98 protein-coding genes (1 of these 98 running past the window's edge) are annotated in these 114,269 nt (G+C 71.6%); 38 read left to right on the plus strand and 60 right to left on the minus strand.

Annotated elements, in window-relative coordinates:
- Positions 1-572 precede the first annotated feature (572 nt).
- On the plus strand, positions 573-1,598 hold the full coding sequence (locus AB0J76_RS06295; RefSeq protein ID WP_352326083.1) for an AI-2E family transporter: 1,026 nt from the start codon (positions 573-575) through the stop codon (positions 1,596-1,598).
- On the opposite strand, the gene AB0J76_RS06300 is transcribed toward AB0J76_RS06295, so the two are convergent.
- The 4 genes from AB0J76_RS06300 to AB0J76_RS06315 form a co-directional block, all read right to left on the minus strand.
- Positions 1,575-2,294, minus strand: coding sequence for a DUF6597 domain-containing transcriptional factor (locus tag AB0J76_RS06300; RefSeq protein ID WP_352326085.1), 720 nt, complete (start codon positions 2,292-2,294; stop codon positions 1,575-1,577). The genes AB0J76_RS06295 and AB0J76_RS06300 overlap by 24 nt on opposite strands.
- A gap of 36 nt (positions 2,295-2,330) precedes the next feature.
- A complete protein-coding gene (locus AB0J76_RS06305; protein ID WP_352326086.1) occupies positions 2,331-3,185 on the minus strand; it encodes a hypothetical protein in 855 nt (284 codons plus the stop codon).
- Positions 3,186-3,271: 86 nt separating this feature from the next.
- Positions 3,272-5,047, minus strand: a complete 1,776-nt coding sequence (locus AB0J76_RS06310) for a hypothetical protein (RefSeq protein ID WP_352326088.1) — start codon at positions 5,045-5,047, stop codon at positions 3,272-3,274.
- Positions 5,044-6,105, minus strand: a complete 1,062-nt coding sequence (locus tag AB0J76_RS06315) for a MoxR family ATPase (RefSeq protein ID WP_352326089.1) — start codon at positions 6,103-6,105, stop codon at positions 5,044-5,046. The genes AB0J76_RS06310 and AB0J76_RS06315 overlap by 4 nt, the downstream gene beginning before the upstream one ends.
- 232 nt (positions 6,106-6,337) lie before the next feature.
- Here AB0J76_RS06315 and erm point away from each other — a divergent pair, with 232 nt between their 5' ends.
- A complete protein-coding gene (gene erm / locus AB0J76_RS06320; RefSeq protein WP_352326090.1) occupies positions 6,338-7,165 on the plus strand; it encodes an ErmE/ErmH/ErmO/ErmR family 23S rRNA (adenine(2058)-N(6))-methyltransferase in 828 nt (275 codons plus the stop codon).
- On the opposite strand, the gene AB0J76_RS06325 is transcribed toward erm, so the two are convergent.
- Entirely contained in the window at positions 7,151-8,494 is a 1,344-nt protein-coding gene (locus AB0J76_RS06325; protein WP_352326091.1) for a hypothetical protein, read from the minus strand. The two genes, erm and AB0J76_RS06325, sit on opposite strands and share 15 nt — an antisense overlap.
- Positions 8,495-8,611: 117 nt before the next feature.
- Between AB0J76_RS06325 and AB0J76_RS06330 the strand changes: the two genes are divergently transcribed.
- On the plus strand, positions 8,612-10,198 hold the full coding sequence (locus tag AB0J76_RS06330) for a molybdopterin-dependent oxidoreductase (protein WP_352326092.1): 1,587 nt from the start codon (positions 8,612-8,614) through the stop codon (positions 10,196-10,198).
- On the opposite strand, the gene AB0J76_RS06335 is transcribed toward AB0J76_RS06330, so the two are convergent.
- The 6 genes from AB0J76_RS06335 to AB0J76_RS06360 form a co-directional block, all read right to left on the minus strand.
- Positions 10,185-12,011, minus strand: a complete 1,827-nt coding sequence (locus AB0J76_RS06335; protein ID WP_352326093.1) for a glycoside hydrolase family 18 protein — start codon at positions 12,009-12,011, stop codon at positions 10,185-10,187. The genes AB0J76_RS06330 and AB0J76_RS06335 overlap by 14 nt on opposite strands.
- On the minus strand, positions 12,008-13,666 hold the full coding sequence (locus AB0J76_RS06340; RefSeq protein ID WP_352326094.1) for a carbohydrate binding domain-containing protein: 1,659 nt from the start codon (positions 13,664-13,666) through the stop codon (positions 12,008-12,010). Before AB0J76_RS06340 ends, AB0J76_RS06335 begins: the two co-directional genes overlap by 4 nt.
- A 75-nt stretch (positions 13,667-13,741) precedes the next feature.
- A complete protein-coding gene (locus AB0J76_RS06345; RefSeq protein ID WP_352326095.1) occupies positions 13,742-15,430 on the minus strand; it encodes a carbohydrate-binding protein in 1,689 nt (562 codons plus the stop codon).
- Entirely contained in the window at positions 15,427-17,247 is a 1,821-nt protein-coding gene (locus tag AB0J76_RS06350) for a glycosyl hydrolase family 18 protein (protein WP_352326097.1), read from the minus strand. Before AB0J76_RS06350 ends, AB0J76_RS06345 begins: the two co-directional genes overlap by 4 nt.
- A 508-nt stretch (positions 17,248-17,755) precedes the next feature.
- Positions 17,756-19,585 (minus strand): M14 family metallopeptidase, encoded by a 1,830-nt coding sequence (locus AB0J76_RS06355; RefSeq protein ID WP_364388978.1) that lies wholly within the window; start codon positions 19,583-19,585, stop codon positions 17,756-17,758.
- Between the two features lie 72 nt (positions 19,586-19,657).
- Complete coding sequence (locus tag AB0J76_RS06360; RefSeq protein WP_352327563.1) at positions 19,658-20,350, minus strand: nitroreductase family protein; 693 nt, start codon at positions 20,348-20,350, stop codon at positions 19,658-19,660.
- Between the two features lie 94 nt (positions 20,351-20,444).
- On the opposite strand from AB0J76_RS06360, the gene AB0J76_RS06365 reads away from it, so the two are divergent.
- The 3 genes from AB0J76_RS06365 to AB0J76_RS06375 are packed head-to-tail and all read left to right on the plus strand — an operon-like array spanning position 20,445 to position 22,631.
- Positions 20,445-20,957, plus strand: coding sequence for an Lrp/AsnC family transcriptional regulator (locus AB0J76_RS06365; protein WP_352327564.1), 513 nt, complete (start codon positions 20,445-20,447; stop codon positions 20,955-20,957).
- Between the two features lie 4 nt (positions 20,958-20,961).
- Positions 20,962-21,873 carry an ATP-binding cassette domain-containing protein gene (locus AB0J76_RS06370; RefSeq protein WP_352327565.1) on the plus strand — a complete coding sequence of 304 codons (912 nt, stop codon included), beginning with the start codon at positions 20,962-20,964 and terminating at the stop codon, positions 21,871-21,873.
- Positions 21,870-22,631, plus strand: coding sequence for an ABC transporter permease (locus AB0J76_RS06375; protein WP_352327566.1), 762 nt, complete (start codon positions 21,870-21,872; stop codon positions 22,629-22,631). Before AB0J76_RS06370 ends, AB0J76_RS06375 begins: the two co-directional genes overlap by 4 nt.
- Before the next feature lie 10 nt (positions 22,632-22,641).
- Here the strand turns inward: AB0J76_RS06375 and AB0J76_RS06380 are convergent, their stop codons facing one another.
- Positions 22,642-25,803 (minus strand): BTAD domain-containing putative transcriptional regulator, encoded by a 3,162-nt coding sequence (locus AB0J76_RS06380; RefSeq protein WP_352327567.1) that lies wholly within the window; start codon positions 25,801-25,803, stop codon positions 22,642-22,644.
- 149 nt (positions 25,804-25,952) lie between these two features.
- Between AB0J76_RS06380 and AB0J76_RS06385 the strand changes: the two genes are divergently transcribed.
- Positions 25,953-26,252, plus strand: a complete 300-nt coding sequence (locus AB0J76_RS06385) for a hypothetical protein (RefSeq protein ID WP_352327568.1) — start codon at positions 25,953-25,955, stop codon at positions 26,250-26,252.
- Positions 26,253-26,378: 126 nt separating this feature from the next.
- On the plus strand, positions 26,379-26,885 hold the full coding sequence (locus tag AB0J76_RS06390; RefSeq protein ID WP_352327569.1) for a hypothetical protein: 507 nt from the start codon (positions 26,379-26,381) through the stop codon (positions 26,883-26,885).
- Here the strand turns inward: AB0J76_RS06390 and AB0J76_RS06395 are convergent.
- Positions 26,802-27,410 (minus strand): hypothetical protein, encoded by a 609-nt coding sequence (locus AB0J76_RS06395; protein WP_352327570.1) that lies wholly within the window; start codon positions 27,408-27,410, stop codon positions 26,802-26,804. The genes AB0J76_RS06390 and AB0J76_RS06395 overlap by 84 nt on opposite strands.
- A 49-nt stretch (positions 27,411-27,459) precedes the next feature.
- Entirely contained in the window at positions 27,460-28,851 is a 1,392-nt protein-coding gene (locus tag AB0J76_RS06400; RefSeq protein WP_352327571.1) for a selenium-binding protein SBP56-related protein, read from the minus strand.
- 106 nt (positions 28,852-28,957) lie between these two features.
- Here AB0J76_RS06400 and leuE point away from each other — a divergent pair, with 106 nt between their 5' ends.
- Complete coding sequence (gene leuE / locus AB0J76_RS06405) at positions 28,958-29,611, plus strand: leucine efflux protein LeuE (protein WP_364388986.1); 654 nt, start codon at positions 28,958-28,960, stop codon at positions 29,609-29,611.
- 217 nt (positions 29,612-29,828) lie between these two features.
- Positions 29,829-30,470 carry a VC0807 family protein gene (locus AB0J76_RS06410; protein WP_352322688.1) on the plus strand — a complete coding sequence of 214 codons (642 nt, stop codon included), beginning with the start codon at positions 29,829-29,831 and terminating at the stop codon, positions 30,468-30,470.
- Here the strand turns inward: AB0J76_RS06410 and AB0J76_RS06415 are convergent.
- Both AB0J76_RS06415 and AB0J76_RS06420 read right to left on the minus strand, forming a co-directional pair.
- Positions 30,378-31,346: a hypothetical protein gene (locus tag AB0J76_RS06415; protein ID WP_352322689.1), complete on the minus strand. Its 969-nt coding sequence runs from the start codon at positions 31,344-31,346 to the stop codon at positions 30,378-30,380. The genes AB0J76_RS06410 and AB0J76_RS06415 overlap by 93 nt on opposite strands.
- A gap of 17 nt (positions 31,347-31,363) precedes the next feature.
- Positions 31,364-32,539, minus strand: coding sequence for a histidine kinase (locus AB0J76_RS06420; RefSeq protein ID WP_352322690.1), 1,176 nt, complete (start codon positions 32,537-32,539; stop codon positions 31,364-31,366).
- Between the two features lie 392 nt (positions 32,540-32,931).
- On the opposite strand from AB0J76_RS06420, the gene AB0J76_RS06425 reads away from it, so the two are divergent.
- The 8 genes from AB0J76_RS06425 (at position 32,932) to AB0J76_RS06460 (ending at position 42,486) form a co-directional block, all read left to right on the plus strand.
- The gene (locus AB0J76_RS06425) at positions 32,932-33,549 is read left to right on the plus strand and encodes a DedA family protein (protein WP_352322691.1); all 618 of its coding nucleotides are present in this window, start codon (positions 32,932-32,934) and stop codon (positions 33,547-33,549) included.
- A 36-nt stretch (positions 33,550-33,585) separates the two neighbouring features.
- Positions 33,586-34,398 carry a DMT family transporter gene (locus AB0J76_RS06430; RefSeq protein WP_352322692.1) on the plus strand — a complete coding sequence of 271 codons (813 nt, stop codon included), beginning with the start codon at positions 33,586-33,588 and terminating at the stop codon, positions 34,396-34,398.
- An 86-nt stretch (positions 34,399-34,484) separates the two neighbouring features.
- Positions 34,485-35,690 (plus strand): glycosyltransferase, encoded by a 1,206-nt coding sequence (locus AB0J76_RS06435; RefSeq protein ID WP_352322693.1) that lies wholly within the window; start codon positions 34,485-34,487, stop codon positions 35,688-35,690.
- Positions 35,687-36,361 carry a DUF998 domain-containing protein gene (locus tag AB0J76_RS06440; RefSeq protein WP_352322694.1) on the plus strand — a complete coding sequence of 225 codons (675 nt, stop codon included), beginning with the start codon at positions 35,687-35,689 and terminating at the stop codon, positions 36,359-36,361. Before AB0J76_RS06435 ends, AB0J76_RS06440 begins: the two co-directional genes overlap by 4 nt.
- A 78-nt stretch (positions 36,362-36,439) precedes the next feature.
- Positions 36,440-37,255 carry a hypothetical protein gene (locus tag AB0J76_RS06445; RefSeq protein ID WP_352322695.1) on the plus strand — a complete coding sequence of 272 codons (816 nt, stop codon included), beginning with the start codon at positions 36,440-36,442 and terminating at the stop codon, positions 37,253-37,255.
- Entirely contained in the window at positions 37,252-37,998 is a 747-nt protein-coding gene (locus tag AB0J76_RS06450; RefSeq protein ID WP_352322696.1) for an isocitrate lyase/phosphoenolpyruvate mutase family protein, read from the plus strand. The genes AB0J76_RS06445 and AB0J76_RS06450 overlap by 4 nt, the downstream gene beginning before the upstream one ends.
- A 7-nt stretch (positions 37,999-38,005) precedes the next feature.
- Positions 38,006-40,948, plus strand: a complete 2,943-nt coding sequence (locus tag AB0J76_RS06455; protein WP_352322697.1) for a BTAD domain-containing putative transcriptional regulator — start codon at positions 38,006-38,008, stop codon at positions 40,946-40,948.
- A 35-nt stretch (positions 40,949-40,983) separates the two neighbouring features.
- Complete coding sequence (locus AB0J76_RS06460) at positions 40,984-42,486, plus strand: MFS transporter (protein WP_352322698.1); 1,503 nt, start codon at positions 40,984-40,986, stop codon at positions 42,484-42,486.
- On the opposite strand, the gene AB0J76_RS06465 is transcribed toward AB0J76_RS06460, so the two are convergent.
- Entirely contained in the window at positions 42,455-43,693 is a 1,239-nt protein-coding gene (locus tag AB0J76_RS06465; RefSeq protein ID WP_352322699.1) for an MFS transporter, read from the minus strand. The genes AB0J76_RS06460 and AB0J76_RS06465 overlap by 32 nt on opposite strands.
- A gap of 228 nt (positions 43,694-43,921) precedes the next feature.
- Between AB0J76_RS06465 and AB0J76_RS06470 the strand changes: the two genes are divergently transcribed.
- The gene (locus AB0J76_RS06470) at positions 43,922-46,486 is read left to right on the plus strand and encodes a PEP/pyruvate-binding domain-containing protein (RefSeq protein WP_352322700.1); all 2,565 of its coding nucleotides are present in this window, start codon (positions 43,922-43,924) and stop codon (positions 46,484-46,486) included.
- 44 nt (positions 46,487-46,530) lie between these two features.
- Here AB0J76_RS06470 and AB0J76_RS06475 read toward each other — a convergent pair whose 3' ends face one another.
- The 9 genes from AB0J76_RS06475 to AB0J76_RS06515 all read right to left on the minus strand — a co-directional run bounded on the left by AB0J76_RS06475 (position 46,531) and on the right by AB0J76_RS06515 (position 56,456).
- Positions 46,531-47,349: a serine hydrolase gene (locus AB0J76_RS06475; RefSeq protein WP_352322701.1), complete on the minus strand. Its 819-nt coding sequence runs from the start codon at positions 47,347-47,349 to the stop codon at positions 46,531-46,533.
- A 176-nt stretch (positions 47,350-47,525) separates the two neighbouring features.
- Positions 47,526-48,470 (minus strand): zinc-binding dehydrogenase, encoded by a 945-nt coding sequence (locus AB0J76_RS06480; RefSeq protein WP_352322702.1) that lies wholly within the window; start codon positions 48,468-48,470, stop codon positions 47,526-47,528.
- A gap of 39 nt (positions 48,471-48,509) precedes the next feature.
- A complete protein-coding gene (locus AB0J76_RS06485) occupies positions 48,510-49,403 on the minus strand; it encodes an alpha/beta hydrolase (protein ID WP_352322703.1) in 894 nt (297 codons plus the stop codon).
- Between the two features lie 60 nt (positions 49,404-49,463).
- The gene (locus AB0J76_RS06490; protein ID WP_352322718.1) at positions 49,464-50,858 is read right to left on the minus strand and encodes an FAD-dependent oxidoreductase; all 1,395 of its coding nucleotides are present in this window, start codon (positions 50,856-50,858) and stop codon (positions 49,464-49,466) included.
- A gap of 176 nt (positions 50,859-51,034) precedes the next feature.
- Complete coding sequence (locus tag AB0J76_RS06495) at positions 51,035-51,829, minus strand: ABC transporter permease (RefSeq protein ID WP_352322704.1); 795 nt, start codon at positions 51,827-51,829, stop codon at positions 51,035-51,037.
- 14 nt (positions 51,830-51,843) lie between these two features.
- Entirely contained in the window at positions 51,844-52,695 is an 852-nt protein-coding gene (locus tag AB0J76_RS06500; protein WP_352322705.1) for an ABC transporter permease, read from the minus strand.
- A gap of 2 nt (positions 52,696-52,697) precedes the next feature.
- Positions 52,698-53,891, minus strand: a complete 1,194-nt coding sequence (locus AB0J76_RS06505) for a spermidine/putrescine ABC transporter substrate-binding protein (RefSeq protein ID WP_352322706.1) — start codon at positions 53,889-53,891, stop codon at positions 52,698-52,700.
- A 48-nt stretch (positions 53,892-53,939) separates the two neighbouring features.
- Complete coding sequence (locus AB0J76_RS06510) at positions 53,940-55,007, minus strand: ABC transporter ATP-binding protein (protein WP_352322707.1); 1,068 nt, start codon at positions 55,005-55,007, stop codon at positions 53,940-53,942.
- A 15-nt stretch (positions 55,008-55,022) separates the two neighbouring features.
- Positions 55,023-56,456, minus strand: coding sequence for a gamma-aminobutyraldehyde dehydrogenase (locus AB0J76_RS06515; protein ID WP_352322708.1), 1,434 nt, complete (start codon positions 56,454-56,456; stop codon positions 55,023-55,025).
- A 203-nt stretch (positions 56,457-56,659) separates the two neighbouring features.
- Between AB0J76_RS06515 and AB0J76_RS06520 the strand changes: the two genes are divergently transcribed.
- Positions 56,660-57,151 carry an Lrp/AsnC family transcriptional regulator gene (locus AB0J76_RS06520; RefSeq protein WP_352322709.1) on the plus strand — a complete coding sequence of 164 codons (492 nt, stop codon included), beginning with the start codon at positions 56,660-56,662 and terminating at the stop codon, positions 57,149-57,151.
- Here the strand turns inward: AB0J76_RS06520 and AB0J76_RS06525 are convergent.
- Genes AB0J76_RS06525 through speB form a run of 3 tightly spaced genes read right to left on the minus strand, consistent with a single transcriptional unit; the run spans position 57,148 to position 60,238 of the window.
- Positions 57,148-57,804 (minus strand): cyclase family protein, encoded by a 657-nt coding sequence (locus tag AB0J76_RS06525; RefSeq protein WP_352322719.1) that lies wholly within the window; start codon positions 57,802-57,804, stop codon positions 57,148-57,150. The two genes, AB0J76_RS06520 and AB0J76_RS06525, sit on opposite strands and share 4 nt — an antisense overlap.
- Positions 57,804-59,309: a cytosine permease gene (locus AB0J76_RS06530; protein WP_352322710.1), complete on the minus strand. Its 1,506-nt coding sequence runs from the start codon at positions 59,307-59,309 to the stop codon at positions 57,804-57,806. The genes AB0J76_RS06525 and AB0J76_RS06530 overlap by 1 nt, the downstream gene beginning before the upstream one ends.
- Positions 59,306-60,238: an agmatinase gene (speB, locus tag AB0J76_RS06535; protein ID WP_352322711.1), complete on the minus strand. Its 933-nt coding sequence runs from the start codon at positions 60,236-60,238 to the stop codon at positions 59,306-59,308. The genes AB0J76_RS06530 and speB overlap by 4 nt, the downstream gene beginning before the upstream one ends.
- 70 nt (positions 60,239-60,308) lie before the next feature.
- Here speB and AB0J76_RS06540 point away from each other — a divergent pair, with 70 nt between their 5' ends.
- The gene (locus tag AB0J76_RS06540; RefSeq protein WP_352322712.1) at positions 60,309-61,763 is read left to right on the plus strand and encodes a PucR family transcriptional regulator; all 1,455 of its coding nucleotides are present in this window, start codon (positions 60,309-60,311) and stop codon (positions 61,761-61,763) included.
- A gap of 10 nt (positions 61,764-61,773) precedes the next feature.
- Here the strand turns inward: AB0J76_RS06540 and AB0J76_RS06545 are convergent, their stop codons facing one another.
- From AB0J76_RS06545 to AB0J76_RS06560, 4 genes are read right to left on the minus strand one after another with little or no spacing between them, the layout of a single operon-like run.
- The gene (locus AB0J76_RS06545; RefSeq protein WP_352322713.1) at positions 61,774-64,500 is read right to left on the minus strand and encodes an alpha-mannosidase; all 2,727 of its coding nucleotides are present in this window, start codon (positions 64,498-64,500) and stop codon (positions 61,774-61,776) included.
- Positions 64,491-65,579 carry a Gfo/Idh/MocA family oxidoreductase gene (locus tag AB0J76_RS06550; RefSeq protein WP_352322714.1) on the minus strand — a complete coding sequence of 363 codons (1,089 nt, stop codon included), beginning with the start codon at positions 65,577-65,579 and terminating at the stop codon, positions 64,491-64,493. The genes AB0J76_RS06545 and AB0J76_RS06550 overlap by 10 nt, the downstream gene beginning before the upstream one ends.
- Positions 65,576-66,475: a TIM barrel protein gene (locus AB0J76_RS06555; protein ID WP_352322715.1), complete on the minus strand. Its 900-nt coding sequence runs from the start codon at positions 66,473-66,475 to the stop codon at positions 65,576-65,578. Before AB0J76_RS06555 ends, AB0J76_RS06550 begins: the two co-directional genes overlap by 4 nt.
- Positions 66,466-67,644, minus strand: a complete 1,179-nt coding sequence (locus AB0J76_RS06560) for a CehA/McbA family metallohydrolase (RefSeq protein WP_352322716.1) — start codon at positions 67,642-67,644, stop codon at positions 66,466-66,468. The genes AB0J76_RS06555 and AB0J76_RS06560 overlap by 10 nt, the downstream gene beginning before the upstream one ends.
- Before the next feature lie 225 nt (positions 67,645-67,869).
- Between AB0J76_RS06560 and iolC the strand changes: the two genes are divergently transcribed.
- The 5 genes from iolC (at position 67,870) to AB0J76_RS06585 (ending at position 73,444) form a co-directional block, all read left to right on the plus strand.
- A complete protein-coding gene (gene iolC / locus AB0J76_RS06565; protein ID WP_364389005.1) occupies positions 67,870-68,808 on the plus strand; it encodes a 5-dehydro-2-deoxygluconokinase in 939 nt (312 codons plus the stop codon).
- Between the two features lie 17 nt (positions 68,809-68,825).
- A complete protein-coding gene (locus AB0J76_RS06570; protein ID WP_352323816.1) occupies positions 68,826-69,710 on the plus strand; it encodes a deoxyribose-phosphate aldolase in 885 nt (294 codons plus the stop codon).
- On the plus strand, positions 69,707-70,546 hold the full coding sequence (gene iolB, locus AB0J76_RS06575; protein ID WP_352323812.1) for a 5-deoxy-glucuronate isomerase: 840 nt from the start codon (positions 69,707-69,709) through the stop codon (positions 70,544-70,546). Before AB0J76_RS06570 ends, iolB begins: the two co-directional genes overlap by 4 nt.
- Positions 70,543-72,378: a 3D-(3,5/4)-trihydroxycyclohexane-1,2-dione acylhydrolase (decyclizing) gene (gene iolD / locus AB0J76_RS06580; RefSeq protein ID WP_352323811.1), complete on the plus strand. Its 1,836-nt coding sequence runs from the start codon at positions 70,543-70,545 to the stop codon at positions 72,376-72,378. Before iolB ends, iolD begins: the two co-directional genes overlap by 4 nt.
- Before the next feature lie 61 nt (positions 72,379-72,439).
- Entirely contained in the window at positions 72,440-73,444 is a 1,005-nt protein-coding gene (locus AB0J76_RS06585; RefSeq protein WP_352323815.1) for an AI-2E family transporter, read from the plus strand.
- Here the strand turns inward: AB0J76_RS06585 and AB0J76_RS06590 are convergent.
- Positions 73,425-74,021, minus strand: coding sequence for a PadR family transcriptional regulator (locus tag AB0J76_RS06590; RefSeq protein ID WP_352323810.1), 597 nt, complete (start codon positions 74,019-74,021; stop codon positions 73,425-73,427). The two genes, AB0J76_RS06585 and AB0J76_RS06590, sit on opposite strands and share 20 nt — an antisense overlap.
- A 65-nt stretch (positions 74,022-74,086) precedes the next feature.
- Between AB0J76_RS06590 and AB0J76_RS06595 the strand changes: the two genes are divergently transcribed.
- Positions 74,087-75,658, plus strand: coding sequence for an FAD-dependent monooxygenase (locus AB0J76_RS06595; protein WP_352323809.1), 1,572 nt, complete (start codon positions 74,087-74,089; stop codon positions 75,656-75,658).
- A gap of 3 nt (positions 75,659-75,661) precedes the next feature.
- A complete protein-coding gene (locus tag AB0J76_RS06600) occupies positions 75,662-76,309 on the plus strand; it encodes an HAD-IA family hydrolase (RefSeq protein WP_352323808.1) in 648 nt (215 codons plus the stop codon).
- A gap of 30 nt (positions 76,310-76,339) precedes the next feature.
- Here the strand turns inward: AB0J76_RS06600 and AB0J76_RS06605 are convergent, their stop codons facing one another.
- Positions 76,340-76,840, minus strand: a complete 501-nt coding sequence (locus AB0J76_RS06605) for a DivIVA domain-containing protein (protein WP_352323807.1) — start codon at positions 76,838-76,840, stop codon at positions 76,340-76,342.
- A 173-nt stretch (positions 76,841-77,013) separates the two neighbouring features.
- Here AB0J76_RS06605 and AB0J76_RS06610 point away from each other — a divergent pair, with 173 nt between their 5' ends.
- Positions 77,014-78,462 carry an ATP-binding cassette domain-containing protein gene (locus AB0J76_RS06610; protein ID WP_352323806.1) on the plus strand — a complete coding sequence of 483 codons (1,449 nt, stop codon included), beginning with the start codon at positions 77,014-77,016 and terminating at the stop codon, positions 78,460-78,462.
- A gap of 30 nt (positions 78,463-78,492) precedes the next feature.
- On the plus strand, positions 78,493-79,200 hold the full coding sequence (locus AB0J76_RS06615) for an SGNH/GDSL hydrolase family protein (RefSeq protein ID WP_352323805.1): 708 nt from the start codon (positions 78,493-78,495) through the stop codon (positions 79,198-79,200).
- A 161-nt stretch (positions 79,201-79,361) separates the two neighbouring features.
- Here AB0J76_RS06615 and rlmN read toward each other — a convergent pair whose 3' ends face one another.
- A complete protein-coding gene (gene rlmN / locus AB0J76_RS06620; protein WP_352323804.1) occupies positions 79,362-80,462 on the minus strand; it encodes a 23S rRNA (adenine(2503)-C(2))-methyltransferase RlmN in 1,101 nt (366 codons plus the stop codon).
- Positions 80,463-80,616: 154 nt separating this feature from the next.
- Here rlmN and AB0J76_RS06625 point away from each other — a divergent pair, with 154 nt between their 5' ends.
- Positions 80,617-81,639 carry a suppressor of fused domain protein gene (locus tag AB0J76_RS06625; RefSeq protein ID WP_352323803.1) on the plus strand — a complete coding sequence of 341 codons (1,023 nt, stop codon included), beginning with the start codon at positions 80,617-80,619 and terminating at the stop codon, positions 81,637-81,639.
- Here the strand turns inward: AB0J76_RS06625 and AB0J76_RS06630 are convergent.
- The 6 genes from AB0J76_RS06630 to AB0J76_RS06655 form a co-directional block, all read right to left on the minus strand.
- The gene (locus AB0J76_RS06630; protein WP_352323802.1) at positions 81,619-82,458 is read right to left on the minus strand and encodes a phosphatidate cytidylyltransferase; all 840 of its coding nucleotides are present in this window, start codon (positions 82,456-82,458) and stop codon (positions 81,619-81,621) included. The two genes, AB0J76_RS06625 and AB0J76_RS06630, sit on opposite strands and share 21 nt — an antisense overlap.
- A gap of 57 nt (positions 82,459-82,515) precedes the next feature.
- Positions 82,516-83,073 carry a ribosome recycling factor gene (frr, locus tag AB0J76_RS06635; protein WP_352323801.1) on the minus strand — a complete coding sequence of 186 codons (558 nt, stop codon included), beginning with the start codon at positions 83,071-83,073 and terminating at the stop codon, positions 82,516-82,518.
- 43 nt (positions 83,074-83,116) lie between these two features.
- On the minus strand, positions 83,117-83,815 hold the full coding sequence (gene pyrH, locus AB0J76_RS06640; protein ID WP_352323800.1) for a UMP kinase: 699 nt from the start codon (positions 83,813-83,815) through the stop codon (positions 83,117-83,119).
- Positions 83,816-83,960: 145 nt separating this feature from the next.
- Complete coding sequence (tsf, locus tag AB0J76_RS06645) at positions 83,961-84,794, minus strand: translation elongation factor Ts (RefSeq protein WP_352323799.1); 834 nt, start codon at positions 84,792-84,794, stop codon at positions 83,961-83,963.
- 930 nt (positions 84,795-85,724) lie between these two features.
- Positions 85,725-86,645 carry a 30S ribosomal protein S2 gene (gene rpsB, locus AB0J76_RS06650; RefSeq protein ID WP_352323798.1) on the minus strand — a complete coding sequence of 307 codons (921 nt, stop codon included), beginning with the start codon at positions 86,643-86,645 and terminating at the stop codon, positions 85,725-85,727.
- 242 nt (positions 86,646-86,887) lie between these two features.
- Positions 86,888-87,502, minus strand: coding sequence for a helix-turn-helix domain-containing protein (locus tag AB0J76_RS06655; RefSeq protein WP_352323797.1), 615 nt, complete (start codon positions 87,500-87,502; stop codon positions 86,888-86,890).
- 340 nt (positions 87,503-87,842) lie between these two features.
- Between AB0J76_RS06655 and AB0J76_RS06660 the strand changes: the two genes are divergently transcribed.
- Both AB0J76_RS06660 and AB0J76_RS06665 read left to right on the plus strand, forming a co-directional pair.
- Positions 87,843-89,165 carry an MFS transporter gene (locus AB0J76_RS06660; RefSeq protein ID WP_352323796.1) on the plus strand — a complete coding sequence of 441 codons (1,323 nt, stop codon included), beginning with the start codon at positions 87,843-87,845 and terminating at the stop codon, positions 89,163-89,165.
- Between the two features lie 527 nt (positions 89,166-89,692).
- Positions 89,693-90,838, plus strand: a complete 1,146-nt coding sequence (locus AB0J76_RS06665; RefSeq protein ID WP_364389338.1) for a M23 family metallopeptidase — start codon at positions 89,693-89,695, stop codon at positions 90,836-90,838.
- Between the two features lie 1,292 nt (positions 90,839-92,130).
- Here AB0J76_RS06665 and AB0J76_RS06670 read toward each other — a convergent pair.
- From AB0J76_RS06670 to rpsP, 13 genes are all read right to left on the minus strand, one after another.
- Entirely contained in the window at positions 92,131-93,015 is an 885-nt protein-coding gene (locus tag AB0J76_RS06670; RefSeq protein ID WP_352323814.1) for a tyrosine recombinase XerC, read from the minus strand.
- Between the two features lie 452 nt (positions 93,016-93,467).
- Positions 93,468-94,718, minus strand: a complete 1,251-nt coding sequence (gene dprA / locus AB0J76_RS06675) for a DNA-processing protein DprA (RefSeq protein ID WP_352323794.1) — start codon at positions 94,716-94,718, stop codon at positions 93,468-93,470.
- Between the two features lie 91 nt (positions 94,719-94,809).
- Positions 94,810-96,351, minus strand: coding sequence for a YifB family Mg chelatase-like AAA ATPase (locus AB0J76_RS06680; RefSeq protein ID WP_352323793.1), 1,542 nt, complete (start codon positions 96,349-96,351; stop codon positions 94,810-94,812).
- Complete coding sequence (locus AB0J76_RS06685; protein ID WP_352323792.1) at positions 96,352-96,705, minus strand: YraN family protein; 354 nt, start codon at positions 96,703-96,705, stop codon at positions 96,352-96,354.
- 862 nt (positions 96,706-97,567) lie between these two features.
- Positions 97,568-97,891 (minus strand): DUF2469 domain-containing protein, encoded by a 324-nt coding sequence (locus AB0J76_RS06690; protein ID WP_026215037.1) that lies wholly within the window; start codon positions 97,889-97,891, stop codon positions 97,568-97,570.
- 39 nt (positions 97,892-97,930) lie between these two features.
- On the minus strand, positions 97,931-98,599 hold the full coding sequence (locus tag AB0J76_RS06695; protein WP_352330983.1) for a ribonuclease HII: 669 nt from the start codon (positions 98,597-98,599) through the stop codon (positions 97,931-97,933).
- 50 nt (positions 98,600-98,649) lie between these two features.
- Entirely contained in the window at positions 98,650-99,246 is a 597-nt protein-coding gene (gene lepB / locus AB0J76_RS06700) for a signal peptidase I (protein ID WP_352330985.1), read from the minus strand.
- Positions 99,246-100,103 carry a signal peptidase I gene (lepB, locus tag AB0J76_RS06705; protein WP_364389018.1) on the minus strand — a complete coding sequence of 286 codons (858 nt, stop codon included), beginning with the start codon at positions 100,101-100,103 and terminating at the stop codon, positions 99,246-99,248. The genes lepB (AB0J76_RS06700) and lepB (AB0J76_RS06705) overlap by 1 nt, the downstream gene beginning before the upstream one ends.
- 142 nt (positions 100,104-100,245) lie before the next feature.
- Positions 100,246-100,608 carry a 50S ribosomal protein L19 gene (rplS, locus tag AB0J76_RS06710; RefSeq protein ID WP_352329490.1) on the minus strand — a complete coding sequence of 121 codons (363 nt, stop codon included), beginning with the start codon at positions 100,606-100,608 and terminating at the stop codon, positions 100,246-100,248.
- 137 nt (positions 100,609-100,745) lie between these two features.
- Positions 100,746-101,525, minus strand: a complete 780-nt coding sequence (trmD, locus tag AB0J76_RS06715) for a tRNA (guanosine(37)-N1)-methyltransferase TrmD (RefSeq protein WP_364389021.1) — start codon at positions 101,523-101,525, stop codon at positions 100,746-100,748.
- On the minus strand, positions 101,525-102,025 hold the full coding sequence (gene rimM, locus AB0J76_RS06720; protein ID WP_352329494.1) for a ribosome maturation factor RimM: 501 nt from the start codon (positions 102,023-102,025) through the stop codon (positions 101,525-101,527). The genes trmD and rimM overlap by 1 nt, the downstream gene beginning before the upstream one ends.
- 74 nt (positions 102,026-102,099) lie before the next feature.
- Positions 102,100-102,345 carry an RNA-binding protein gene (locus tag AB0J76_RS06725; protein ID WP_020546537.1) on the minus strand — a complete coding sequence of 82 codons (246 nt, stop codon included), beginning with the start codon at positions 102,343-102,345 and terminating at the stop codon, positions 102,100-102,102.
- A gap of 1 nt (position 102,346) precedes the next feature.
- Positions 102,347-102,796: a 30S ribosomal protein S16 gene (gene rpsP / locus AB0J76_RS06730; RefSeq protein WP_352329496.1), complete on the minus strand. Its 450-nt coding sequence runs from the start codon at positions 102,794-102,796 to the stop codon at positions 102,347-102,349.
- 254 nt (positions 102,797-103,050) lie between these two features.
- Here rpsP and AB0J76_RS06735 point away from each other — a divergent pair, with 254 nt between their 5' ends.
- Positions 103,051-104,421 carry a hypothetical protein gene (locus AB0J76_RS06735; protein ID WP_352329497.1) on the plus strand — a complete coding sequence of 457 codons (1,371 nt, stop codon included), beginning with the start codon at positions 103,051-103,053 and terminating at the stop codon, positions 104,419-104,421.
- A 334-nt stretch (positions 104,422-104,755) separates the two neighbouring features.
- Here the strand turns inward: AB0J76_RS06735 and ffh are convergent, their stop codons facing one another.
- Genes ffh through AB0J76_RS06760 form a run of 5 tightly spaced genes read right to left on the minus strand, consistent with a single transcriptional unit; the run spans position 104,756 to position 110,649 of the window.
- On the minus strand, positions 104,756-106,309 hold the full coding sequence (gene ffh, locus AB0J76_RS06740) for a signal recognition particle protein (RefSeq protein WP_352329499.1): 1,554 nt from the start codon (positions 106,307-106,309) through the stop codon (positions 104,756-104,758).
- A gap of 57 nt (positions 106,310-106,366) precedes the next feature.
- Positions 106,367-106,927 carry an ATP/GTP-binding protein gene (locus tag AB0J76_RS06745; RefSeq protein ID WP_352350493.1) on the minus strand — a complete coding sequence of 187 codons (561 nt, stop codon included), beginning with the start codon at positions 106,925-106,927 and terminating at the stop codon, positions 106,367-106,369.
- Positions 106,928-106,934: 7 nt separating this feature from the next.
- Positions 106,935-107,327 carry a DUF742 domain-containing protein gene (locus AB0J76_RS06750; protein ID WP_364389026.1) on the minus strand — a complete coding sequence of 131 codons (393 nt, stop codon included), beginning with the start codon at positions 107,325-107,327 and terminating at the stop codon, positions 106,935-106,937.
- 5 nt (positions 107,328-107,332) lie between these two features.
- Entirely contained in the window at positions 107,333-107,755 is a 423-nt protein-coding gene (locus AB0J76_RS06755; protein ID WP_364389029.1) for a roadblock/LC7 domain-containing protein, read from the minus strand.
- On the minus strand, positions 107,752-110,649 hold the full coding sequence (locus AB0J76_RS06760; RefSeq protein WP_364389032.1) for a nitrate- and nitrite sensing domain-containing protein: 2,898 nt from the start codon (positions 110,647-110,649) through the stop codon (positions 107,752-107,754). The genes AB0J76_RS06755 and AB0J76_RS06760 overlap by 4 nt, the downstream gene beginning before the upstream one ends.
- A gap of 390 nt (positions 110,650-111,039) precedes the next feature.
- Between AB0J76_RS06760 and AB0J76_RS06765 the strand changes: the two genes are divergently transcribed.
- The 4 genes in view from AB0J76_RS06765 to AB0J76_RS06780 are tightly spaced (at most 16 nt apart) and all read left to right on the plus strand, a layout consistent with a single transcriptional unit that may run on beyond the window.
- Positions 111,040-112,026 carry an ABC transporter substrate-binding protein gene (locus AB0J76_RS06765; protein ID WP_352329415.1) on the plus strand — a complete coding sequence of 329 codons (987 nt, stop codon included), beginning with the start codon at positions 111,040-111,042 and terminating at the stop codon, positions 112,024-112,026.
- Positions 112,026-112,802, plus strand: coding sequence for an ABC transporter permease (locus AB0J76_RS06770; protein ID WP_352329414.1), 777 nt, complete (start codon positions 112,026-112,028; stop codon positions 112,800-112,802). Before AB0J76_RS06765 ends, AB0J76_RS06770 begins: the two co-directional genes overlap by 1 nt.
- Positions 112,799-113,590, plus strand: coding sequence for an ABC transporter permease subunit (locus AB0J76_RS06775; RefSeq protein WP_352329412.1), 792 nt, complete (start codon positions 112,799-112,801; stop codon positions 113,588-113,590). Before AB0J76_RS06770 ends, AB0J76_RS06775 begins: the two co-directional genes overlap by 4 nt.
- A 16-nt stretch (positions 113,591-113,606) precedes the next feature.
- Positions 113,607-114,269: the 5' portion of a methyltransferase gene (locus AB0J76_RS06780; protein ID WP_352329410.1), read on the plus strand. The gene runs 342 nt beyond the window's last position; only the first 663 of its 1,005 coding nucleotides appear in the window; its start codon is at positions 113,607-113,609; the stop codon falls past the right edge of the window.

The following is a 114,269-nucleotide window of genomic DNA, read 5'->3' on the forward strand; positions in this document are numbered from 1 at the left end:
TTAAGCACGCCGCCAGCGTTCGTCCTGAGCCAGGATCAAACTCTCCAAACAATGCTTGGAAAAGTGGTTGAATCCCAACCAAAAAGGAATCCGTCCATCCGAAGATTTGGACGGGGTTATGCATGTGTTTCATGCACTGGCTTTTAACACACTGTTGAGTTCTCAAGAAACGGACGCGTACTTCCTCACTAGAACCCGTTCCCGGATCCCCGCTCGGAGGCGTTCATCTCGTCTTGCGTTCTTTCGTTGTGTCTTAATTCTTTCAGCCGTTCAAGTCTCTGTCAAATTGACCGGACTTGCTCGACCTGCTGGAATTAAGTCGCGCCCCGCTTCCGGGACAACCCCTCTAACTTACTCCCAAGCCCGACTCTTGTCGAATCGACCTTCCGTTGGACGCGAACGTCCGCCGGAGTGGCAGTGTCTGGAGGTGGCCCCCGAGTGAGTCCGGCGATCAACGCCTTCCCCGTGGGACTGGTGAACTCTATGTACGGTCCCCAGAACCGTCAAATCGGCGGCCCGCCACACGCCGGCAAGGCATGGTGGGTAGGTATTCCGCCGTGCGAGATCAATCCGTGCCGAGAGCACTCATCCTCCTGGTGGGCATCGCCGGCGCGGTGATCGCCCTGTTCGGGCTGCGCGAGGTCAATTCCATCGTCGGGCCCGTCGTCCTGGCGCTCGTGCTGGTCATCGCCGTGGCGCCGGTGCGCAGCTGGCTGACGGCGCGGCGGGCGCCCATATGGGTGCAGGTGGCGGTGCCGTTCCTGATCGTGGTGCTGGTGCTGCTCGGCATGGTGGGGATCCTGACGATCTCCGTCACCCAGCTCGCCTCGCTGCTGCCCACGTACGCCAAGCAGTTCGAGGAGCTGCTGGCGGCCTCGCAGCACTGGGCCGCCACCCACGGGCTGGGCAACGACGTGCTGGCCAAGGCGGTGCAGGCGTTCGATCCCGGCCGGATGCTGGGGCTGGCGCAGAGCCTGCTCGGGAGCCTGATCGGCGTGTTGTCGAGCCTGTTCCTGATCGTGGTGCTGTTGCTGGCGATGTGCATCGACGCGCCGGTGACGGCGCGCATCCTCACCACCGGCGAGGGGAACCGGCCGCAGCTGGTGACGGCGCTGGCGACGTTCGCGCACAAGACGCGGCGGTATCTCATCGTCTCGACCGTCTTCGGGCTGATCGACGCGGTTCTCGACGTCATCGTGCTGTCGTTGCTGGACGTGCCGTTGCCGCTGTTGTGGGGGGTGCTGGCGTTGATCGCCAACTACATCCCGAACATCGGGTTCGTCATCGGGCTGCTGCCGCCCGCCCTGCTGGCGCTCCTGCACGGCGGCGTCAAGACGATGGTGCTGGTGGTCGTGGCCTACATCGTCATCAACGTGGTCACGCAGTCGTTCATCATGCCGAAGTTCCTGGGGGACGCGGTGGGGCTCTCGACCACGATGACGTTTCTGTCGCTGATCGTGTGGACGTTCATGCTGGGGCCGCTCGGCGCGATCCTGGCGATCCCGCTCAGCCTGCTGGCGCGGGCGGTGCTGATCGACAGCGACCCGAGCGCGAAGTGGGCGCAGGCGCTGGTGTCAGGCAAGATGCCGGACGGGTGAGAGCAGGCGGCCCAGCGGGACGCCGCTCAGCCGTTTCACGTCGTGGGACAGGTGGGCCTGGTCGGCGTAGCCGGCGCGGGCCGCCGCCTCCGCCGCTGGCACGCCCGCGCGGGCCAGGGTGAGCGCGTGCTGGAAGCGGACGACGCGCTGGAGGGTCTTGGGCGAGTAGCCGAAGGAGGCGACGCTGCGGCGGTGGAGCTGGCGTTCGCTGAGGCCGATGGCCCAGGCGACGTCACGCACGCTGCGGCCCATGCGCAGCGCGCCGGCGATGGCGGGCGCGGCCGGGTCGGGGGCGGGGGTCTCGCGCAGGCGGGTCAGGACGGCGGCGCGCATGGCCGCGAGCCGCGCCGCCGGGTCGGGCGCCATGGCCGCGTCGGCCAGCGGGGGCGGGACGGCGAGGGCGGGCAGGGCGGCGAGCGGGACGCGGCGGTCGCGCAGCTCGTGGACCGGGACGCCGAAGACGGCGCCCGCCGCGCCGGGTTTGAAGCGGATGCCGACGTAGGCGTCGCCCGCCGCCATCGGGGTGGGCACCGGGCCGGTGTCGGGGCCGGCCACGAAGAGGCCGCCGGGCCCCCAGATGAGGTCGACGCAGGCGTCGGGCACCACGAGCTGCGTGGTCTCGCCCTCGCTGACCTGGTGCCACACGCAGGCGACACGGCCGGAGAGAGCGTCGCCCGGGTGCCGTTCCGCGTACATGCCTCCAACGTACGCGACCCGGCCGACAGAATCGGCTCAGGCGGGCAGGCGGCCGTACGCGTGCAGGGTGCTCAGGCGCGCCAGGGTCAGGTGGCCCGCCCATTCGTGGGCGGTCAGCGGGGTCCAGGTGTTCCAGTTCGGGTGCCAGCCGCCGTCGGGGGACTGGGCGGCGGCCAGGGCGTCCAAGTGGAGGTCGAGGGTGGCGGCGTCGAAGAGGGGCAGGGCCGACGGCGCGGGCGCGAAGTCGAGGGGGTGGTGCACCTCGCCTTCGGCGTGCGGGTCGAAGGCGACCGTGGCCAGGACGGCCTCGCGCAGCCGGGCGAACTCGGTGACGGCCCGCTCCCGGTCGGGGACGTGTTCGAGGAACACGAGCAGGGCGCGGGCCTCGTACGGAGTGGTCTGCGTGAGCCCGGCGATGCGCGACCAGCAGAAGTCGGTGGCCGGCCCGAGCCAGGGGTGGGTGACGCCGTGCTTGTGCAGCAGTCCGGCGAGCGCGGCGGTGGGGTTGAGGTCGCCGGGCGGGTCGTCGGGGGCCTGCCACCAGGGCGCGCGCGGCATGTCGCGGACGGACGGCAGCACGAACGGCACCCCGCCCCCGGCGGCCGTGATGCCCGCCAGGTAGTCGCAGGCGGCGGCGACCATCGGCGAGTCGAAGGCGTCGAGCTCGTCGAGGATCCAGAAGGCGACCTCGACCGGTTGCGGCTGGCTGGCGGCGCCGCGCAGGTCGGGTTCCAGGGCGTTGCCGAAGCCGCCGTCGGCGTTCTGGTAGCAGCGCAGGGCGTCGAGCACGCGGGCGCGGGAGCCGCCCGCGAACAGGGCCTCGAACCTCAGCCTGTCGATGAGCCTGCCGTGGAGTCGCAGGAATTGTGCCGCTCGGTCGAGTGTGTCCATGTCCGCTTCCGTCGAGAGAGCCGTGTCCGGCGACGCTACCGCCGAGGGCGGGGACGGGTCTTGTCGAAATCGGACGCGTCCGCGGGTCACTTCATGAAGAAGACCGGGCCGCGCGGCCGGAAGGGCAGCGGCGCGCCCTGGGGCACCAGGAAGGCGTGCTCGCGGCGGATGCGCAGCACGTCGCACTGCCCGTCGGTGATCAGCAGGATGGGGCCGTCGGGCGGGAAGTCATCGGCGCGTTCGAGCAGCTTGACGCCGGGCTGGAGGATCGTGCCGCCCCGGCCGCGCACCCTGACCCGGCCGGCGATGTCCTCGACCGGCAGGTAGCCGGCATCGTAGGCGGTGGCGTCGCAGAAGACGACCCTGGCCCGGGGCACGTCGCGGGCGGCGGCGTAGGAGGCGATGGCGCCGAGTGCCTTGCCGAGCAGCTTGACGTCCATGGAGCCGGAGGTGTCGAGGACGACGCCGAACGTCTTCCTGCGGACGACCTCCTCGGGCCGTACCCGGCCGGGGCGCGGGATGCCGGGGCTGGCGGCCTGGCGGCGGGAGGCGCGGGCGTACGAGCGGCGCGACTCCTCGGGCTGGAAGTGCTCGTCGAACCAGCGGGCGAGCTGGGCGTCCCAGGGCAGGGGCGGCTGTTCGAGCGCGCGGATCTCCTGTTCGAGACCTGCGGGCAGCAGGCCGCGCCCGCTGGAGTGGTGGTAGGCCAGGCCGGTGCACAGGGCGTTGCGGTAGTAGTCGTCGAGGTCGACGTAGCCGCGGGCCTGGCGTGCCGGGCGGTCGAGCACGTCGCCCATGCCGCGGCCGCGCAGGGTGGCCAGCTTGCGCAGGCGTCGCAGGTCGCCGGCGATCCGGTCGTAGACGGCCTCGGCGGACATCGCGCCGAGCGACTGGTCGAACAGCAGCCCTTCGGGCATCTCGCCGACGCCCATCTCGACCAGCCAGCCGTTGATCACGTAGTCGCAGGCGACGTTCCACAGGTACGGGTCGCGCATGCCGGCCCGTTCGCCGTGCCGCAGGGCGGCGTGCAGCATCTCGTGGGCGAGCACGAAACGCCACTCGTGCTCGGTGTGCGTGGCCAGCGGGTTGACGTAGATCTCGGCCGCCTCGGCGCTGACGGCGGCGATCGAGATGTCCCAGGCCCTGGCCAGCTCGGCGTCCGCGACGATCTTCATGCCCGCGGCCAGCGCGCCGAGCAGCGGGTACGACGACATGAACCAGCGAAGAGCGCCGTCCCAGGGGCCTTTGACGTGGCCTTCGACGGGGGTGCGCGGCGCGCCGGCCCGGTCGAGCGCGGACGTCGCGGACCAGGCGACGCCGATCGCGAAGCCGCGCTGGAAGTCGAAGTGCTCGGCGTCCTCCTCGGTGCCGATGTGGAAGTCGGCGGGGCCGAGCGGCTGGAACGGGGGCGGGACGCCGGCCCTGCGCCACCGTTCGGAGAGCGTGACCTCGTCCTCCTCGGGCAGCTCGGCGGGCAGCGGCGCGGGACAGTGTCCGATCTTGACCGTGCGCAGGAAGCGGTCGACCGCCAGGCAGCAGGCGGCGTGGTAGGCGGGGTCGGGCAGGTCGCCGTCGACGTCCTTGGGGGCGCAGGCGCGCGGGTCGGCGTGGCCGAAGCCCAGGTGGAGCAGCAGGTGGGCGAAGACCCATGCCCACTCCGCGGCGGGGGCGCGGCGTTTGGGGTGGAAGGTGACGTCGCCGTCCTCGCTGACGACGGCCCACGTCTCGGGCGGCAGCCGGCCGTCGGCCGCCTCCAGCAGGGTGCCGTGCAGGCCGGCGAACAGCGGGTGGCCCTTGACGGCGGCCCAGCCGTTCATGACCTCGGCCCGCCAGGGGTCGGCCTTGGGCTTGCGGCGGCTCACGAGCGGGCCGCCATGAGCCGGGGCACGTCCCTGCCGATCTCGACGAGGAACCAGGTGGGCAGCGCGGGCGCGCCGTCGGCGTCGTTGGCGATGACGAGCTGGGCGCATTCGAGGGAGATCTCGGCCAGCTCGACGAGCAGTGTCTTGGCGCGGAAGCCGAGGTCGCGGCCGCGGGCGGAGGCACCGCGCTTGTCGGCGGGCAGCTCCTTGACCAGGCGGGCGCGGAAGGTCTCGGCCAGGAAGTAGAGCAGGTCGCGCTCCTCGGGGCGGCGCGGCCAGGGCGCCTCGCCCTTGAGCACGGCGTCGAGGTCGTAGGCGTGCCGGACGGTCCTGACGTAGGCGCGGAAGGCGGAGGCGTGGGCGGTGGTGAGGGTGCCGAAGGCGAGCATCGCGAGGGTCTCGTCGCCGACGTCGTCGCCGTAGGAGGTGAGCACGTCGGAGAGCATGTGCCAGGCGCGCGGCGAGGAGAACGGCTCCTCGGTCTTGGGCGGCGGGCTCCACAGGTGGTCGGGGCGCTGGACGAGGTAGTCGACGATCCAGGGGTGGATGCCGTGGGCCGCCGCCCACTTCAGCCAGTCGTCGGCCGAGGCGCGCAGGTGCACGTGGACCAGGCGGTTGATCAGGGCCGAGGCCATCGGGCGGGCCAGCGCGTTGTCGGTGGCCCGGTTGCCGGCGCCGATCACGACCGAGCCGGCGGGCAGCTCGTACGTGCCGATGCGGCGGTCGAGGATCAGCGAGTAGAACGCCTTCTGCACCTCGGGCGCGGAGGCGTTGAGCTCGTCGAGGAACAGGCAGTAGGGCTCGTCGCGGGCGATGGACTCCGGCGGCGCGAACCGGCTGCGCCCGCCGACCAGCTCGGGCACGCCGATCAGGTCTTCGGGGGCGAGCTGGGTGCCGAGCAGGGTGACGCAGTCGAGGCCGAGCGAGCCGGCGAACTCGCGTACCAGCGAGCTCTTGCCGATGCCGGGGGCGCCCCACAGGAAGACCGGGCGGACCACGGCGACGTGCAGCAGCACCTCGGGAAGCTGCGCAGGGGTGACGGTGACCGTTGCCTGCATGCCTCCAAGGGTGACGAACCGGGCGTTCCCCCGCATCACATTTAATCCTTTGCCCTGGTGGCGCCGTCCGGCCTACTGTCGGCGCCATGTGTTCCATGTTCTGCACCGTGTTCATCCGCATCCGCCGCGGCCGGGCTCTGGCCCGCTAGCGGACGGCTGACACCGCGCGTCCGCCGGCGCGCCCGGGGCCCTTCGAGACCTGTTCATCTCGAGGACCCGAAAGGGCAGTGCTGTGGCGCAGAACTTCGCGCACGGAAACTATTCACACACCCAGAAGAACGTCAGGAACGGCGGCGGCGGTCGTACGCCCGCCGACCGGCTCAGGCGTGAGCTCTCGCAGAACTTCCTGGCCGACCGGCATGCCGTGGAGCTGATGATCAAGGCGGCGGCGCCGGAGGGGCTGGTGCTCGAACCCGGCTCCGGGCCGGGCGTGCTCACGCTGGCGCTGGCCGAGGCCGGGGCGCGGGTGATCGGCTACGAGCTCGATCCCCGGCTCGCCGGGCGGCTGGCCTCGCGTACGCGTGACGATCCGCGGATCGTGGTGGTCAGGGGCGACTTCACGGCCGCGCGGGCGCCGCGTGAGCCGTTCGCGGTCGTGGGCAACATCCCGTACTCGGTCACGTCGAGGATCGTCGACTGGTGCCTGCGGGCGCGCGAGCTGACCTCGGCGACGCTGCTCACCCAGCGGGAGTACGCGCGCAAGCGCACGGGCGACTACGGCCGGTGGAGCCTGGTCACGGTGTCGTCGTGGCCGTGGTTCGACTGGCGGCTCGGCGACACGATCGGCAGGGAGAGCTTCCGTCCGGTGCCGTCGGTGGACTCGGCGATCCTTCGCGTGCAACGGCGGCCCGAGCCGCTGGTGAGCGATCGTGGAAGCTACCTGGAGCTGGTCGAGCTGGGGTTCGGCGGGGTCGGCGGCTCGGTGCGCGCCTCCCTGCGCCCGCGCTACCGGGGGGTGGACGCGGCGCTCGGCGAGGCGGGCGTGGCCCGCGACGCCGTCGTGGGCCACGTGCACCCGGACCAGTGGGTGAGCCTGTGGCGGCGGCTAGAGCGCCGTTGAGGTGATCTTCGCCGGGACGGCGGCGACTCTGTCCTGGGCCGTCGAGACGCGGCGGACCCAGGGCATGGCCAGCAGCAGCACCGGCAGCAGCACGATGGAGGCGCGTGACCAGTCGCGGTGGAGGTACCACCAGTCGTTGACGCCGAACTGCGTCATGTAGAGGTAGCCGTAGGCGGCCCAGAACGAGGTGCCGACGATGGCCGGCCAGGCCCACCTTGTGGGCCTGGCCACCAGGAACGGCATGAACCACAGCAGGTACTGGGCGCCGAGGCGGGGCGTCATGACCATGAAGACCAGCAGGATGGCCGTGGTCAGGTCGATCGGGTCGGCCCGCCGCCACAGCAGCAGGACGGCGACGACGCTGACGTAGATGAGCTTCGTGCCGAACGAGGCCAGCCCCGGCATCAGGGCCCAGTCGCCGCCGGTGAACCACGGGCTGTAGCCCCATTCGCCGACGATCGGGCGGATGTCCTGGATGGTACGGATGACGGCGGGGATCTCGTCGAGCGTGGTGCCCGCGAAGATCGGCGAGGTGAGCAGGAAGAACACCGGGACGATGCCGGTCATGACGAGGGCGGCGATCCTGGCGCGCAGGTGGGGCAGGAGCAGCAGCATGCCGGGGATCAGCCAGATCGGCCAGCTCTTGGCGCACAGCGCGAGGCCCATGAGCAGCCCGGCCAGCATGGCGCGCCGCAGGTCGGCGCGGTCGTCGGAGCCGGGCGTGAGGGCGCGGCGCAGCGTGGCGACAGGGCGGCGCGCCGCGGCGCGAAGGCCGGCGACGTCGACGGTCGCGCCGGGACGGTCGGGCGCGCCGGGCCCGCGGGCGACCACGAACGCGGCCACGCCGAACACCAGCGCGACCGGCTCGACCTGGCCGTGCACGCTGGCGATGAGCACGGCCAGCGGGTTGAGCGCGTACTGGAAGGCGCGCAGGGACGCCTTGGGGCCGCCGGCCAGCTTGCCGACCAGCGGCACCAGCACGATGTCGGCGACGACGGTGACCAGGCGGCCGGCGTACTCCCACGGGATGCCGAGCCACAGCAGGATGCCGTAGACGTAGGGGATGGTGGGCAGGAAGTGCCAGCCGCCCTCGCTGGCCAGCACCGGGTCCTTGCCCTGCAGCACCGCCTCGCCGGCGGGCTTGAAGCTCTCCATGAAGTCGACGGGTTGCCATGAGTCGATCGCGGAGGTGTACATGATCAGCATGCGGACGGCGATGCCGACGAGCACGGCGACGTAGAGTGGCGGCCGCCAGTCGCGCCACTGGGCGACGAGGGCGAGCACGACACCGGTGACGAGGACGACCCCCGTGAGAACTGCGTAATCCATGGCGGCCCCTAGCCTGCCGTAACAATCTGAGTGCCGCCACCTGGGCTTCCAATTCTTATCCCCGACATGCGGACACGTAAGGCGATAGAACATGACTGTCTGTGTTGAACTTTTTCCATGGGGGGATCGCAGGTCAACCAGGCACTGGTCAGGCTCTACTTCGAGGTGAGGGACGGGGTCCGTGACCCGGTCGCGGCCTGGGCGAAACTCACAGGCAACTCTCAGGTCTACCAGGCGCGGCGCGGCGAGCGGCGCGTCCCGCTGGACGACGCCACGGCGGCCGAGCTGGCGGCGGCGGCGATCGTGCACACGGCGGCGGAGCACGGCGCGGACCGGGTCGCGGCGCTGGCGACGTCGCCGCTGGCGGGCGTGGTGGACGGGCTGGGCGGCGCGCTGCTGACCGAGCATCCGTGCGCGTCGGAGCAGGTGCTCGGGCCGCGGTTCACGGGGCCGGGCGCCGATGACTGGGCGCGGGCGGCGTACGTGCTGCTGTGGGGGGAGAACAACCGGCTGGCCCGGACGGCGGACACGCCCTGGGTGATCGCCGGGCGGTACAAGGGCCAGAAGGTGGTGGCGATCGGCACCCACCCGACCCGGTTGTCCGACGAGACGCTGGTCGTGCGGCCGGGCACGGACGGCGCGCTGGCGATGGCGATGGGGCACGTGCTGCTGAAGGAGTTCTTCCTGGACCGGCCGCCGTTCGCCGCGCACGCGATGGAGCGGACGGACCTGCCGTTCCTGGTGCGGCTGCGCGAGCGCGAGGACGCGTACGTGCCGGGCGGGCTGCTCGGCCGGTCCTGCGACCGGCTCAGCGTGTACGGCGGCGAGGCGGTGCAGGTGCTGCTGCCGCGCTTCGACTTCGGGCCGGGCGTGCTGCGGCGCGGCGTGCCGGTCGTCAGGGACGGCGGCGAGCTGGTGACCACGGTGTTCGACCTGCTGCTGGCCGCCTACGGCGTGGCGCGGGACGGGCTGCCCGGGGTGTGGCCGCAGGGGTACGGGGACCGGGAGCCGTACACGCCGGGCTGGCAGGAGATCTACACCGGGGTGGCCGCCTCGCGGACGGTGAAGACGGCGCGGGAGCTGGGCGTGACGGCGGAGAAGACCGGCGGGCGGTGCATGATCGTGCCGGGCCGGCTGGAGACGCCGCACGCCGACACCGCCTACCGGGCGATGCTGGCGCTGCTGGTGCTGACCGGGTGCGGCAGCGGGTGGGCGCAGCCGGCGGGCGGTGCGGGGATCCCGCTGGTGCCGTACCTGTGCCTGCACGCCTGCGGCGAGGACCGCGCCGACGTGGGCGCGCTGAGCTGGGCGCTGTGCGAGGGCCTGTTCGCGCGCCGCACGTCGCGGTCGGTGCTGCTGGAGGCGGTGCGCGACGGGTGGCCGATGGCTCCCTCGCCGCGCGTGCTGGCCATCCCCCGGCCGATCTACCCGCTGCCGCCGGAGGTCGATCTGCTCATCGGCCCCGACGAGCAGTGCGACCTCGCGCCGCCGGACGCGGGCCTGGTGGCCGAGGCGGTGGCCCGGCTGGCCGGGCGGACGTCCCGGGCGGACCCGGACGGCACGCCGGCGGACGGGCGCATGCGCCTGCTGGTCGACCACGCCTGGATGCACGAGTACGGCGAGGCGCTGCCGACCTACCGTCCGCCGGGGTTGGGGGTGCCGCTCAAGCCCACCCAGCTCGTCCGGCCGTTCACAGGCCGTTGAGGTAGGCCCGGTGGCTCCTTGAGAACTCGAAGGCGTTGTACCTGTCCCAGTTGATCGACCAGGTCATCAGGCCGCGCAGGTTCGGGTAGACGCCGCGTGGCCGGTAGGTGCCGCAGTTGCTGCCCTTGGCCAGGCAGTCGAACGCCTTCTGGACCTCGGCGACGGTGGTGAACCCGTTGCCCGCGTTGGGCGAGGCGGGCAGGCCGATGGCCACCTGGTCCTGGCGCAGCGGCGGGAACACGTTGTTGGGGTTGCCCATGATCGGGAAGCCGGCCAGCAGCATGTCCGTCATGGCGACGTGGAAGTCGTGGCCGCCCATCGTGTGGTACTGGTTGTCCAGGCCGGTGATCGGGCCGGAGTTGTAGTCCTGCACGTGCAGCAGGGTCAGGTCGTCCCGCAGGGCGTGGATGACCGGCAGGTAGGAGGCGGCCCTGCTGTCGGCCGAGCCGTTCGGGCCCGGGCCGTAGAACTGGTAGCCGAGCTGCACGAAGAACGTCTCGGGCGCCATGGTGAGCACGAACTTGGCGCCGTAGCGGCTCTTGAGCGCGCGCAGCGCGGAGATCAGGTTGACGACGACGGGCGTGGTGGGGCTGGCCAGGTTGGTGTCGCCCTGGTTGAGGTAGAGGGAGTGGCCCTCGAAGTCCACGTCGAGGCCGTCGAGGCCGTACCGGTCGATGATGGCCGCGACCGACTCGACGAACTTGTCCCTGGCCGCGGTGGTGGTGAGCTGCACCTGGCCGTTCTGGCCGCCGATGGAGATCAGCACCTTCTTGCCCTGGGCCTGCTTGGCCCTGATGGCGGCGACGAAGTCCGCCTCGGGTTCGACGTTCGGGCACTCGGCGACCGGGCACTGGCGGAAGCGGATGTCGCCGGAGGTCACCGAGATGGGCTCGCCGAAGGCGAGGTTGATGACGTCCCATTCGGCGGGCACGTCGGCCATGCGGATGTATCCGGAGCCGTTGGCGAAGGAGGCGTGCAGGTAGCCGACCAGGACGCGCTTGGGCAGCCCGCCTCCCCCGCCGCCGCCGGCGGTCGTGGTGCCGGTGGCCTCGGCGGTGTAGGGCGAGCAGTTGCCGGCGGCGTCGCAGGCGCGGACCTTGAAGCGGTAGGAGGTGGAGGCGGCCAGGCCGGTGGCGGTGTGGCTGGTGGCGGTCACGGCGGCCGGGGCGCCGCCGTCGCGGGAGACCTCGTACCGGTCCACGCCGACGTTGTCGGTGGAGGCCGACCAGGTGGCGGTGAGCGAGCTGCTCGTCGCGCCGCCCACGGTCAGGTTGCCGGGGACGGTGGGGGCCTGGGTGTCGCCGCCGCCTCCGCCGCCGGGCGCGCCGTCCAGGACGACGTCGTCGGCGACGTAGGCGCTCTGGCCGTACCAGGAGTTGAGGTAGACGGTCACCGACGTGGTGGTGGCGCCGGTGGTGAACGTGGTGCGCAGCTGCGTCCAGGCCGAGCCGGGCGAGCCCCACGTCTGGGGGTCGGTGCCGCCGGTGCCGGTGGCGCCGAGGAAGACGTAGCCGCCCTGCACCCAGGCCGACAGCGTGTACGACGACGACGGCTGCACCTTGATCTGCTGCTGGCAGCGGGCTAGGTCGGCGCCGGCCGGGGTGGCCTTGAGCGCCTTCGTCCCGCCGTGGACGGGCGAGGTGACGGCGGCCGCGCCGGCGGAGGCGCTGCAGGTCCAGCCGGTCAGCCCGTCCTCGAAGCCGGGATTGACGGCGATGTTGGCCGCCAGGGCGGGGGTGGCGGACAGGCCCGCCGTGCCGAGGGCGAGCGCGAGCGCCGCGACGGCGGTGCGCCACCTGAAGATGCCGGTCATCCGGTGAACCCCTTGAAGATGTTCGTGAACTCGTAGCTGGACTGGGAGATCCCGCTGCAGGTCGGGGAGACCTGGCCGTTGGGGCAGCCGCCGTTGTCGCGGGCGGCCGACCAGAAGCCGACGAATCCGATGTGGTTGCTGTTGGCCCAGGTCAGGAGCTTGCGGGCGTCGGCCTGGGTGGTGGTCATGCCGGTGTCGTTCTTGCCGATCATGGGGGTGACGCCGAGCGCGCGCCTGAGCTGGGCGTCGCTCCTGGCCGGCCAGACGCCCTTCATCTGGCCGAGCGTGGCCTGGGCGGCGGCGGTCATCGCGTCGCCCCAGTTGCCGGTGTAGCCGAAGTTCATCAGCATCGGGTTGACGATCACGTCGAGGCCCTTGGCGGCGGCGTCCTGGAGGATCTGCAGCGAGAACGGGTCCACGCCGTAGTCCTGGCCCTGCACGCGCAGGGTGTAGCTGATCACGGTGCCGCGTTCGGTCTGGAGCTGCTTGAGCGCGGTGTTGACCTTGTTCGCGTCGATGCTCGCCTCGACGTCGACGTCCAGGTGGTTGGTGCCGACGGTGTCGAGCACCTTCTTGTAGGCGGCCAGCAGCGCCGCCGAGGTGCCGCAGGCGTGCTCCAGGTACGGTCCGACCGCGCCGCCGCTGGCCACGACGACCTGGCCGCCCTGGGCCTGGAGGGCCTTGACGTCGTTGAGGATCCGGGTGTCGGCGAGCGGGATCATGCCGCCCCAGGCCGGGTTGCAGCCGCTGCTGTCGCCGAGCACGAACGCCAGCGTGTAGTTCTTCACGCCGGTCGCGGCCGCCGCGCCCACCAGGGACGGGCTGGTCATCGTGATGTCGATGTAGGGGGCGTACCTGATGTCGCCGGCGGGCGGGACGGTGTCCTTGGAGGTGCGGCCGCCGGCCGGGGGCGAGTAGGCCGAGCAGTTGCCGGCGGCGTCGCAGGCCCGCACGCGGAAGGAGTAGGAGGTGTCGGGGGTGAGGCCGGTCGCGGTGTGGCTGGTCGTGGCGACGGCGACGGGGGCGGCCTCGTCCCTGGAGACCTCGTAGCGGGCGACCGAGCCGGAGTCGTCGGTGGAGGCCGACCAGGTCACGGTCAGGCTGGTGCCGGTCGGGCCGCCGACGGCCACGCCGCCGGGGACGGTCGGCGCCTGCGTGTCGGGCGGGCCGCCGGGGCCGTCGAGGACGATGTCGTCGGCGGTGTAGGCGCTCTGGCCGTACCAGCCGTTGACGTAGACGGTCACGGAGGTGGTGTTGGCGCCGGTGGTGAAGGAGGTCCTGAGCTGGCCCCACTGGTTGCCGGGGGCGCCCCACGTGCTGGCGTTGACGCCGGCGCCGGTCGCGCCGAGGAAGACGTAGGAGCCCTGGGCCCAGGCCGAGAGCTGGTAGGCGGTGCCGGGCTTGACGGTGACGGTCTGCTGGCAGCGGGCGAGGTCGGAGCCCTGCGGGGTGGCCTGGAGCGCCTGCGTGCCGCCGTGCGCGGGGGTGGTGACGGCCTGGGCGCCGGCCGGGCAGGTCCAGCCGCTCAGGCCGGACTCGAAGCCGGGGTTGGACAGGATGTTCGCGGCGGCGGCCGGGGTGGCGTGCAGGACGGTGAGTCCCAGTGCGGCCAGGGCCGTGGCCGCCGGTCCGCGCAGTCTCGTGCGGGGTCTCATGCGGGTCCTTTCGGGGGGTGCGGACCGCGCGCCGGTGCGGCCCGCCACCCGGAGGTGGCGGGCCGCCTCAGCGGGTCAGAAGCCAGCGGTGATCTTGGTGAACTCCCAGTTGTCCTGGGCGATGCCGCTGCAGTTCTCCGCGACGCCGCCACCCGGGCAGGGGCGGTCGCGGTTGACCGACCAGAACGCGAGCCTGGTCAGGCCGTGGGAGTTGGCGTAGTCGCGGATCTGGGTCCAGGTGCTCTGGTTGGTGAGCTCCTGCTGGTCGGACAGGCCGTTCATGCCGGAGATGCCCATGTGGGCGTACGCCTGGGCGTCGGTCCAGCCCTGGGCGGTCTTCAGGGCGTTCTTGAGCCCTTCGGCCGCGTTGACGGTGTTCTGGTACATGTTGGCGCCGCCGCCGAAGTCGAACGGCATGATCGTGTAGTTGTCGATCGGCACCGCCAGTTCCTTGGCGCGGTTGATCAGGCGGGTGCCGTAGTAGGTCGGGCCGGTGGTCGCGGTGCCGAAGGTCACGGCGATCTTGACGTTCGGGTTGGCCGCCTTGACGATCTTGAGGGCGTTCAGGATGCGGTCCTGGACGGTGACGTTCTCGAACTCGTCGGTGTTCTCGATGTCGAAGTCCACCACGGCCGGGCCGACGGCGTTGATGACCTTCTGCACCGCGCCGGCGAACAGTTCGGGCGTGGAGCAGTTCGGGCCGAGCTTGTTGCCCTGCCAGCCGCCGAAGGACACCTGCACGCTGCCGCCGGCTGCCTTGATGGCCGAGATGGCCTGCGCGTCCTGGCCGCCGGTGAGCGGGCGCTGCCCGTCCCAGGCCGGGTTGCAGCCGTTGCTGGCCAGGATGAAGGCCATCGTGAACGACTTGATGCCGGTCGCGCTCATCACCGTGGTGGGAGAGGGCGGGTCGCCCCAGCCGGTGTAGAGGTAGGGGGCGCCGGGCATCTTGCCGCCGGTCGGGCAGCCGGTGGTGGTCGCCGAGACGTCACGCCCGGCCGACTCGCCCACCGAGTTGTACGCCTTGACGGTGTAGGTGTGGCTCTGGCAGGCGCTCAGCCCGGAGATCGTCGTGCTGGTCCCGGTGACGTCGGCCTTCTGGGTCGCGCCCTCGTAGACGCGGTAGCCGGTCACCGTGCCGGAGGAGGCGCCCCACGACAGCGCGATGCTGGTGTCGGTCACGGTCGTGGTGACCGTGCCGGGCTGGCCGGGCGCGCCGGTGCCGCCGGGGGTGGTCACGCTGAGCGCGTTGCTGGCGCCGGACAGGTTCCCCGCGGCGTCGCGGGCCCGGACGGTGTAGCTGTAGGTGGTCGAGGCCGTCAGCCCGTTGTCGGTGTACGTCGTGCCGGTCGCGGTGCCGACCTGGGTGCCGCCGCGGTAGACGTTGTAGCCGGTCACGCCGACGTTGTCGGTGGAGGCGTCCCAGGCCAGGCCGGCGCTGGTGGCCGTGACGCTGGTCGAGCGCAGGTTGCCGGGCACCGACGGCGGGGTGGGGTCGCCTCCGCCGCTGCCCTGCTTCCACAGCGCGGGCACGTTCGGCGGCTCCCAGCCGGGCTGGGAGGTGTGACCCTGGAGGGCCACGTAGTCCACGCCGTTGTAGGTGACGGCGGCTCCGGTGGCGTAGGCGGTCCACGGCGCCCAGGCGGCGGCCAGCTGCTGCTGGGCGGCGGCGCCATAGGCGGTGGGGACGCCCGTGGCCAGGCCGGCCCCGGTGAGGGCGATGGCCAGGCCGGCCACCGAGCTGATCAGTCTGGTGCGTAATCTCATGGCATCCCCTGAAGGTGCGGCTTGACGGTCTTGGAGAAGGACCAGTTGTTGCTGGCGTCCCAGTTGATGGACCAGGTCATCGCGCCCCGGATGTCGGGGTAGGCGCGCGGCGGCACGAAGGATCCGCAACTGGTGCGCTTGGCCAGGCAGTCGAGCGCCTGGTTGACGAGGGAGGGCGAGACGACGCCGCCACCCGCGGCGCCGGGCCCGGCCGGCAGACCCAGTGCCACCTGGTCGGGGCGCAGGCCGTTCTCCAGCTGGATGCAGGCCAGGGCGGTCATGAAGTTGACCGTCCCCTGCGAGTAGGCCGCGGACTGGTCGCAGCCGAGCATGGAGCCCGAGTTGTAGTACTGCATGTTGACGACCGTGAGGATGTCCTTGATGTTCAGGGCGAGCTTGAAGTACTCCATCCCGGTCGACTGCATGTCGATGGTCTGCGGGGCCATCATGATGATCAGGCCGCTGCCCGCCTTCGCGCGCAGCGCCCGCAGGGCCTGGCCCATGTAGGTGGCGTTGAGGCCGTTCTCCAGGTCGATGTCCACGCCGTCGAAGCCGTAGCTCTGCATCAGCGCGTACACCGTGTCGGCGAACTTCGTGGCGGCCGCGCCGCTGGAGACCTGCACCCGGCCGGCCTCGCCGCCGACCGACAGGATGACCTTCTTGCCGCGCTGGTGCAGGGCCTGCACGTCGGCCTTGAACTGGGCGTCGGTGTAGCCGCCGAGCGCGGTGGAAAGGCCCGGGTCGACCGAGAAGACGACCTCGCCGGCGGTGGAGGTGGCCTCGCCGAAGGCGACGGCGACGACGTCGTACTCGTTGGGCACGGCCGACAGCTTCAGCTCGGTCGCGGCGTTGACGAAGTTGTGCCAGTAGCCGGTGAGGAAGTGCTTGGGCAGCGGGTCGGTGGTGCAGCCCGGGGTGGTGAAGGCCGCGGCGTCGCTGGGCGGGCCGTCGCCGGCCGCGTTGGAGGCGGTGACCGTGACCGAGTACGAGGTGCAGGCGGTCAGGCCGGTGAGGGTGTGGGAGGTGCCGGTCACCGTGGCGACCTGCGAGCCGTTGAGGCGGACCCCGTAGCCGGTGGCGCCGTTGACCGCCGGCCAGCTGAGCGTGGCGCCGGTCTGGGACGTGCCGGACACGGTGATCGGGCCGGCCTTGCCGGGCACGCCGGTGCCGCAGCCCGTGGTCGTCGCGGTCACGGCGTCGCCGGCGGCCGACTCGCCCGCCGAGTTGTACGCCTTGACGGTGTAGGTGTGGCTCTGGCAGGTCCCGAGGCCGGAGATCGTCGCCGTGGTGCCGGTGACGGTGGCCTTGACGGCGCCGCCTTCGTAGACGCGGTAGCCGGTCACCGTGCCGGCGGAGGCGCCCCAGGACAGGGTGATGCTGGTGTCGGTGCTGGTCGCGGTGGCCGTGCCGGGCTTGCCGGGGACCTCCACGGTCGTGCCGCCGCACGAGGAGCCGTTCAGGGTGCAGCCGGTGATGCCGGGGAAGTTGCCCGGGGCGCCGTTGAAGCCGAAGCTCGTGCTCGCCCCGGCCGCCAGCGGTCCGGCCCAGCTCGGCGCGGTGAACGTGTAGTGCTGGCCGCTCCTGGTCAGGACCGCGTCCCAGGCGGACGGGATGGAGAACCCGGCCGGCACGTCGAACTGCACGTTCCAGGCCAGGGCGGCGGTGGTGCCGTTGACGACGGTGACCTTGCCCTCGAAGCCGGACCCCCAGTCGGCGACCTTGACGAAGGTCGCGGTGGCGGCGGCGGCGTGGGCGGGCAGGGCCAGGAGACTCAGTGCGAGGGTCGCGAGCGCTAAGAAGATCGCGCGAAATCTCACTGTCGATTTCCGTTCTTCTGGCGTGCCGTACGGCTTGCACCGGGGGGTGAGAGCGCAAGCCGTACGGCACGGGCCCGTGGAGATGAGACACGGGCCTTTTCGGGGGGTGTCGGCGCAGGCCGGTGGAAAGGCAGGCGCGCGCGGAGCTTGCAGCGGCAGTCAGGGCCGGTGCGTCCGGCCGGGCCGCGTGACCGCTCCAGCGGCTGGGAAAGGTGGGGGGTGCGCACGCCCGCAGCACCGGGGGCGTGGGAGAAGGGGTCGTTCGGGCGGATGTCTCCGCAGCTCAGCGATGAGTCATGCGGGCGGCGAGCGAGTCATGGGCCATCCGATCCATGATTTCTTTTAGGAAAGTTTCCTAAGAGTTGTCGCGATCGTAGCCTTGACACCCTGTGCTTACAAGACCCAATCACGTGACGGCCCGTGACGTGCCGAAACGCGGGGTGCCGGAGCCGACGGCAGCGCCCCCTCGCCCGGACCGGGGTCCGGACGAGGGGGCGCGACGATCGGGTCAGGGCTGCTGGGTGATCTTGACGTCGTCCACGCCGGCCTCCACCAGGGAGGCCCCGGAGGCGTCGGCCGCGTCGATGAGGATGCGGACCGTCTGGCCCGCGTAGGCGGTCAGGTCGGCCGTCGCCACGGCCCAGGCGCCGTTGCGGTTCGTGGCCGCGCCGGCCTGCTGCACCACGGTGGTCGTGGTGCCGCCGACCACGCGGACCCGGAAGTAGTCCGCGCTGGAGGCGTTCGAGCCGTGCGCCAGGTACCACGACAGCGACAGGCTCAGCGTGCCCGTCGAGGGCAGCGTGATCGGCGGCGACTGGATCGAGCTGACGCCGCCGTCGAGGTCGTAGTCACCGGCCGCGGCGCCCGCCAGGCGGCCGGTCACCAGGTCGTTCGTGCCGCTGACCGTGGTGCCGAGCTGCTTGGCGCCCGAGGAGGTGGTCGCCTCGGGGTCGCCCCGCTCCCACGCGCCCGTGGTGGCGGTGTCGGTGCCGGACGGGTTCACCGTCCAGCCGGTCGCCGTCTCGAACGTGTCGGACCAGACCGTCACCGGCGGCGTGCCGGTGCCGCAGTACTGGGACTCCTTGCCGATGATCCGGTAGACGCAGTCGGAGTACTCCAGGAAGCGCAGCACGGCCTCCTTGTTGCGGGTGGTCTGCGGGACGATCTGCTCGTCCGGCGGGTAGAAGCCGGGGCTCGCGCCGACCGGGTACATCTCGAACGTGAAGCTGAAGATCTTGTACTGGCCCCACATCCAGTCGTCGATCGTGCCGTCGGTGATGTAGAGGTCGCTGGACTGCTCGGGCGTGTAGCCGTTGGTGCCGGCCATGTTCTGGCCGAGGGTGGCGTGGGCGTCGCGGTCGTCCTGGGTCAGGCCGGGCGCGGTGTCGTCGTAGGTGAAGCCGTAGGGCCACAGGACCAGCTCGCTGTAGGTGTGCCAGTCGAGGTTGGTCCTGATCTGCTGCACGCCGCCGACGACCCGGCTGCGCACCCAGTCGGCCGCCGCCTTGACCTCGGGGGCCGACTCGGCGCTCGCGCCGCGGTAGGTCTCGCTGGAGGTCGAGCCCGAGGAGCCGCCGCAGCAGCCCCACTGGTAGGCCCAGTTGCGGTTGAGGTCGGTGCCGACCGAGGAGGAGCCGGAGTTCGGCTGCCGGTTCTTGCGCCAGGAACGGTAGGTGCCGCTGGCGATGTCGTACTCGCCGCCGTCCGGGTTGAGGTCCGGCATGATCCAGATCTCACGGGTGTTGACCAGGTTCGTGATCCTGGCGTCGGTGCCGTAGTTGTCGGTCAGCAGGTGCATGATGTACAGCGCCATCTCGACCGTGAGGTGCTCGCGGGCGTGCTGGTGGGCGGTGAACAGCACCTCGGGCTCGGCCTCGTCCGTGCCCACGTTGTCGCTGATCTTGACCAGGCGCATCGGCCGGCCCTCGTACGAGGTGCCGAACGTGCTCTGGCTCATGATCCCCGGATGCGCCGCGACCAGGGTGTTGATCTCGGCCGTCATCTCCGCGTAGTTGTGGTAGCCGGAGTCCGACGGCGGGAAGTCGAACGTCCCGACGGCGTCCGGCGGCGCCGGGCGCGGGGCCTCCGTCACCCGGTAGCCGAGCCGCCTGATGGCCGCGACCTCGGCCGCCGTGGCGGTGACCAGCACCGAGTTCGGCTGCACGTCCTCGATGGCGGCGCCCGTCGCCGCCACGGCGCTGCGCTGGCGCGCGTCGGCCGGGCCGGCGACCCGGTACTGCTTGTTCGCCGGTGGTTCCGCGCCGGCCCCGGCGCCGGTCATGCCGGTCAGGCTGACCATGCTCAGGACCGCCAGCAGAATGAGTAATCGGCGTTTCACCTCGTCCTCCTCGCCCGCGCGGGACTGGGGGTTTGACCCGCACCTGAACTGAGAGTGAAGACGATGGGTGCCCTAGGAAAGGCCCAATTTTCCGTCGAACCGGACCAGGGCCTCTTCCAGCGGTTTCCTGGCAAGATCCGGCACCTCGGCGTCGGGGGCGGCGTACCCGACGGGGAACAGGATGTAGGGCCGCTCGTTGGCCGGGCGTCGGCAGATCTCGCTGAGGAAGGCCATCGGGTTGGGGGTGTGGGTGAGCGTGGACAGGCCCATGGCGTGCAGGGCAGTGATGAACAGGCCGCAGGCGATGCCGACGCTCTCGTTGACGTAGTAGTGCTTGACCCTGCGGCCGCCGGGGCGCACGCCGTACTTCTCGGCGAAGCACACCACCAGCCACGGCACGACCTCCAGGTAGCCCTTGTCGGAGGTCGTCTCCAGCGGGGCCAGCGCCTCGCGCCACTCCTGCGGCAGCCTGCCGCCCTCGTAGTTGCGGCGTTCCTCCTCCTCGGCGGCCTCGCGGATGCGTCGCTTGACCTCCGGGTCGCCGATCACCACGAACTTCCACGGCTGCTGGTGCGCGCCCGACGGCGCGGTGTTGGCCGCCCGCACGGCCAGCTCGACGCACCGGTACGGCACCGGCTCGTCGCTGAAGAACCGCACGCTGCGCCGCCGGTCGGCCAGCGCGTGGAACTCCTCCCCGCGCTTGATCATCTCGTCGGCGTCGTAACGTTCGGGCCGGTAGGGGACGAACGGAAACTGGTGCTCCATAAGATCCGCAGTCTCGGCACGACCGGCGGGTCTGACAACACCGCTCGCCGTATGCTGCCGATCTGACAGCCGAATCGGCTTTTGGGAGGCGAATATGCCGGCACGTCGCCGCGGGCTCGACGATCTGGATCTGCGCGTCCTGCGACTGGTCGCCGACCGGCCGCGCAGCGGGCTGCTGGAGATCGCCCGGCTGCTCGGGGTGGCGCGGGGGACCGTACAGGCCAGGCTGGACCGGATGGCCGCGGACGGCGTGATCATCGACTACGGCCCGAACCTGTCCCCCGCCGCGCTCGGCTACCCGGTGCAGGCGTTCACCACCCTGGAGGTCGAGCAGGCCGCCCGCGAGCACATCTCCAGGACCCTGGAGTCCATCCCCGAGCTGCTCGAAGCCTGCATCGTGACCGGTCCCGGCGACGTCTGGTGCCGCGTCGCGGGCCGCGACAACGAGCACGTCCAGCGGGTGATCGACCGGATGCTGACGATCCCCGGCGTGCGCCGGAGCACCACCGTCATCGCGCTGTCCACCGTGGTGCCGCACCGGGTGCAGCCGCTGGCGGCGGCTGACAGGCAGCTGCCAGGCGGCTGCCAGCCCCCTCCGCGACCGTAGGGGCATGACTTACGCGATCGAAGCGGAAGGGCTCGTCAAGCGGTACGGCGACAAGACCGCGCTGGACGGCGTCGGCCTGCGGGTCAGGACCGGCACCGTGCTCGGCGTGCTCGGCCCCAACGGCGCGGGCAAGACCACCGCCGTCCGCATCCTGGCCACCCTCGCCGCCCCCGACGCCGGCCACGCCACGGTCGGCGGGCACGACGTCGTCACCCAGGCCCGCCAGGTCCGCGAGCTGATCGGCCTGACCGGCCAGTACGCCTCGGTCGACGAGAAGCTGACCGGCACCCAGAACCTCGTGCTCGTCGGCCGCCTGCTCGGCCTGTCCAGGACGGCCGCCCGGGCCAGGGCCGCCGAGCTGCTGGCCAGGTTCGGCCTGGAGGAGGCGGCGGGCCGGGCGGCGGCCGGCTACTCGGGCGGCATGCGCCGCCGGCTGGACCTGGCGGTCAGCCTGGTCAGCCGGCCCCGGATCCTGTTCCTCGACGAGCCGACGACCGGCCTCGACCCGCGGGCCCGCGGCGAGCTGTGGGACGTGGTCAGGGAACTGGTCGCGGACGGGGTGACGGTCCTGCTGACCACCCAGTACCTGGAGGAGGCCGACCAGCTCGCCGACGACCTGCTGGTCATCGACCGCGGCCGGGTGGCGGCGAGCGGCACGCCGGCCGAGCTCAAGTCGCTGGCCGGCGGCCACCGGCTGGACGTCCGGCCGCTGCACGCCGCCGACCTGGAGAAGGCCGGCTCGATCCTCGGCGCCACGGCCGTGGACGGGCTGCTCAGCGTGCCCGTGCACGACCTGGCCGCGCCGCCCGACCTGCTCAGGCGGCTGGACGACGCCGGGATCGTGCTGGCCGAGCACGCCCTGCGCCTGCCCTCCCTCGACGACGTCTTCCGCACACTCACCGGAGCAAGCTCATGACCACCGCAATCTCCCAAGGGCTGACGCTCGCCTGGCGCAGCCTGATCCCCCTGAAGAACAACCCCGGCCAGCTCGCCGGGCTGCTGCTCCAGCCCGTCTTCATGATCGTCATCTTCGTCTACCTGTTCGGCGGGGCGGCCGGGGGCGACCGGGCGGGCGCGGTGTCGTACATGCTGCCCGGCGTGCTCGTCCAGGTGGCGTTGATGGCGACGATCACGACGGGCATGAACCTGGCCACCGACATCGGCAACGGCGTGTTCGACCGGTTCAGGACCATGCCGATCGCCAGGTCGGCGCCGCTGGCCGGGCGCATCATGGCCGACCTGCTGACCCTGCTGATCACCATCGCCATGTCGCTGGCCGTGGGGTACGCCGTCGGCTTCCGCGTGCGGACCGATCCGCTGAGCGCGCTGGCCGGGATCGGCCTGGTGCTGCTCATGGTGACGGCCCTGAGCTGGGGATCGGCCTGGATCGGGCTGGTGGCCAAGTCGGTCGCCTCGATGCAGGGCATCGCCACCGCCGTGCTGCTGCCGCTCACGTTCGGCAGCAGCGCCTTCGTCCCCGCCACCGACCTGCCGGGCTGGCTGACCTGGTGGATGGGCGTCAACCCGGTCTCGCACCTGGCCGGCGCGCTGCGCGGTCTCCTGGTGGGCGGCCTGGCGGCGTCCGACGTGTGGATCACGCTCGGCTGGGCCGCCGCGCTGCTCGCCCTGTTCGCCCCGTTCGCCCTCCGGGCCTACAACAGGAAAGTACGATGATCGCGCTCTCCTACGTGGTGCTGCCGACCATCGAGTAGAGCTCGGCCGGCGGCAGGGCGGCGCCCTCGGCGAAACGGCGTTCGAAGAGCTCGTCGCCGAGTGCCCTCCTGGCCGCCGCGCGTCCTTCCGTGGTGTCGGGCGAGGTGTCCTGCGGGACGGCCGCCGACGCCGCGCCGAACAGCACCGCCGCCCGTTCCTGGTCGCCCGCGGCCTGCGCCGCCAGCGCGAACCCGGCCAGCGTCATCGACAACAGCGGCCGGTCCGGGCTGACGTCGCCGAGGACGTCGAGCGCCTGGCGGTGCCGGGCCAGCGCGGCGTCCAGGTCGCCGGCGCGGGCCAGCGCCCGGCCGTAGGAGGTCAGGTACACCGCGGTGATCTGCGGCACCCGGGGAGCCGCGGCGACGACGCCGTCCATGTCCCGGTAGATCGCCAGGCTGCCGTCCAGGTCGCCGAGCCGCTCCTGGTAGGCGGCCTCGCCCAGGCCGAGCATCACCAGCGTCCACGGCGAGGTCTCCTCGCCCACCCGGGACCTGGCCATGGCGAGGTCGGCGCCCGCGCCGTCCAGGTCGTCGACCCGCAGGCGCAGCTGGGCCAGCCGGATCAGGGTGGAGATCGACTCGTCGTCGCTGATCCATTCGCTGGTCAGCGACCTGGTCTCGGCGATCAGGTCGTCGGTGCCTGCGCCGCGCTCGGCCCGCAGGTCGGCCAGGCCCAGCAGCGCCTCGCTCAGCCCCCAGCGGTCGCCCAGCCGGCGGAACCCCTCGACCGCCCGTTCCAGCTCCCGCTCTCCCCCCGCCTGCATCCGGCCGCCGATCATCAGGGCGGCGGACGACAACCACAGGTCGTCGCTGCGGGCGTAGTCGCCGATCAGCGCGGCCGCCCGCTCGTCCTGCCCGGCCGCCGCGGCCATGACGACCCTGCTGATCAGCAGCAGCGGGTGCACCGGCCCCTCCTGGACCGCCCGCTCCACCAGCTCCTCCATCCGGGTCGACAGCTCCAGCATGGCCGCCCGGTCGTTGCTGATCGTCCCGAACACGTCGACGCCGTAGGCGAACATGCAGGACGTGTACGCCCCCGCGAGCCCCGGCGGCGGCGTGTCACCCGCCAGGTCGAGCGCCTGCCTGGCCCAGGCCGCGCTCTCGCGGCGGTAGCCGCACATCCACCAGTACCAGTTGAGCGCCCCGCACAGCCGCAGCGCGGGCCCGGCCTCCCCCCGGTCGATCAGCCAGCGCAGCGCCGCCGCGAAGTCGTCGCGTTCCGCCGCCAGCCGTTCGATCCACTCCACCTGCGTGGCGGTGCGCAGCTCGGGCACCGCGCGTTCGGCCAGGTCGAGCAGGTGACGGGCGTGCCGGTCGCGGTACTCGGCGGTCTCGTCCGCCTCGGCCAGGCGGTCCAGGGCGTAGGCGCGGATGGTCTCCAGCATCGAGTACCGGCCTTCGGGCGACAGGCGCACCAGGGACTTGTCCGCCAGCGCGCCGAGGACGTCGGCCGTGCCGCCGCACACCTCCTCGACGGCCTCCAGGGTCGCGCCGCCGGCGAACACGCCGAGCCGCCTGGCCAGCACGCGTTCCCGCTCGTCGAGCAGGTCCCAGCTCCACTCCACGACCGCCCGCAGCGTCTGCTGGCGCGGCAGCGCTGTACGGCTGCCGCCGTCGAGCAGCCTGAACCTGTCGTCCAGCCGGTCGGCGAGCTGGCGCGGCGTCATCGTGCGCAGCCGGGCGGCGGCCAGCTCGATGGCCAGCGGCATGCCGTCGAGCCTGCGGCAGAGCGCGACCACGGCCGGCGCGTTGCCCTCGTCCACGGCGAACGACGGACGAGCCGCCGCCGCCCGGTCGACCAGCAGCCGCACCGACGGGTACGCCGCCGCCTCGGCGGGCCCGGCCCCCGACGGCGGCGGTTCGAGCGGCGGGAGGGGCAGCAGCCGCTCGCCCGGCACGTTGAGCGGCTCCCTGCTGGTGGCCAGCACCCGCAGCTCGGGACACTCGTCGAGCAGCCGCTCGACCAGCACGGCCGCGGCCGTCACCACGTGCTCGCAGTTGTCCAGCACGACCAGCGCGGGCCGCTCGCCCAGCGCCGCGGCGACCTGCTCGACCACGTCCTTGGCCGCCTCGGGCGGGCGGTAGCCGGGGCCGTCGTCGCGCAGGCCGAGCGCGTCGAGCACGGCTCCCGGCACGCCGGCCGGGTCGCTGACCGAGGCCAGTTCCACCATCCACGCCACGACCGCCCGCCGGTCCCCGGCCTCTGCGGCCGTCAGAGGTGTGGCGGGTTCGGTGCGGGGTTCGGTGCGGGGTTCGGTGGACAGCTGGAGGGCCGCCTCGGTCGCCAGCCTGGTCTTGCCGGCGCCGCCGGGCCCCACGAGCGTGACGAGCCGGTCGTCGCGGAGCAGGCCGGTGAGCCGTGCGAGCTCGGCCTCCCGGCCGATGAAGCTGGTGCGCGGCTTGCGTACGTTGCCCTTCGGCCGGCTCTTCGGCCGGCTCCTCGGCCAGACGACCGGAGGCTGCTCCGCGGACAATACGGCCAGGTGCGCGGCCCGCAGCTCGGCGCCGGGATCGACGCCCAGCTCGTCGGCCAGCCGGTGGCGGGTGCGTTCGAACAGCTCCAGCGCCTCGGCCTGCCGTCCGGACGCGGCCAGCCCGCGCATGGCCAGCCCGACCAGCCGCTCGCGCAACGGGTGGGCCGTCACCTCGACGGCGAGCTCGACCGGCCGCCCGGCCGCCAGCAGGCGCTCGGCCCTGGCCTCGACCGCCGCCAGCCGCTCCTGCTCCAGCGCGGTCGCCGCGTCCGCCAAGTAGGGGACGGACGTGAGATCCGCCAGCGCCGCCCCACGCCACAACGCCAGCGCCCGGTCGGCGTCCTCGCCCGCCAGCCGCCGGAACGCCAGCGCGTCCACCTGCTCGGCGGGGAGGGTGAGGGCGTACCCGCCGGGACGGCTGTCGATCACCTCGTCCGGCCTGAGCGCCGCCCGCAGGCGTCTGACCAGCGTCTGCAGCGCGTTGGCCGCGTTGGCGGGCGGCTCCTGCGGCCAGAGCACGTCGATCAGCCGCTCGGCCGTGACCGTACGGCCCGCTTCGAGCGCCAGCACGGCCAGCAGCGCGCGCAGCCGGAGACCGCCGACCACGACCGGTCCCCCGTCGTTCTCGACCTCCAACGGCCCCAGGATGGATATCCGCACCCACCACATCCTGCCCTGCCTGCGCACATGCTCCGGTAGAGATCTTTCCCCCGCCCGTTTCCTCCCATGGATGAACTCTTTCCACCGTCGCGCACCCGTCGTCCTGTTTTCGCGGACACGGAGCGTCATCGGTCGCTAACGTTCCGCCCGTGATCTCCTCCCAGCACGAGGCGCTGCACCGCGTCTTCCGTGACAATCCAGAGCTCTGCACGAGCGTCTTCACGGTGCTCGACATCCCCTTCCCGTCACCGACCGAGGTCGCGGTGGCGGACACCGACCTGACCGAGATCAAGCCGATCGAGCGGCGCGCCGACACGATCATGATGTTCACGTCCTTGAGGGACGGCACGTGGTCATCAGCGAGTCGCAGTCCAAGCCCGACGACCGCAAGACCGCGGCCTGGGCGCACTACATCAGCCACGTGCACGTCAAGTTCGGCTGCCCGGTGACGCTGCTGGTGATCTGCCAGGACGAGGCGACCGCCAGGTGGGGCCGCCCTCCCGAAGACGATCGGCCTGCCGGACTGGCCGACGCTGTCCGTCCGCGCGGTCGTCGTGGGCCCGCACAACATCCCCGTGATCGACGACCTCGCCGAGGCGGTGAACGACGTGGTGCTCACCATGTTCTCGGCGCTGACCCACGCCCGTTCCAAGGAGGTCACTGCCATACTGGAAGTCCTGGCAGACGCCTTGGACACCACCGACACCACCAGCGCGGGACACATCGCCGAACAAACGGAAGTAGGCCTCGGAAACACAGACGCCCGACGAATCTGGAGAGACCTGATGGCGACCAAGACCTACCGCTACCAGTCCGAGTACGCCCAGATGCTGCGCGCCGAAGGCGAAGCCAAGGTGCTGCTGATGATCCTCGACGGCCGTGGAGCGGTGATCCCCGACGAGGTGCGCCGGCGCATCACCTCATGCACGGACACCACCGTCCTGGAAGCCTGGATCGAAAGGGCCGTTCACGCCGACCGGCTCTGTGAGGTGTTCGGGTCAGGCCTGGAGGAGGGTGAGGAGGCCGGCGGCGATCAGGGCGACGGCCCACATGCGGTCCACGTTGAACCAGGCGCGGCGTAGGATCGTCAGGCCGAGCACCTCGTAGACCACCAGGGCCACGACGCCGGCCACCACGAACATGGCCAGCGTGTGCAGGGCCGCCACCGCCAGTCCCCCTGAGACGGCGTGGCCCGCGTGGCCCTCCGCGCGCAGCCCGGTGAGCACGGGCAGCAGCATGAGCCCGGCGCCGTGGGCCGACGACATCAGGAACGACCAGCCGGCGAGCTGGGCGAGCGACAGGCGCATGCCCACCCACCGGAAGTGGCGGGTGGACAGCAGCCGCCACAGCCCGAACGCCACCAGCACCAGCCCGCCGACCACCGGCAGCGCCGCGCCCGTCACCAGGGAGCCGGTGGCGGCCACGACCAGCGCGACCAGGGCCACCGACGCCAGGTGGCCCAGGGCGATCACGGGGATCGACTGGAGCAGCAGGTCGCGGCTGCGCTCCTGCAGGCCGCGGGCCACCGCGAAGAGCCAGCCCATGGCCGGGTTCAGTCCGTGGAAGGCCCCGAGCAGCAGGACCGTCGCGGTGCTCATGGCGGGCATGTGGCGGTGCTCCTGGCGGGCATGGTGGCGGGCACGGTGGCGAGCACGGTCACGGGTAGCAGTAGGAGTCGGAGGAGGCGTCGCCGCCCTGGAGGCGTACCTGGTGGGGGCGCAGGCCGCGGAAGGCGTCGCCGTGGGGGAAGAAGGCGGTGTCGAAGGTGAAGGAGTCGGCGTCGACCTTGGCGAGCCAGGCTCCGACGCCCTCGGGGTAGAACTGGTCGTCCCAGGAGCCGTACAGGGAGTTGGTGAGGTAGACGCGGCGGCCGTCGCGGCTCACCTCGACCATCTGGGGGCCGCCGCGCAGCGGGAGGCCGGGCTCGGCGGGGTGCGGGGTGCGCCGGGTGATGCCGCCGATCCGCAGGGATCCCAGCTCGACCGGCTTGTACGGGTCCGACACGTCGTACTGCTTCAGCTCCCCGGTGCCCCAGCACGAGACGTACAGGCGCTGGTCGTCCACGGACAGGGCGATGTCGGTGACCAGCGGCGGCACGGCGGCGAACGGCTGCAGCACGGGCGGCAGCAGGGCGGGGTCGGCCGGTTCGGCGGGGATGGTGATGACCTTCCGCGCCTGCCAGCGGCCGTCCTCGTGGAACCACAGCCAGACGGAGGCCGACAGGTCCTCGACGCTGGTGACCACGCCGACGAAGCCGTACAGGCGGGTGGGGTCGTGGGCGGGGCGCAGCTCCAGCGGCATCTGGTGCTGGTCGCCCAGGTCCACCTCCTGGACGTGCCGGCGCTTGCGCAGGTCCCAGAAGTGCAGCTTGTGGCCGTACTTGCGGCCGAGCAGCAGCTCGCCGACCACGCCGTCCTCGATCATGGACGGCGTGCCCCACTCGGAGGTGATCAGCACGTCGTGGTTGATGTGCCACCAGAAGTCGTAGGCGAGGTACTGCGGCCCGCGGTCCAGCTCCCACCGGCCGAGCACCTCGAAGGAGGTGTGGTCGAGCACGGCGATGCCGCCGGGGCCCTCGGCTCCGTCCGCGCCGCCGAGCGCCGAGACGTACAGGCCCTCGGGGCCGCAGTGGACGGTGTGCGGGCGGGAGTAGCCCGCCCGCCTGGCCAGCGACTCGGCGTCGATCACCTTGACCAGCTCGGGGCTGATCCGGTCCTTGGTGTCGTAGATGTGGATGCGTGAGGAGCGCAGGCCGGGGACCACCAGGTAGCGCCGCTCGACGTGCGGGTGCGGCGCGTTGGGGCACAGGGCGCTGCTGCAGGCGTTCCAGCCGAAGTGGTGCAGCTCGTCGCCGGTGCCGGGCAGGTCGGTCCAGCCGATGACCGTGCCGTAGGCCGGGGAGGCGGGGTCGGTGTCGAGCACGGCCAGCGCGTCCGGACGGTTCGCCGACCGGTCGAAGGCGGCGACGTAGGCCAGCTTCTCCACGGGGGCCTCGACGGCGTCGCGCGGGGAGGGGTAGAACGTGGGGTCGGGGGTCCAGAGAGCCATGACACCAGATATTCACGAGTATCCCTACTGGGTCAATAGGCATCAGCGCCGCAAAGCACAGCCACCGACCGACTGAATCGACACATATCGCGCGATACCGTTAAGTGTGTTCTTCGGTATCACGGACATCTGGACCTACGTCGTCGGCGCCTTCTTCATCGTGCTGCTGCCGGGCCCGAACTCCCTGTACGTCCTCAGCTTCGCCGCCCAGCACGGCGTCCGGCAGGGCTACCGGGCCGCGGCGGGCGTGTTCCTCGGCGACACCGTCCTGATGGTGCTCGCCGCCGCCGGGGCCGCGTCCCTGCTGCGCGCGACGCCCGCGCTGTTCACCGTCGTCAAGTACGCCGGCGCCGCCTACCTGGCCTGGCTCGGCTTCCAGATGATCCGCGGCGCGGTAAGGGCCTGGCGGGCCCGTCCGGGGGCGGCGGACGAGTCCGGGGCGGCGCCCGCGCGGCAGGCCCGGCCGTTCCGCAAGGCCCTGACGATCAGCCTGCTGAACCCGAAGGCGATCCTGTTCTTCCTGTCGTTCTTCATCCCGTTCGTGGACCCCGGGTACAGCGCCCCCTGGTTGTCGTTCCTCATCCTGGGCGCGGTGATCCAGATCTTCAGCGTGCTCTATCTCACCACGCTGATCTTCTCCGGCACGTTCCTGGCCGGCCAGTTCCGCCGGCACCGGAAGCTGAGCGCGGGCCTGACCTCGGGCGTCGGCGCGCTGTTCCTCGGGTTCGGCGCCAAGCTCGCCACGGCGTCACTCGGCTGAAAGCCAGGTTCAAGGGTGAACTGGTTTCGTATGGAACAGATGGAACGCGGCAAAAGCGGCAGTCCTACTCGCCGGGCTCCGGTACGGTAGGCCACCGGCCTTCGGGGTCGCACCGGGCGGAGTCGCACCCGGCGGTGACGACGACCGGTCCATCCGGCAAGCCTGGACCCCCGAAGCCCGGGTAGACGCTGATCGTCGGCCTATCTGCGGAGCAGCCTTGAACCACCATCCGGTCGCACTCCCCCGTCTGACCGCGCTCGCCCGTCAGGCGGCCCCCCGCCTGCTCGAAGGCGTGGTCGCCCCCCTGCTGGTGTTCTACCTCGCCATGGTCGTGCTGGGCTTCAAGTGGGCCCTGGTGGCCACGGTCTCCTGGGTGTACCTCGGCGTGGCCTGGCGGCTGGCCAGAGGGGTCAAGGTGCCCGCCACCATGTTCCTGGCCGCGTTCGCGGTCACGGTGCGGGCCCTGGTGTCGTTCTGGACGGGCACCTGGATGTGGTTCTTCATCCAGCCGGAGCTGGGCACGATCTGCATCAGCATGGTCTTCCTGGCCTCCGTCCGCTTCAACCGGCCGCTGGTGCAGAAGCTCACCCTCGACTACATCCACCTGCCGTCGGCCGTGCTCAAGCACGAGCGGGTGCGCAGGTTCTTCGCCAGGATCACGCTGCTGTGGGCGTTCGTGCTGCTGGCCAACTCGACGCTGAGCATCTTCCTGGCGGTCTACGAGAAGCTGGAGGGCTCGCTCGGCGCGTTCATGGTGCTGCGCACCTCAGCGGTGGCCGTGATCAGCGGGCTGGCGATCACGTTCTCGATCCTGGCGTTCAAGCGCGTCCTGGCCAGGCTGCACGTGGCCCACGCCTGACCGTTCGGCCAGCAGGAACGCTCCACACATCCCCATCACCAGCCCGGTCAGCATGCCGAACAGCTCGGCGAAGTCCGCGACGCCCGTGCCGCCGTAGGCCAGCGGGCCGCCCGTGGACCTGACGATCATCGAGAACAGCCCCCAGGCGAACAGCGAGCCCGACCCCAGCCAGGCCAGCGCCAGCGGCCGCCAGAACGGGCCGTTCCCGCGCCGCCTGACCAGGGCCACCAGCGCGGCCGCCCCGCCCACCGCGAGCAGCGCCTTCAACCCGTTCTGGACGGCCTGCACGGTCCCGTCGAACGCCATGACGACGCGCAGCACCGCGACGGCGGCCGCCACCACGAGCGCGCCCCACGCCACCACCTCCTGGAACGACCTGGTCGCGCTCGGGAACGGCAGCCTGACCGGGGTGGTGAAGACGGCCGGCCAGCGGTCGCGGGCGTAGAGGGCGAAGGCCGCCATGAGGGCGACGCCCAGGGTGATGAAACCGCCGTAGACGACCAGATAGACCCAGGTCTGGATGGGACCGCCGCTGAAGATCGCCAGGCCGCCGATGAGCACGATCAGCGGGGTCGTGGCGGCCAGCACCGACAGCAGGCCGGTGCCCACCCAGAGCGGCAGCAGCACCAGCCAGGCGGGCAGCCGCATGCCCCAGCGCATGGTGAAGGCCAGCGCCAGCAGCAGCCCGGCGGCCTCCATGGCGAAGGTCAGCGCGTTCATCCCGAGCATCTGCCCGCTGTCCATGAGCGCCGGGTCGGAGACGCCGACGGGGTCGCCGGTCAGCCAGAGCGTCTTGATCGTGAGGTAGGGCAGCGTGGCGGCGACCGCCACGATCGCGGCGGTGAGCCGGCCGATGCCCGCTCGCTGTTCTGTCATGCCCCCGATCGTGCGCCTCAGGCGGGCCGGTCCCCTCCCGAGCGGCGGGGATCCGCCTCCCCCTCGTGGGGGAGCTCGACGGCCAGCTGGAAGCCGTCGCCGTCGGGGCCGGCCGTCAGCGTGGCGCCGGCCAGCCGTACGCGCTCGCGCAGCCCCGCCAGGCCCAGCCCGCCGCGCCGGGCGCTGGGACGCGAGCTCGGCGGGCCGTTGCGCACGACCACCCGGTGCGGCGCGACCGACACGGCGACCGCCGCGCCCGGCGCGTGCTTGGCCGCGTTCGTCAGCCCTTCCTGGACGACGGCGTGCGCCAGCTCCGGCGACGCCCCCGGCGCCACCTCCAGGGTGATCGACATGCCGGAGTCCCTGGCCCGGCCGACCAGCTCGGCGACGTCCTCGCCCACCGGGGACAGCGGGGCCTCCTCGGCGTCCTCGCGCAGCAGGCCGATGATCTGGCGCAGCCGCTCGGTCGCGTCGGCCGCCGCCATGCGCAGCTCGCCGGCCGCCTTGACCTGGGCCGGGCCGAGGCCGGGGGCGAGTTCCAGCCCGCCGGCGCGGACCGCGATCAGCGCAAGGTCGTGGCCGAGCGAGTCGTGCATCTCGCGGGCGATCCTGGCCCGCTCGCGCAGCCGCGCCTGCGCCTCGACCGACAGCCGCGCCTGCCGCCGCTGCTGGAGCACACCCCGCCGGAGCAGCCCCAGCAGGTACGGCAGCACGTACGTGCCGACCAGCCCGGTGCCCATCGACACCCACAGCGCCAGGTCACCGCCCTGGAGCAGCACGGCCCCGCAGCCGATGGCCGTGATCAGGCAGAACACGGCGCCCGCGGGCCACAGCCGGGTCGTGCGCCGGCCGGTGAGGTAGGCGTACCAGATGATGAACGGCGAGGTGGCGAGCAGCGGCAGGATCTTCACGCCGCGCCGGGGCAGCAGCCACGTCAGGTCCACCGTCGCGAAGCCCTCGGTGAAGGTCCACGGGCCGAGCGGCAGCAGCAGCACCAGCGCCGCCAGCGGCCAGGGACGGCCCACGAGCACGGCCAGCGCGGCCAGCCCCACCCTGGGCAGCGTCACCAGCACGAACCCGGCCGGATCGGCGAACGGGTCGGGGCCCATGGCGGTCACGAAGATGCCCAGCACGGCCCACAGCAGCAGGTCGAGGACGACCTGACGGCGGTTCTCACGACGCAGACGGTTCACGCACCGACGTTATCCGCCGCCGGGCGGGGCCGGTCCCGCCCGAAGGTCAGGCGGCGCCCCTGACGAAAGTCAGGGTGGGGCCTGGTCCAGTGATCACGGTGGTGCTGCCCCCACCTGAAAGGCGGATACCTCCTCTCCTGTGTCCGGGGCGCGCAACCGGTTTGATCGTGGGTGTCACGCGGAAGTCGCACTCCCGCCCCTGACGAAAGTAGGGGGTGGCGCGGGTCGATGGGCCGATGTGCCATGACCTGCGGAATTTCTACCTTCATGGGGTAGGCGGCCCTGACCCTCCTAGGGGACGGGCCCGCGTTCGACCGGGGGCATCCCCGATGTCCCCGGTCCGCTCACGCCGACAGGCTTGGTGAGTGCCCTGACGATCGGAGTCCACGCATATGTCGCACGCCATTCTCGACCTCGTCCAGCAGGTGATGTCATCGCCATGGCTGTACGTGGCGCTGTTCGCCCTGGCGCTGCTCGACGGGTTCTTTCCCGTCGTGCCCGCCGAGACGTCGGTCATCACCGCGGCGGTGTTCGCCGCCTCCGGCCAGACCAACCTGGCCCTGGTGATTTTGGTCTCGGCGCTCGGCGCGTTCGCCGGGGACCACGTGTCGTACCTGATCGGCAACAGGTCGGCGGGGCGGCTGCGGGGCAAGAAGGCGTTCGTCTGGGCGCGCGGCGCGCTGGCCGAGCGGGGCGGGCTGGTGCTGGTCGTGGCCAGGTACATCCCCGGCGGGCGGACCGCGACGACGCTGACCATGGGCGCCGTGGGGCATCCGCTGCGCTCGTTCACGTTCTTCGACGCCATCGCGGCGAGCTCGTGGGCCGTGTACTCCGGGCTGATCGGCTTCTTCGGCGGCATGGCCTTCGAGAACGACCCGATCAAGGGCCTGCTGCTGGGCCTCGGGATCGCGCTGTCGATCACCGGCCTCGTCGAGCTGGTGCGGTGGGCCAGGAAGCGGCGCGCCACCCAGCCTTCCCCGGAGCGTCTTCCGGTGGACACGTCCGTTTGACCCTGTCGGGCAACCATCCGTCTGAAAGGAGTGCGCATGAGTGTGCTGGCCGCGGCGATCGCGCTGGTCGGTTCGCTGTTCTTCGCGCTCGGGGCCGCGCTGCAGCAGTTCGAGGCGGCGGGCTCGGCCAAGCCCGCGCTGCTGACCCTGCTGCGCAGGCCGCGCTGGCTGCTCGGCGGCGTCTCCATCGTGACGGGCGGCGGCCTGCACATCGTCGCCCTCGGGCTCGGCCCGCTGACCGTGGTGCAGCCGATGGGGGTGGCCAGCCTGCTGTTCGCGCTGCCCATCGCCGCCGCGCTGCACGGCCGCCGGCCCTCCCGCAAGGAGCTGGCCGCGGCGGGCGTGGTCGCGGCCGGGCTGATCGGCCTGGTGCTGCTGGTGCCCGAGTCCGACGGGCCGACGTACCTGGCGCCCACGGGGGTGCTCACCCTGCTCGCCGTGGCCGGCGTCGCGGCGGTGCTGCTGTGGGCCGGCTCGAAGGCGGCCTCCCCCGCCGGCCGGGCCGCGCTGCTCGCCACGGGCTCCGGCGTCCTGTACGGCGCGACCGCCACGCTCATGCGCGTGCTCGTGGACGGCGGCTGGAACTGGTGGTACCTGCTGGCCCTGCCGGTCCCGCTGCTGCTGGCGCTGGTGATGCTGCAACGCGCCTACGCCGTCGGGCACTTCGGCGTCTCCTTCGCCTCGCTGCAGATCGCCGACCCGCTCACGGCGGTGGCCTTCGGGGCGCTGCTGCTCGGCGAGCCGCTGCCGTCCGGCCTCGCGCCGATCGCGGCCGCCGCCCTCACCGCGGCCGGCACGTTCGCCCTGGCGCGGACGTCCCCGCTGGAGGCACGCAACGACCTCGCCTGATCCCTCCCCTGACCGAAACCCCCTGTTCGTCCATCGGCCCTCCCCCAGCCGTCCCCCCTTGTGAAAGCGGAGTCACCGTCATGGCCATGCCCCTGCGCAACGTCACCGACCACGCCCAGCTCGCCCCCGCCCCCGAACGTCCCCGCCGCGTCCTGATCTCGACCGACACCTATCCCCCCGACGTGAACGGCGCCGCCTACTTCACCCACCGCCTGGCCACCGGCCTGGCCGCGCGCGGCAACGAGGTGCACGTGGTGTGCCAGTCGGAGGCCGGCCCGGCCAGCGCCGACGTGGTGGACGGCGTGATCGTCCACCGGCTGCGCTCGGCTCCGCTGCTGGTGCACCCGACCATGCGGGTCACCGTGCCGACCAGGCTCGACCGGCTGGTCGCCGACATCGACCCGGACGTCCTGCACACCCAGGGCCACTTCGTGGTCGGCCGGGCCGCCATCGCCGCCGCCCGGCGCCGCGGCGTGCCGGTCGTGGCCACCAACCACTTCATGCCCGACAACCTCTTCCAGTTCGGGCACGTCCCCGAGGCGCTGCGGACCAGGGCGGGCCGGCTGGCCTGGCGGGACTTCAGCCGCGTCTTCAAGCGCGCCGACCACATCACCACGCCGACCCCGCTGGCCGCCAAGCTCCTGGCCGACCAGGGCTTCTCCCGCGACGTCGAGGCCGTCTCGTGCGGCATCGACCTGGCCAGGTTCCACCCGCATGCCGAGCCCAAGTCGTGGGCGCGCCGGCGGTTCGCGCTGCCCGACCGGCCGACCGCCCTGTTCGTGGGCCGCCTGGACGAGGAGAAGCACCTCGACGAGCTGATCCGCGCGCTGCCCCTCGTCCTCAACGAGACCGACGCGCAGGTGGCGTTCGTGGGCCGCGGCAACCAGCGGATGGAGCTGGAGAAGCTGGCCAAGCGCATCGGGGTGGGCGACCGGGTGTTCTTCGTCGGGTTCGTGCCCGACGAGAGCATGCCGCAGGCGTTCGCCGCCGCCGACGTGTTCGCCATGCCGGGCGTCGCCGAGCTGCAGAGCATCGCCACGCTGGAGGCCATGGCGTCCGGCCTGCCCGTCGTGGCCGCCGACGCGATGGCCCTGCCGCACCTGGTGGACGGCAACGGCTACCTCTACCAGCCGGGCGACGTGGTCGCGCTGGCCAGGCACCTGACCGCCGTCCTCACCGACGACGACCTGCGCGCCCGCCTGGGCAACACCAGCCGGGCGCTGGCGCTCACCCACGACGAGCAGGTGTCGCTGGCCCGCTTCGAGCAGATCTACGACGAGGTGACACGATGACCTGGCGTGCCGTTCTGGCTCCCGTGGCCGGCGCCGTGACCGCGGTGGCCGCACTCGGCTACGCGCAGGTGAGCCTGCCCGAGCAGCCGCTGATCAGCGACTACGCGCTCGTCCCCGGCGGCATGCTGCCGGTGCTGGCCGGGACGCTGGCGCTGGCCGCCGCCTGCCTGTCGCTGGCGTACGGGCTGGCCGCCCGCGAGCCGGGGCGGACTGCCGCGACCCGCGTGCTGCTGCTGGCGGGGGCGGCCGGGCTGATGCTCAGCGCCATCTTCCCCACCGATCCCGGCATGTCGGACATCAGCACGTTCGGCGGAGAGATCCACCGCTGGTCGGCGGCCGTGGTCTTCACCGCGCTGCCGGTCGCCGGCTGGACCCTGGCCAGGGGACGGGCGGCGGCCGCGCGCTGGAGCGCGGTCAAGGCCCTGAGCGTGACCTCCGGGCTGACGCTGGTCGCCTACCTGGCGGCCCACCCGGCCGCCGTCACCTCCTCGCTGATCGGCGGCACGGCCTACTACGGGCTGCTCGAACGGGGTCTGGTGCTGGCCGAGATCGTGCTCGTCGTCACCATGGCGCTGGCCTGCGCGCCGGGCCGCGCCGCCGTACGGACGCAGGGCACGCGGGCCACCGGGGCGCCCGCGCAGCCCGAGAGCCCGCAGCGGCTGGCGGCGTGACCGGGCGTGACCGGGCGTGACCGGCGGCGCCGCCACACTTCGTCCGCCGTCGAACGGTCGGCGGCCTAGCGTGGACCCATGCTCATCACCCACCACGCCGAAGCCCGGGCGGTGCTGTCCGACAGCCGGTACGTGCCGCCGCCCGTCCCGCAGGACGGCGAGCCGGGGACGCTCGCCTGGCTGCGGGCCCACGTGTCGCGCTTCAGCACCGGCGAGACGCACGCCGAACGCCGCCGCCTGGTCGTCGAGCGCCTGTCCGCCCTGGACCCGGCCGCGCTGCGGACGGCCGCCAGGGCCGCGACGCGCGACCGCCGCGGCGACGGTGACGGCAACGGTGACGGCAACGGTGACGGCAACGGTGACGGCAACGGTGACGGCGACTGGCGCGGCGTGCCGACGGCCGTGCTGGGGGCCGCGCTCGGCGTGCCGGACACCTCGGCCGTGCCCGCGGCCGCGAGCGGCTACCTGTCGGGCGAGGGGAGCCCGCAGGCCGACGCCGCCGTCGCCGAACTGCTCGCCCTGACCGACCTGCCGGCCGTCACCCTGCTGCTCCAGGGCCACGCCGCCACCGAGGCGCTCATCGAGAACGCGCTCGCCCACGCCGTGCCGGGCGACGACCCCGAGGCGGTGCTGCGCGAGACGCTCAGGCAGGACCCGCCGCTGAAGGCCAGCCGCAGGCTCGACACCCGCACCGGCGAGGAGGTCACGATCGACCTGGTCGCGGCCAACCGCGACCCCGAGGTGTTCGCCGACCCCGACCGCTTCGACGCCTCCCGGGCCCCCGCCCCCCACCTGACGTTCGGGGACGGCCTGCGCCCGTGCCCCGCTCCCGCCCACGCCCTCGCGCTGGCCGCCGGCGTGCTCGACACGCTCCTCGAAGGGACCCGCCGATGAACTTCCACGACCTGCACAAGCCGGGCGACCCGCTGCTGCTGCCCAACGCGTGGGACTACGGCTCGGCCGCGATCCTGGCCGCGCACGGCTTCCCCGCGATCGGCACCACCAGCCTCGGCGTGTCCGCCGTGCACGGCAAGCCGGACGCCGCCGGCGCGACCAGGGCCGAGACGATCGAGCTCGCCGAGACGGTCAAGGACCTCGGCGTGCTGGTCACGGTGGACATCGAGGGCGGCTTCAGCGACGACCCGCAGGAGGTGTCGGACCTGGTCGCGAGCCTGGCCGCGCTCGGGGTGGCGGGCGTGAACCTGGAGGACGGCCGTCCCGACGGCACGCTGCGCCCGGTCGAGCTGCACCGGCGGATCATCGAGGCCGCCAAGGGCCACGGCGTGTTCGTCAACGCCCGCACCGACACCCACTGGCTGGGCACCGGCGACTGGCGCGAACGGGTGGACGCCTACGAGCACGCCGACGGCATCTTCGTCCCCGGGCTGTCCGATCCGGCGGAGATCGCCGAGGTCGTCGCGCGTACGCGGCTGCCGCTCAACGTGCTCTACCAGCCGGGCGGTCCGACGCTGGACCGGCTGGCCGATGCGGGGGTGGCCCGGGTGAGCACCGGCTCGCTGCTCTACCGGGCCGCGCTCCAGGGCGCTCTGGCCGCCGTGCTGGGCGCGCAGGGCAAGGACGCCCCGCCGCTGCCGACGTACGGAGAAATCGCCGCGCTCCTCCCGCAGACCCGATAATCGGGGCATGCGCTTCGAGATCCTCGGACCCACCAGCGTGCTGGACGAGGACGGCGCGCCGGTGGCGCTCGGCGGGCCGCGGGTGCGCGCCCTGCTCACCCTGCTGGCCCTGAACGCCGGCCGCGTCGTCGGCGCCGGCCAGCTCGTGGACGACCTCTACGGCCCCCACCCGCCGGACGGCGTGGCCAACGCGCTGCAGTCCCAGGTGTCCAGGCTGCGCCGGGCGCTCGGCCGGGACCTGGTCGAGTTCCACCCGGCGGGCTACCGGCTGGTCGCCGACCCGCACGACGTGGACGCGCGCCGCTTCGAGCTCCTGGCCCTGGACGGGCGGCGGGCGCTGGCCGCCGGGGACGCCGGGCGGGCGGCGGCTCTGCTGGGCGAGGCGCTGGAGTTGTGGCGCGGCGCGCCGCTCGCCGACGCGCCGCACGCGGTGTCCGCCGCGGCCGGGCTGGAGGAGCTGCGGCTGGCGGCCGTCGAGGACCGCCTCCAGGCCGACCTGGCGCTCGGGCGGCACCGCGACCTGGTCGCCGAGCTGCGCCGGCTCACCGCCGCCCACCCGCTGCGCGAGCGCCTGCGCGCCCAGCTCATGCGCGCCCTGTACGGCAGCGGCCGGCAGGCCGAGGCGCTGGCCGTCTACGACGAGGCGCGGCGGCTGCTCGACCGGGAGCTGGGCATCGAGCCGGGCGCCGAACTGGCCGCCGCGCACCTCGCCGTCCTGCGCGCCGACCCGTCCCTGGCCCCGCAGATCACCCCGCAGATCACCCTGCCGACCGCCGCACCGACCATCGCACCGACCATCGTGCCGACCGCGGCGCCGAACCCCGCACCGATCCAGCCGCCGGTTCCCCCGTCCCTTCCCGGGCCAGGAGGGCCCGCCGGGTCGCCGCGCGGCGGGTTCAAGCAGGGGTTGCGGGCGCAGCTGACCAGTTTCGTGGGCCGGGCGGAGGAGCTGGCGCAGGTGGGCGCGCGGCTGCGGGACAGCAGGCTCGTCACGCTGATCGGCCCCGGCGGCGCGGGCAAGACCAGGCTGGCGCAGGAGGCGGCCGCCCAGGAGCCGGGCGACGTGTGCTTCGTGCCCCTCGCCCACGTGGCCGGCGCCGCCGGGGTGCCCGGCGCGGTGCTGGTCGCGCTCGACATCCGCGACGCCCTGCTGCCCGCGCCCCAGCGCGCCGCGGTCGGCCCCGTCACCCGGCTGCTCACCGCGCTGGCCGAGCGCGACCTGCTGCTCGTCCTGGACAACTGCGAGCACCTGGTCGCCGCCGTGGCCGAGCTCGCCGACGCGCTGCTGGCCTCCTGCCCCGGGCTGCGGGTGCTGACCACCAGCCGCGAGGCGCTGGGCATCACCGGGGAGTCGATCCTGCCGGTGTCCCCGCTGCGCCTGCCGCCGCCGGAGCCGGACGACCCGCTGGCGTACGCCGCCGTCCGGCTGTTCGCCGACCGGGCCGCCGCCGTGCGCCCGGGGTTCGCCGTGGACGCCGGGAACACCGCGGACGTGGTGCGCATCTGCCGGGCGCTCGACGGGCTGCCGCTGGCCATCGAGCTGGCCGCGGCCCGCCTCCGTACGCTGTCGGTCGCCGACGTGGCGGCCCGCCTGGACGACCGGTTCCGGCTGCTGACCCGCGGCAGCCGTACGGCGCTGCCCCGGCACCAGACGCTGCGCGCGGTCGTCGCGTGGAGCTGGGACCTGCTCGACGACGCCGAGCAGCGCCTGGCCGCCCGCCTGAGCGTGTTCGTCGGCGGCGCCACCCCCGAGGCGGCCGAGCGGGTGTGCGGGCTGCCGGAGGAGGTGCTGTTCTCGCTGGCGGAGAAGTCGCTGGTGGAGTACGTCGGCGGCCGGTACCGCATGCTCGACACGATCCGGGCGTTCTGCGCCGAACGCCTGGCCGAGTCCGACGGGACCGCCGCGATCAGGGACGCCCACACCGCCTACTACCTCGACCTCGTCCTGACCGCCGACCCGCTGCTGCGGACCGCCGAGCAGCTCACCTGGCTGGCCCGCCTCGACCAGGAGAGCGACGACCTCGAAGCCGCCATGCGCTGGACGACCACGTCCGGGCAGCCGGAGACCGGCCTGCGGCTGCTGGCGCACAGCGCCTGCTACTGGTGGATGCGCGGCCACCGCGGCGTCATCGCCGGGCTGGCCGCCGCGCTGCTGGCCAGGATCGGCGACGCGTGCCCCGCGGGCATGGAGGAGGAGTACGTCATGTGCCTGCTCGTCACCGCCTGGACGGGCGTGGCCGACGACGTCGTGCGCGAGCGGCTGGCCGAGGTGCGCGAACTCCTGCCGATCACCCACCTGCCGGAGCGGGTGGAGTTCCTGATGATGATGCGGTCGATGTTCACCGGACCGCCGGGCGACGTCGAGGAGATCTACCACGAGTTGCAGGCCCACACCGAGGGGCTGCCGCCCTGGCAGCGGGCGTTGTCGTACAGCGGCGCGGGGTTCGTGCTGCAGATCCTGGGGCGGGTCGAGGAGTCGCTGGCCGCCTTCCGGCGCGCCCTGGCCGCCTTCCGGGCCATCGGCGAGCGCTGGGGGGCGGTGCTGGTGCTGTCGGGTCTCGGCGAGCTGGCCTCCCGCGAGGGGGACTACGCGGCCTCGTACGCGCTGTCGGACGAGGCGCTGACGCTGGCCCGCGAGCTCGACGCGCGGGCGGAGATGGCCGAGGCCCTGTGCCGGCGCGGCGACGCGCTGCTCGGCATGGGCGAGCCGCTGGGCGGGCGGGCCGACTACGAGGAGGCGGCCGAGCTGGCCCGTCGCGTGGGTTCCATGGACATGCTGGCCTGGGCGCACCTCGGGATGGCCGAGGTGGCGCTGATCGGCGGCGAGCGGGACGCCGCGCTGTCCCTGCTGGCCCAGGCCCGCGCGGAGTGCCCCGACGACTGGTACAGCACCGAGGACATCCGCAACCGCATCGACGAGGCCCTCGGCCGGGCGGTCAGCGAACGGTAGGCGGCCCGTCAGCCGCCCTCGCCATCGTGGACGGCATGACGCGCAAATGGGCCTGTCTGGCCATCGCCTGCCTGGCGACGCTGCTGCTCTCGGTCGATCTCACCGTGCTGCACCTGGCGCTCCCCCGGCTGGTCGCCGACCTCGGCGCGAGCTCGACGCAACTGCTCTGGATCGGCGACATGTACGGGTTTGCCCTGGCCGGGCTCCTCGTCACCATGGGCAACCTCGGGGATCGCGTGGGCCGCAAGCGGCTGCTGCTGATCGGCGCGGCCGGCTTCGGCGCCGCCTCGGTGGTGACCGCCTACGCCCCGAACCCAGAGCTGCTGATCGCCGCCAGGACGCTGCTGGGCGTGGCGGGCGCGATGATCATGCCGTCCACGCTCTCGATCGTCAGGAACGTCTTCGCCGACCCGCGCGAGCGGACCGCGGCCATCGGGATCTGGAGCGGGATGAGCGCGGCCGGGTTCGCGCTGGGGCCGGTCGTGGGCGGCGTGCTGCTGGACCACTTCTGGTGGGGGTCGGTGTTCCTGATCAACGTGCCGATCATGGCGCTGGTGCTGGTCTGCGGGTTCCTGGTGCTGCCGGAGTCGCGCGGTCCCGCCGGGCGGGTGGACGGGCCCAGCGTGGTGCTGTCCTTCGCCGGTGTCGTGACGGCCGTCTACGCGGTCAAGGAGGCCGCCCACCAGGGCCTGGCGCACGCCGACGTGCTGGGGGCGGCCGTGGTGGGCGCGGTGTGCCTGGTGCTGTTCGTCCGGCGGCAGAGCCGGCTGGCCACGCCGCTGATCGACGTACGGCTGTTCCGGCGGCGGGCCTTCAGCGCGTCCGTGGGCACGAACCTGCTGGCGATCTTCGCGTTGTCGGCCATGAACCTGCTGTTCGCCTGGTACCTGCAGCTCGTCCTGGGGTGGACCCCGCTCCAGGCCGGGCTGGCCCAGCTTCCCGGCGGTCTCAGCGGCGCGGTGGGCGGGGTGCTCGCGGCCCGGCTCATCGGCCGGCTCGGCAGGAACGGCGTGGTCGCGCTCGGCCTGGCGCTGAACGCCGCCGCGTTCGTCCGGTACGCCATGCTCGGCACCGAGCTGGACTATCTCACCCTGCTGCCGGTGATGATGATCGGCGGGCTCGGGGTCGGGCTCACCTTCACCGTGAACAACGACAACGTCCTGGCCACCGCGCCCAAGGAGCGGGCAGGGGCGGCGGCCGCGGTGTCGGAGACGGCGTTCGAGCTGGGCGGGGCGCTGGGCATCGCGGTCCTCGGCACCGTGCTCAACAGCGTCTACCGGGCGAACCTGCTGGTGCCCGCCGGGGTGCCCGGCCAGGCGGCGCGGGAGTCGATCGCCGGGGCCACCGCCACGGCGGCGGAGCTGCCCCCGCAGGCGGCCGGGGAGCTGATGCGCGCGGCGCGCACGGCGTTCGTGTCGGGGATGCAGGTGACGACGCTGGTCACGGCGGTCCTGCTGACCGTGGTCGCGGTGTTCGCGCTGGCCTGGCTGCGCGGCGTGCCGAAGGTCATCCAGGAAGAGCAGCCGGTCCCTCGGTGAGCGAGCTGGCCTCGCTCGCCGGCCGGGCGGGCAGCGGGCGCAGGCTGCGGATCCTGGCCAGCACGAGCAGCGCGGCCACGCCCGTCGCGACCGGCGCGACGACGAACGCCAGGGAGGCGCCGAAGTGGTCCACGAGCTGCCCGGCGACCGACGACCCGGCCGCGATGCCGAGGGCGATGCCGCCGTTCAGCCAGGTGAACGCCTCGGTACGGCCCTCCGCCGCGACCAGTCCCTCCACCAGGGTGTAGCCGGTGATCACCACGGGGGCGATCACCAGGCCGGCCAGGGCGGCGGCGACGTACATGTGAGGGACGGCTGCGGCCAGTGTGAACGCGCTGGTCGCGACCGCGAGCAGGGCCAGCCCGGCGACCAGCCGCGCGCGGGCGGAGGACCGCCAGCGGACCGCGCCGTACAGCAGGCCGCCGAGCATGCTGGCGCCGGAGAAGACGCCGTAGACGGGTCCGGCGGCGGCGGGCGCGTGCAGGGCGGTGGTGAGCGAGGTGACGCCGACCTGGAGGCTGCCGAAGACCGACCCCATGGCCAGGAAGGCGGCGGCCAGCAGCGCCACGCCGCGCCGCCGCAGCACGCCCTTGGAGGCGGCGATCCGCACCGGCACCGGCTCGGGCAGGCTTGTCCGGACGGCGGCGAAGACCACCGTGCCCACCAGGATCAGCACGAGCCCGCCGAGCAGCGCGACCACCGGCGAGTACGCCGTGGACAGCCCCACCAGCAGCACCGGGGCCAGCGTGAAGGTCAGCTCGTCGGTGATCGACTCGACCGCGAACGCCGTGTTCAGCCGGCCGGTGCCGCCGAGCCGGTGCGCCCAGCGGGCCCGGACCATCGAGCCGACCTGCGGTCCCGACGCGCCGACGAGCGCGGCCACGGCGACCAGCAGCGCGAGGTGGGCGTGCGCGGCGGCCAGGGCCAGCAGGCCGCCCATGGCCAGGGCGTGCAGGGCCACCTGCGGGAGCAGCACGCGGGCCTGGCCGTACCGGTCGGCCAGGCGGCCCGTCTGGGGGCCGATGAGGGCCTGGAAGACGGCGGAGGCGGCGGAGGTGATCCCGGCCGCGCCGTAGGAGCCGGTGGACCACTGGACCAGCAGCAGGATGCCCATCTGGGTCATCGCGAACGGCACGCGGGCCAGCAGCGCGGGCACGAGGAAGCGCCAGGCGCCGGGGGTGGCCAGCACGTCGAGGTAGGACTTCAAGGGTCTCCGTCCAGATCATGACGGAGTCCTCCCCCGGGGGAGCGCACCGTCGGAGGTGGGCTTCGACCGGGGTAGATACCGGCGGGTGCCGGCCGCCGAGCGGTCAATCAGTCACTTCAGTCAAACGCGACGAGAGCCGATCCTATTGCAGGAATCGGGCGACTTAATTCATTTGTCGTTGACTTCAACGATGTTGAGATTTACCGTCGGAAGTCTGGAGGCAGTGACATGGATGCGATCCTGAAATTTCCTGACATCGACGGCTCGATGCTCGCGCTGGTGGGCGGCAAGGCGGCCAACCTCGGCGTCCTCACCAGGGCGGGGCTGCCCGTCCCGCCGGGATTCTGCGTCACGACGGAGGCGTACCGCGCGATCACCGCCGGCCTCGGCGACGTGACGCACGCGGCCGCGGCCCGCAAGCACATCCTCGACGCCACGATCCCCGCCGGCCTCGCGCGGGCCGTGCTCGATGCCCTGTCCGAGACCCTGCCCGAGCCCCTGTCCGGCGGCCCGGTGGCGGTGCGCTCGTCGGCCACCGCCGAGGACCTCCCGTACGCCAGCTTCGCCGGCCAGCAGGACACCTTCCTCAACGTGACCGGACCGGAGGCGGTGCTCGACGCGGTACGCCGCTGCTGGGCCTCGCTCTGGACCGATCGCGCGGTCGCCTACCGCGAGTCCAACGGCATCGACCACCGGGCGGTCAGCCTGGCCGTGGTCGTCCAGCGCATGGTGGACGCCCGGACGGCCGGCGTGTTGTTCACCGCCGACCCCGTCACCGGACGCCGCCGGCGGGCGGTCGTCGACGCCGCCCCCGGCCTGGGCGAGTCCGTGGTGTCGGGCGCGGTCAACCCCGACCACTTCCTCATCGACCCGGACAGCGGGCGCGTCCTGGAGCGGCGGATCGGCGACAAACGCCTGGCCGTGCGCCCCCTGCCGGACGGCGGCGTCGTCCACGAGACGGCCGACGCCGGCGCCGAGCCGTGCCTGACCGACGACGAGCTGCGCGAGCTGGCCACGCTCGGCGCCCGGGTCGAAGAGCTCTACGGCGTGCCGCAGGACCTCGAATGGGCCTTCGACCAGGCGGGCACGCTCTGGCTGACCCAGGCCAGGCCCATCACCACGCTGTTCCCGCTGCCCGCCGGGCATCGGGGCGAGGGGCTGCGCGCCTACTTCTGCTTCAGCGTCGCCCAGGGCGTCCTGCGACCGTTCACGCCGATGGGGATGGCGGCGGCGCGGGCCGTGTCCGCCGGGGTGTCCGGCCTGTTCGGCTTCCCCGTGGCCGCGCCGCTGGCCGGCGCCCCGGCCTTCGCCGAGGCGGGCGGGCGGCTGTTCGTCGACCTCACGGGGGTGCTGCGGAGCAGGGTGGGCCGGGCGATCGTGCCGCGCGTGTTCGACGTCATGGAGGCCAGGTCGGCGCGGTTGCTGCGCGGCCTGTTCGACGACCCGCGCCTCGGCGTCACCCGGCGCTCGGTCTGGCCGTTCGTCCGCCGGCTGGCCGCGATCACGGTGCGCCATCGTCTGCCGGTCACGTTCGTCCGGGGGCTGGCCGATCCGGCGGGCGCGGAGCGGCGGGTGCGCCGGCAGGCCGACGCCCACCTGTCCAGGCTCGCCCCGCCGCCCGGCGCGAGCCTGACCGAACGCGTGGACCACGTGGCCAGGACGCTGATCCGCGAGGTCGTGCCGATCGCGCCGCGGGTCTTCCCGGTGGCCGCCGCCGCGCTGCCCATGCTGCTGCTGGCCGCGCGGCTGCTGAAGGGCAGGGCCGCCCCGGGCGAGCTGCAGACCGTCCTGCGCGGCGCGCCCAGGAACGTGACCACCGAGATGGACCTGGCGTTGTGGGCGCTGGCCCGGCGGCTGCGCGAGGACCCGGAGGTGGCCGCCCGCTTCCTGGCCGAGCCGCCCGAGCTGCTGGCCCGCGAGCCGCTGCCGGCCCCCGTCCGCGCCTTCCTCGACGAGTACGGCCACCGCGCGGTCGCCGAGATCGACCTCGGCCTCCCCCGCTGGTCGGAGGACCCCACGCAGGTCATCGGCATGCTCGCCAACTACCTGCGCCTGGAGGATCCGGCCCTGGCCCCCGACGTGCTGTTCGCGAAGGGCGCGGCCGAGGCCGAGGCGATGGTCGAGGAGCTGGCCGGGCGGGTGGGCGGCCTGCGCGGCCGGGTGGTGCGCTTCGCGCTGGGCCGGGCCAGGCAGCTGGTCGGGGTGCGGGAGCTGCCGAAGTTCCTCATCGTGCGGATCTTCGCCGCGCTGCGCGCCCAATTGCTCGACGTGGGCCGCGAGCTGGCCGGCCGGGGGCTGCTCGACGCGCCCGGCGACGTGTTCTTCCTGACCCTGGCGGAGGCCAAGTCCGGCCGGGACCTGCGCGGGCGGGTCGCCGTCCGGCGCGAGCGCCACGAGCGGGAGCTGCGCCGCCGGCACGTGCCGCGGCTGTTGTTGTCGGACGGCACCGAGCCCGAGGCCGTCGCCTCCGGGCAGCCGGCCGAGGGCGCCCTGACCGGCTCGCCCGCCTCGCCCGGCCAGGTGACCGGCGTGGCCAGGGTGGTGCTCGATCCCGTGGGCGCGCGCCTGGAGCCCGGCGAGATCCTGGTCTGCCCGTCCACCGATCCCGGCTGGACGCCGCTGTTCCTGACCGCGGGCGGGCTGGTCATGGAGATGGGCGGGTCGAACTCGCACGGCGCGGTGGTGGCCCGCGAGTACGGCATCCCGGCCGTCGTCGGCGTCGCGCACGCGGTCGAACGGCTCCGTACGGGCCAGACCGTCACGGTGGACGGCACCGCGGGCACGGTCGCCTGAGGAGGCCGGGCCTTCCGGCGGTCCGGGAGGGCGGGAGGGCGCCGTCAGGGACGCGGGTTCCTCGGGCAGGACCGGATCATCGTCGGCGACAGCTGGTCGAGGCGGGAGCCGATCATCCGGGCCACCCCCTCGATGGTCTCGATGCCCGCCCCCTCCCCCGGCTGCTCGTCGGTCTGCACCGCCAGCAGCAGGTCGCGCCCCGGCCCGACGACGCGGCCGTAGCTGGTCACCGCCCAGGTGTTGTGGATGAACGGGCGTGGCGTCCAGCCGTTCTTCAACGCCACCCGGTCCACCGGACGGGCGGCCGCGCTGATCCCCCACGACTGGTCCTTGACCACGCGTCCCATCAGGCCGAGCACGAGGTCGCGGTCGCGGCCGGACAGGCCCTCGGCGCCCTCCACCAGCGCCCGGAGCAGGCGGATGCGGTCGGCGGGGCTGGTGTTGGTGCCGCCCCAGAAGACGCCGGGCCCCGGAACGGTCTCGGTCAGGCCCATACGCCGGTAGAACTCGCCCATCGCGCCGCCGACCCGGCCCCACAACGCGTCGGCCGCGCCGTTGTCGCTCTCGGTGATCATGCGCTCGGCCAGGTCGCGTTCCTCCTCGCCCAGGCCGCCGCGGCCGAGCACGAGCGCCGTCAGGATGTCCACCTTGACGCCGCTGGCGGTGATCATGTCGTGCTGGTGCTCGCCGCGGCCCAGGGTGATGCCGGTGTCGAGCTCCAGCATGCTGTAGGCGACCCGTCCCGGGCGTCTGGACAGGTACTGCTCGATGTCGTGGGCAAGCCGGTCGCGGGCCGCCCTCCCCGCCCTCTTGTCATGAAATTTCAGGACGCAACGGCCGACCGCCACCGGCGCCTTCCGCACACCGGGCACCTCCGGCAGCCGTCCGGTCGCGCACCCGGCCGCGCCTCCGGCCGCGAGCCCCCAAACCACCACGACAGCCGGCCATCTCCACCACACGCGCAAACCCCCGTGATCGTCACGTCCCGGGGGTTTTGATCACTTTCTGCCCAGTGGCGGCATTGGTCACACCCCGCCCGTCAGGGCAGGAGCACCACCTTGCCGACAGTTCGCCGTCCGGCCAGGTCGGCCACGGCCCGGCCCGCCTCCGCCAGCGGGTACTCGCCGCCCACCAGCGGCCGCAGCCGCCCGGCCGCGGTCAGCGCGAGCAGCTCGCCCAGCGGGGGCCCTACCATCTCCCGCCGCCCCCGCAGCGGACGCAGCCAGAACCCGAGGACGGCGAGGTTGCCCGCGGTGAGCCGGCCGACCTCGACCGGCCGGGCCTGCTCCCCCGACGACGACCCGTAGCTGACCAGCCGCCCGAAGGGGGCGAGCACGGTCAGCGCCGCGTCGAAGACCGCGCCGCCCACGGCGTCGAGCACGACGTCCACCGGCCGGTCGCCGTTGGCCTCGATGACGCGCTCGGCGTACCCGTCGGCCGCGCCGTCCACGGCGGCGTCCGCGCCGAGGTCGAGGGCGAGCGAACGTTTGTCCTCGGTGGAGGCGGTGGCGATCACGCGTCCGGCGCCGAACACCTTGGCGAGCTGCACGGCCAGGCTGCCGACGCCGCCCGCGCCGGAGTGGACGACCACGCTCTCGCCCTCCCTGAGCCGCGCCGACGAGCGCAGCAGGTGCCAGGCGGTGAGCCCCTGGACGAGCAGCGCCAGCGCCTCCCCCGCCCGCAGCGAGCCGGGCACCACCACGACGTCGCCCTCGTCCAGGACGGCCCTGGAGGCGTAGCCGTTGGCGGTGAAGCCCATCACCCGCCGCCCCCGGGGATCGAGCCCGACGACCTCGCTGCCGGGGATGTGCGGCAGGCGGTCGGGGGCGGAGTAGTGGCCGGAGATCTGCCGCACGTCGGCGAAGTTCAGCCCGGCGGCCTCGACGTCGACCAGCACCTGGCCCGGTCCCACGACCGGGTCGGGCACCTCGGCCTCTTCGAGCACCTCCGGGCCGCCGAAGCGGGTGAACTGGATGGCACGCATGAATCCCCCCATTCCGCGCGATACCCCCCAGCGTAGACGTCAGTCTCCGGAGCCGCCCGGCCGGAGGTGCTCGGCGAGGAAGTCCGCGGTGGCGTCCACGCCCTGCGAGACGTACGGCTCGCGGTCGTAGAGGTCGATGTGCTGCTTGGCGTCCACCCAGACGAGCCTCTTGGGCTGGTCGAGCCGCTTGAACGCCTCCTCGGCCCCCTCCGGCGGGCAGAACCTGTCGATCACGCCGTGCACGATCAGGGCGGGCTTCGGCGACAGGAAGTCGGCGCCCATCATGTTGTCCATGGTGATCAGCTCGCGCAGCCCGGCCCGGGTCACCGCGTTCCGCCAGGAGGCGGAGGCGCCGCGCTCGGTGCCGTAGTAGGCGAACGGCTCGTCGCCCGGCATCGCGGCCTCGCCCTCCTCGGCCACGGCGGGCAGGTACTCGACCGGGCCGCCCCGGTCCTGCCGTTCCAGCACGCCGGCGAACCCGGCCAGCGCCGCCTGGTAGTCCATGCCGGACCGCATCGTGTACGGGTTGTTGTAGGCCCCGGCGATGCCCGCGAACGCCCGTACGCGCGGGTCGAAGGCGGCGAACCTCAGCGCGTACCCGGCGCCCAGGCAGATGCCGACCGCGCCGATCAGGTCGCCGTCCACCTCGGGGCGCGAGCGCAGCAGCGACACCGCCGCCCGCAGGTCGGCCAGCTTGCCCTGCGGATCCTCGTGCCCGCGCGGCTCGCCGCCGGACTCGCCCCAGTTGCGGTGGTCGAAGGACAGCGTCACGTAGCCGCGCCGGGCCAGCCGTTCGGCGTACAGGCCGGTGACCTGGTCGCGCACCCCGGTGAACGGCCCGGTGAGCACCAGCCCCGGCCAGGGGCCCGTGCCCTCGGGCGTGCGCAGGTCACCGGTCAGGCGCACGCCGTCGGCGGCGAACTCGACTTTCATGGTGACAAGTGTGCGCCAGGCCCGCGGCGGGCGGGCCCGGCGCCCCCTCGGATCACCGGATCAGGAGTCGAACCCGAGGCCCATCCTGTCGAGCGTGCGCAGCCACAGGTTGCGCCTGCCCTGATGCTGGTCGGCCTGGGCGATCGACCACCGGGTGAACTGGATCACCCCCGACCGGACCGGCTCGGGCGGGAACGGGACCGGCTTCTCCTTGACCATCCGCAGCTCGGTCCGCTCGGTGGCCTCCCCCGACAGCAGGTCCAGCATCACGTTCGCGCCGAACCTGGTGGCTCCGACGCCCATGCCGGTGTAGCCCACGGCGTAGGCCAGCCGGCCGCCGTGCGCCGTGCCGTAGAAGGCGCTGAAGCGGCTGCAGGTGTCGATCACGCCGCCCCAGCGGTGCGTGAAGCGCACCTCGGACAGCTGCGGGAACGTGGTGGCGAAGTGCTCGGCGAGCTTGACGAACGTCTCGTCGCGCTGCTCGTACTCCGGCTTGACCAGGCCGCCGTTGTAGTAGACCGCGTCGTAGCCGCCCCACAGGATGCGGTTGTCGTCGGTGAGCCGGTAGTAGTGGAACTGGTTGCCCGAGTCGCCGACGCCCTGCCGGTTGTGCCAGCCCACCTCGGCGAGCTGGGCCGCGGTCAGCGGCTCGGTCATCAGGGCGTAGTCGTACACCGGGACGACGAAGTGCTTGAGCCTGCGCAGCAGGGGCGGGAAGACCCCCGTGCCCAGCGCCACCCGGCGACCCGTCACCGACCCGTACGGGGTGCGCAGGGTGATCGTCGTGCCGTCGTCGCGCAGCGAACGCACCGGACTGCGCTCGAAGACCCGTACGCCGAGCCGCAGGCACGCCTCGCGCAACCCCCAGGCCAGCCGCGCCGGGTCCAGCATGGCGCAGCCGCTGCGCTCCCACAGGCCGCCCAGGTAGGTCGGCGAGTTGACCTCGGCCCGCACCTGCCGCTCGTCCATGGGCACGTAGTCGAGCCCGAGCTCGGAGATCAGGTCCAGGTGTTCGCCCAGCGAGTCGAGCTGCCACGGCTCGGTGGCCACGTGCAGCTCTCCGGTGCGCTCGAAGGAGCAGTCGATGCCGTGCCGCTCCAGCGTGCGCTCGATCTCGTCGAGGTTGTCCACGCCCATGCGTTCGAGGCGGCCGATGTCCTCCGGCCACCGTTCCAGGCCGTTGGCCAGGCCATGGGTGAGGGTCGCCATGCAGAACCCGCCGTTGCGGCCGGTCGCCGCCCAGCCGATCCTGCGTCCTTCGAGCAGGACCACGTCCAGCGAAGGGTCACGTTCCTTGGCCATCAGGGCCGTCCAGAGCCCCGAGAAGCCTCCGCCGACGACGACCAGGTCGGCGTCGGTGTTTCCGATGAGCCGCGCGCGCGGCTCGGGTCTGGCCGGGCTGTCCAGCCAGTACGGCTTGCGCTCCGCGTCAGCCAGCGCCTTCAGCGGATCCACAAATCCCACTTCCCTACGAAAGTCTCAGTTGTTCTTTGTTGATTGCGGGATCCAAAAGCATGATGTGATCACGCGCGGGTTCCCCCCGCCGAAATCCGATCTCGCCTCCCTGTTCTTGGTCGGAATACACCAATCCCCCCGCCGGATCGCGGGGGGAAAGCCTGTTGGAGCAGATCCTAGGCGCGGCGTCTTGCGGCCACGGCGTTCGCCACGGCGATCAGCACACCGATCCCGAAGATGAGCGTACCCATCACGTTGACCTGCGGTGGAATGCCGGTCTTCACCGCACCCACGATCCACAGGGGGAAGGTGACGGTCGAGCCGTTGACGAAGCTCGTCACCACGTAGTCGTCGATCGACAGCGCGAAGGAGAGCATCGCGCCCGCGAGCACGCCCGGCATGATCGAGGGCAGCGTCACCTGCCGGAACGTGCCCCAGGCGGTCGCGCCGAGGTCCTTGGCCGCCTCCTCCAGCGACGGGTCGAGCGTGATGACCCGCGCCCTGACCGTCACCACGACGAAGGAGAGCGAGAACAGCACGTGCGCGACGATGATCGTGTTGCCGTCGCGCGGCACGTTGCCGGAGACGAACAGCGACAGCAGCGAGGCCCCCATCACCAGCTCCGGCGTGGAGATGGCGGCGAAGACCAGGAAGTTCGTGGCGCCGAGGCCGCGGAAGCGGTGCCGGCCGACGGCCAGGCCCAGCATCGTCCCGATGACGACCGTGATCACGGTGCTGACCAGGGCGATCACGATGGAGTTGCGCAGCGCCGTGGTCAGGTCGGAGATCTCGAAGAGCTCGCCGTACCACTTGAGGGTGAAGCCCTGCCAGCTCGTGTTCGACTTGCTCTTCTTGTCGTTGAAGCCGAACAGGATCATGACCGCGATCGGCGACGACAGCCACAGGATGATCAGCCAGGTGTAGACGTGCAGCAGGCGGTCGCCGAACCTGCCCCGCGCGCCCCTGCTCATTGCTCGCTCGCCGCTCATCGCGCCGCCGCCTCCAGGACGTTCTCGGTGCCGAGCGCGCGGGCGTAGACGAAGATGCCCACCAGCAGGATCGCCATCAGCGTGAACGACAGCGCCGAGGCGGTCGGGTAGTCGAGGTTGGTCAGGTACTCGGTCTGGATGATGTTGCCGATCATGGTGTTGGCCGTGCCGCCGAGGATCTGCGCGTTGACCGGGTCGGCGGTCGCGGGCACGAACGTCATCAGCACCCCGGCGAAGACGCCGGGCAGCGACAGCGGCAGCACCACCCGGCGGAAGGCCCCGGCGCGGGTGGCGTACAGGTCCTGGGCCGCCTCCACCACCCGCGGGTCCACCCGCTCCAGGGCCACGTAGATCGGCAGGATCATGAACGGCAGGAAGTTGTAGGTGAGCCCGCCCACCACGGCCACGGTCGTGGCCAGCACGTGGAAGCCCTCCGGCAGCAGCCCCCAGCCCTTCAGCGTCCCGAACAGGATGCCGTTGTCGGCCAGCAGGAAGTTCCACGAGATCGTCCGCAGCACGAACGAGACGAAGAACGGCAGCAGCAGCAGGAACAGGTACACCGACTTGCGGCTGCCGCCCTTGAAGGCGATCCAGTACGCCACCGGGTACCCGATCACCAGCATGGCCACCGTGGCCAGGCCGCCGTACAGGAGCGAGCGCAGCAGCTGGTCGCTGTACCTGCCGAGCGCGTCGGCGTAGTTGGAGAAGCTGAACGTCATCGCATAGCCGTCGATGGCGTTGCCCGTCTGGAGCGAGACCGACGCCATCGCCACCATGGGCACGATCAGGAAGATCGCCAGCCACAGCCAGCTCGGCAGGGCGAGCAGGTAGGGGGTGAGCCGTTTCATGGCTATGCCTGGGTGATCGACTGGAAGATGGAGTTGAACACCTGCTCCTGCTGGGTGGTCAGCGTGGTGTAGGTGCGCAGCTTGGCGTAGTCGGCCTCCGAGGGGAACATGAGCGAGCTGTCCACCATGTCCTCCAGGGCCTTCTTGTCCTCGCCCTTGGCCGTCGTGGCCTTCTCGCGCATGAGGTCCTGCACGGCCGGCACCGGGGTGACGAACTGGATGAACTCGTCGAGTTCGGCGGCCACCGCGGGCTGGTACAGGTAGTCCATGAGGGTGAGCGCGTCCACGGGGTTGGCCGCGCCCTTGGGGATGAGCATGTTGTCGGTCCAGATCGTGCCGCCCTCCGCCGGCACCACGAACTTGACCGGCTCGCCGGCGAGCTGCCGCTGGAAGACGTCGCCCGACCAGGCCATGGTCAGCCAGACGTCGCCCTTGGAGACCGCGTCGATGTAGCTCTGGTCGTAATATTTCCGGACGATTCCCGCGTCACGCTGCTGCTTGAGCTTCTCCCCGGCCTTCTTCCAGTCGGCCTCGGTCGACTTCTCCGGATCGACGCCCAGCGCGAACATGCCGAAGTTGCCGATCTCCTGCGCGTCGGCCATCATCCCGACCCGCCCCTTGTACTTGGGGTCGAACAGGGCCTCGATGCTGGTGATGTCGTCCTTGACGTACTTGGTGTTGTACGCGATGCCGGTCACGCCCGAGGAGTAGGGCATCGTGTACTGGTTGCCCGGGTCGTAGGCGCGTTCCTTGTACTTCTCACCGGCGTTGGCCAGGAAGTTCGGCATCCGGCTGTGGTCGAGCGGCACGATGTAGCCGAGCTCGACCATGTGCTGGAGCTGCACGCCGTTGGTCATCACGATGATGTCGTAGCCGAGCGACTGGCCGGCGCGGAGCACGGGGTCGGCCTTGCCGAAGAACTCCGCGTTCTCCTGGATGACCTCCTTGTACTCCACGGAGATCCCGGTGGTCTGGGTGAACTTCTTCAGCGGGGCCTGGTCCTCGGGCATGTACTCGGGCCAGTTGGCGAAGACGAGCTTGCCGTGCTTGCTCTGCTTGGACCAGTAGTCCTGGACGGCGTCGGCCTTCGGAGGGGCGGCCTTCTGGCCCTGGACGCCGCAGGCGGCGAGCGCGAGGCCGGCGGCGGACAGGCCGGTGACACGGAAGAAGTCGCGGCGGGTGCGGGGCTGGGTCATGCCCCTCAGGAGGGCGGGGGTGATCTGGCGGGGGTTCATGGGGTGCTATCAACTTCCAATCACATAAGAGTGCTGCGCCTCCCACGACAGCCACACGGAGTCGCCCCGCTCCGCGGTCGCCGTCGCGTCATGCGCGTTCTGCTCGAACACGGTGATGTCGGCCCCGTCGGCGAGCTTCACCGCGTAGCTGTTGGAGGTGCCCAGGTAGACCATCTCCGTGACGGTCCCGGGGACGGCGCTCAGCCCGGGTCCCGGCTCGTCCGCGCAGATCGTGATCTTCTCGGGGCGGACGGTCACCGTCACGTCGCCCTCGTGGTCCGGCACCAGCACCCGGCCGCCGCCGATCGCCAGCACCCCGCCGGTCACCGTCCCGGTGATCAGGTTGGAGGTGCCGATGAACCCCGCCACGAACGCGGTGGCCGGCCGTTCGTAGATCTCCCGCGGGCTCGCCAGCTGCTCGACCAGCCCGTCGTTCATCACGGCGATCCTGTCGCTCATGGTCAGAGCCTCGTTCTGGTCGTGCGTCACGTACACGAACGTGATGCCGACCTCGCGCTGGATGCGCTTGAGCTCGATCTGCATGGCCTGGCGCAGCTTGAGGTCGAGCGCGCCCAGGGGCTCGTCGAGCAGCAGCGCCCGCGGCCGGTTGACCAGCGCGCGGGCCAGCGCCACGCGCTGCTGCTGGCCGCCGGACATCTCGCGCGGCCGGCGCTTCTCCCGGCCGGTCAGGTCGACGATCTCCAGCATCTCGCCGACCCGCCGCCGGATCTCCTCCGGCGGCGTCTTGCGCTGCTTCAGGCCGAACGCCACGTTGTCCCACACGCTCATGTGCGGGAACAGGGCGTAGGACTGGAAGACCATGTTGACGTCGCGCTTGTTCGGCGGGACGTCGGTGACGTCCTTGCCGTGCAGCCTCACGAGCCCTTTGGTGGGCTCCTCGAAGCCGGCGATCATCCTCATGGTCGTGGTCTTGCCGCATCCGGACGGGCCGAGGAGGGAGAAGAACTCCCCCTCGGCGATGTCCAGCGACACACCCTTGACCGCCTGGACGACCTCGCCGTGCGAGAGGTACTCCTTGACGACGTCCTCAAGCTGAATCGCGGATAGCTCGGTCATGTCCAGGGTTCGTCCTTATTCGCCGATGTAGTGCATGACGTGCTTGACCCTGGTGTAGTCGTGCAGACCGAACACCGACAGGTCCTTGCCGTACCCGGAGTGCTTGAAGCCGCCGTGCGGCATCTCCGAGACGAACGGGATGTGCGTGTTGACCCAGACCACGCCGAAGTCGAGGCGGTTCGACATGCGCATGGCGCGGCCGTGGTCGGAGGTCCACACCGAGCTGGACAGGCCGTACTTCACGTCGTTGGCCTTGGCCAGCGCGTCGGCCTCGTCGGTGAACGTCTGGACGGTGATGACGGGGCCGAAGACCTCGTTCTGCACCATCTCGTCGTCCTGCCGCAGGCCGTCCACGACGGTCGGGGCGAAGAAGTAGCCCTTGTCGCCGACCCGGTTGCCGCCGGTGAGCACCTTGGCGTGGCCGGGGACCCGGTCGATGAAGCCCTGGACCCTGGCGAGCTGGTTCTCGTTGTTGAGCGGGCCGTAGAGCGCTTCCTCGTTGTCCAGGTCGCCGGTCACGGTCGCGGCGGCGGCCTCGGTCAGCGCGGCCACGAACTCGTCGTGCACGCTCTCCTGGACGAGCACGCGGCAGGCCGCGGTGCAGTCCTGGCCGGCGTTGTAGAGACCGGCGCCGGCGATGTCGGCGGCGGCCTTGGCGAGGTCCTTGACGTCCTCGAAGACCACGACCGGCGCCTTGCCGCCGAGCTCCAGGTGCACCCGCTTGAGGTCGTCGGCGGCGCTCTTGGCGACCGCCATGCCCGCGCCGACGGACCCGGTGATCGCCACCATGGCGGCGGTCGGGTGGCCCACGACGAGCGCGCCGGTCTCGCGGTCGCCGGTGACGACGTTGAAGACGCCGGGCGGCAGCACCGAGCCGACGATCTCGGCCAGCTTGAGCGTGGAGGCCGGGGTGGTGTCCGACGGCTTGAGGACGATCGTGTTCCCGGCGGCCAGCGCCGGGGCGATCTTCCACACGGCCATCATCATCGGGTAGTTCCAGGGGGTGACCTGGCCGACGACGCCGATGGGCTCGTGCCTGATGACGCTGGTGTGCTCGGCGAGGAACTCCCCGGCCGTGGGCCCCTCCAGGGTGCGCGCGGCGCCGGCGAAGAAGCGGAAGTGGTCGGCCGCTACCGGCGTCTCGTCCTCGGCCATGCGGGCGCGGGGCTTGCCGGTGTTGAGGCACTCGGCCTCGTTGATCTCGTCGGCCCGGGCGTCGATCGCGTCGGCGACCTTGAGCAGCAGGTTCGCCCGCTCACCGGGGGTGGTCCGACCCCACGACTCGAACGCGGCGGCCGCCGCGGCGTAGGCCGCGTCGACGTCCTCGACGCCGGAGATCGGGGCCTGAAGGTAGGCCTCTCCCGTGCAAGGGTCGATGATGTCGGAGAACCGGCCGCTCTGGGCGTCCACGAACTCACCGTTGATGAAGTTCTGCAGACGGGTGGTCAATGCACGACCTCCTCGTTGAGGTGGCTGAGATGCCGCGACTCTTACAGAGCAGATGCATCTGGACAAGGGATTTCGTGGTGAAGATATCAAATTGCTACGAATTCGCTTGACACACCGCCAAGAACTGACAACATGTCGCACCAGGACGGCAATCGAGCGGGAACGCCCCCGTAACGCCGGACCGCTAGGAGGATTCCTCTGACATGACGACGCCGCCCCGCGTACGACGAAACAACGCCAGTTCCGGGCCCGTCGTGCTCGACGATCTCTCCAAGCAGATCATCGAGCAGCTCCAGTCAGACGGGCGCATGCCCTACGCGGCGATCGGCAAGGCCGTCGGGCTCTCCGAGGCCGCGGTCCGTCAGCGCGTCCAGCGGTTGCAGGACGCCGGGGTGATGCAGATCGTCGCGGTCACCGACCCCCTCACCCTCGGCTTCCCCCGCCAGGCGATGATCGGGGTCAACTGCGAGGGCGACCTGGAGTCGGTGGCCGACGAGCTGTCGGCCATCGAGGAGATCGACTACGTGGTGCTCACGGCGGGCTCCTTCGATGTGATCGTCGAGGTGGTCTGCGAGGGCGACGGGCACCTGCTGGAGATCCTCAGCAAGATCCGGGCCATCCCCGCCGTCCGGGCCACGGAGTCGTTCGTGTACCTGAAGCTGCGCAAGCAGTCGTACTCCTGGGGCACGCGCTAACCGATCCGCGCCACGGCCCGCACGGGCGCGCCGTCGGCGCCGTCGAGCCGCAGCGGCATCATCCAGACCTCGATCGGCCGCCCCCGGGCCTGGGCGTCCAGCAGCCGGTCGAGGCCGGTGAGGTTCTCGGCGATCACGGCGTGCGCCCCGCACAGGACGCGGTGGGCCGGGAAGTCGTCGGCTGGCGTGGGATCGACGCTCAGCGCGTCGATGCCGACCGTGCGCACGCCCCGCTCGACCAGCAGCGTGGCGGCCTCCTCGGTGAGGAAGGGGTGGCCCAGGTACGACTCGCCACCCCAGTGGGCCGACCAGCCGGTCGCGACCAGCACGATCGGCGCCTGGCCGCCGGACGGCCGGGCCGGGCCGTCGAGCAGCCCGGCCCCGATCGGCGACCGGGGCGCGAGCCCCCGGGCGTCGGCCACCACGGCGGGCCCGGCGAAGCGGGACAGCGGCAGGGCGCCGAGCGCCGGCAGCGCGTCGTCGATGTGGAAAGGGGCGTCGACGTGGGTGCCCGACTGCGAGCCGAGGTGCAGGCCCAGCACGTTGACGCCGTCGCGGGCGACGGTGAGCGCCGGGGCGACCGAGACCTCGGGGTCGCCCGGATAGACGGGCATCCCGGTCTCGACGGGCACCGACAGGTCGACGAGTTCCATCACGCCATCGATTCTGCCGCGTCCACGATGGGCAGGATCGGTGTGTCGGCCGAGCGCACCAGGCGCGGGCCGCGCGGGCCGTACACCTCGCGCGGTTCGGGGAAGAGCGCGAGCAACGCCAGGTAGAGCACGGCCGCGACCGCGAGGCCCAGCGGCAGCGAGACGTCCACGCCGCCGGCCAGGTCTCCCAGCGGCCCGACGAACTGGCCGGGCAGGTTCACGAACATCAGCGCCACGGCGGCCGCGAGCAGCCACGCCGTGAGGCCGCGCCAGTTCCAGCCGTGGGTGAACCAGTACCGCCCGCCGCGCTGCCGCCGGTTGAAGACCTGCAGGGCGTCGGGGTCGTACCAGCCTCTGCGGGTCACGTAGCCGAGCATCATGATGACCATCCAGGGGGCGGTGCAGGTGATGATCAGCGTGGCGAACGTGGAGATGCTGGCCGTCAGGTTGGCCGCGAAGCGCCCGACGAAGATGAACACGATCGACAGGGTGCCGATGAAGACGGTCGCCTGCACCCGGGAGAAGCGCGGGAACACGCTGGAGAAGTCGAGCCCGGTCCCGTACAGGGAGGTGGTGCCGGTGGACATGCCGCCGATCAGCGCGATCAGGCAGACCGGGACGAAGTACCAGGCCGGCGAGATCGCCAGCAGCCCGCCCACGTAGTTGGGCGCGGCCGGGTCGACGTACTCGGCGGCCTTGGCGGCGATGATCGAGGCGGTGGCCAGCCCGAAGAAGAACGGCAGGATGGTGGCGATCTGCGACAGGAAGGCCGCCGCCATCACGCGGGAGCGCGGGGTGGCGGCCGGGATGTAGCGGGACCAGTCGCCCAGGAAGGCGCCGAAGGACACGGGGTTCGACAACACGATCAGCGCCGCGCCGATGAACGACGGCCAGAACAGCGGGTCGCCGGCCGCCAGCGTCCCGGGATAGGACGGGTCGAAGTCCCCGGCGAAGGCGAACAGCCCGAGCACGAACAGCAGCGACGCCGCCGCGACCGCGATCTTGTTGACGAACAGCATGAAGCGGAAGCCGTACACGCAGACCACGAGGACGAGCAGGGCGAAGACGGCGTAGGCCACCCCGTAGGACAGGTCGGTGTCGGGCAGCCCGACGAGCCGGTGCGCGCCGCCCACCAGCGCGTCGCCGGACGACCACACCGAGATCGAGAAGAACGCGATGGCGGTCAGCAGCGACAGGAACGAGCCGACCACCCGGCCGTGCACGCCCAGGTGGGCCGAGGAGGAGACGGCGTTGTTGGTGCCGTTGAGCGGCCCGAACAGCGACAGCGGGGCCAGGATCAGCGCCCCGACCACCAGGCCGAGCACGGTGGCCGCGAGCCCCTGCCAGAACGACAGGCCGAACAGGATGGGGAAGGCGCCCAGCACGCAGGTGGCGAACGTGTTCGCGCCCCCGAAGGCGACCCGGAACAGGTCGAACGGCCCGGCGGTGCGGTCGGCGTCGGGGATGCGCTCGACGCCGTAGGTCTCGATCTCGGTGATGCTCATGTCTTCTCCTGCATCGCCAGCAGGCTGACGAGGTCGTAGGCCACGTGGGAGGCGGCGACCGAGGTGATCTCGGCGTGGTCGTAGGCGGGGGCCACCTCGACCACGTCGGCCCCGATCAGGCGGCAGCCGGCCAGACCGCGGAGGATCTCCAGCAGCTCCCGGCTGGTGAGCCCGCCGGCCTCCGGCGTGCCGGTGCCGGGGGCGTGGGCGGGGTCGAGCACGTCGATGTCGACGGAGACGTAGAGCGGGCGGTCGCCGACGCGCTGCCGCAGCACGTCGATGACCTCGTCCAGGCCGCGGCGCAGCACGTCGGCGGCGGTCAGGATGCCGAAGCCGAGCCGCCGGTCGTCCTCCAGGTCCTTCTTGCCGTACAGCGGGCCCCGGATGCCGACGTGGCTCAGCGCCTCGGTGTCGAGCAGGCCCTCCTCGACCGCCCGGCGGAAGGGGGTGCCGTGGGTGTACTCGGCGCCGAAGTAGGTGTCCCAGGTGTCGAGGTGCGCGTCGAAGTGCAGCAGCGCCACCGGGCCGTGCTTCCTGGCCGCCGAGCGCAGCAGCGGCAGCGCGATCGTGTGGTCGCCGCCGATGGTGACCAGCCGGGCGTCCAGTTCGTCGGCCGCGGCCTCGATGGTCTCGACGGCCTCGCCGATGTCGAACGGGTTCGCCGCGATGTCACCGGCGTCGGCGACCTGGACGCGCTCGAACGGCGAGACGTCCAGCCCCGGATGGTAGGGCCGCAGCAACCGGCTGGCCTCCCGTACGGCGGCGGGGCCGAACCGGGCGCCCGGACGGTAGGACACGCCCGCGTCGAAGGGCACGCCCACGACGGCCACGTCCGCCCGCTCGACCTGGTCGAGCCGGGGCAGCCGGGCGAAGGTGGCGGGCCCGGCGAAACGCGGGACCCGAGAGGAGTCAACGGGACCGATGTGCATGCTCGTCAGTGTTCGTCACGCCTCTGACCTGCGGCAATTGTTACTCCCACAAAGTAATACGGTGTGTGTTGTGGCTGACCACAAGCTGACGGTCGAAGACCTTCTCCGCTCCCCCGCTCTCCAGCTCCGCGTGCTCGCCGGCGAGGCCGGGCTGTCCCGCTCGGTCTCGTGGGCGCACGTCAGCGAGCTGGCCGATCCGACGCCCTGGCTGCTCGGCGCCGAGGTCATCATGACGACCGGGCTCGCGCTGCCGCGCCCGGCCGCCCGGCAGCGCGCCTACCTCGAACGCCTCGACGACGCGGGGGTCTCGGCGCTCGCCCTGTCGGCCCAGTTGCACGTCCCGCCGCTGCACCAGGCGTTCTTCGAGGCCGCCGAGGAGCGCGGCATGCCGGTGCTGGAGGTGCCGCTCGCGGTGCCGTTCATCGCCGTCTCGCAGGAGGTGGCGGCGGCGCTCCAGGAGGACGCCAGCCACCGGCTGGGCGCCCAGCTCCAGGTGTTCGGCGCGCTGCGCTGGCTGGCCGCCGAAGACCTCGACACCGTCACCCTGTTCAAGCGCCTGGAACGGCTGTCCGGCTACGACGTCTACCTGTGCACGCCGCAGGGCCGGCCGTTGCTGCCCGGCGTGCCGGTGCCGGCGCTCGACGTGCTGCCCGCCGAGCCCGACGCGCCGCCCACGATCCCGGGCGGCTTCGCGCTGCCGGTGCCGGCGCCCGGCGGCCCCGCCGGGTTCCTGGTGGCCTTCGAGCGGGAGGGCGCGCGGCCCGCCGGGCTGGCCGTGGTCCAGCACATCGCCACCGTGGCCGCCCTCCAGGTCGCCATGGCCAGGCACGAGCGCGAGACGCTGCGCCGCGAGGGCGCCGAGACGCTGGCCGAGCTGCTCCAGGACGTGCTCGACCCGCCCGCGGCCCGGCGCCGGCTGGCCAGGATGGGCCTGCCCCTGGAGACCGGGTCGGTGCTGCTGGTCGTGCGGCACGCGCCCGACGACGCGCTGCGCCGGGCGGTGGGCGAGCTGCCGCACCTGCTGCTGCGGCGCGGCGACGACCACTACCTGCTGGGGCCGCCCGAGCTGGGGCCGGCGGTGGCCGCCGTGCCCGGGGTCAGCGCGGGGGTGAGCCGGCCGTTCCCGCCGGGCGAGTCGTTGCGGGTCGCCCAGCGCGAGGCCGTGTGGGCGGCCGCGCACGCCGCCGAGTCGGGCAAGGCGCTGGTCCACTACGGCGACGACACCACCGGCCGCTGGCTGCCCGACGACCCCTCGACGCTGTCGGCCCTGGTCGACCACGTGCTGGGCGAGGTGCTGGCCTACGACGAGGCCCACGACTCGCGGCTGCTGCTGTCGGTGCGCACGTGGATGGAGCGCAACCGCCACGTCGAGGACGCGGCGGCGGCGCTGCACGTCCACCCCAACACGCTGGCCTACCGGCTGCGCCGGTTCGCCGCGCTGAGCGGGCGCGACCTGTCGTCCAGCGCGGCGTTCGCGGAGGTCTGGCTGGCCGTGCGCGCGGCCCGCCAGCTCGGCCTGTGCTAGGGCCGTGGGGTCAGCGGAGCTGGACGGTGGCGATCTCCCACGGCCTCAGCGGCAGCCTGAGGGTGCCGTCCGCCGTCTCCAGCGGCTCGCCGGGGCTGCCGGTCAGGCCGGCCCGCCTGGCCCGGGTGAAGGCCCCCCGCACCACGGCCTCGGTGCCGGACGCGGTGAGCGCCACCAGGCGCAGCTCGTGCCAGTCGTCGCGGCGGCGCAGCGAGCTCATCGTCACGCCCTGACCGGACACCGACAAGCCGTGCGCCGCCGGCGGCGGGGTCAGGTCGCGGTCGCCGCCGCCCGGCACCACCAGCAGGTCGTGCCGGTACAGCTCCGCCTGCGGCGGCACGTCCCGCCAGTCCAGGTACGGCATCAGCGCCAGCGACACGGTGTGCGGCCCGCGTGACTGCGCGGCGGGGGTCGGCAGTTGCGGGCCGGCGGGCTCGGGGCGCAGCCTGTTGTGGTTGCGCGACAGGTAGCCGACCGAGCGCAGCAGCGTGAGGGCCAGCTCGTATCCGTCGTCCAGCAGCTCGTACTCGGTGACGTGCTCCAGCAGCGCGGCGACGCCGCCGGCGGCCACCCAGCCGGAGGCGGGGAAGGTGGGCAGCGGGGTCTCGCCGCAGCCGCCCTCCGCCTCCAGCTCCCGCCGCACGATCGCGAACTGCCCCTCGGCCAGCGAATGGTCGGCCCGCCTGGGCAGCGGCACGTGCAGCCGCACCCGGTGGTCCGCGCACCGGTTGTCGAACGACACCCGCAGCCGGACGAACGGCTCGCCCGCCCGCAGCTCGACCCGCATGGTGACCACGACGTCCTCGGTCGCGCCGGTGCGCGCGGGCGGCGGCAGCTCCGGCGTGTTCGGGACGGCCTCGCCCGCCGCCGGCCACAGGTAGACCCGGGTGATCTCCACGGCGGCGACGAGCGGGCCGCCTTCGATGATCTCCGCCTCGATCGAGATCGGCTCGGACACGACCAGGTCGTCGGCGGGTGGCGCGTGGTTGTAGGTGTCGCCGGAGTCGCCGCCGTCCTCGATGCGGCCCACGCCGGTGATCGTCCGGCCGTCCTCGCCGAACAGGCCGAGGGTGCCGTCGGGCTCGATCTCGACCCGCAGCAGCCCGTTGTCCATCACCGTGGAGCTGACCTTGATGGGCAGGACGCCGGTGTCGGAGGAGAGCCAGCAGTCCTGGTGGTGGCCGTTGTTGCGGACCTCCGCCAGCGGAGCGGGGTACGTGGGCTCGGGCGGGCCTGGGCGCAGGCTCGTGTGGCCGAGCGCGGGCACCTCGACGAAGGCGGCGACCGTGCTCCGGACCTCGGCCTCGACGCGGACGTAGGTCACGCCGTCGAGCGCGCGGCGCACCTCGGCCTGGTCGAACGGCCCGCGCGGCTCCCTGCCCACGGTGATGAGGAGGGTGTCGTCGAACACCTGCCAGCCGATGATGTGCTGGCCGTACAGCTCGGTGCCGTGCACGAAGCCCAGCACGGTGAGGGGGTCGATGCGCTCGTCCAGCAGCAGCACCGGCGCGCAGTCGAGGGGCTGGGTGGGCACCGCCGCGCCGGAGGGGTCCACCAGCGGCCCGCTGCCGCCGGCCACGTCGGCGATCACCACGCCGCTGCGCACGGCCGGCGTCGGGTTGACGACGAGCACGCCGTCGGCCGGCACCGCCGCCGCCAGCCGCGTGGTCACCATGTCGCGGACGGCCTGCCCGAGCTGCTCGGCCTCGGCGATGCGGGCGGCGACCTGCTGGGCGGTCTCGTCCACGCCGCAGCCGGTGACCGAGTCGTGGCCGCTGGCCTCCACCAGCCGCCGCCAGGCCATGTCGAGGAACCGGCCGGGCCACGGGCCGCCCCAGAGCGTGGCCAGGGGCTCGGCGTAGCGCTCGACCATGCGCTCGGCCCGGCCCATGGCCTGCTTGACGGCGGCGCGGACGGAGATGACGCCGGGCAGGATGTTGGCGCGGGCGTGCGAGCGCAGCTCGCCGACGACCTGCGGCAGCCCCGCGGTGTCACCCGAGAATTTCTCGATATATCCAGACAAGGTGTCCATGCGGGCGCCGACGGCCGCCACCATCTCCGGCAACCCGCGCACGGGAGCCGAGTGGTCGGCGCCGTACATGGCCAGCAGCTCGCCCTCGGGGCCGTGCCAGGCGCGCATGGCGGCGACGAACTCCGCCGCCCGCTCCTCCAGCCCCTTGGCGTCGGAGAACAGGTGGGCGCCGTTGCCGTAGCCGCCCTCGGGCAGGTACTGGGTGCGGATCGCGGTGCCGTCGGGGGCCACCCAGGCGAAGGCGTCGGTCGTCACCGACGCCGGCACCCCGCGGTAGACGCAGGCGTGCTCCAGACCGGCCAGCCGCAGGATCTGCGGCATCTGGGCGGTGTGACCGAACATGTCCGGCAGGTAGCCCACCCGCATCGCGCCGCCGAGCTCGTCCGCGCCGGCCAGCCCGAGTTCGAGGTTGCGCACGATGTTCTCGCCCGAGCACAGGAACTCGTCGAGCAGGATCTGCCACGGCCCGACCGCCAGCCGCCCGGACGCGACGAGCGCCGCGACGCGGTGCCGGTTCTCCGGGCGCACCTCCAGGTAGTCGTCCACGCAGGCGAGCTGGCCGTCGAGGGTGAAGTGGTAGGCGGGCTCGCGTTCCATGGTGTCGAGCACCTCGTCGAGGAGGTCCACCAGCCGCAGCCTGAAGCGCTGGAACGGCTCGTACCACTCCCTGTCCCAGTGCGTGTGCGGTACGACCACTATGTCCATGCCGCCGCCTCCCCTCCGATGGGCAGCCGATGCTGGACGGCGTAGCGGGCGGCGATCCGCTGAGCCGTCACGATGTCCTCCAGTGCGCCGGCCGCGTCGGTGAGCGGCGGGCTGCCATCGTTCACATAAGCATGGAAGGCCGTCAGTTGTACCTCGAACGCCTCGGTCACCTGGCGGTGTTCGGCGCGGGTCTCGGCCCCGGAGACCACGGTCAGGGTGGTGGGCGCGTTCATCAGGTAGGGCGTGGGGAAGACCAGTTCCAGCGTGCCCCCGTCGTGGTGGATCGCGACGGTCTCGCGGTAGGCGGGGTAGCCGTCCAGGTAGTGCCAGCGGATGTGGAACCGGCCCGCCACGGGCAGCGGACCGGAGATCTCCACGGAGCCGGGCGCCGGCCCCCAGCTGTCCACGTGCGCGATCTCCCGCGGCGCTCCGGTGAAGCGCCGCAGCAGGGACAGGTCGTGGCAGATCGAGCCCAGGGAGACCGCGTACACGTTGCGCAGCGACTCCGGGGCGGCCTGGCCCAGCGCCCGGGAGACGAGCGCGTCCTCGGTCTCGCGCAACGCGCCGAGCACGCCGGGGTCGACGTCGCCGGCCCGCGCCAGGTTCGCGAACGCCAGCTGCGACTCCCCGCTGGGATGCAGCACGGTCACCTCGACCGACCGGACGGCCGCCGGGCCGCCCAGCTCCTCCAGCAGCGCGACGGCCCGGCGCACGGCCGGGTCGTACTGCTTCATGTAGCCGACCATCAGCCGCCCCTCGGGCAACGCCGCCACCTCCGCCCTGGTCAGCGCGAGCGGCTTCTCGCACAACACGGCGTACCCGGCGGCCAGCGCCCGGCGCACGGTCTCGCCGTGGGAGCCGGAGGCCAGCACCACCACGGCCTCGAACCCGCCGTCGGCCAGCATCTTCGCCAGGGAGGTGTAGCGCCGGGGCGCGCCCAGCCGGTCGCCGACGACGTCGGCCAGCGTGCGCGACAGGTCGCAGACGGCGCTCACCTGGAACAGGTCCCGCCGCCTGGACAACAGCGGCACGTAGACCGCCTGGGTGACGGCCCCGCACCCGACCAGCGCGATCCTCACAGGCCCAGCTCCCTCAGCCGCTCGCGGTTGGCCGCCTGGTCGGCGATGTTCCGCCCGACCGGGCGGCGGCCCGGCATGGTGTCCTGCTCGACCACGATCCAGCCCTCGTAGCCGATGGCGTCGAGCGCCGCCACGACCCCGGGCAGGTCGAGCTCGCCGTCGCCCAGACGGGTGAAGCCGCCCCTGGCCATCAGCTCGCGCAGGTCGGCGCCGTCGTCCAGGGCGGCGGCCAGGATCCCGGTGTCGCCGTCCTTGACGTGCACGTGCCCGACGCGGCCGGCCCACGCGCGCAGCGCCGCGACCGGGTCTCCGCCGGCCAGCAGCAGGTGGCCGGTGTCCAGGCAGAGCTGGACGTCGGTCAGCTCCAGAAGGCGCTCGACGTCGTCGGGGGTCTCGACGTAGGTGCCGAGGTGGTGGTGGAAGGCGGGTTCCAGGCCGCGTTCGCGGCAGCGGTCGGCGGCGTCCTGGACGCGGGCGGCGTATCCGGGCCAGTCGGCGGCGGGCAGCCCGGGGACGCTCCCGCCGGGCCTGGCGAACCTCTCGGGCGAGCCCGAGCAGGCCAGCGTGGGCCGCGGCGCGAAGAGGGCGGGCGCCTGCGGCGCGGCGGCGAACACGTCGAGCGCCGCCTCCAGCGCAGGCAGCCCCCGCCGGTACGCCTCGGCGTCGCCGTAACGCAGGTCGACCCAGCCGCCGGCGAGCAGCAGGCCGTGCGCCGACAGCCGGGCGGCCAGGCCGGGGCCGGTGCCGAGATAGCCGATGGGCCCGGAGTCGATGCCCGCGTAACCGGCCTCGGCCAGCGCGCGGACCATGTCGTCGGGGCCCAGGGGCGGCGGCGCGTCGCTGAGCTCGAACACGCCGAAGCTCACCGGCGCGTTCGCGACTCTCCTCACTCGCATAGGGCGATCACCTCGTTCTCGTGGGTCTCCAGGCGGTGGCGTCCCTCGGTCGCGGGAAGCAGCGCCCGCTCGCCGCGTACGACCTGGCGGGCGCCGCCGGGGCGGACCAGCACCAGGCCGTCGGCGTCGAGCGCGAGCAGCTCGTCGCCCAGCCGCAGCAGCAGCGGCGCGTCCGGTGCCGCCGAGACCGCGGTGCGCCCGGCGCGCACGCCGTCGAGCACCGCGCCCGGCTCCTCGGCCAGCACCCACGTGGTCGGCGCGCCCGGGAGGCCGTCGCTGCCGGGCCGGTGGAAGTCGCTGCCGCCGATCGCCACCACGTCGTCGCGCCAGGCGTCGGCCCAGGCCAGCGGCGCGCCCCAGCGGCGGTCCCACCACCCGGAGCTCCACACCTCGGCCACCCTCGGGCGCTCGCCGACCGGCAGCAGCCAGGCGCAGTCGCCGCCCAGCGGGTGGTTGATCGAGATCAGGCCGCCGGCGCGCCCGGCGTGCTCGGTCCAGGAGTCGGCGGGCCGCCGGAAGTCCACCCAGCCGACCTCGCCGAACACGTTGGCGTGGCCGCGGTCGGTGGTGACCTCCTGGCCGGGGATGAGCGTGACGCCGCGGTCGGTCGCGCGCAGCCAGGGGTGGTGGCTGACGGTGTTGTGGTCGGTGACCGCCAGGAAGTCGAGCCCCCGGCCGCGGGCCAGCTCGGCCAGCTCGGCGACGGTGAGCGCGCCGTCGCTGTGGACGGTGTGCGCGTGGAAGTCACCGGCGAACCAGCGCAACCCGCCGACGTCGGGCACGTCCCTGCGCGGCGGCCGTTCGCCGGGCGGCGGCTCGGCGGCGACCGGCTCCGGCGGGGCCGTGCGCGCGGCCGAGATCTCCAGGCTGAAGTCGAGCCCCTGCGGCGGCACGCGGTGCAGCCCGAGCCACACGTGCCAGGCGCCGGGCTCGGGGACGCCGGGCAGGTAGCCGGGGGTGGCCCAGCCGCGGGTGATCGTGAACTCCGAGCGCGCACCCCCCGACCAGCCGCGGAAGCCGCCCGGCGAGCCGCAGCCGAGGTCGAGCACGCCCTGCGACCGGTCGTAGTCGAGCCGCACGGTGACGGACTCCGACCCGGCGGGCACCTCGAAGGGCACCTCGCGCAACGACCGCTCCAGCCGGTCGTCCAGGCTCCAGTGGCCTTTCACGCCGGTCCGCCCTTGCCTGAGGCGGGGCGGAAAGAGAGCTTGGTGATGTGCTGTTCGTGATGGACGCCGTTGGGGACGAACATGAGCGAACCTCCTCACCGCCCGACACTACAGAAGTGAGGTGACGGTGGCCCGTCCTGAAGGATCATCAACAACATAGCGGACATCCTTATGTCATGACAATATGCCATAGTGTCGAGGTAGGGTGCGTCCTCTGGAGGTGCGTTGTACGACCTGATCACGATCGGCCGCTGCGGCGTCGACGTCTATCCGCTGCAGACCGGCGTCGGGCTGGCCGACGTCGAGACCTTCGGCAAGTTCCTCGGCGGCAGCCCGACCAACGTCGCCGTCGCGGCGGCGCGTCACGGGCTGCGCTCGGCGGTGATCACCGCGGTGGGCGCCGACCCCTTCGGCGCGTACGTCCGACGGGCCATCCGCGACTTCGGCGTGGACGACGCCTACGTGAGCGTCATCGAGGGCCCGGCCACCCCGGTCACGTTCTGCGAGATCTTCCCGCCCGACCACTTCCCCATCTGGTTCTACCGCGGCGAGCACCCGCCCGACCTGCGCCTCACCCCCGGCCACCTCGACCTCGACGCCATCCGCTCGACCGGCCTGTTCTGGTTCTCCCTCACCGGCCTGAGCAAGGAGCCGAGCCGCGCCGCCCACGCCGCCGCCCTGTCGGCCCGCACCTCCGGCTGGACCGTGTTCGACCTCGATCACCGTCCGGCGCTGTGGGAGTCCCGCGCGGCCGCCCGCGCGGCGGCGCGCGAGGCGCTGCCGCACGCGAACGTGGCCGTCGGCAACCTGGACGAGGTGGAGACCGCCGTGGGCGTGCGCGAGCCGGAGGCGGCGGCGCAGGCCCTGCTCGACGCCGGGGTCGAGGTGGCGATCGTCAAGATGGGCCCCGACGGCGTCCTGGCCCGCACCGCCACCGGGACCGTCGTGGCCGAGCCGGTCGAGGTGAAGGTGGTCAACGGCATCGGCGCCGGGGACGCGTTCGGCGGCGCCGTCTGTCTCGGGCTGCTGCGCGGCTGGCCGCTGGAGCGCACGATCCGCTTCGCCGGCGCCGCCGGCGCGTTCGTGGCCGCCCGGCTGGCCTGCGCCGACGCCATGCCCACCACCGACGAGGTGCACGAGCTGCTGAACGAGGTGCCCAGGTGAGCGACCTCACGCTGCCCGTGACCGCCCGCTACGAGTGGCTCACGCGGATCCGCGCGACCCGCCCCGAGGAGATCGCCGCGGCCGCCGCACGCCGGCAGCGCCGCCGGATGCCGGGGCCCGACGAGCGGCTGCTGATCATCGCCGCCGACCATCCGGCCAGGGGCGCCCTGTCCGTACGCGACCGCCCGCTGGCCATGGGCAGCCGCCACGACCTGCTCGACCGCCTCCAGGCGGCCCTGGCCCGGCCCGGCGTGGACGGCATCCTCGCCTCCCCGGACGTCCTGGAGGACCTGCTGCTGCTGGGCGCGCTGGAGGGCAAGCTGGCCTTCGGCTCGATGAACCGGGGCGGCCTGCAGGGCTCGGTGTTCGAGCTGGACGACCGGTTCACCGGCTTCGACCCCGAGGCCATCGACACGATGCGGCTCGACGGCGGCAAGATGTTGTGCCGCATCGACCCCGGCGACCACGCGACGGCCGCCACCCTGGAGTCGTGCGCCCACGCGGTGACCGGGCTGGCCCGCAGGCGGCTGGTGGCCATGGTGGAGCCGTTCTGGGCGGCGCGCTCGGAGTCCGGCGTGCTGCGCAACGACCTGTCCCCCGACGCCGTGATCCGCTCGATCAGCGTCGCCCAGGCGCTCGGCGCCACCTCGGCCCACACCTGGCTGAAGATCCCCGTGGTGGCCGAGATGGAGCGGGTGATGGCCGCGACCACGCTGCCCACCCTGCTCCTCGGCGGCGACCCGCCCGACATCGGCACGGCCTACGCCGACTGGCACCGCGCGCTGGCCCTGCCCGGCGTGCTCGGCCTGGTCGTCGGCCGCGCCCTGCTCTACCCATCCGACGACGACGTGGCGACGGCGGTGGACGGCGCCGCCGCCCTGGTACGAGAGGCACACACATGACCTACCTGCCCTACGGCAAGGCCGCCGGCGGCCCCTGGTCGGTGGAGATCACCCCCTCGCTGGCCGGCTGGACCTACTCCGGGCTGCGCGTGGCGGACCTGACCGGCACGCCGCTGTCGTTCGGCACCGGAGAGGAGGAGATGATCGTCCTTCCGCTGTCGGGGTCGTGCACGGTCGAGGTCGGCGGTGAGACGTTCGTGCTGGCCGGGCGCGGGTCGGTGTTCGAGGGGCCGAGCGACTTCGCGTACCTGCCGATCGGCGTCCAGGTCACGCTGAGCGGCGCGGGACGCGTCGCGCTGCCGTCGGCCCGCGCGACCCGGTCGCTGCCGCCGCGCCACGTGCCCGCGTCCCGGGTGCCGGTGGAGATCAGGGGCGCGGGGCAGGCCAGCCGGCAGGTGAACAACTTCTGCGCCCCCGGCGTGTTCGACTGCGACAAGCTCATGGCCGTCGAGGTGCTGACCCCGGGCGGCAACTGGTCGTCCTACCCGCCGCACAAGCACGACACCCCGAACCCGGGCGAGGCCGTGCTGGAGGAGGTCTACTACTTCGAGGTCGCCGGCGACGGGCCCGGCTACCAGCGTGTCTACTCCTCCGAGCGGGGGCAGGTGGACACGCTGGCCGAGGTCTCCTCCGGCGACGTCGTGCTGGTGCCCTACGGCTACCACGGGCCGTCCATGGCCGCCCCCGGCTACGACCTGTACTACCTCAACGTGCTGGCGGGGCCGGCGGAGGAGCGTTCGATGGCGTTCTGCGACGATCCCCGTCACGCCTGGATCCGCTCCTCCTGGACGGGCCAGGACGTCGACCCGAGACTGCCGTTCGGAGGGCACGCATGATCCGGTTGACCGTCGCGCAGGCCGTCGTGCGCTTCCTGGCCGCCCAGTGGAGCGAGCGCGACGGCGAGGAGCGCCGCTTCTTCGGCGGCTGCTTCGGCATCTTCGGCCACGGCAACGTCGCCGGGCTCGGCCAGGCGCTGGCCACCGCGGGCGACGACCTGCCCTACTACCTGGCCCGCAACGAGCAGGCCATGGTGCACACGGCCGCCGCCTACGCCCGGGCCGCCGACCGGCTGGCCACGCTGGCCTGCACGACGTCGATCGGCCCCGGCGCGACCAACATGATCACCGGCGCGGCCGGCGCGACGATCAACCGGCTGCCCGTGCTGCTGCTGCCCGGCGACGTCTTCTCCACCCGTGCCGCCAACCCGGTGCTCCAGGAACTGGAGGACCCTCGTTCGTACGACATCTCGGTCAACGACTGCTTCAAGCCGGTCTCGCGGTACTGGGACCGGATCAACCGCCCCGAACAGCTCCCGTCCGCGCTGACGGCGGCCATGCGGGTGCTCACCGACCCGGTCGAGACCGGCGCGGTGACGCTGGCGCTGCCGCAGGACGTGCAGGCCGAGGCGTACGACTGGCCCGAGGAGCTGTTCGCCCGCCGGGTGTGGCACGTGCCGCGCCCGCGCCCCGAACGCGCCGCGCTGGCCAGGGCGGCCGAGGTGATCAGGACGGCGGCCCGCCCGCTGATCGTCTCGGGCGGCGGGACGATCTACAGCCGGGCCACCGCCGAACTGGCCGCCTTCGCCGAGGCGCACGGCATCCCGGTCGCCGAGACCCAGGCCGGCAAGGGATCGCTGCCGCACGGCCATCCGCTGGCGGTGGGCGCGGTGGGCGCGACCGGCACCACCGCCGCCAACACGCTGGCCCGCGAGGCCGACGTGATCATCGGGGTCGGCACCCGCTACAGCGACTTCACCACGGCGTCGAGGTCGCTCTTCGCCGCGGACGCCAGGTTCGTCAACGTCAACGTCGCCGCCTTCGACGCCGCCAAGCTGTCGGGCCTGCAACTGGTCGCCGACGCCCGCGAATGCCTGACCGACCTGGTCGCGGCCGTCGCCGGCCGGCGCTCCGACGACGCCTGGACGGCCAGGGCCGCCGCGCTCTCCCGGGAGTGGGACGCGCAGGTGGACCGGGCGTACGCGCTCGACGGCTCCCCGCTGTCGCAGGCGGCGATCATCGGCGCCGTGAACGCGGCGGCGGGCCGGGACGGCGTCGTGGTGTGCGCGGCCGGTTCCATGCCGGGCGACCTGCACAAGTTGTGGCGGCCGAGCGGCCCGGGCGGCTACCACGTCGAGTACGGCAACTCCTGCATGGGCTACGAGATCGCGGGCGGCGTCGGCGTCAAGCTGGCCGCGCCGGAGCGCGAGGTGTTCGTCCTGGTGGGCGACGGGTCGTACCTGATGATGGCGCAGGAGCTGGTCACCGCGGTCGCCGAGGGCGTCAAGCTGGTCGTCGTCCTGGTGGACAACTCGGGTTTCGCCTCCATCGGGCGGTTGTCGGAGAGCGTGGGGGCGCGCCGCCTGGGCACGTCCTACCGCTCCCGTACGGGCGGCCCGCTGCCGGTGGACCTGGCCGCCAACGCCGCCAGCCTGGGCGCGGCCGTGCTACGTCCGGAATCGCTGGCCGACCTGCGCAAGGCCCTGGAGGAGGCGCGCTCGTCCGGCGAGACGACCGTCGTGCACGTGCGCACCGACCCCATGGCCGACGACGTCCCCTCCTCGCAGGCGTGGTGGGACGTGCCCGTGGCCGGGGTGGGCGCGCCGGCCGAGCGGGCGGCGTACGAGGAGGCCAAGCGGTCGCAGCGCGCGCACCTGAGCCCGCCGTCCTGACCAGGGTTGCCCTCGATCACCGCCGGGAAGGCCACTGACCAGGCACGATCGGGGGGTGGACATGAGGCCGTGGCGGGTGCTGGGGTGGATCGCGATCATCGCGGTCGCCTTCTTCTGCCTCTATCACCTGCGCACGGTCGTCATGTCCGTGATCATCGGCGTCTTCCTCACGGCGCTGCTGCATCCACCGGCCCGCTGGCTCACCTCCCGCGGGCTCGGCCCGGCGCTGGCCACCACGATCGTCTTCGTCGGCGGCCTGCTGCTGGCCGGCGCGCTGATCGCGCTGCTGGTGCCGCCCACGGTCGACAGCCTGAGCGAGATGCGCACCAGCCTGGGCAAGGCGCTCGGCGACCTGCACGGCCTGGCCGCCCGGTTCGGGCTCGACGACCAGCGGCTGCTCGCCCAGGCCAGGGACTACGTGTCCAAGCAGGGCAAACAGATCACCAGCGGCGCCATCGCCGGGGTCAGGACGGCCGGCGAGATCGTCGTCGGCGCGGTGCTGGCGGTCATCCTGTCGGTGTACTTCGTGCACGGCGGCGAGCGGCTGTTCGCCTGGATCGTCGATCTGATGCCCGACGCGGCGAAGACGCGCTGCCACGACACCGGCGTGCTGATCTTCGGCGTGATCGGGCGCTACATCCGCGGCGTGGCGATCGTCGGCGTGGTCGACGGCTTCTTCATCGGGCTCGCGTTGTGGATCCTCGGCGTGCCGATCGCGCTGCCGCTGGCCGTGCTGACGTTCGTGGGGGCGTTCCTGCCGGTGGTGGGGGCGTTCATGGCCGGGCTGCTGGCCGCGGTGGTGGCGCTCGTGGCCAAGGGGTGGCTGGTGGCGCTGATCGTGGTCGCGGTGACGGTGGCGGTGCAGCAGCTCGAAGGGCACGTGCTGGCGCCACAGGTCTACGGCAAGGCGCTCGACCTGCCGGGAGCGGTCATCCTGATCGCGATCACGGTGGGCAGCGTGATCGCCGGCATCACCGGGGCGTTCCTGGCCGCGCCGGTGACCTCGGTGCTCGTCGCGCTGCTGCGGCGGCCGCGCCCGCATCTGATCACTCCCGGGCCGAGCTGACCGCCTCCAGCTCCTCGCGCGACCACTGGATGCGGCCTTCCCGCAGGTCGGCGATGACGGCGCGGAGCCAGCGGGCCTCGGCCGCCGTCACCTCGCGCAGGTACTCGGACTCCAGCATCGTGATGCGCGGCAGGTCCTGCTCGGCCGACAGGCTCGACTCCAGCTCGGCCAGCGTCTGCTCCACGGCCGTCGCCCGCCGCTCCAGCGCGTCGGCCAGCACGCCGGGCGGGAGCAGCATCGCGTTCGACAGCGCGGCCGGGAACTGCGGGAACTCCTGTCTGGGACGGCTGAGCATGTCGTCGAGCCACACGTCGAGCCGCTCGCGCCCGGCGTCGGTGAGCTCGTAGACCGTGCGCTCGGGGTACTGCTGGTCGCGGCCGGTCTCCCTGACCCTGAGCAGCCCGGCCTCCCCCAGCCGCTCGATCGTGCGGTAGAGCCCGGCCCGCTGGCCGACGTTGACGACCTGGTCCTTGCCCCACTGCTTGAGCAGGCGCTGCATGCCGTACGCGTGCAGGGGCCGGGACCGCAGCAGGGCCAGCACGGTGAGGGCGAGCGGCGAGCCGCGGTCGAGAGCCATGGCCCTCATCATAGCCGCACGACGACTAGTTGACTTGAGACTAGTTGCAATGCAACTATCTCCTCATGACCACAGCAGACCGCCCAGAGGGCGTCATGACCGAGATCCCCGTGCTGATCGTCGGCGGCGGCTACGCCGGGCTCACCGCCGCCCTGTTCCTGTCCCACCACGGGGTGCCCTGCGTGCTCGTCGACCGCCACCCCGGCGTGTCGCTCCTGGGCAGGGCACGCGGCATCACCCCGCGCACGATGGAGATCTACCGGCCGCTCGGCCTGGAGCAGGCCGTCAAGGAGGCCGGGCGGCCCTTCGACGAGGAAGGGGGCGTGGCCCGCTGCGCGACGCTGGCCGGCGAATGGCAGTGGATCTTCGAGGGCGGCTCCTCCCGGGCGATGCCCGAGCTGACCGCGGGCGAGTACGGCATGGCCGACCAGAGCACGGTCGAGCCGATCCTCGCCGAGGCCGCTCGCGCCCGCGGCGCCGACCTGCGCTTCGACACCATATGCAGGTCGATCGAGCCCGACGCGGACGGCGTCACGGTGGCGACCGAGGACGCCCGCACCGGCGAGCGCCGGACCCTGCGCGCCCGCTACCTGATCGCCGCCGACGGCTACCGCGGCACGATCAGGGAGCGGCTGGGCATCGCCCGCGAAGGGCTCGGCGTCCTGCGCGCCTACCAGTCCTTCGTCTTCAGGGCCGACCTGTCGGAGCTGGTCACCAAGCGGGCGCTGTTCTGGATCCTCGGCGCGCCCGGCGGGACGGCCTCGGGCGCGATGGTCTCCCACGCGCTGCCGGACCACTGGGGCATGGCCCTGACGTACGACCCCGCCACCGAGTCGCCGGACGACTTCACCGACGAGCGGCTGGCCGCCTCGGCCAAGGAGCTGATCGGCCGCGACCTGCCCCTGGAGATCGTCAGCAAGGCCGCGTGGGAAGAGGCGGTGGGCGTCGCCACCCGCTACCGCGAGGGCCGGGTCTTCCTGGTCGGCGACGCGGCGCACGTCTGGCCGCCGGCCGGCGGGCTGGGCGCCAACTCGGCCGTCCAGGACACGCACAACCTGGCCTGGAAGCTGGCCGCCGTGCTGGCCGGCCGGGCCTCCGACGCGCTGCTCGACACCTACGAGGCCGAGCGCCGCCCGGTGGCCCTGGAACTGGCCGACCTGACCGTGCGCAGCCAGGCGGCCAGGTTCGGCCCCAACCCCGAGGACGACCCGCTGGACCACGTCCTGGCGATCCTGGGGCAGCGCTACCGCTCGTCGGCCATGGTCGGCGCCACCCACGAGACGGTGTTCGGCGACTCGGCGGCCCAGGGCGCCCGTCCCGGCACCCGCGCCCCGCACCTGTGGCTCGACCGCGACGGCGTGCGCATCGGCGTCCACGACCTGTTCCACGACGCCTTCGTCCTGCTGTGCGGCCCCGGCGGCGCGGACTGGGCGCGGGCCGCCGGGCCCGGCGTGCGGGTGCACCAGGTGGGCGGCGACGTGCTCGACGTCGAGGACGCCTGGGCCGAACGCTACGGCGAGGCCACCGCCGTCCTGGTCCGTCCCGACGGCTACGTGGCCTGGCGGACCGAAGGACCGGCGGTCGAGGGCGAGGTCGGCCGGGCGCTCGACCAGGTGCTCGGAAGGGTCATCATGTGAGCCATGCGATGGATCACGTTCGACTGCTTCGGCACCCTCGTCGACTGGCGGCACGGCATCGGCACCAGCCTTGAGCTGATCGCGCCCGGCAGGAAGGAGGAGCTGCTGACGGCGTACCTGCGGCACGAGAGCGCCGTCGAGGCCGAGACGCCACGGGCCCGCTACCGGGACGTCATGGCCGAGGCGCTGCGCCGCGCCTGCGCCGGAGCCGGAGTCCCGCTGCACGACGACGACGCCTCGGTGCTGGCCGCCACGCTGCCCTACTGGCCGGTGTACGCCGAGGTCGGGGAGGAGCTGTCGGCCCTGCGCGCGGCGGGCCGGCGGCTGGCGCTGCTGACCAACTGCGACCGCGACCTGATCGCCCAGACGCTGCGGCGGCTGCCCGTGCCGTTCGACGCGGTGGTGACCGCCGAGGACGCCGGGGCCTACAAACCGGACGAGGCGCACTTCGAGCACTTCAGGAGGGCGCACGAGCCGGCCGAGTGGGTGCACGTGGCGCAGAGCCACTTCCACGACATGATCCCGGCCGAGCGGCTGGGCGTGCGCCGGGTGTGGATCAACCGGCACGGCGAGCGGCCCGCCGGGCGCGAGGTCGTCCGGGTGGTCCTGCCCGACCTCCGCGGCCTGCTCGCGGCCGTCGAACGGGCGTGACGGCGGCGCCGGGGCCGTACCGCGGCGGGCCTAGCGGGGTTTCTCCAGGATCTCGGCGACGCCTTCGAGGAAGGAGTCGACGTCGGCGATCAGGTAGCCGGCGCGCAGCAGCACGGTGGAGAACCGGGCCTCGCGCACCTCCTGGGCGGTCACCGCGAACTCGGTCGTGCCGCGCAGGGTGGCCACGATGCGGTCGAGGAAGGCGTCGACCTCGTCCTCGTTGTAGCCGGTGCCCATGCGGCCGGGGCGGAAGGCCACCCGTTCGACGCGGGCCGCCTGGGTCTCGAACCACTCCTCGCGCAGCAGCTCCCCGGTCGGCTCGGCCATGGCGAGCCGTACCGGGCGCTTGGCCTGGGTCTCCAGGGCCACGACGAACGCCTCCAGCGCGAAGTCCACCGCCGTCTCGTGGTAGCCGCCGCGCTTGGCGCGGAAGGTCGCGGTGCGGACCTCGTCGGCGGTGACGGGCTCGACCGCGTGCGGGCCCCTGCCCAGGGTCGACTCGATGCGCGTGATCAGGGCGTCGACTTCCACGGGGTCATAGCCTGAACGCATACCCATGACGCGCGGAAAGCGGTTCAAGCCCACTCCTCCTGAGATGTGCCGGGGGCTTCTCCATTGTGAGGCCCTTTTTCACGGTGAGGCCCCTTTCAGCGGTGAGGCTCTTTATCACGGCCCTGCGCCCTGACATATACCGTTACAGCACCATGCGACTGTTACAGGTCTCTTTTCGCTACCGAAGACGTCAGCCCTTCGTCCTGGAAGAGGCCGACGCGCAGCTCGCGCCGGGCGACGCGATCGAGCTGACCGGGGTCAACGGGGCAGGGAAGTCCACGCTGCTGCGGCTCCTCGCGGGGCTCGCGCGGCCGACGCGGGGCCGCATCGCCGACCGTCCCGGCGTCGTGGGCTTCGCCCCCGACCGCTTCCCGACGGCCCAGCCGTTCACGGTGACGTCCTACCTGACGCGCATGGCGTCCGTACGCGGCGGCGCCCGATGGCGGCCCTGGGCCGAGCGCCTGAACATGGGTCATCTCCTCGGCCTGCCGCTCGGCGAGCTGTCCAAGGGCAGCGCGCACAAGGTCGGCCTGGTCCAGGCCCTGATGGCCGACCCCGGCCTGCTGATCCTGGACGAGCCCTTCGCCGGCCTGGACGCCGACGCCCGCGAGACGCTGCCGGCCATCGTCACCGAGGTCGCCGGGCGCGGGGGCATCGTCGTCGCCAGCGACCACCAGGGCGGCCTGCGCGGCCTTCCCGGGCTGCGCTCGTGGTCGCTCGTGGACGGCCGCCTCAAGGAGGCCACCCCCGCGGCCCCCGTGGCCCCCGCGTCGTCTGTGCCTCCCGCGACGCACGCTTCGGAACGCCCGCTGGCCACCGTGGCGGTCACGCTGCCCGCCGACGAGCTCCCGCGCTTCCTGACCAGGATGCGCGACCAGGGCTACCGGACCTCCGCCCTCGACCACCCCCCATACGCCCGAGGAGCCCGGATGATCGCCCTGGCCGTCTTCCGGCTGGCCGCCTATGTGCGGTCGCACCGCGTTCATCAGGCGCTCCTGCTCACCCTCGCCATGCTGGCGATCGTCTACGGCAGCCGCGCCCCCAAGGGCACGGAGGCCGCCGTGCTGGCCGACGGCGCCGTCCTGATCATCCCCATCCTGGCCTGGGCCACGCGGAGCCTCCTGGACACCGAGCCCGACCGGCAGCGCGAGCTGTCGGCGGTCACCGCGGGCGGGCGCGGCAAGGAGGTGGCCGCGGGGCTCGTGGCGAGCCTGGTCGCCTGCGCGGTGCTGGCCGCCGTCGGCCTGGCGTGGGCCGTCCTGCTCGGCCTGAGCGAGCGCCCCGGCCGGGACGTGCTCGGCGCGGCCCTCGTCCTGCACGCCCTGGCGGTGCTCGCCGGGACGGCGCTCGGCGCGCTCACCAGCCGGGCCGTGCTGCGCTCACCCGCGGTCTCGATCATGTCGCTGGTGCTCGGGTACCTGGTGATGCTGCTGCTCAGCGCGTCCCCCGCGTACTGGCTGACGGTTCCGCTGGTGGTCTGGATGCGTGCGGCCGGCGGCGGCGAGCTGCTCGACCAGCTGCCCCAACTGTCCGCGATCTCCCTGGTGTGGTGCCTGGCGGGACTCGCCTTGTATGCCTGGAGGCGCCGTAGGGTAGGTTAGTAAGCGTTCACTCACCCCTGAGGAGGCACGGTGAAGGTGATCTGCCTGGGTGACAGCATCACCCGCGGACAGGTGAGCGTCGACTATGTGGCCATGCTGCGCGACCGGCTGCCCGGCGCGACGGTGATCAACGCGGGCGTCAACTACGAGCCGTCGTCCGAGCTGCTCAAGCGTCTCGACGACGTCGTGCGGCAGGATCCGGACGTGGTCACCGTGCTCGTCGGCACCAACGACGCCAACGCCACCTTGAGCGAGAAGCGGGCCAGGGCCCTGCGCAGGCGCTGGAAGCTCGCCGAGACCCCCACGGCGGCCGCGTACGCCGCCAATCTGACGGCCATCGCCGCCCGCCTGCAGAACGAGACCATGGCCCGCGTGGCGCTGCTGTCCCCGCCGGTCATCGGCGAGGACCTGGACTCCGTCCCGGTGCGCCGCACCCAGGAGTTCGCCGAGATCGTCAGGACGGTCGCCGCCGAGCAAGGCGTGACCTACCTGCCGCTCAACGAGCGCATGACCGCCGACCTGAAGGGCACCTCGCCCCGCACCCACTACCGCCCCGAGAGCAACCAGGCGCAGACCGCCGCGATGCAGCACTTCCTGCTCGGCCGCAGCCTGGACGCCATCTCCAGCAGCCGCGGCCTGCGGCTCACCACCGACACCGTGCACCTCAACAGCCGGGGCGCGGCCATGATCGCTGACCTGGTCGAGACCTTCGCCGCCCGCTCGACCGCCACGAGATAGACCGGAGCCGCCCCGAGCCAGGGCGGGCGCCGTCACGAGATAGACCGGCGGCGCCACGAGACAGGGCGGGCGCCGTCACGAGACAGGCCCGCAGCACCCCAAGACAGTCCGGCGGCGACCGCCACCTTGCTCGGCGGTCGCCGGTGCTCGGCGGTCGCCGGTTACTCGGCCGCGGCGAGCTGGCCGCAGGCGCCGTCGATCTCGCGGCCCCGGGTGTCGCGCACGGTCACCGGCACCCCGTGGAACTCCAGCCGGCGCACGAACGCCCGCTCGTCCTCCGGCCGGGACGCCGTCCACTTGGAGCCGGGCGTGGGGTTGAGCGGGATCAGGTTGACGTGCACGAGCTTGTTCCTGACCAGCTTGCCGAGCAGGTCGGCCCGCCACTCCTGGTCGTTGACGTCCTTGATCAGGGCGTACTCGATGGAGATGCGGCGCTTGGTCTTGGCCGCGTACGACCAGGCCGCGTCGAGGACCTCGGCCACCTTCCAGCGCGTGTTGATCGGGACGAGGGTGTCGCGCAGTTCGTCGTCGGGCGCGTGCAGGGACAGCGCGAGCGTGACCGGCAGCCCCTCCTCGGCGAGCTTGCCGATGGCGGGCACCAGCCCCACGGTGGAGACCGTGACCCCGCGCGCGGAGATGCCGAGACCGTGCGGCGCGGGCTCGACCATGCGGCGCACGGCGCCGATCACCTGCTTGTAGTTGGCCAGCGGCTCGCCCATGCCCATGAAGACGATGTTGCTGACCCGGCCGGGCCCGCCCGGCACCTCGCCCGCCGCCAGCGCGCGGGCGCCGGCGACCACCTGCTCGACGATCTCGGCGGTGGACATGTTCCGGGTCAGGCCCGCCTGGCCGGTGGCGCAGAACGGGCAGTTCATGCCACAGCCGGCCTGCGACGACACGCACATCGTGACCCGCTCGGGATAGCGCATGAGCACCGACTCGACCAGCGCGCCGTCGAACAGCCGCCACAGGGTCTTGCGGGTCGTGCCGCCGTCGGTGGTCAGCTCCTTGACCGGCGTGAGCAGCGTCGGCAGCAGCGCCGACAGCTTGTCGCGGGCCGCCGCGGACAGATCGGTCATCTCGGCGACGTCGGCGGTGTGGCGCTCGAAGTAGTGGCGCGAGAGCTGGTCGGCGCGGAACGCCTTCTCCCCCAGCTCGGTGACCGCGGCCCGGCGCTCGGCCATGGACAGGTCCGCCAGGTGCCGCGCGGGCTTGGCCCGTCGCGGTGCGACGAAGGTGAGCTGGCCTGGCTGCTGGGACACGTTCCTGCCTTTGCTTGGGGGGACTTCCTGGGACTCTGCTCGGACTTCCGGGATTTCTCACCGGCCAGGTTAGTGAACGCCTGCCGCGAAGGAGGCATTCCTGATCACGGTACGGCTCGCGTCAGGGTCACCGCCCGATCTACAGTCATCTCGTATGGCGATTTTCCGGTCGGCATCTGGCGAGGGTGGCACCGAGGTCGTCCTCGCCGCGGGTAACCCCTACGGCAGCCGCACGCTCGTGGTCGAGCGGGACGAGGACTCCTCGGTAGCTTACCTGTGCTCGCCCGAGGGCGCCGTCCACGGAGCCGTCTGGCTGGCCAACCATCGGCCGGCCCCGGCCGTGGTCGACCTGGCCCGGATCAACTCCGGCCTGCCCCCGCTGATGCCCAGGGCCAACACCACGCACCCCGAGGGCCGCAGGCCGCTCGGCCAGTTGTCCGCCCTGTGGTTCGAGGAGGGCGACGGCGTCGCCCTCTACGAGGACGACGACCTGCTCGCGGTCATCCCCGGCTGGGCCGACATGAGCAGGGGCATGCCCGGCTACGCGCGTGACGCCGTGGGCGAGTCGCCGTTCGCGTGGGCGCTGTCCGAGGCGCTGGAAGGGCTGCGGCCGCGCATCTCCAACGCCACGTCCTACTGGCGCTGGCGGCACGGCGAGGGGTCGTGGCCGTCGTTCCAGCAGTTCGTCATGGGCCATCTCGACCGGGTGCTCGGCCCGGCCGGCCGCTACTGGGACGCCAGCGGCGAGCGCCTGCCCACCGTCGGCATCACCGAACGGCCCCCGTACGAGGGCCGCGAGCCGACCGTGCTGTCCACGGTGGGGATGAGCTGCCAGCGCATGCCCACGGTCGAGCAGTGGATCGACCGCCCCGACGCCTACGCCCGCATCGAGCTGGCCGTGGCCACCCACGACGACCCCAGGGACGCGGCGCTGCTGCTGGTGTGGCTGGCCCAGTATCCGTGGCACTCGGTGACCTGGCTCGGCCACGGGCACACGGCGAAGTGGTACCACGAGCCCTCGACGTTCCCGCTGGGGTCGCAGTACTCGGGGGTGCTCATGCGGGCCGACCCGCCCGACATGCCGGACATGTCGGGGTTCGCGTTCGGCGGGGAGGCCGTCCGGTGGTTGTGGCTCACCCCCGTCACGACGGAGGCGCTAGAGGAACAGCGTCAGTAGCAGCCAGACCGGCACCAGCGTGGTCACCAGCGAGTCGAGGCGGTCCATCAGGCCGCCGTGCCCCGGCAGGATCGTGCCCAGGTCCTTGATGCCGAGATCCCGCTTGATCATCGACTCGATGAGGTCGCCCACGGTCGCCAGCAGCGCCGCCAGCGCCCCGATCAGCGCGCCCAGCCAGAGCGGGCCGTCCAGCAGCCACGTCACCAGCCAGCCGCCGACCAGCGTGCAGGCGATCACCGACCCGGCGAAGCCCTCCCAGGTCTTCTTCGGGCTGATGACCGTCATCTTGTGCCTGCCGAACAGCACACCCGCGACGTATCCGCCGATGTCGCTGGCCACCGTCACCGCGATGAAGATCAGCACCCGGTCGCGGCCGTCGTGCGGCGCCAGCAGCAACGCCGCGAACGCCGCCAGCATCGCCGGGTAGAACAACGTGAACACCGAGGCCGTGCCGTCGCGCACGTAGCCGTCGGTGCCGTCGCTGAACATCCGCCAGACCAGCAGCACGAACGCGAACACCGCGAACGTCCCCAGCAACCAGAACGGCCCGCCCCAGTACGCCCCGGCCTGCATCGCCACCAGCCCCGCGAGCACCGGGACGGCCGGGACCTTGATCCCGCGCGTGGCGAACGCCTTGGTCAGCTCCAGCACGCCCACGCCGACGCACACCACGATCACCAGGAGGAAGAGCTCCTTGATCGTGTAGAGGGTACCGAGGACCAGCGCACCCAGCCCCACACCCACCGCGATCGCGGCCGGCAGGTTCCTTCCGGTACGGCTGCCGCCGTCGGGGCCGGTGCCGGCCGTACGTTCTTCCACAGACACTCTCCATAGCCACGGCCCCCGCCTTCCGGCGAGGGCCGCGAGGCGTGCCGCTCAGACTTCGAGCAGCTCGGCTTCCTTGTGCTTGAGCAGCTCGTCGATCTTGGCGACGTGCTTCTGGGTGAGGTCGTCGAGTTCCTTCTCCGCGCGACGGACCTCGTCCTCGCCCGCGTCGCCGTCCTTGATCATCTTGTCGAGGGCCTCCTTGGCCGTACGACGGATGTTGCGGATCGACACCTTGGCGTGCTCGCCCTTGTTCTTGGCGACCTTGATGTACTCCTTGCGGCGCTCCTCGGACAGCTCCGGGAACGTCACGCGGATCACGTCGCCGGTGTTGGTCGGGTTGACGCCGAGGTCGGAGTCGCGGATGGCCTTCTCGATCGCGCCCATCGCGCTCTTGTCGAAGGGCTGGATGATGACCATGCGCGCCTCGGGCAGGTGGAACGAGGCCAACTGCTGGACCGGCGTCGGAGTGCCGTAGTACTCCGCATTGATCTTGTTGAACATCGCGGGGGTGACCCGGCCGGTCCGGATGGTCGCGAAGTCTTCCTTCGCGACCGAGACGGCCTTGTCCATCTTTTCCTCGGCTTCGAGGAGGGTTTCGTCGATCACAGCGGCTCCCTGTCTACTAGCTGGCGGTGTCGGGCTAGCTCCCTCATTTGCCTGCGGGACTCACCAGCGTGCCGATTTTCTCACCGCGTACCGCTCGCAGGATGTTGCCCTCGCCCATCAGGTCGAAGACCACGATCGGCAGATCGTTGTCCTTGCACAGGCTGATCGCGGTCGCGTCCATGACCGCGAGGTCGCGCAGCAGCACCTCGCCGTAGTCAAGATGGTCGAACCGGACCGCGTCGGGGTTCTTGCGCGGGTCGGAGTCGTAGATCCCGTCGACCTGCGTGCCCTTGAGCAGCGCCTCGGCGCCGATCTCCAGGGCCCGCTGCGACGCCGCGGTGTCGGTGGAGAAGTACGGCGAGCCGAGACCCGCCCCGAAGATGACCACGCGGCCCTTCTCCAGGTGCCTGATCGCGCGGCGCGGCAGGAAGGGCTCGGCGACCTGCTGCATGGTGATGGCGGTCTGGACGCGGGTCTCGACGCCGCGCCTCTCCAGGAAGTCCTGGAGCGCCAGGCAGTTGATCACCGTGCCGAGCATGCCCATGTAGTCGGCCCTGGCACGGTCGATGCCGCCCTGGGACAGGGTGGCGCCGCGGAACATGTTCCCCCCGCCGACCACGACCGCGACCTGCACGCCCTCGCGCACGGCCTCGGTGATCGAGTCGGCCAGGTGGTCGACGACGGCCGGGTCGATGCCCAGCGGGTCGTCTCCGGCGAACGCCTCGCCTGACAGCTTCAACATCACCCGCTTCCACCTCAGTGGACCCTGCGGGCTGGGTGATGAGGAAGCCGCCGTCCGTGTGGATTCGTGGGCTGACTCCCGGTGGTCCTGCACGGCGGCGGCCTCCTTCATTGGGTGGAACTCTGGGCAGGCAGTTCGCTCAAGCCTAAGCCTGGCCGACCTTGAATCGGACGAAGGCGAGCACCTCGACGCCGTTCTCCTCGGCGTACTTGCCCACGCTCTTCTTGTTGTCCTTCACGAAGGCCTGCTGGACCAGGGTGAAGTCCTTGTACCAGCCGTTGACGCGACCCTCGACGATCTTGCCGATGGCGGCCTCGGGCTTGCCCTCCTCGCGGGTCATCTCCTCGAAGAGCTTGCGCTCCTTCTCGACGACCTCGGCGGGGACGGACTCGGCCTTGAGGTACTGCGGGGCCATCGCCGCGGCGTGCTGAGCGATGTCCTTGGCGACCTCGGCGTTCGGCTTGTCGAGCTGCACGAGCACGCCGACCGCCGGCGGCAGCGCCGGGTCCGTCTTGTGCATGTACGAGCCGATGTAGCCGCCCTCAAGCACGGCGAAGCGGCGGATCTCGATCTTCTCACCGAGCGCGGCGTTGGCCTCGTCCAGGTGCTCCTTGACGGTCTTGCCGTCGAAGGAGGAGTCGAGCAGCGTCGCCACGTCGGCGGGCTTGCTGGCCAGGATGTGCGCGACCACACCGGCGGCCAGCTCCTGGAAGCGCTCGCCCTTGGCCACGAAGTCGGTCTCGCAGTTGAGCTCGAGAAGAGCGGCGGAGGAGTCGCTGTCCTGCTGGAGCGCGACGAGGCCGTTGGAGGCCGTACGGGCCTCGCGCTTGCCCACGTCCTTGGCGCCCTTGAGGCGAAGGAGCTCGATGGCGCGGTCGAAGTCGCCTTCGGACTCCTCAAGCGCCTTCTTGCAGTCCATCATGCCGGCAGCGGTGATCTCGCGAAGCCGCTTGACGTCGGCCATGTTCACGGAAGCCATTGCTCTTATTCCTTGTGGGATTTCGTCGTCGTCGTGGATCGGAGTGGACGCCCTGGGCGCCCGCCCCTGGTCGGTACGGCTGGCGCGTGCCGCACCAGGGCCTTGTCGTGCGCGGGTCGTGCGCGGGTCGTGCGTTCTGCCTCGGTCTTGCGCGGTGTTGCCTGGTCTTGCGTGGTGTTGCGCGGTCCCAAGCGGTGGTGCCGGTCGTGCCAGGTTGTGCCGGGACGGTCATGCCTGGGTCAGGTGCGGAGAGCACCCTTGCACCGGGCTCCCACCCGACCAGCCGAGCACCTATCCGTTTCACCTGACTGGCCCGGCCTTCGCCTGGCCCGTCCAGCCCCTTCGGTTTTGCCTGACCGGCCCGGCATTCGCCTGGCCTGCCCGGCTTCCGCCAGGACCTTCGCTCGTACCTGGGCTTGGTCTGGGCTCGGGTTTCGTCCGGCCTGGGCTCGGACTCCGCTCGGGCCCGGGCTTCCGCCCAGGTCTCCGCTCAGCAGGACGGGCTCCGCCGGTGGAGCTCCGCTCCGCCTCGCTCGGCATACTGCCCAGCCAGGCTCGGCTTATCGCTCCGGCCCGATGGTCATCCACCTCGGCTCACCGCCTCGGTTTCCGATGCCCGGCCCTGGCTCACCGCCCGAACCTGATCGCCACCCTGCCTTGACTTATCGCCTCGGCGGGGTGCCGTCCTGTCCGGCTTGCCGTCCCGGCTCGGCCGTTTGCTCAGTCGAGACGCGTACCTTGCCCAACCAAGCCTCAGCCCGCACAGGACCTCGGCCTTGCCCTTCACAACCTCGGCCCGCGCAGGACCTCGGTTCCGCTCACCCTCGACCGGCCGGCTGCCCGCCCCGCACCGCGGTCGATGACGACCTGCGGCGCGGAGCCGGCGCCTGTGCCGTGCCCGGCCTCACGACCGGACCCGGCGGCCGTGTCTCAGGCCTGCGGCTCGGACTCGGGGGTCGCGTCGGCAGCCGGAGCGGCCTCGGCGGCGGGCGCCTCCTCGGCCGGAGCCTCGGCAGCGGGGGCCTCCTCGGCGGCGGCCTCGGGCGCAGCCTCAGGGGCGGCCTCGGCAGCCTGACCCTGGCCCTGCTCGATGAGCTCGCGCTCCCACTCGGCCAGCGGCTCGGCGGCGGCCGGCTTCTCGTCACCGCGGGCGGCGCCGGAGCGAGCCATCAGACCGGCGGCGACACCGTCGGCGACGACCCTGGTGAGCAGGCCGACGGCGCGGATGGCGTCGTCGTTGCCCGGGATCGGGTAGTCGACCTCGTCGGGGTCGCAGTTGGTGTCGAGGATCGCGACGACCGGGATGCCAAGCTTCTTGGCCTCGCTGATCGCGATGTGCTCCTTCTTCGTGTCCACGACCCACACCGCGCTGGGCACGCGGCCCATGTCACGGATGCCGCCGAGCGTGCGCTCGAGCTTGTCCTTCTCGCGACGGCGCATGAGGAGCTCCTTCTTGGTGAGCCCCGAGCCGGCGACGTTGTCGAAGTCGAGCTCCTCGAGCTCCTTCAGACGCTGAAGCCTCTTGTGCACGGTGGAGAAGTTGGTGAGCATGCCGCCCAGCCAGCGCTGGTTCACGTACGGCATGCCGACCCGCGCGGCCTGCTCGGAGATGGCCTCCTGAGCCTGCTTCTTGGTGCCGATGAACAGGATCGTGCCGCCGTGGGCGACGGTCTCCTTGACGAAGTCGTAGGCACGGTCGATGTACGACAGCGACTTCTGCAGGTCGATGATGTAGATGCCGTTGCGCTCGGTGAAGATGAAGCGCTTCATCTTCGGGTTCCACCGGCGGGTCTGGTGGCCGAAGTGAACGCCGCTCTCGAGCAGCTGTCGCATGGTGACGACGGGGGCCATGTGATGGTCCTCCAGGTCTGGGCGCCCTGCGGATGGGCGCAGTTCTCGGTTGTGCCGCGGCAGCGCGTTGTCTACCGCCCTGATGCCCCAAAACCGCTCCAGCCGGGCCGAGGCCCGGACCGAGGGTGCGGTCCGCAACGGGGCATGCGAAGTCGGCCTGTTGCCACAGGCCATCGAAAAGTCTACCTCCCACACCGCCCCAGGCTGACCGTCGGAGGTCAAACCGACATACCGGGTACGGCTCACCCCACATCGTGGTCCTCCGTGGGCAACCCGGGCGACGTCCTGGGGGCCACCGGGAAGAGGTTGATCTGCGCCTCCGCGATCCTGGCCCCGCTCGGCGCGTCCTCCTGGCTGCGCTGGCGAGCGATGTACGGCTCCAGGAGCTTCTCGATCTCCTGGCTCAGCCGTCCCAGCTCGCTCGCGTCGACCCTGATCCGGGTGCGGCTGAAGCGCGTCGCGTCGCGCCATTCGTCCGTGTCGTGCTCGATGCTGGCCAGGGCCCGGTCGGCCTCGTCACCGGCCTCCTTGCGGAACGCCTTGATCAACAGGGTCTTGGCGTCACGGACCTCCGGCTGGTCGTCCGGAAGCACTCCCACGCTGAACGGCTTGTGCGTCGATCTCCACAGCCGTTCGCGCCCGTCCCCTCTGGGCGGGGCGTCCTCGACGAAGCCGTACTTGGCCAGCATGCGCAGGTGATAGCTGGCGGCGCTGGGTGTGATCCCCGCGATCTCGGCCACCTCGGTCGCGGTGGCACTGCCCTCCACGCCGAGCCGGTTGAGGATCAACAGCCTCGCCGGGTGAGCCAGCGCCCGCATCATCTTGGGATCGCTGAGCCCCTCCATGTCCTGCGTCATGTGCCAAAGGTACCCGGCGAGAGATGTGAAGCATTCCCTTTACAACTCCGAAGGGATCCCTTCATACTTATGAAGTCTTCCTTTCACATCTCCCGTCCCGCCGCTATCCGTCCCTTCCGAACCACCACCCGCACCGCTCTCGGTGCCCTCGGAACCCACCACCCGCACCGCTATCCCTCCCCTCCGAACCACCACCCGCACCGCTCTTCGTCTCCTCCGAAGCCACCACCTGCACCGGCTGGTAACCGCCCGCCATCACCAGCGCTCCTCCCGAGCCGCGCCCGGCCGGCGCCCTTGCAAGCCCCGCCCCCACCCGAACTCGCCACCGGAGACCTCCAGCATGGAGACGACGCCCCCACTCCCCCTTCGCAAACAGCGCGACTACCGCCTGCTGTGGAGCGCCCGCACGATCTCGATCACCGGCTCGGAGGTCTCCAAGCTGGCCGTCCCGCTGACCGCCATCACGCTGCTGACCGCCTCACCCGTCGAGATGGGGCTGCTGACCGCCGCCGCCCCGCTGCCTGCCCTGCTGTTCGGCCTCCAGTCGGGCGCCATCGCCGACCGCCTCACCCGGCACCGCCCGCTGATGATCGCCTGCGAACTCGTCTCCTGCGCCGCCGCCGCCACCGTCCCGCTGGCCTGGCTGCTCGGTGTCCTCACCGTGCCCTGGCTGATCATCGTGGCCCTGGTCATCGGTACGGCCGGCGTCATCTTCAAATCCGCCAACTTCCCCTACACAGCCGCGGTCGTGGCCCCGTCGCAGCGCACCGAGGCCATGGCCGGTTTCCAAGCCTCGTACTCGGTGGCCTCCGTGAGCGGCCCCGGCCTGGCCGGCATCCTGGTCCAGACGCTCACCGCGCCGTTCGCCGTACTGGCCGAGGCGCTGTCCTTCCTCGCCTCCGCCCTCCTGCTCCGCTCGATCCGCACTCCGGAGCACAACGAGCCCACCCTCTCGTCCGGCATGTGGCGCGACATCGTCGAGGGCCTGCGAACCAGCCTCACCCACCCGACGCTCCGAGCCGTCCTGGGCGCCGGCGTGACGATCAACTTCTTCGCCATGGCGTACATCGCCGTCTACATGCTCTACATGGTCAACACGCTCGACATCCCCAAGGGAATGATCGGCTTCCTCACGGCACTGAGCGGCGCGGGCGGGCTCCTGGGCGCCTGGCTCACCTCCCGCCTGTCCAAGCGCTACGGCGAGAACCGCATCCTGCTCGTCTCGGTCCTGTTCTTCCCGCTGGACATCCTCGCCGTCGGCCTCCTGACCGGCCCGCTCTGGGTGAAGCTCACCGTCCTGGGCCTGACGGGCGTCATGACCGGCGTCATCGTGGTCGCCTTCGCCACCTGCATGGGCGTGATCACCCTCCGCGACGCCCCCACCGCCCTCCGCGGCCGCGTGAACGCCACCATGACCTTCGCCGTACAGGGCGTCCTGGCCGTCGGGGGCCTGACAGGCGGCGTACTGGCCGAGTTCATGGGCCTGCGTCCGGTGATCCTTCTGAGCGCGGCGGGCATCGCCCTGAGCAGCCTTTGGATCTGGCTCTCCCCCCTACGCCCCAACCGCCCTCAGATCTCCCACACCCCGCCCCCTCCCCCGTACGACCCCACTCCCCAGACACTGAAGAACCTGATCGAATCCAAGCGCCACTCAGCCATCTAGCCACTCCCACTCCCCCAGATCCCGCACCGCGCCCGCCCAACGCCTCGCTCCCGCCACCACCACCATCACCATCCCGCGTCCCGCTCCCGCCACCGCTACGAGCCCGCGTCCCGCTCCCGCCACCACCGCGACCCCAGCCCCCACCGCTCACGGCCCCTAGGCATCGCGCGAGTTGTCCACAGGAGGCTCCCCACCGCTTCCTCCGTCCACAGAATCCCGCTCGCCTCGACCTCCGCGGGTCGCTCCCGGCAAGACTCCCCGCCATGCCCCCTCGTCCACGCCTCCCCGCCCTGTCCCCTCGCTCAGCACCACCACCGCCGCGACCATGCACGCAGAACGTGGCCCGCCGTGCCGTGATCTCCCTGGTGGTGCTCGCGACGGCGATCATGCTCATGACCATCGCCACCCCGGCTCCACTGCTGGCGAAGGCCGCACCACCTGCCTGGCGCTGGCCACTCGACGGCAACCCCCGCATCCTGCGCCGCTTCGCCCCGCCCGCCGCACCGTGGCTGGCCGGACACCGCGGCATGGACCTGGCCGCCTCCGCGGACACGCCCGTCCTGGCCGCAGGCTCAGGCACCGTCCGCTACGCAGGTCCAGTAGGCGGAAGAGGAGTCGTCACGATCGACCACCCAGGCGGCCTCCGAACGACGTACCTGCCGATCAGCGCATCGGTGAAGCGGGGTGAGCCGGTCACGATGGGCAGCCGTCTGGGGGTCGTACAAGCCGTACACGGCCACTGCCAGGAGTCATGCCTGCACTGGGGCCTGATCCAAAGCGCCCGCTACCTGGACCCACTCCTCCTCCTGGGCCACGCCCCCATCCGCCTCCTCCCCATCTGGCCTACGACGGCCCCGCCCCCGATCACCCCACCCCTGCTCCCCCCGGCCTCCAAACCACCCACCGAAGCACTTCTGGCCAATCCCCCCGTACCTTCCGAAGCGCTCTCCGCCGTCCCCCTCGAACCCTCCGAAGCGCCCCACGCCGTCCCCGTCGAACGCTCCGAGGCCCCGCTTGATGTTCCCCTCAATCTCTCGCAAGGCTTTGCACTCATCACCTCGCCCCCATCCGCCCTCCCTCGGCTCACCAGCCTGTCCGCCGCCCTCTACCGCCCGTCTCCGCCACTGAACCCGCCTCCCCCGCTGGCACGGAACCTGCTCCTCAATGCCCCCGTGCCTCCTCCGCCCCCGCTTCTCGTCCCACTCCCCGCGCCCCTGCTCACAGCCCTCGCACCCCAGGACTCATCCTCGGACGCACGGAAGGCGCTCCCATCCCCCTACTCCACAGTCCTGCAGGCAATTGCCCTCGCCTCAGAGCCGAACCCCGAGCCCCCGCTCACCACCCCTGAAGTCACCCCCTCCCACCCGGAGATTCGCTCCAGCGACCTTCCCGTCCGCAACGAATCAGCCAGAGCTCGCGAGCAGCGCCATGAGCCAACTCGCGGCCCCGCCAGGCCCCTAGCAACCGTCCTCCGGCTCCTGACACATGCGGCTTCGCTGTCAGCAGCCCCAGCGATCGGACTGGGCACCCTCCTCGGCGTCGCCCTCCTGATCACAGCCCTACGCCGCCGCCGACGCCCCCACAAGCACTACGGCTCAAGAACCGGCCAACACCGCAAACCCCCAACGGAAGGGGTGCACAGACGTCCCAACCCACCCTCACGACGCTCCTGATGCCCTCGAAACCGCCTCCAAAGACTCACTCTTCAATCCCCCAAACCCACACGACAACCGAAGAGCTGCAAGCTCCCGACGAGAGCCCCACAACGACCACCCGTATCAATCCATAAATTCCTTCAAGGCAACCAAGATGCCCATTCACCACCGCTGGATGAAACACGACCGGCAACGCCGTAGGTCAGCCCAGTCGCCGCATGGCCATCGTTCCCCTGTAAGCGAGACGCTTCTCTCCACCGCAAGAGGAAGCTCGTCCAGCAGGGGGCCGCACCAAGCAGGAACTCACTCGAGCGAGGGCTGGCCCCTCGCCGGGCTCGCTCGGGCGAGGGCTGGCCCCTCGCCGGGCTCGCTCGGGCGAGGGCTGGCCCCTCGCCGGAGCCGAGCACTCCTCGGTGGAGCGGGAGACTCGCCCGGGTAGTGGCTGGAGCTGCGCCAGATCCTGCACCCCCTGGTGGGGCGGGAGACTCCCGGGCGGCGGCTGGCCCCTGGCGGGAGACCACGCCCGCCAGGACCCCCTCCAAGGCTGGAGTGGCTTCTTCCTCTACCGTCCGCGCCGCTTCCGTACCCGGTCCTTCGTTCCCGGCTCCTCCTCAAAGCGGGCCGGCTGCAAAGGCGTCCTGCTGTGGGATACCGTCCGCGCCCCTCCCGTGCGCGGTCCTTCGTGCCCCGCTCCTCCGCGAAGCGGGCCGGCTACAGAGGCGTCCTGCTGTGGGATGACGGCAGGTGATCCGGAACGTCCGGCGAACCAGCGCCAGCCAGCAGTTTCAGACCCTCAACCAAGCCGCTGTTCGTCACCCACGTCCCCGCGCGCCCGTCTCCCGCGCGCCTCTGTCCGGTAGAGCAACCATCGGTTAGGTGGGTCGCCGCCGCTCTCGCTCCACCGTGGATCCATCACGGCCCGCGCTGCAGGAACATGCTCGTCGCATCATTGCCTCTCGCCTCTCCACATGCCTCGCGCATCGACGCCGTTCCCGTGTCGTCGCGCCATCGGGTGCTCAGGACGACGTGGCCTTCAAGTCTTGGGCCGTTGGCGTCGGTACGAGAACTGCTCAGCACGCAAATGCGCAGCACGCCCGAACGCGTCGAGCTGCGTCGCCTGGGGGCTCTGCCGGGCCGTCTGCCCTTGTAGGCGCTTGGTTCGACGGCTTGTGCCCCTTGCTCTCAGCGGGACAGCGAGGGATTGGTGAGGGGGAGCTGATGGGCCGCACGAAATTCCGGGTCAGGCTGCCTTGCGCTCAGCAGGGCAGCAAGGGGTTGGTGAGGGGAGGCAATGGCATCTGGTGTCTGTGTCAGGCCCGGGGGTGGGCTTGACGGTATGCGGTGCGGAGGCGGTCGATCGAGACGTGGGTGTAGATCTGGGTCGTGTTGAGGGAGGCGTGACCGAGTAGTTCCTGGACGCTGCGCAGGTCCGCGCCCCCTTCGAGCAGGTGGGTTGCCGCGGTGTGCCGCAGTCCGTGTGGGCCCATGTCCGGGGCGCCCTCGGTCTGGGCCAGCCGCGCGTGCACCACCCGTCGTACGGTGCCGGCGTCGATCCGGCCGCCACGGACTCCGAGGAAGAGGGCCGGCCCGGAGCGTTCCCGAACCCAGATGGGACGCCCGTTGATGCACCACCGGTCCAGAGCTCGAAGCGCCGGCAGCCCGAACGGCACGGAACGCTCCTTTCGTCCCTTGCCCAGGACCCTGATGACATGCCGGTCCCGGTCCACGTCATCGACATCGAGCGCGCAGAGCTCACCCACGCGCACACCTGTGGCGTACAGAAGCTCAAGGATGGCCTGGTCTCGGAGGTCCTTGGGATCGCCGGTGGACTGCGGCGCGCTCAAGACGGTCTGCGCCTGTTCCTGGTCGAGCACGGCAGGCAAGGGACGTGGCGCCTTGGCGCTGCCCAACAACAAGCCGGGGTCGGCCGCCAGCCAACCCCGGCGGTGGCAGTACGCGGTGAAGGTACGGACGCAGGCCGTTCTGCGGGCCAGCGTGGCTCTTGCCTTGCCCGCACTGTGCTGGTCGGCCAGCCAGCCTCGCAGCTCGCTGATGTCCAGGCCGTCAAGCCGTCCACGGAGGTGGTCGAGCAGGGCGGTGATGTCGGAGAGGTAGGCGCGCACCGTATGTGAGGAAAGGTCTCGCTCGAACCGCAAATATCTCTCGAACTCGGCAAGCACTTCGTCGGCATCCAAGTCACGGTTCAGATCAGGGTTCAGAGCACGATTCAGGCCGGCGTTCACATCCGGGTTCAGGTCGAGGTTCAGATCGTGATTCGGGTCGCTGCTCAGGCTGTCATTCACGTCGCGGTTCAGGTTGTCGTTCAGGTCGTTGTTCAAGGCTTCACCCGCTGTCCCCACGAACGTTCGCCATTACTTGTCACTGCTGTGCCGCCCGATGCCTCGGGCTCGCTATGGGGCCGTGTGCAGCTCAACCTCCCGAGCGTCCGTCCGAGCGGCCTGGCACGGCACGGCACGTACGGCGGCTACGGCGCGCGGTTGAGCATCGCATTACCCACATGTCAGTCATTTTCGGTCGCTTCCATGCCCCCGTCCCCCACCATCTCACCCCATGAACTCTCCGCCTGGGTCTTGGTGGCCATCACATCGGTGGTGCCGCATGCCCCTACGTCGCAAGGGTTGGTCAGCTAGGGGAGTGCGAGTTCTTCGGGATGGGGCGGGGGTGGGGTGTCGTCTTCCGCAGGTGGCGGGAGGTCTGTGGCTGGGGCTTCGTTGGCCGGGGGTGGGGCCAGGGCCATGGTTTCTGGGGCTTTCGAGTAGCTCGATGTGGTTTTGCGTAGGCGCCAACCGCCGCCAGCTCGTTCTATGTATCCGGCCGCGGCCAAACCGCCCAGGGCGCTCAGCGTGATGTCCATGCTGACGCCCGCTGAGACCGCTATCGACGCCGGGCCGGCGCCTCCGCGGGTGGGGATGGCGTCCAGGACTCTCTTGGTGGATTCGTTCAGACCGTCGCGGGGGACGACGGGCGTCCGGGTCTGGGGGGCCAGGTCGTCGCCGATGACGCCGACGAGTTCGATCATTTCCTCCGGAGTGGTGACACAGACCGCCTTGCGTTCGCGCAGGAGCTTGTGACAGCCGGCCGACAACGCGGACGTGGTGGGCCCGGGCACGGCGCCCAGGTGCCGGTTGAGAGTGAGCGCGTGGCCGGCGGTGTTCAGGGCACCGCTGCGCAGGGCTGCCTCCACGACGGCCGTGCCCCTGGTCAGGGCGGCGATGAGGCGGTTCCTGATCAGGAAGCGGGCACGGGTGGGGTGGACGCCGGGCGGGCATTCGCTCATCACGACGCCCTGCTCGCGGGCTTGGGCGAAGAGCTCCTGGTGGCCGCTCGGGTAGCAGATGTCCACTCCGCAGGCGAGAACGACCACCGTGGGCGAGCCGCCCAGCAGGGCGCCCTTGTGGGCCGCGCCGTCCACCCCGTAGGCGCCGCCGGAGACGACGGACCAGCCCGCTTCGCTGAGGCCGATGCCGAAGTTGGCCGCGATGTGCAGGCCGTACTGGGTGGCGGCCCGGGCTCCTACGACGGCCACGGACTGCAGGCAGGCGAAACGGAGGTCTGCCGTGCCGTGCAACCAGAGGCCGAGGGGGCGGCTCGGGCCGAGATCGTCCAGTTGCGTGGGCCATTCGGGATCGCCGGGGACGATCAGCCTGGCTCCGTGCTTCTCACCGGCCTCCAGATCGGCGGCGGGCTTCGACGCCGCCAGCCGGAGGAACCAGGCGTTCAGCCGCCCCGACAGGTCACACGGACGTTCCTGCCGGGACTCCCGGGCGGTGAAGGCCGGTGGAAGTGCGCGCTCGCGGATCGCCTCCACTGCTCCGGCGGCACCGAGGTGCGCCACCAGACGGCCCATGGCCGTGTCGCCCACGTCGGCGGCTCGCATGAGGGCCGCACGTGCCTCATGCTCTGGACTGGTCACAGGGGCCTCCTGGTGATTCTCATGGGCGGGTTCGTGGGCAAGCGGTTGGCCGGGGTCACGGTCGTACTCCGAGCCAGAAGCCGAGGGCTGCGGTGGTCTCGTCCTCTTCTGGGCGGTCTTTGCCGGCGAGGTCGGCGAGGGTCCAGGCGACGCGCAGCGTGCGGTCGAGGCCGCGGGCGGTGAGTGAGCCCGAGTCGAGGCAGGAGGTCATGGGCTTCATCGCCGCATCCGAAGGACGGAAGTCGGAGTGGAGGACGGATGAGGGGATCTCGGCGTTCGTCCGCCAGGGGGTGTGGGCCAGGCGTTTGACGGCGCGTTCGCGGGCCAGCAGGACGCGTTCGGCCACTGTCTCGCTGGATTCGACGAAGTGCCGGTCGGCCAGGAGTTCGCGTCTGGACGAACGGGCGACCGTGACCTTCATGTCGATGCGGTCGAGGAGGGGGCCGGACAACCGGCCCAGGTATCGGCGTCTTGTGGTGGGCGAACAGCGGCACGTCGCGCCGGCCTGGTCGTCGGCCTGGGCGCAGGGGCACGGGTTGGCCGCCAGGACCAGCATGAACCGGGCGGGGAACGTGACCGACGCCGCGGATCTGGACACCGTGACGCGCCCCGACTCCAGCGGTTGCCGCAACGAGTCGAGGACGTGACGAGGGAACTCGGGAGCCTCGTCCATGAACAGCAGGCCCCTGTGCGCGAGAGAGACCGCTCCTGGACGGACGACCGTGCTGCCACCACCGATGATGGCGGCCGCCGTCGCCGTGTGGTGGGGGCTGACGAACGGCGGACGGTTGATCATGGGACTGTCCGGCGGCAGCAACCCCGCGACCGAGTGGATGGCCGTGACCTCCAGGGCGTGGTCGAGCTCCAGGTCCGGCAGGAGGGTGGGAAGGCGTTCGGCCAACAGGGTCTTGCCCGTGCCGGGCGGGCCCACCATCCACAGGTTGTGGCCCCCCGCGGCGCACACTTCCAACGCTCGGCGGGCCACGGGCTGGCCGACGACGTCCGCCAGGTCGACGGCGGACTGGGCCACGGGCTTGGGCGTGTCGACACGGTCATCGGCCACGGGTTCGGGCGGCTTGTCGCCTTTGCGTAGCCATTCGACCAGTTGGCGCAGGTGAGCCACCGGGACCACGTTCACGTCGGGGACCAGGCCGGCTTCCCCCGAGTTCTCCGACGGGACGATGATCGTGGCGTCTTCGTGCGCGGCCGCGGCGCCGAGGATGGACGGGAGCACCCCGCGCACGGGCCTGATGCGACCGTCGAGGCCGAGTTCGCCCAGGAAGAAGGGCTCGGCGATGCGTTCCGCGGGGACGACTCCTGCGGCGCCCAGGATGGCCATGGCGATGGCGAGGTCGAACTGGGACCCGCGCTTGGGGAGGCTGGCGGGGAAGAGGCTGACGGTGATGCGGGCGTCCGGCCATGGGTAACTGCTGTTGACCACGGCGGATCGCACTCGGTCGCGGGCCTCGCTGAGCGCCGTGTCGGGAAGGCCGATGAGGTGGATGCCGGCCAGGCCGTTGCCCACGTCGGCCTCGACCTCGACGCTGCGGCCGCTCACCCCGACCAGCGCGACGCTGCGGGTCCGGGCCACGGCCATCTAGATCGCCCCCCGTATGTGGCGCAGGGCGAAGTTGCCCGCGAAACGCTCAAGGGCGATCACGTCGATGCGAACGGCTTCGAAGGACCGGGACTGCGCCGACAGCCATTTGGCGGCCAGCATGCGGAGCCGCGCCAGTTTGGTGTGGTTCACGGATTCCAAGGCTGTGCCGTGGGATCTGCTCGATCTGGTCTTGACCTCGACGACCACCAGGACCTGGCCGTCCACGGCGATGATGTCGATCTCGCCGCGCCGGCAGCGCCAGTTGCGTTCGAGGATCGTCATCCCCTTGGCTTCGAGGTAGATGGCGGCCAGGTGCTCGCCCTCTTTGCCGAGCTCGTCTTTCGGGGCCATGGGTGGCGTCCCTTCGTCCGTCGTCGGTGCGGTGTTCGGTCACCGACCTTGGCGGATGGCGGGGAGATCAGATGGAGGCGAACGGGGTTCTGGGGATAACCGGGAGAGCTGGGCGGCGGCTTGTGGATAGCTCGCCACAACGGAGACTCGTTGCCGGCACCGGGAGGCGTCGTCATCGGTGCGTCCCATGCCGGACGACGGAACCGGACGTTGCTGATCAGGCGCAATATACGGGGTGACGGTCCTGCGTAGATGGTTCACGCCATGGAGTCTGCAGCTGCCCAGCTCCGGCGGACGATGGCGGACCACGCACCCTACGGCCCCTGCGCCGCCCCCTGCGGCCCTCCACAGCCCCTGAAGCCCATGCGGACGGCTGACGGCGATGGTGTGACACGACGCGGACCATTTCGCGAAGCGGCACGTGCCGGGCGGCATATGGCAGGAGGCGGGTCCCACGCGGCGGGGAGGCGGCCCCACGCGGCGGGATGGGGAAAGACGCCCTGTGTGCTGGGCCAGATGGCGTTCATCTTGAGCTAGCTGCCAACGCTTTTCGCGGGCCAGGCGTCGCTACCCCGAGCCGGCTAGCGCTTCCGCATGCCCGGCGGCCCCACCTTGCGTTCAACGACGACTCACCGCAGGCCGGATGACGGCCAATGCGTGCTGATGGCGCCGGCGTGGACGCGAGAGCGCCCTAGCCCACGCCAGTGCCGAGCGGGTGCCGACAATGCCCGGCAATCAGCAGACGAGGTGCCAGCGAGCAGCAGGGGATGGTCAGCATGTGCCGGTGCGCGGGTCGCATGCGCCCAAGGCACGGAGAACCCCCGCCATCCCACCGGCCCCGCCTCGACGGCGCCCCTTCGACCTACCCCGAGAACCCTTCCTTGGGCATCTCCAGGTCGGCCTTGGCCAGCTCTTCGACGTTCACATCCTTGAACGTGACCACCCGCACGTTCTTCACGAACCGCGCCGGCCGGTACATGTCCCACACCCAGGCGTCCTGCATCTTCACATCGAAGAAGACGTCGCCGTTCTCCGCCGTACGGACGTCGAGATCGACCGAGTTGGTCAGATAGAACCGACGCTCGGTCTCCACGACGTATGTGAACAACCCGACGACATCACGGTATTCGCGGTAAAGCTGCAGCTCCATCTCGGTTTCATATTTTTCGAGATCCTCTGCGCTCATCGCGGTCCTCCTGTCGTACCGGTCCCCCGGTTCGCCTGCTCAGGCAACCCCGGCCCCCATCTCATTTTCACCCATGCCCCTGGCCACCGTGACGAAGGAGTAACGGTGTTCGGGGCACGGGCCATGTCTCTCCAGTGCCAAACGGTGTCCTGGCGTGACATACCCCTTGTGCTCGGCGAAACCGTACTGAGGGAACCTTCGATCCAGCTCGACCATCAGGCGGTCCCTCGTCACCTTGGCCACGATCGACGCGGCCGCCACGCAGGCGGCCACCTGATCCCCCTTCCACACCGCCAGGGACGGCGCGGGCATCCCGGGCACCGGGAAGCCGTCCATGAGGATGTACTCCGGATCACATGGCAACTGCGCCACAGCCCGCCGCATTCCGGAGATGTTGCTCCGGTGCAGCCCCCGGGCGTCGATCTCGGCGGCCGGGATCACCACGACGCCCACGTGGGCGGTCGCGACGACGCGGTCGTACAGACGCTCACGCACCAGCGGAGACAGCAACTTGGAGTCACCGAGACCGTCGATCTCCCTGCGCAGGACGACGGCCGCGACGACCAGCGGTCCGGCGCAGGCGCCGCGGCCCGCCTCGTCGACACCCGCGATCGGGGTCAGCCCACGGCGGGCCAGCGCCCGCTCGTAGGCGTAGAGTCCGGAATCGCGCCGGACGACGCTCGGTCGAGGGCGGAACGCAACTGTCATGACACTCGAAGCGTACGCCCCATTCGCCGCAAACCGCGACCGAAAGCCCCTTACTTGACCTTGTCGAAAGTCTCGGGCGTGGAGAACAGGTAGCCGCGCGAAAGCGGCCAGTAGCGGACGACCGCCTTGCCGATCACGTCGTCGACGGAGATGAAGCCGCCGCCGGGCTCGTCCATGTGGGCGCGCGAGTCCGCCGAGGCGGTGCGGTGGTCGCCCATCAGCCACAGTTTGCCGGCCGGGACGGTGACGCTGAACTTGTCGCCACCGCCGAAGTCGCCGGGGTAGAGGTAGGACTCCTCGTCGAGCGGCGTGCCGTTGACGCTGATGCGGTGCTTGGAGTCGCAGCACACCACCTTGTCGCCGCCGACGCCGATGACCCGCTTGATGGTGTCCTCGCCGGTGCGCCAGCCCTTGAAGACCACGATGTCGCCGCGCTCGGGATCGCCCGCCAGCTTGTTGACGAAGACCCGGTCGTTGATGAGCAGGGTGTTCTCCATCGACTCCGACGGGATGTAGAACGACCCGATCACGAACGCCTGGAGCAACAACGCGATGCCCACGCCGAGCACTAGCAGCAGGACGGTCTCCCGGAAACCGCCCTTTTTCTTCTCTTTGGCCACGCCCTCCGCCTTCTTGGTGACGGCCATCAGCGCTTCCTCCCCAACCGGCGCCGACGAACCAGGACCAAGGGTACGGCCAGCCCGAACCCGGCCACCAGCGGTACGGAGCCTCCGAGTGCCTGAAGCGCGGGCTGCGCGAAGGTGTCGGGTATGGACAACACGCCCGCCCGGTTGAACGGCCAGACGATCACGAAGGCCCGGCCGATGACCTGACCTTCGGGAATCGAGCCGCCGCCCTGGTCGCCGGTGTGCGAGCGGGAGTCGAGCGAGACGGAACGGTGGTCGCCCATCACCCACAGCCGCCCGGGCGGCACGGTGATGTCGAAGAACCTGTCGGACGGCACGTTGCCCGGATAGAGGTAGCTCTCCTCGTCGATGGCCGTGCCGTTGACCGTGATGCGCCCCTTGGAGTCGCAGCACTTGACGTGGTCGCCGCCCACGCCGATGACCCGCTTGATGTAGTCCTTCTCGCCGGGGACGACGCCGAAGGCCGTGCCGACCCAGCGGAAGAAGGCCGCGATCGGGTTGGACGGCTCCTCGACCTCGAACTCGCCGTCCCAGGAGTCGACGCCGGAGAAGACGACCACGTCGCCGCGCTCGATGTCACGGGTGTGGTAGACGAGCTTGTTGACCAGGACCCTGTCGTTCTTGAGCAGGGTGTTCTCCATGGACTCCGACGGAATGTAGAAGGCCTGGATCACGAACGTCTTGATGATCAGGGCCAGCACGAGAGCCACAACGACAAGAACGGGAAGTTCTTTCCAGAACGACCCCTTCTTCTCCTTGTCGCCCTTTGCCGGCTTCTGAGTCTCTTCGGCGACCACGTCCACCTCGTCCTCGACAGGGCGGCGCGAAGCGCCGTACTCCTGGTCTTCGCTTGTCATCGCTGACGAGCCTAGATGATGGAACGGCTCGACAAGCCTCGACCGACGTTACACCCACGCACGAGTCGCTCCACATAAAGGAAATGGCCCCGCAAAGCCGAAAGGCCCGTGCGGTGCACGGGCCTTTCGGAAAAGATTGGGGTTACTTCGCGGGCGCGGTCTCACGCTTCTCGCGGATACGGGCGGCCTTGCCGCGCAGGTCGCGCATGTAGTAGAGCTTGGCGCGACGCACGTCACCGCGGGTCACGAGCACGATCTTCTCGATGACCGGGCTGTGCACCGGGAAGGTGCGCTCGACGCCGACGCCGTAGCTGACCTTGCGGACCGTGAAGGTCTCGCGGGCGCCGCTGCCCTGCCGGCGCAGCACGAAGCCCTTGAAGACCTGGATACGGGAGCGGTTGCCTTCGACGACTCGTACGTGGACCTCGAGCGTGTCACCGGGGCGGAACGCCGGGACGTCGCTCCGAAGGGTCGCCTTCTCGAGCTCCTGGATCTTCGTGTGCATGAGAGCTGTCCTCAAGTCCTCGCGAGCACGCGGAGGTCCACCCGGCCGGAGCTCGCGGCGGACACGCTTGCTGATTTGATGAACCCGGGACCGTTACCCGGGCATGACGGACCAACCGTGTGATGGTCGGCAGCGATTCAGTTTGCCACATCTTCCGGCCGGACGCGAAACGAGAGCTCGTCGAGCAGCTTCCTGTCGTGCTTGTCGAGCGTCTCGGGATCGAGTGCCGCGGCCAGTTCCGGCCGGTTCCGCACCGTACGCCGGAGCGCCTCGTCCCGTCGCCATCGGGCGACTTTTCCGTGATGTCCGGACAGCAGCACCGCGGGCACCTCGTGCCCGCGCCAGACCGGCGGCTTGGTGTAGACCGGGCCCTCGACCAGGTTCTGCATCGAACCCGGCGCGAAGGAGTCGTCCACGGCCGACTGGGCGTTGCCCAGCACGCCGGGCAGCAGCCTGCCGACGGCCTCGACCATCACCAGCACCGCGACCTCGCCGCCGGCCAGCACGTAGTCGCCGATGCTGACCTCGTCGACGCGCAGCCGGGCGCCGTACTCGGCCATGACCCGCGAGTCGATGCCCTCGTAACGCCCGCAGGCGAACAGCAGCCACGGCTCGGCGGCCAGCTCCTGGGCCATCTCCTGGGTGAACGGCCGCCCGCTCGGCGTCGGCACGATGACCCGCGGCGCGCCGTCGCCGATCACCGAGTCGATGGCCTCGCCCCAGACCTCGGGCTTCATCACCATGCCGGGACCGCCGCCGTACGGCGTGTCGTCGACCGTCCTGTGCACGTCGTGCGCCCAGTCGCGGAGCTGGTGGACGCGTACGTCGAGGGTGCCGCGCTCGCGCGCCTTGCCGATCAGCGAGACGTCGAGCGGGGCGAAGTACTCGGGGAAGATGGAGATGATGTCGAGGCGCATCACAGCAGGCCCTCTGGCGGGTCGACGACCAGGCGCCCGCCCGTCAGATCGACCTCGGGCACCAGGGCCTTGACGAACGGGATGAGCGCGTCGTCCTGCCCGCGCCGGCGCACGACCAGCAGGTCCTGGCCGTGGTGCAGCACGTCGGTGACCTCGCCGACGGCCTCGCCCGACACGGTCTCCACCGCCAGCCCGACGAGCTGGTGGTCGTGGAACTCGTCCGGGTCGTCCGACGACTCCACGTCGGCCGAGTCGATGACCAGCATGGTGCCCCGGAGCTCCTCGGCCGCGTCACGGCCGTGCACGCCCTCGAACGCGATCAGCAGCACGCCCTTGTGCCAGCGGCGGCTCTCGACCACGAGCGGCCCCGCGCTCGCCGGGTCGGTCGCGACGGCCACGCCCTCGGCGAAGCGCAGCTCGGGATCGTCGGTGCGCACCTCCACGGTCACCTCGCCGCGTACACCGTGCGGACGGCCTATCCGGCCGACGACCAGCTGCACGTAAACCCACCTTCTCCTAACGCAAGCGCCCCCATCAGCCCTTTCGGGACCGATGAGGGCGCGAATTCCTGACGCTAACGGACTGCTTCGTCCAGGTCGAGCAGATCGACCCGTACGTACTTCCCGTCGGCCAGGGCGTTCACAACGGTGCGCAGCGCCTTGGCGGTGCGCCCGCCGCGTCCGATGACCTTGCCCAGGTCCTCGGGGTGCACCCGGACCTCCAGGACGCGCCCGCTGCGAATGCGGCGAGCGCGGACCCGGACATCGTCGGGATGTTCGACGATGCCCTTAACGAGGTGCTCGAGAGCCTCCTCGAGCACGTCAGCCCTCGCCCTCGGTCGGGGTCTCGGCGGCGGGGGCGGCCTCAGCCTCTTCCTTCTTCTTGGCACGCTTGGGCGCCGTGGTGGCGGCCGTGCCGGTGTCGCCACCGGACAGCGCCTCCTTGGCCGCGGCCTCGTAGAGGGCGTGACGGTCGGGCGCGGGCTCGGCGACCAGCAGCGGCGCCGGGGCGGCCTCGCCCTTGAACTTCTGCCAGTCACCGGTGAGCTTGAGCAGCTTGAGCACCGGCTCGGTCGGCTGCGCGCCGACACCCAGCCAGTAGGCCGCACGCTCGGCGTTGACCTCGATGCGCGAAGGGTTTTCCTTCGGGTGGTACAGGCCGATCTCCTCGATCGCCCGGCCGTCACGCTTGGTGCGGCTGTCGGCGACGACGATTCGGTACTGAGCGTTGCGGATCATGCCGAGCCGCTTGAGCTTGATCTTGACTGCCACTGGTGTGGTCTCTCCTGCATTCGAGCGTGGGTGAACGGCACCTCATCGAGTGGGGCACGATGAGAGGACGTTCCAGGGACAGGCGTGGCCGGCAGGAGATGAGAGGGCACCCACCTGGTCACGATGTTCCAACATGTCATTCTGCCAGACCGCGGACAGTGCCTTCGACCTGTCCCGGCAGGCCGCGGCAAAGGCTCGGCAAGGGGCGCGTGTCACCTCGCCCGACTTGATCAACTTCCCTGCGGAATGGGTGGGTGACCACCACGACCAATCCGCTGTTCACGCGCGCGCGGCTGCTCACCGCCGGCGCGTCCGTCCTGCTCACCGGCGCCTTGTTCGGGCTTACGGCCACCGCCGCGGCGGGCGAGTTCGCCAACGCCAACGGTATCGGCCTGACCGTCACCGAGATCCCGGAACTGGGCCAGCCGGGCTTCTCCGGCACCTGGGGCACCGCGTCCGTCGGGCCCGACCCCGGCACCGACACCGGCGACTGGAGCGACCCCGACGGGGTCACCGACTTCGTCAGCCTGGCCAACGAACAGATCCAGGCCGACGGCCTCGACGCGCCGGACGTCTGGGAGGCCAGCGCGCAACTGGTCGTCAACACCCTTCAGCTCAACCCGGACGCGTCCGAGCCGCTGCTGGTCACGGGCAACGTGGAGACGCACGCGCGGTGCACGCCGCCGGCTCCGGCGATGGCATCCGTACAGGCGGCGCCGGGGACCATCACGGTGCTCGGCGTGCCCGTCGAGCAGGGGACCACGGAGGTGCCCGCGACGGGCGCGCAGCTCGGGTACCCCGGCGTGTACGACGGGATCCTGACGGTCGTCAGGACCGACAACGCCACGACGAACGACGCGACCTCCGCCGAGGCGGACATGACGATCTCGATCTCGGCCACCCTGCGGGACGCCGACGGGAACGTCGTCTACGAGGGGCCGCTCACGGAGGTCACCATCGGCCGGGTGGAGGTCAACTGCGTCCCCAACCAGCCCACCCCGACACCCACGATCACGCCCACGGTGACCCCGACACCCACGCCCACCGTCACTCCGACGCCCACCGTGACGCCCACCCCCACGGTGACCCCCACGGTGACCCCGACACCCACGGTCACGCCCACGGTGACGCCCACGCCCACCGTGACGCCGACACCCACGGTGACTCCGACGCCGACCGTCACTCCTACGCCCACGGTGACACCAACGCCGACCGTGACACCGACGCCCATGCCCACGCCGACCGTGACACCGACGCCCACCGTCACGCCGACACCCACCGCGACCCCCACGGTGACGCCGACACCCACCGTCACTCCGACGCCGAACCCGACGCCCACGCATGACTGCACCCACAAGCCGCACAAGACTCACAAGCCGTACGAGCACAGCTACTGGCCACCTTGCGAGTGGCCGCACATCCCGCATGAGCCACACCACCACGGCGGCCCCAACGGTCATCACTGGCCCGCCGACCACGGCGGCGAGTTCGGCCCGGCGCACGAAGACGCCTGGGTAACCCAGAGGTCGCCGCTCACCGGCCTGCCGATGTGGATGCCCGTAACGGCCGCCTCAGGCTGGCTCCTCATGGACCCCGCTCTGCAGTGGATGCTCCTCTGCCGTTAGAGCAGGCCGAACGGCCTCACATCCGCGCCCGGTGACCCACCACGGTCCCGGGCGCGCCCCCGTTCGGACCAGCGCCCACGCACCGGAGAACAGCGACGCAGCCCCGGCGCGCGGACCACCATCAGGGAGCCGGCGCGAGCAGGGGCCGACGTGAGAAAGGCCGCCGCGCGCAAGAGCAACGGCGAAACCACCAGCACCAAGTCCGCCCGTCGGAGCAGGGCCCGCAGGCGGACGCGGCGGACGTGGCAGGCGTGCCGCCGAGCCGGGCGGACGTGCGGGCGGGCCGGGTGGGGGCGGGCGGAGTCAGGGGTCGTGCCCGCCCCGGTCGGCGCTGTTACTGCCCGGGCAGCTTCAGCTTCGACGGGTCGAAACCCGGCGGCAGTTCGAGGCCCGGCGGCAGCTTGCCGCCCAGGTTCCCCAGCACTCCCCCGGCCTTGGGCGCGCCGCCCTCGCCGTCGGGCGAGGATGACGCCGACTTCTCCAGGCCCGCCTTGCGCGGGTCGCCGCTGACGCGCCGCCCCTTCTTGGCCTTCTTCTGGGCCTTGGACGCCTTCCCGCGCCCCCCGGGCATGCCCGGCAGCCCCATGCCCCCGGCCACCCGCTTCATCATCTTCTGCGCCTCGAAGAAGCGCGTGACGAGGTTGCTCACGGCGCTGACCGTGACGCCGGAGCCGGCGGCGATGCGGGCGCGGCGGGAGCCGTTGATGATCTTCGGGTCCTGCCGCTCGCCGGGCGTCATCGAGCGGATGATGGCGGCGATGCGGTCGAGGTCGCGGTCGTCGATGGAGTTGAGCTGGTCGCGCATCTGCCCCATGCCGGGCATCATGCCGAGCAGGTTCTTGATGGGGCCCATCTTCTGGACCATCATCATCTGCTCGAGGAAGTCGTCGAGCGTGAAGTTCTCGCCCGAGGTGAGCTTGCCCGCCATCTTGGCGGCCTGCTCCTCGTCGAACGTCTTCTGCGCCTGCTCGATCAGGGTGAGGATGTCACCCATGTCGAGGATGCGGGAGGCCATCCGGTCGGGGTGGAAGGCGTCGAAGTCTTCCAGCTTCTCGCCGGTGGAGGCGAACATGATCGGGCGGCCGGTGATGTGCCGCACCGACAGCGCGGCGCCGCCGCGGGCGTCGCCGTCGAGCTTGGTCAGCACGACGCCGTCGAAGCCGACCCCGTCCATGAACGCCTGGGCCGTGGTGACGGCGTCCTGGCCGATCATGGCGTCGACCACGAACAGGACCTCGTCGGGGCGGACCGCGTCGCGGATGTCGGCGGCCTGCTTCATCATCTCCTGGTCGATGCCCAGGCGACCGGCGGTGTCGATGATGACGATGTCGTGGTTGAGCCGCCGGGCCTCGTCGATCGAGCGGCGGGCGACGTCGACCGGGTCGCCGACGCCGCTGCCCGGCTCGGGCGCGAAGACGGCGACCTGGGCGCGCTCGCCCACGACCTGGAGCTGCTGCACGGCGTTGGGCCGCTGGAGGTCGGCGGCGACCAGCAGGGGCGCGTGGCCCTGCTCGCGCAGCCACCGGGCCAGCTTGCCGGCCAGGGTGGTCTTACCGGCGCCCTGGAGACCCGCGAGCATGACGACGGTCGGCGCGGTCTTGGCGAAGCGGAGCCTGCGGGTCTCGCCGCCGAGGATCTCGATCAGCTCGTCATTGACGATCTTGACGACCTGCTGCGCCGGGTTGAGCGCCTGGGAGACCTCGGCGCCGCGGGCGCGCTCCTTGACCTGGGCGACGAACGCCTTGACCACCGGGAGCGCGACATCGGCCTCGAGCAGGGCGATGCGGATCTCGCGGGTGGTGGCGTCGATGTCGGCGTCGGACAGCCGACCCTTGGATCGGAGGGAGGAGAAGACCGATGTCAGCCGGTCGGAAAGCGTCTCGAACACGTGGTTGGCCAGTCCTCGAAGCGAATGTACGTCTAAGACTTCAGCCTATCCGCTCTCCTAGCCGCTCCAGCCTGGCACGGCCATCCGGACGGTCAACGCGTGCTCGACGAGGTTGATCAGGGCGCTTTTGACCGAGTCCTTCTGGCGGGCGTCGAGACGCACCAGCGGAATGTGGGGGGCCAGCGTGAGGGCGTCGCGGACCTCGGCGTCGCTGTGGGCGTACGTGCCGTCCCAGCCGTTGATCCCCACGATGAAAGGGAGTTGCGCCTCCTCGAAATAGTCGATCGCGGGGAAGCTGTCGGCCAGGCGGCGGGTGTCGACCAGCACGACCGCGCCGATGGCGCCGCGGACCAGGTCGTCCCACATGAACCAGAACCGGTGCTGTCCGGGCGTGCCGAACAGGTACAGGATCAGGTCGCGGTCGAGCGAGACGCGGCCGAAGTCCATCGCGACGGTCGTGGTCGACTTCAGCGGCGTCATGCCCAGGTCGTCGATGCCGGCGGAGGCGTCCGTCATGACGGCCTCCGTCGTGAGCGGCATGATCTCCGAGACCGCGCCGACGAACGTCGTCTTGCCCACGCCGAAGCCGCCGGCCACCACGATCTTCGTCGAGGTCAGACCGGGGCTAGAGCCTGCGAAGTCCACTGAGCACCCTTTCCAGCAGGTTGACGTCCGGCCTACCCGCCTCCAGCGCAGGCTGATGCACCCGTACCAGGCCCTCGGCCGCCATGTCGGCGATCAGAACACGCACCACACCGAGCGGGATCCGCAGCAGCGCCGACACCTCGGCGACCGACCGCACCTGACGGCAGAGCTGGCTGATCGCCTTGTACTCGGGAGTGATGTGGGAGAACTCCCGGTGTTCGGCCGTAGCCGACGAGACCAGGGCCTCCATGGCCAGCTTGACCTTGGGCGCGGTACGCCCGCCCGTCACCGCGTACGGGCGAACCGGCGAGGCCGGGTCCGAGCTGACCGGCGGCTGGGGCTCCCAACCGCCGCTGTTCCAGGAATCCGTCACCTACATCACCTGGTCTGGCTGGCGCGCAGCTCCGCGCGCACCGCCGGGGTCAGCACCTGACCGGCGCGATCCACCATCAAGGTCATCTGGTACGCCACCAGCCCCATGTCGCAGTCGGGAGCCGCCAGGACCGCCAGACACGAGCCGTCGCTGATCGACATGATCAGCATCAGCCCGCGCTGCATCTCCACGATCGTCTGGTTGACCGCACCGCCTTCGAAGACCCTGGCCGCACCCTGCGTGAGACTCACCAGTCCCGACGCGATGGCGGCCAGCTGGTCGGCCCGGTCAGGCGGGAAACCCGACGATGCCGCGAGCGGCAATCCGTCGGATGACACGACCACCGCGTGCGCGACCCCCGGGACGGTACTGACGAAGTCGGTGATCAACCAGTCGACTCCGCGCGCCGAGTGGCTCAGGTCATTCACGCGCCCTCCTCCCTACTGTCGTTCCTCGGGCCGGATTGGTAGGTCCTGCCCTCGCTGATGTCGTCACGCGCTGCTCGGAAGCCCTGCTGGAAGCTCGACAACCTGCTGCGCACCCGGTCCGGCGAGACCGACGGCATGGGAGCCACGCCCTTGGGCGCGGACGCGGTGTCCGCCGATCCGGGCACCAGGTTGGCCTTGGGCACCCGCTTGGGCAGCCCGGCCGCCGTCGAGCCGTCGCGTACGGGCTCCACCACGGAGGCCGCCGCGTTCCAGCCGGCGTCGGCCTTGGCCGAGCCCCAGGTGGCGCTCGGCTCGCCCTGGTCGAACCAGGCCGACTCCACCGCGGCGAAGATCGGCAGGTATTCGTCCCCGCCGGAGGCGGGCTTGACGACGGGGATCGGGCCGGTCGCCGCCGACTCGGTCTCGGGGTAGTCGTACTTGGAGGCGGGCGACGTCTCCTGCGGAGGAGCCGACCAGGGGCGGGGCTCCTCGGGGGGCAGGCCGCGCTGCGGCGGCGCGTGCTCCCCGGTGACCGGCCCGCGCGAGGACACCCAGACGTCGGACGACGAGTCCGGCAGCCAGTCGGAGCCGGTGTTCGTCGACTCCGTCGAAGGCCACTGCGGCATCGCGGACGGCATCGCGGACGGCATGGAGGACTGCATCGAGGACGGCAGCGAGTTCGGCATCGACGGCCACGACCCGCCGGCCGGCTCGGACGGGTACGAGGGGTAGGACGGGTGCCCGGGGGCGAGCCCGAAGCCCGAGGCGCCGGGCCACTGCTGGGCCCCGGCGGCGGGCTGGGAGGCGGCGAAGGCGTCCTCGCGGGCGGTCGGGGCGGCGGTGTTGCCGCCGGCGCCGGCGACCGCGGCGGGCTGCGCGCCGAGCAGCGTCTCGGGGATGAGGACCATCGCGGTCAGGCCGCCGGAGCCGTGCGGGCGCAGCTGCACCCTGATGCCGTGCCGGTGGGCGAGCCTGGCGACCACGAACAGGCCCATGCGACGGGAGACCGACACGTCCACGGTGGGGGCGTCGGTCAGGCGCTCGTTGGCCTGGACCAGTTCCTCGCCGGTCATGCCGATGCCGGAGTCGCTGATGGAGAGCATGATCCCGCCGCCGTCGATCCTGCTGCCGGAGACGGGGACGCGGGTCTCGCGCGGGGAGAACGACAGCGCGTTCTCGATGAGCTCGGCCAGCAGGTGGATGACGTCGTTGACGGCCTGGCCGGCGATGGAGACGCCCTCGGGGACCTCCAGGACGACGCGCTCGTAGTTCTCGACCTCCGACAGGGAGGCGCGGGCGACGTCGACCAGCTTGACCGGCTGGCTCCAGCGCCGCGGCGGGTCCTGACCGGCCAGCACCAGCAGGTTCTCGCTGTTGCGCCGCATACGCGTGGCCAGGTGGTCCAGCTTGAACAGGTTGCCGAGCCGCTGCTCGTCCTGCTCACCCTGCTCCAGACCGTCGATCAGGGTGATCTGCCGCTCCACCAGCGTCTGACTGCGCCGCGACAGGTTCACGAACATCGCGTTGACGTTCGAGCGGAGCCTGGACTCCTCGCCGGCCAGCCGGACGGCTTCGCGGTGGACCTCGTCGAAGGCGCGGGCGACTTCACCGATCTCGTCCTTGGAGTTGACCTCGATCGGCGGGACCTGGAGCTGTTCCGGGCTGACGTCGGTGTTGCGCAGCTGCCGGACCAGGTCGGGCAGCGTCTGGCCGGCGATCTTCAGGGCGTCCGAGCGCAGGCGGCGCAGCGGACGCACCAGCGAGCCGGCCATCAGGGCGGTGATCGCGAGGACCAGGACGAGCAGGCCCACCACGACGCCGATGTTGATCGCGGCGAGCTGCCGGTCGCTGCTGGCGATGTCGGCGCTTCGGGTGGCGATCTGCTCCGACAGCGACTTCTGCACGGTGTGCAGGCGCTCGACGGTCTCGGTGATGGACTGGAACCACTGGTCGGTGTCGTCCCTGGTCGAGGTGTCGAGCCGGCGCAGGGACTGGTTGGCGTTGTGCAGCAGCACCGCGCGGCTGGCGTAGAACTCGGCTCGGCCGATCTTCAGGCTGGCGACGGTGTTGTCGTAGAACTGGCGCTGCGCGGGCGTGGCGACGGCGCGGAAGGAGTCGCGCTCGCTGTTGCGGCGGGAGCGGGCGTCGAGGAAGGCGTTGTACTCCGGTTCCTCGAACGAGCCCCTGATCAGGGCGCTGGTCAGCAGGCCGCGCTGCTTGGAGGCCTCCTCCTCGGCGCGGGCGACGGCGCGCAGGGCCGCGCTGGTGGCGATGATCTCCTCGTCCGTGGAGCCCTGGCCGAGCTCGTCGTAGAGCTGCAGCAGCTCGGCGATGACCTCGGAGTACTTCTCGCTGGTGGGCAGCGGGCCGAGCTTGGTCTCGGCGACGGCCTTGCGCATCGTGGGGATCTGGCCGAGCCGGATCCGGATGTGGTCGAGGGACTTCCTGCCGAGGTCGGACAGCGACGTTTCGGACTTCTTCCCCGCCTCGAGGGTGCTGGCGATGCGCTTGTCGACGATCTCGTGCTGGCTCTTCAACCGCTGCTCGTCGGAGGCTCCGCGGTTGGTGGCGACGTGGCGGGTGGCCAGGTCGCGTTCGAGCCCGAGGTCGCGGGAGAGCTCGCCGAGCTGGGCGACCAGGGTCCCCACGCTGCTGATGTCCTGGTACTGCTGCGCGCTGTTGATCGATGTCGTGACCCGCAGGGCGCCGAGGACGACGGCGACGAGCGTGGGAATGGCGATGAGGGCGATGAGGCGGGTACGCACGCGCCAGTTGCGCAGGGCGAACGGGCTGCCCGCCTTGGGCGGGTGGGCCGGCTGCACCTCGCCGTCCGCGGCCTTTTCCGGGGCGTCCGGAGCCCTGCCACGACCGGATCCGGTCGTTGTTGTCCTCACTGGTGGCAACCTCTCGCCATGGCCTGCTTCAGGGGGAATCAGCGGCTTCGTCACGCGGACGAGTGATCGCAGGCAAGTTCGAGGCCCAATTTGAGCACAAACCTCATACTTAGGCCAACGTTTCGGTGGTTTTCAACCGTTCCACATCGCACTCCCTTCACGTCGCATACCAGTGCACACGGAGCGCAACCACCGTCCCAATACGGACAAATCACCACTAAGCATACTTAATCTCCAGATTTACATCTATAACGCTGATTTGTCATATTTTCGCGATAAACCTACATATACGCGGCATAGCGCTGTAGATCCGAAGTCGGCTCCGGTACGCTTCACGCCCGGCATCCCGTGCCGATCTCCGGAACTTCCCCCTGGTAGGAGAACCCCCCCATGACACGCACTATGCGCGGTCACGCCATTGTCGTCGGCGTGGCTCTGGCGCTCACCCTTGCCGGCTGCGGCGGAGGCAGCGGCGAGACCGCGAAGAGCTCGGCCAACAGCAAGGGCCTGGAGAAGACCACCATCAAGGTCGGCGCCCTCCCCGTGCCCGACGTTGTGTCGGTCTATCTTGCCAACGAAAAGGGCTTCTTCAAGGAAGAGGGACTGACCGTCGAGCCGGTCACCATCACCGGTGGCGCGGCGGCGTTGCCGCAGATCGAGAGCGGCGCGCTCGACATCTCGCAGACCAACTACGTCTCGACCTTCCTCGCGGTGAGCAAGGGCAAGAAGATCAAGCTGGTCGCGGACATGTACCAGGCCGCGCCTAACACGTTCAACATCATGGTGCCCAAGGACTCCCCCATCAAGACGGTGTCTGACCTCAAGGGCAAGACGATCTACGTCAACAACCTCAAGAACATCGCCACCCTGGCCGTGGAGACGCAGCTCAAGGTGGCCGGTCTGGCCGACACCGACGTCAAGTTCGTGGAGAAGCCGTTCCCGGAGCAGGGCAACGCGATCAACACCGGGCAGGCGGACGCGGGCTGGATGACCGAGCCCTTCATCACCGCCAACCAGAGCACCTTCGGCTTCCGCAAGCTCGCCGACACCATGACCGGCCAGACGGAGGACTTCCCCATCGCCGGCTGGATGGCCACCGAGGACTGGGTGCAGAAGTACCCGAAGACGCTGGCCGCCTTCCAGCGGGCCATCGCCAAGGCGCAGCAGCTCGCCTCCAGTGACCGCAAGGTCATCGAGGAGACGCTGCCGAAGTACACCAAGATCGACGCCAAGACGGCCTCGGTGATCACGCTCGGCACGTACCCGAGCGAGCTGAACGAGAACCGGCTGCAGAAGGTCGCCGACCTGATGCTGGAGTACAAGTACCTCACCAGCCCGGTCGACGTGAAGTCGGTCATCGCCGCCCCTGCAAGCTGATGAACACCGCGCGTCTGCTCCGCGGCGCCGCCGGCGCCGCGGGGTTCCTCATCGCCGGTGAGCTGGTCATCCGTTTCGCGCTCAGCGACGGCGTGATCTTCCCGGCGCCCTCCGTGATCCTGTACGAAGCCGTGCGCCTGCTCGCCGACCCGGTGTTCACCGAGGGCCTGGTCACCACCCTCACCAACTGGGCGCTCGGCCTGCTCGCCGCCATCGCCGTGGCCGTGCCGCTGGGCGTGCTGCTGGGGGCGGTGCCGCCGGTGGAGCGGGCGATCCGGCCGCTGCTGGAGTTCATGCGCCCGATCCCCTCGGTGGCGATCATCCCGCTGGCGATCCTGCTGATCCCGGTGGACGGCCTGATGAAGGTCTCGGTCATCGTGTACGCGTCCATGTGGCCGATCCTGATCAACACTCTGTACGGCATGCAGGACGTGGACCCGCTGGCCAAGGAGTCCCTGCGCAGCTTCGGCTTCGGCCGCCTGGCCGTGCTGGCCCGGGTCAGCCTGCCGAGCGCCGCCCCGTTCGTCGCGACCGGCATCAGGATCGCGGCCGGCATCGCGCTCGTGCTCGCGGTCAGCGCCGAGCTGCTGGCCGGCGGCACGGCCGGGATCGGCGTCTACACGATCCAGGCGGGCAGCGGCAACCGGATGGACCTGATCATGGCGGCGACGTTCTGGGCCGGGGCGTTCGGGGTGTTCGCGAACCTCGTCCTGCTGGCCGGCGAGCGGCGGCTGTTCCGCTGGCACCGCGTCCGGATGGGAGCGTCGGAGTCGTGAGGCGGCTGTCCAGGCTGTGGGTGGTGCCGGTGGTGCTGGTCGTCTGGGAGCTGCTCGGGCGGCTCATCGACGACAGCGACTTCCCGCCGCCGCTCACCATCGTCACCAGCATGTACCAGATGTGGTTCTCCGGGCCCGTCTCCCACCTGTTCCTCACCGAGGACGCGATCGGCAACATCCTGCCCAGCCTCGGCCGCATGTTCAGCGGCTGGATCCTGGCCTCGCTGCTCGGGGTGCTGCTCGGCGTGGCGCTCGGCCGTTCCAAGGCGGCCACCGACTACGTGGACGCGCTGTTCGAGTTCGGCCGGGCGATCCCGCCGCCGCTGCTGCTGCCGCTGTTCGTCGCGCTGTTCGCGCGCACCGAGCACGCGCAGCTCAGCATGCAGCTCGCCACGATCGTGTTCGGCGTGATCTGGCCGGTGCTGCTCAACACGATCGAGGGCGTCCGGGCCGTGGACCGCACCTACACCGAGACCGCCACCGTGTTCGGCCTGTCCAAGGCACAGCGCCTGCGCGTGGTCGTGCTCCCCGCCGCCTCGCCGAAGATCTTCGCCGGGCTGCGGCTGAGCCTGTCGCTGGCGCTGATCCTCATGGTGATCTCCGAGCTGTTCGGCAGCACGGACGGCATCGGCTACCAGCTCCTGCAGGCCCAGCGCAGCTTCGACGGGCCGGGCGTGTGGGCCGCGATCGCCCTGCTCGGCATCCTCGGCTACCTGGTGAACTCGCTGTTCGTGCTGGCCGAGCGCCGCCTGCTGGTGTGGCACCGGCAGGCCAACCGCAACGTCTGACTTCTGGAAGGACCCCATGCCGCACTCGGATGACCTCCTCTGGGGGGCCGTGGCCGACATCTCGCGCTTCGCCGCTCTGCTGACCATGGCGGAGCTCGGCCTGGCCGACCATCTCGCCCACGGTCCGCTCACCACCGCCGACCTGGCCGCCCGCTGCGAGGCCGACGCCCCCAGGCTGCGCCGCGTGCTGCGCGAGCTGGCCGGGATGGGCGTGGTCCGCGGCGCCGGGCCGGACACCTTCGACCTGACCGAGCGCGGCACGGCGCTGCGGTCGGACGTGCCGGACTCGGTGCGCTCGTCGATCCGGATGCTCGGCGAGGAGGGCTTCTGGCACGCCATGGGCAACCTGCCCGCGACCGTCCGCGACGGCGGCTCGGCCTTCGCCGCCCGCTACGGCCACCTGTACGACTACCTGGCGGCCAACCCGGGGGCGGGCAAGCTGTTCGACGACTACATGACCGCCCGCGCGATCCCCTTCACCGAGGGCCTGGCCAAGCGGTACGACTTCCCGGCCACCGCGACCATGGTGGACGTGGCCGGCGGCAAGGGCCACATCCTGGCCACGGTCCTGCACGCCAACCCGGACATGCGCGGCATCCTGTTCGACCTGGAGCACGTGGCCGACCGGGCCAGGGAGCTGCTGGCCGCCGAGGGGCTGGGCGAGCGGAGCGAGGTCGTC

This window comes from Nonomuraea sp. NPDC049624, from assembly GCF_040675255.1.
Taxonomy (GTDB): domain Bacteria; phylum Actinomycetota; class Actinomycetes; order Streptosporangiales; family Streptosporangiaceae; genus Nonomuraea.

Excerpts from the sequence above, each read along its gene's own strand:
- AB0J76_RS06300 (WP_352326085.1), bottom strand. The coding sequence starts at position 2,294 with ATGTACGCGGAACGGCACCCGGGCGACGCTCTCTCCGGCCGTGTCGCC.
- AB0J76_RS06305 (WP_352326086.1), bottom strand. The coding sequence starts at position 3,185 with ATGGACACACTCGACCGAGCGGCACAATTCCTGCGACTCCACGGCAGG.
- AB0J76_RS06315 (WP_352326089.1), bottom strand. The coding sequence starts at position 6,105 with ATGCAGGCAACGGTCACCGTCACCCCTGCGCAGCTTCCCGAGGTGCTG.
- AB0J76_RS06325 (WP_352326091.1), bottom strand. The coding sequence starts at position 8,494 with ATGGATTACGCAGTTCTCACGGGGGTCGTCCTCGTCACCGGTGTCGTG.
- AB0J76_RS06330 (WP_352326092.1), top strand. The coding sequence starts at position 8,612 with ATGGGGGGATCGCAGGTCAACCAGGCACTGGTCAGGCTCTACTTCGAG.
- AB0J76_RS06335 (WP_352326093.1), bottom strand. The coding sequence starts at position 12,011 with ATGACCGGCATCTTCAGGTGGCGCACCGCCGTCGCGGCGCTCGCGCTC.
- AB0J76_RS06340 (WP_352326094.1), bottom strand. The coding sequence starts at position 13,666 with ATGAGACCCCGCACGAGACTGCGCGGACCGGCGGCCACGGCCCTGGCC.
- AB0J76_RS06345 (WP_352326095.1), bottom strand. The coding sequence starts at position 15,430 with ATGAGATTACGCACCAGACTGATCAGCTCGGTGGCCGGCCTGGCCATC.
- AB0J76_RS06360 (WP_352327563.1), bottom strand. The coding sequence starts at position 20,350 with ATGGAGCACCAGTTTCCGTTCGTCCCCTACCGGCCCGAACGTTACGAC.
- AB0J76_RS06365 (WP_352327564.1), top strand. The coding sequence starts at position 20,445 with ATGCCGGCACGTCGCCGCGGGCTCGACGATCTGGATCTGCGCGTCCTG.
- AB0J76_RS06370 (WP_352327565.1), top strand. The coding sequence starts at position 20,962 with ATGACTTACGCGATCGAAGCGGAAGGGCTCGTCAAGCGGTACGGCGAC.
- AB0J76_RS06375 (WP_352327566.1), top strand. The coding sequence starts at position 21,870 with ATGACCACCGCAATCTCCCAAGGGCTGACGCTCGCCTGGCGCAGCCTG.
- AB0J76_RS06395 (WP_352327570.1), bottom strand. The coding sequence starts at position 27,410 with ATGCCCGCCATGAGCACCGCGACGGTCCTGCTGCTCGGGGCCTTCCAC.
- AB0J76_RS06400 (WP_352327571.1), bottom strand. The coding sequence starts at position 28,851 with ATGGCTCTCTGGACCCCCGACCCCACGTTCTACCCCTCCCCGCGCGAC.
- AB0J76_RS06415 (WP_352322689.1), bottom strand. The coding sequence starts at position 31,346 with ATGACAGAACAGCGAGCGGGCATCGGCCGGCTCACCGCCGCGATCGTG.
- AB0J76_RS06425 (WP_352322691.1), top strand. The coding sequence starts at position 32,932 with ATGTCGCACGCCATTCTCGACCTCGTCCAGCAGGTGATGTCATCGCCA.
- AB0J76_RS06430 (WP_352322692.1), top strand. The coding sequence starts at position 33,586 with ATGAGTGTGCTGGCCGCGGCGATCGCGCTGGTCGGTTCGCTGTTCTTC.
- AB0J76_RS06435 (WP_352322693.1), top strand. The coding sequence starts at position 34,485 with ATGCCCCTGCGCAACGTCACCGACCACGCCCAGCTCGCCCCCGCCCCC.
- AB0J76_RS06440 (WP_352322694.1), top strand. The coding sequence starts at position 35,687 with ATGACCTGGCGTGCCGTTCTGGCTCCCGTGGCCGGCGCCGTGACCGCG.
- AB0J76_RS06445 (WP_352322695.1), top strand. The coding sequence starts at position 36,440 with ATGCTCATCACCCACCACGCCGAAGCCCGGGCGGTGCTGTCCGACAGC.
- AB0J76_RS06450 (WP_352322696.1), top strand. The coding sequence starts at position 37,252 with ATGAACTTCCACGACCTGCACAAGCCGGGCGACCCGCTGCTGCTGCCC.
- AB0J76_RS06455 (WP_352322697.1), top strand. The coding sequence starts at position 38,006 with ATGCGCTTCGAGATCCTCGGACCCACCAGCGTGCTGGACGAGGACGGC.
- AB0J76_RS06460 (WP_352322698.1), top strand. The coding sequence starts at position 40,984 with ATGACGCGCAAATGGGCCTGTCTGGCCATCGCCTGCCTGGCGACGCTG.
- AB0J76_RS06470 (WP_352322700.1), top strand. The coding sequence starts at position 43,922 with ATGGATGCGATCCTGAAATTTCCTGACATCGACGGCTCGATGCTCGCG.
- AB0J76_RS06480 (WP_352322702.1), bottom strand. The coding sequence starts at position 48,470 with ATGCGTGCCATCCAGTTCACCCGCTTCGGCGGCCCGGAGGTGCTCGAA.
- AB0J76_RS06485 (WP_352322703.1), bottom strand. The coding sequence starts at position 49,403 with ATGAAAGTCGAGTTCGCCGCCGACGGCGTGCGCCTGACCGGTGACCTG.
- AB0J76_RS06495 (WP_352322704.1), bottom strand. The coding sequence starts at position 51,829 with ATGAGCAGGGGCGCGCGGGGCAGGTTCGGCGACCGCCTGCTGCACGTC.
- AB0J76_RS06500 (WP_352322705.1), bottom strand. The coding sequence starts at position 52,695 with ATGAAACGGCTCACCCCCTACCTGCTCGCCCTGCCGAGCTGGCTGTGG.
- AB0J76_RS06505 (WP_352322706.1), bottom strand. The coding sequence starts at position 53,891 with ATGACCCAGCCCCGCACCCGCCGCGACTTCTTCCGTGTCACCGGCCTG.
- AB0J76_RS06510 (WP_352322707.1), bottom strand. The coding sequence starts at position 55,007 with ATGACCGAGCTATCCGCGATTCAGCTTGAGGACGTCGTCAAGGAGTAC.
- AB0J76_RS06520 (WP_352322709.1), top strand. The coding sequence starts at position 56,660 with ATGACGACGCCGCCCCGCGTACGACGAAACAACGCCAGTTCCGGGCCC.
- AB0J76_RS06525 (WP_352322719.1), bottom strand. The coding sequence starts at position 57,804 with ATGGAACTCGTCGACCTGTCGGTGCCCGTCGAGACCGGGATGCCCGTC.
- AB0J76_RS06530 (WP_352322710.1), bottom strand. The coding sequence starts at position 59,309 with ATGAGCATCACCGAGATCGAGACCTACGGCGTCGAGCGCATCCCCGAC.
- speB (WP_352322711.1), bottom strand. The coding sequence starts at position 60,238 with ATGCACATCGGTCCCGTTGACTCCTCTCGGGTCCCGCGTTTCGCCGGG.
- AB0J76_RS06545 (WP_352322713.1), bottom strand. The coding sequence starts at position 64,500 with ATGGACATAGTGGTCGTACCGCACACGCACTGGGACAGGGAGTGGTAC.
- AB0J76_RS06555 (WP_352322715.1), bottom strand. The coding sequence starts at position 66,475 with ATGCGAGTGAGGAGAGTCGCGAACGCGCCGGTGAGCTTCGGCGTGTTC.
- iolB (WP_352323812.1), top strand. The coding sequence starts at position 69,707 with ATGACCTACCTGCCCTACGGCAAGGCCGCCGGCGGCCCCTGGTCGGTG.
- iolD (WP_352323811.1), top strand. The coding sequence starts at position 70,543 with ATGATCCGGTTGACCGTCGCGCAGGCCGTCGTGCGCTTCCTGGCCGCC.
- AB0J76_RS06585 (WP_352323815.1), top strand. The coding sequence starts at position 72,440 with ATGAGGCCGTGGCGGGTGCTGGGGTGGATCGCGATCATCGCGGTCGCC.
- AB0J76_RS06590 (WP_352323810.1), bottom strand. The coding sequence starts at position 74,021 with ATGGCTCTCGACCGCGGCTCGCCGCTCGCCCTCACCGTGCTGGCCCTG.
- AB0J76_RS06595 (WP_352323809.1), top strand. The coding sequence starts at position 74,087 with ATGACCACAGCAGACCGCCCAGAGGGCGTCATGACCGAGATCCCCGTG.
- AB0J76_RS06600 (WP_352323808.1), top strand. The coding sequence starts at position 75,662 with ATGCGATGGATCACGTTCGACTGCTTCGGCACCCTCGTCGACTGGCGG.
- AB0J76_RS06610 (WP_352323806.1), top strand. The coding sequence starts at position 77,014 with ATGCGACTGTTACAGGTCTCTTTTCGCTACCGAAGACGTCAGCCCTTC.
- AB0J76_RS06625 (WP_352323803.1), top strand. The coding sequence starts at position 80,617 with ATGGCGATTTTCCGGTCGGCATCTGGCGAGGGTGGCACCGAGGTCGTC.
- pyrH (WP_352323800.1), bottom strand. The coding sequence starts at position 83,815 with ATGTTGAAGCTGTCAGGCGAGGCGTTCGCCGGAGACGACCCGCTGGGC.
- tsf (WP_352323799.1), bottom strand. The coding sequence starts at position 84,794 with ATGGCTTCCGTGAACATGGCCGACGTCAAGCGGCTTCGCGAGATCACC.
- rpsB (WP_352323798.1), bottom strand. The coding sequence starts at position 86,645 with ATGGCCCCCGTCGTCACCATGCGACAGCTGCTCGAGAGCGGCGTTCAC.
- AB0J76_RS06655 (WP_352323797.1), bottom strand. The coding sequence starts at position 87,502 with ATGACGCAGGACATGGAGGGGCTCAGCGATCCCAAGATGATGCGGGCG.
- AB0J76_RS06660 (WP_352323796.1), top strand. The coding sequence starts at position 87,843 with ATGGAGACGACGCCCCCACTCCCCCTTCGCAAACAGCGCGACTACCGC.
- AB0J76_RS06665 (WP_364389338.1), top strand. The coding sequence starts at position 89,693 with ATGGACCTGGCCGCCTCCGCGGACACGCCCGTCCTGGCCGCAGGCTCA.
- dprA (WP_352323794.1), bottom strand. The coding sequence starts at position 94,718 with ATGCGAGCCGCCGACGTGGGCGACACGGCCATGGGCCGTCTGGTGGCG.
- AB0J76_RS06680 (WP_352323793.1), bottom strand. The coding sequence starts at position 96,351 with ATGGCCGTGGCCCGGACCCGCAGCGTCGCGCTGGTCGGGGTGAGCGGC.
- AB0J76_RS06685 (WP_352323792.1), bottom strand. The coding sequence starts at position 96,705 with ATGGCCCCGAAAGACGAGCTCGGCAAAGAGGGCGAGCACCTGGCCGCC.
- AB0J76_RS06690 (WP_026215037.1), bottom strand. The coding sequence starts at position 97,891 with ATGAGCGCAGAGGATCTCGAAAAATATGAAACCGAGATGGAGCTGCAG.
- AB0J76_RS06695 (WP_352330983.1), bottom strand. The coding sequence starts at position 98,599 with ATGACAGTTGCGTTCCGCCCTCGACCGAGCGTCGTCCGGCGCGATTCC.
- lepB (WP_352330985.1), bottom strand. The coding sequence starts at position 99,246 with ATGGCCGTCACCAAGAAGGCGGAGGGCGTGGCCAAAGAGAAGAAAAAG.
- lepB (WP_364389018.1), bottom strand. The coding sequence starts at position 100,103 with ATGACAAGCGAAGACCAGGAGTACGGCGCTTCGCGCCGCCCTGTCGAG.
- rplS (WP_352329490.1), bottom strand. The coding sequence starts at position 100,608 with ATGCACACGAAGATCCAGGAGCTCGAGAAGGCGACCCTTCGGAGCGAC.
- trmD (WP_364389021.1), bottom strand. The coding sequence starts at position 101,525 with ATGCGCCTCGACATCATCTCCATCTTCCCCGAGTACTTCGCCCCGCTC.
- AB0J76_RS06765 (WP_352329415.1), top strand. The coding sequence starts at position 111,040 with ATGACACGCACTATGCGCGGTCACGCCATTGTCGTCGGCGTGGCTCTG.
- AB0J76_RS06770 (WP_352329414.1), top strand. The coding sequence starts at position 112,026 with ATGAACACCGCGCGTCTGCTCCGCGGCGCCGCCGGCGCCGCGGGGTTC.